At 35.4% G+C, this 111,352-nt stretch carries 107 protein-coding genes and 2 other annotated features (1 of these 109 running past the window's edge); of the genes, 88 read left to right on the plus strand and 19 right to left on the minus strand.

What is annotated here, in order from left to right; genetic code table 11:
* From EZV73_RS18115 to EZV73_RS18130, 4 genes are all read left to right on the plus strand, one after another.
* A protein-coding gene (locus EZV73_RS18115; protein WP_240841809.1) for a DegV family protein crosses the window boundary here: on the plus strand, positions 1–622 show its 3' portion. It extends 206 nt beyond the left edge of the window; only the last 622 of its 828 coding nucleotides appear in the window; its start codon lies off the left edge, out of view; the stop codon is at positions 620–622.
* Positions 622–1,416: a carbon-nitrogen hydrolase family protein gene (locus tag EZV73_RS18120; protein ID WP_240841810.1), complete on the plus strand. Its 795-nt coding sequence runs from the start codon at positions 622–624 to the stop codon at positions 1,414–1,416. The genes EZV73_RS18115 and EZV73_RS18120 overlap by 1 nt, the downstream gene beginning before the upstream one ends.
* A 59-nt stretch (positions 1,417–1,475) precedes the next feature.
* Positions 1,476–1,835 carry a MerR family transcriptional regulator gene (locus EZV73_RS18125; RefSeq protein ID WP_240841811.1) on the plus strand — a complete coding sequence of 120 codons (360 nt, stop codon included), beginning with the start codon at positions 1,476–1,478 and terminating at the stop codon, positions 1,833–1,835.
* A 101-nt stretch (positions 1,836–1,936) separates the two neighbouring features.
* Positions 1,937–2,659: an SDR family oxidoreductase gene (locus EZV73_RS18130; protein WP_240841812.1), complete on the plus strand. Its 723-nt coding sequence runs from the start codon at positions 1,937–1,939 to the stop codon at positions 2,657–2,659.
* A gap of 27 nt (positions 2,660–2,686) precedes the next feature.
* Here EZV73_RS18130 and EZV73_RS18135 read toward each other — a convergent pair whose 3' ends face one another.
* The 4 genes from EZV73_RS18135 to EZV73_RS18150 form a co-directional block, all read right to left on the minus strand.
* Positions 2,687–3,223, minus strand: a complete 537-nt coding sequence (locus EZV73_RS18135; protein WP_240841813.1) for a 2'-5' RNA ligase family protein — start codon at positions 3,221–3,223, stop codon at positions 2,687–2,689.
* A 152-nt stretch (positions 3,224–3,375) separates the two neighbouring features.
* Positions 3,376–3,618: a DUF2164 domain-containing protein gene (locus EZV73_RS18140; RefSeq protein ID WP_240841814.1), complete on the minus strand. Its 243-nt coding sequence runs from the start codon at positions 3,616–3,618 to the stop codon at positions 3,376–3,378.
* Between the two features lie 71 nt (positions 3,619–3,689).
* Complete coding sequence (locus tag EZV73_RS18145) at positions 3,690–4,691, minus strand: serine hydrolase (protein WP_240841815.1); 1,002 nt, start codon at positions 4,689–4,691, stop codon at positions 3,690–3,692.
* 53 nt (positions 4,692–4,744) lie between these two features.
* The gene (locus tag EZV73_RS18150) at positions 4,745–5,500 is read right to left on the minus strand and encodes a sugar nucleotide-binding protein (RefSeq protein WP_240841816.1); all 756 of its coding nucleotides are present in this window, start codon (positions 5,498–5,500) and stop codon (positions 4,745–4,747) included.
* A 337-nt stretch (positions 5,501–5,837) separates the two neighbouring features.
* On the opposite strand from EZV73_RS18150, the gene EZV73_RS18155 reads away from it, so the two are divergent.
* The 11 genes from EZV73_RS18155 (at position 5,838) to EZV73_RS18205 (ending at position 15,818) form a co-directional block, all read left to right on the plus strand.
* Positions 5,838–6,908 (plus strand): alanine--glyoxylate aminotransferase family protein, encoded by a 1,071-nt coding sequence (locus tag EZV73_RS18155; protein WP_240841817.1) that lies wholly within the window; start codon positions 5,838–5,840, stop codon positions 6,906–6,908.
* Between the two features lie 8 nt (positions 6,909–6,916).
* A complete protein-coding gene (locus EZV73_RS18160; protein ID WP_240841818.1) occupies positions 6,917–7,825 on the plus strand; it encodes a D-2-hydroxyacid dehydrogenase in 909 nt (302 codons plus the stop codon).
* A 20-nt stretch (positions 7,826–7,845) separates the two neighbouring features.
* A complete protein-coding gene (locus EZV73_RS18165) occupies positions 7,846–9,090 on the plus strand; it encodes a DUF1015 domain-containing protein (RefSeq protein WP_240841819.1) in 1,245 nt (414 codons plus the stop codon).
* A gap of 105 nt (positions 9,091–9,195) precedes the next feature.
* Positions 9,196–9,630 carry a DUF1499 domain-containing protein gene (locus tag EZV73_RS18170; protein WP_240841820.1) on the plus strand — a complete coding sequence of 145 codons (435 nt, stop codon included), beginning with the start codon at positions 9,196–9,198 and terminating at the stop codon, positions 9,628–9,630.
* 54 nt (positions 9,631–9,684) lie between these two features.
* Positions 9,685–10,032 carry a hypothetical protein gene (locus tag EZV73_RS18175; protein ID WP_240841821.1) on the plus strand — a complete coding sequence of 116 codons (348 nt, stop codon included), beginning with the start codon at positions 9,685–9,687 and terminating at the stop codon, positions 10,030–10,032.
* An 80-nt stretch (positions 10,033–10,112) separates the two neighbouring features.
* The gene (locus EZV73_RS18180; RefSeq protein ID WP_240841822.1) at positions 10,113–10,616 is read left to right on the plus strand and encodes an RNA polymerase sigma factor; all 504 of its coding nucleotides are present in this window, start codon (positions 10,113–10,115) and stop codon (positions 10,614–10,616) included.
* Positions 10,606–11,457, plus strand: coding sequence for a zf-HC2 domain-containing protein (locus EZV73_RS18185; protein WP_240841823.1), 852 nt, complete (start codon positions 10,606–10,608; stop codon positions 11,455–11,457). The genes EZV73_RS18180 and EZV73_RS18185 overlap by 11 nt, the downstream gene beginning before the upstream one ends.
* Before the next feature lie 318 nt (positions 11,458–11,775).
* Positions 11,776–12,678 (plus strand): helix-turn-helix transcriptional regulator, encoded by a 903-nt coding sequence (locus EZV73_RS18190; protein ID WP_240841824.1) that lies wholly within the window; start codon positions 11,776–11,778, stop codon positions 12,676–12,678.
* 221 nt (positions 12,679–12,899) lie between these two features.
* Positions 12,900–13,427, plus strand: coding sequence for an RNA polymerase sigma factor (locus tag EZV73_RS18195; RefSeq protein ID WP_240841825.1), 528 nt, complete (start codon positions 12,900–12,902; stop codon positions 13,425–13,427).
* Positions 13,411–14,352: a hypothetical protein gene (locus EZV73_RS18200; RefSeq protein WP_240841826.1), complete on the plus strand. Its 942-nt coding sequence runs from the start codon at positions 13,411–13,413 to the stop codon at positions 14,350–14,352. The genes EZV73_RS18195 and EZV73_RS18200 overlap by 17 nt, the downstream gene beginning before the upstream one ends.
* Before the next feature lie 116 nt (positions 14,353–14,468).
* The gene (locus EZV73_RS18205) at positions 14,469–15,818 is read left to right on the plus strand and encodes an MATE family efflux transporter (protein ID WP_240841827.1); all 1,350 of its coding nucleotides are present in this window, start codon (positions 14,469–14,471) and stop codon (positions 15,816–15,818) included.
* A gap of 79 nt (positions 15,819–15,897) precedes the next feature.
* Here the strand turns inward: EZV73_RS18205 and EZV73_RS18210 are convergent, their stop codons facing one another.
* The 3 genes from EZV73_RS18210 to ytvI all read right to left on the minus strand — a co-directional run bounded on the left by EZV73_RS18210 (position 15,898) and on the right by ytvI (position 19,466).
* Positions 15,898–16,143: a hypothetical protein gene (locus EZV73_RS18210; RefSeq protein WP_240841828.1), complete on the minus strand. Its 246-nt coding sequence runs from the start codon at positions 16,141–16,143 to the stop codon at positions 15,898–15,900.
* Positions 16,144–16,272: 129 nt separating this feature from the next.
* A complete protein-coding gene (locus EZV73_RS18215; protein WP_240841829.1) occupies positions 16,273–18,159 on the minus strand; it encodes a glutamine synthetase in 1,887 nt (628 codons plus the stop codon).
* Positions 18,160–18,410: 251 nt separating this feature from the next.
* Positions 18,411–19,466, minus strand: coding sequence for a sporulation integral membrane protein YtvI (gene ytvI / locus EZV73_RS18220; RefSeq protein ID WP_240841830.1), 1,056 nt, complete (start codon positions 19,464–19,466; stop codon positions 18,411–18,413).
* Positions 19,467–19,587: 121 nt separating this feature from the next.
* Here ytvI and ltaE point away from each other — a divergent pair, with 121 nt between their 5' ends.
* The 5 genes from ltaE to EZV73_RS18245 all read left to right on the plus strand — a co-directional run bounded on the left by ltaE (position 19,588) and on the right by EZV73_RS18245 (position 25,037).
* A complete protein-coding gene (gene ltaE, locus EZV73_RS18225) occupies positions 19,588–20,598 on the plus strand; it encodes a low-specificity L-threonine aldolase (protein WP_240841831.1) in 1,011 nt (336 codons plus the stop codon).
* Between the two features lie 84 nt (positions 20,599–20,682).
* Positions 20,683–22,179 (plus strand): hypothetical protein, encoded by a 1,497-nt coding sequence (locus tag EZV73_RS18230; protein WP_240841832.1) that lies wholly within the window; start codon positions 20,683–20,685, stop codon positions 22,177–22,179.
* 45 nt (positions 22,180–22,224) lie between these two features.
* Positions 22,225–22,671: a GyrI-like domain-containing protein gene (locus EZV73_RS18235; RefSeq protein ID WP_240841833.1), complete on the plus strand. Its 447-nt coding sequence runs from the start codon at positions 22,225–22,227 to the stop codon at positions 22,669–22,671.
* 136 nt (positions 22,672–22,807) lie between these two features.
* Entirely contained in the window at positions 22,808–23,581 is a 774-nt protein-coding gene (gene fabI / locus EZV73_RS18240) for an enoyl-ACP reductase FabI (protein WP_240841834.1), read from the plus strand.
* A gap of 226 nt (positions 23,582–23,807) precedes the next feature.
* Positions 23,808–25,037 (plus strand): MFS transporter, encoded by a 1,230-nt coding sequence (locus EZV73_RS18245; protein ID WP_240841835.1) that lies wholly within the window; start codon positions 23,808–23,810, stop codon positions 25,035–25,037.
* Between the two features lie 716 nt (positions 25,038–25,753).
* On the opposite strand, the gene EZV73_RS18250 is transcribed toward EZV73_RS18245, so the two are convergent.
* Positions 25,754–26,251: a hypothetical protein gene (locus tag EZV73_RS18250; protein WP_240841836.1), complete on the minus strand. Its 498-nt coding sequence runs from the start codon at positions 26,249–26,251 to the stop codon at positions 25,754–25,756.
* A 563-nt stretch (positions 26,252–26,814) separates the two neighbouring features.
* On the opposite strand from EZV73_RS18250, the gene EZV73_RS18255 reads away from it, so the two are divergent.
* The 11 genes from EZV73_RS18255 to EZV73_RS18305 all read left to right on the plus strand — a co-directional run bounded on the left by EZV73_RS18255 (position 26,815) and on the right by EZV73_RS18305 (position 35,504).
* Positions 26,815–27,546: an NYN domain-containing protein gene (locus tag EZV73_RS18255; RefSeq protein ID WP_240841837.1), complete on the plus strand. Its 732-nt coding sequence runs from the start codon at positions 26,815–26,817 to the stop codon at positions 27,544–27,546.
* 120 nt (positions 27,547–27,666) lie between these two features.
* The gene (locus EZV73_RS18260) at positions 27,667–28,692 is read left to right on the plus strand and encodes an HD-GYP domain-containing protein (protein WP_240841838.1); all 1,026 of its coding nucleotides are present in this window, start codon (positions 27,667–27,669) and stop codon (positions 28,690–28,692) included.
* Between the two features lie 165 nt (positions 28,693–28,857).
* Positions 28,858–29,541: a winged helix-turn-helix domain-containing protein gene (locus EZV73_RS18265; protein WP_240841839.1), complete on the plus strand. Its 684-nt coding sequence runs from the start codon at positions 28,858–28,860 to the stop codon at positions 29,539–29,541.
* Complete coding sequence (gene pnpS, locus EZV73_RS18270) at positions 29,542–31,311, plus strand: two-component system histidine kinase PnpS (RefSeq protein WP_240841840.1); 1,770 nt, start codon at positions 29,542–29,544, stop codon at positions 31,309–31,311.
* A 53-nt stretch (positions 31,312–31,364) separates the two neighbouring features.
* Positions 31,365–31,616, plus strand: coding sequence for a hypothetical protein (locus tag EZV73_RS18275; protein ID WP_240841841.1), 252 nt, complete (start codon positions 31,365–31,367; stop codon positions 31,614–31,616).
* 146 nt (positions 31,617–31,762) lie between these two features.
* Positions 31,763–31,951, plus strand: a complete 189-nt coding sequence (locus EZV73_RS18280) for a hypothetical protein (protein WP_240841842.1) — start codon at positions 31,763–31,765, stop codon at positions 31,949–31,951.
* A 97-nt stretch (positions 31,952–32,048) separates the two neighbouring features.
* Positions 32,049–32,795: a class I SAM-dependent methyltransferase gene (locus EZV73_RS18285; RefSeq protein ID WP_240841843.1), complete on the plus strand. Its 747-nt coding sequence runs from the start codon at positions 32,049–32,051 to the stop codon at positions 32,793–32,795.
* A complete protein-coding gene (gene hslO / locus EZV73_RS18290) occupies positions 32,788–33,654 on the plus strand; it encodes an Hsp33 family molecular chaperone HslO (RefSeq protein WP_240841844.1) in 867 nt (288 codons plus the stop codon). The genes EZV73_RS18285 and hslO overlap by 8 nt, the downstream gene beginning before the upstream one ends.
* Entirely contained in the window at positions 33,644–34,309 is a 666-nt protein-coding gene (locus EZV73_RS18295) for a DUF6873 family GME fold protein (protein WP_240841845.1), read from the plus strand. The genes hslO and EZV73_RS18295 overlap by 11 nt, the downstream gene beginning before the upstream one ends.
* Before the next feature lies 1 nt (position 34,310).
* On the plus strand, positions 34,311–34,907 hold the full coding sequence (locus EZV73_RS18300) for a DUF445 domain-containing protein (protein WP_240841846.1): 597 nt from the start codon (positions 34,311–34,313) through the stop codon (positions 34,905–34,907).
* Positions 34,908–34,961: 54 nt separating this feature from the next.
* Complete coding sequence (locus tag EZV73_RS18305; protein ID WP_240841847.1) at positions 34,962–35,504, plus strand: flavodoxin family protein; 543 nt, start codon at positions 34,962–34,964, stop codon at positions 35,502–35,504.
* A gap of 13 nt (positions 35,505–35,517) precedes the next feature.
* Here EZV73_RS18305 and EZV73_RS18310 read toward each other — a convergent pair whose 3' ends face one another.
* Positions 35,518–35,874 (minus strand): helix-turn-helix domain-containing protein, encoded by a 357-nt coding sequence (locus tag EZV73_RS18310; protein ID WP_240841848.1) that lies wholly within the window; start codon positions 35,872–35,874, stop codon positions 35,518–35,520.
* A gap of 210 nt (positions 35,875–36,084) precedes the next feature.
* Between EZV73_RS18310 and EZV73_RS18315 the strand changes: the two genes are divergently transcribed.
* Complete coding sequence (locus EZV73_RS18315; protein ID WP_240841849.1) at positions 36,085–36,642, plus strand: flavodoxin family protein; 558 nt, start codon at positions 36,085–36,087, stop codon at positions 36,640–36,642.
* A gap of 56 nt (positions 36,643–36,698) precedes the next feature.
* Here the strand turns inward: EZV73_RS18315 and EZV73_RS18320 are convergent, their stop codons facing one another.
* The 3 genes from EZV73_RS18320 to EZV73_RS18330 form a co-directional block, all read right to left on the minus strand.
* Entirely contained in the window at positions 36,699–38,270 is a 1,572-nt protein-coding gene (locus tag EZV73_RS18320; RefSeq protein ID WP_240841850.1) for a HAMP domain-containing protein, read from the minus strand.
* A complete protein-coding gene (locus tag EZV73_RS18325) occupies positions 38,260–39,063 on the minus strand; it encodes an ABC transporter substrate-binding protein (RefSeq protein ID WP_240841851.1) in 804 nt (267 codons plus the stop codon). The genes EZV73_RS18320 and EZV73_RS18325 overlap by 11 nt, the downstream gene beginning before the upstream one ends.
* 238 nt (positions 39,064–39,301) lie before the next feature.
* Positions 39,302–39,691 carry a hypothetical protein gene (locus EZV73_RS18330; protein WP_240841852.1) on the minus strand — a complete coding sequence of 130 codons (390 nt, stop codon included), beginning with the start codon at positions 39,689–39,691 and terminating at the stop codon, positions 39,302–39,304.
* Positions 39,692–39,826: 135 nt separating this feature from the next.
* Here EZV73_RS18330 and EZV73_RS18335 point away from each other — a divergent pair, with 135 nt between their 5' ends.
* The 3 genes from EZV73_RS18335 to EZV73_RS18345 are packed head-to-tail and all read left to right on the plus strand — an operon-like array spanning position 39,827 to position 40,819.
* Positions 39,827–40,045: a YdbC family protein gene (locus tag EZV73_RS18335; RefSeq protein WP_240841853.1), complete on the plus strand. Its 219-nt coding sequence runs from the start codon at positions 39,827–39,829 to the stop codon at positions 40,043–40,045.
* A gap of 2 nt (positions 40,046–40,047) precedes the next feature.
* On the plus strand, positions 40,048–40,602 hold the full coding sequence (locus EZV73_RS18340) for a hypothetical protein (RefSeq protein ID WP_240841854.1): 555 nt from the start codon (positions 40,048–40,050) through the stop codon (positions 40,600–40,602).
* A gap of 1 nt (position 40,603) precedes the next feature.
* A complete protein-coding gene (locus EZV73_RS18345) occupies positions 40,604–40,819 on the plus strand; it encodes a hypothetical protein (protein ID WP_240841855.1) in 216 nt (71 codons plus the stop codon).
* A 12-nt stretch (positions 40,820–40,831) separates the two neighbouring features.
* On the opposite strand, the gene EZV73_RS18350 is transcribed toward EZV73_RS18345, so the two are convergent.
* On the minus strand, positions 40,832–41,671 hold the full coding sequence (locus EZV73_RS18350) for an AraC family transcriptional regulator (protein WP_240841856.1): 840 nt from the start codon (positions 41,669–41,671) through the stop codon (positions 40,832–40,834).
* A 222-nt stretch (positions 41,672–41,893) separates the two neighbouring features.
* Here EZV73_RS18350 and EZV73_RS18355 point away from each other — a divergent pair, with 222 nt between their 5' ends.
* Complete coding sequence (locus tag EZV73_RS18355) at positions 41,894–43,795, plus strand: hypothetical protein (protein WP_240841857.1); 1,902 nt, start codon at positions 41,894–41,896, stop codon at positions 43,793–43,795.
* 5 nt (positions 43,796–43,800) lie between these two features.
* On the opposite strand, the gene EZV73_RS18360 is transcribed toward EZV73_RS18355, so the two are convergent.
* Positions 43,801–44,676 carry a radical SAM protein gene (locus tag EZV73_RS18360; protein WP_240841858.1) on the minus strand — a complete coding sequence of 292 codons (876 nt, stop codon included), beginning with the start codon at positions 44,674–44,676 and terminating at the stop codon, positions 43,801–43,803.
* Positions 44,677–44,842: 166 nt separating this feature from the next.
* Here EZV73_RS18360 and EZV73_RS18365 point away from each other — a divergent pair, with 166 nt between their 5' ends.
* The 18 genes from EZV73_RS18365 (at position 44,843) to EZV73_RS18450 (ending at position 69,330) form a co-directional block, all read left to right on the plus strand.
* Positions 44,843–46,648, plus strand: a complete 1,806-nt coding sequence (locus EZV73_RS18365; RefSeq protein WP_240841859.1) for a bifunctional diguanylate cyclase/phosphodiesterase — start codon at positions 44,843–44,845, stop codon at positions 46,646–46,648.
* A 126-nt stretch (positions 46,649–46,774) separates the two neighbouring features.
* Positions 46,775–47,044: a hypothetical protein gene (locus tag EZV73_RS18370; protein ID WP_240841860.1), complete on the plus strand. Its 270-nt coding sequence runs from the start codon at positions 46,775–46,777 to the stop codon at positions 47,042–47,044.
* Between the two features lie 137 nt (positions 47,045–47,181).
* Positions 47,182–48,114, plus strand: a complete 933-nt coding sequence (locus tag EZV73_RS18375) for a helix-turn-helix transcriptional regulator (protein ID WP_240841861.1) — start codon at positions 47,182–47,184, stop codon at positions 48,112–48,114.
* 200 nt (positions 48,115–48,314) lie between these two features.
* A complete protein-coding gene (locus EZV73_RS18380) occupies positions 48,315–49,679 on the plus strand; it encodes a PTS mannitol transporter subunit IICB (protein WP_305037118.1) in 1,365 nt (454 codons plus the stop codon).
* Positions 49,680–49,860: 181 nt separating this feature from the next.
* Positions 49,861–51,924 carry a transcription antiterminator gene (locus EZV73_RS18385; protein ID WP_240841862.1) on the plus strand — a complete coding sequence of 688 codons (2,064 nt, stop codon included), beginning with the start codon at positions 49,861–49,863 and terminating at the stop codon, positions 51,922–51,924.
* The gene (locus EZV73_RS18390) at positions 51,917–53,689 is read left to right on the plus strand and encodes a PTS sugar transporter subunit IIA (protein ID WP_240841863.1); all 1,773 of its coding nucleotides are present in this window, start codon (positions 51,917–51,919) and stop codon (positions 53,687–53,689) included. The genes EZV73_RS18385 and EZV73_RS18390 overlap by 8 nt, the downstream gene beginning before the upstream one ends.
* 1 nt (position 53,690) lies before the next feature.
* On the plus strand, positions 53,691–54,620 hold the full coding sequence (pfkB, locus tag EZV73_RS18395) for a 1-phosphofructokinase (protein WP_240841864.1): 930 nt from the start codon (positions 53,691–53,693) through the stop codon (positions 54,618–54,620).
* Positions 54,621–54,629: 9 nt separating this feature from the next.
* Positions 54,630–55,892, plus strand: coding sequence for a zinc-binding dehydrogenase (locus tag EZV73_RS18400; RefSeq protein WP_240841865.1), 1,263 nt, complete (start codon positions 54,630–54,632; stop codon positions 55,890–55,892).
* 9 nt (positions 55,893–55,901) lie between these two features.
* Positions 55,902–56,168: an HPr family phosphocarrier protein gene (locus tag EZV73_RS18405; RefSeq protein ID WP_240841866.1), complete on the plus strand. Its 267-nt coding sequence runs from the start codon at positions 55,902–55,904 to the stop codon at positions 56,166–56,168.
* Positions 56,168–57,841, plus strand: a complete 1,674-nt coding sequence (ptsP, locus tag EZV73_RS18410) for a phosphoenolpyruvate--protein phosphotransferase (RefSeq protein ID WP_240841867.1) — start codon at positions 56,168–56,170, stop codon at positions 57,839–57,841. The genes EZV73_RS18405 and ptsP overlap by 1 nt, the downstream gene beginning before the upstream one ends.
* 178 nt (positions 57,842–58,019) lie before the next feature.
* Positions 58,020–58,259, plus strand: a binding site (T-box leader).
* Positions 58,260–58,303: 44 nt separating this feature from the next.
* A complete protein-coding gene (locus tag EZV73_RS18415; protein WP_240841868.1) occupies positions 58,304–60,073 on the plus strand; it encodes an alanine--tRNA ligase in 1,770 nt (589 codons plus the stop codon).
* A gap of 75 nt (positions 60,074–60,148) precedes the next feature.
* Positions 60,149–60,362: a binding site (T-box leader), on the plus strand.
* 45 nt (positions 60,363–60,407) lie between these two features.
* Complete coding sequence (thrS, locus tag EZV73_RS18420) at positions 60,408–62,330, plus strand: threonine--tRNA ligase (RefSeq protein WP_240841869.1); 1,923 nt, start codon at positions 60,408–60,410, stop codon at positions 62,328–62,330.
* Positions 62,323–64,272 carry a threonine--tRNA ligase gene (gene thrS, locus EZV73_RS18425; RefSeq protein ID WP_240841870.1) on the plus strand — a complete coding sequence of 650 codons (1,950 nt, stop codon included), beginning with the start codon at positions 62,323–62,325 and terminating at the stop codon, positions 64,270–64,272. The genes thrS (EZV73_RS18420) and thrS (EZV73_RS18425) overlap by 8 nt, the downstream gene beginning before the upstream one ends.
* A gap of 204 nt (positions 64,273–64,476) precedes the next feature.
* The gene (locus EZV73_RS18430) at positions 64,477–66,951 is read left to right on the plus strand and encodes a Lon protease family protein (RefSeq protein ID WP_240841871.1); all 2,475 of its coding nucleotides are present in this window, start codon (positions 64,477–64,479) and stop codon (positions 66,949–66,951) included.
* Positions 66,952–67,043: 92 nt separating this feature from the next.
* A complete protein-coding gene (locus EZV73_RS18435) occupies positions 67,044–67,388 on the plus strand; it encodes a hypothetical protein (protein ID WP_240841872.1) in 345 nt (114 codons plus the stop codon).
* A 101-nt stretch (positions 67,389–67,489) separates the two neighbouring features.
* Entirely contained in the window at positions 67,490–68,215 is a 726-nt protein-coding gene (locus tag EZV73_RS18440; RefSeq protein WP_240841873.1) for a methyl-accepting chemotaxis protein, read from the plus strand.
* Positions 68,216–68,329: 114 nt separating this feature from the next.
* Positions 68,330–69,112 carry a flavodoxin family protein gene (locus tag EZV73_RS18445; RefSeq protein WP_240841874.1) on the plus strand — a complete coding sequence of 261 codons (783 nt, stop codon included), beginning with the start codon at positions 68,330–68,332 and terminating at the stop codon, positions 69,110–69,112.
* Between the two features lie 56 nt (positions 69,113–69,168).
* Complete coding sequence (locus EZV73_RS18450; RefSeq protein ID WP_240841875.1) at positions 69,169–69,330, plus strand: hypothetical protein; 162 nt, start codon at positions 69,169–69,171, stop codon at positions 69,328–69,330.
* Between the two features lie 12 nt (positions 69,331–69,342).
* On the opposite strand, the gene EZV73_RS18455 is transcribed toward EZV73_RS18450, so the two are convergent.
* Positions 69,343–69,723, minus strand: a complete 381-nt coding sequence (locus tag EZV73_RS18455) for a hypothetical protein (protein ID WP_240841876.1) — start codon at positions 69,721–69,723, stop codon at positions 69,343–69,345.
* 139 nt (positions 69,724–69,862) lie between these two features.
* On the opposite strand from EZV73_RS18455, the gene EZV73_RS18460 reads away from it, so the two are divergent.
* The 7 genes from EZV73_RS18460 to EZV73_RS18490 all read left to right on the plus strand — a co-directional run bounded on the left by EZV73_RS18460 (position 69,863) and on the right by EZV73_RS18490 (position 76,913).
* Positions 69,863–70,342, plus strand: coding sequence for a helix-turn-helix domain-containing protein (locus EZV73_RS18460; protein WP_240841877.1), 480 nt, complete (start codon positions 69,863–69,865; stop codon positions 70,340–70,342).
* 132 nt (positions 70,343–70,474) lie between these two features.
* Positions 70,475–70,705: a hypothetical protein gene (locus EZV73_RS18465; RefSeq protein ID WP_240841878.1), complete on the plus strand. Its 231-nt coding sequence runs from the start codon at positions 70,475–70,477 to the stop codon at positions 70,703–70,705.
* 116 nt (positions 70,706–70,821) lie between these two features.
* The gene (locus EZV73_RS18470) at positions 70,822–71,997 is read left to right on the plus strand and encodes a GGDEF domain-containing protein (RefSeq protein WP_240841879.1); all 1,176 of its coding nucleotides are present in this window, start codon (positions 70,822–70,824) and stop codon (positions 71,995–71,997) included.
* On the plus strand, positions 71,990–72,868 hold the full coding sequence (locus EZV73_RS18475; RefSeq protein ID WP_240841880.1) for an NAD(P)-dependent oxidoreductase: 879 nt from the start codon (positions 71,990–71,992) through the stop codon (positions 72,866–72,868). The genes EZV73_RS18470 and EZV73_RS18475 overlap by 8 nt, the downstream gene beginning before the upstream one ends.
* Before the next feature lie 116 nt (positions 72,869–72,984).
* Positions 72,985–73,875 carry an AraC family transcriptional regulator gene (locus tag EZV73_RS18480; protein WP_240841881.1) on the plus strand — a complete coding sequence of 297 codons (891 nt, stop codon included), beginning with the start codon at positions 72,985–72,987 and terminating at the stop codon, positions 73,873–73,875.
* A 156-nt stretch (positions 73,876–74,031) separates the two neighbouring features.
* Positions 74,032–75,345 carry a hypothetical protein gene (locus tag EZV73_RS18485; protein ID WP_240841882.1) on the plus strand — a complete coding sequence of 438 codons (1,314 nt, stop codon included), beginning with the start codon at positions 74,032–74,034 and terminating at the stop codon, positions 75,343–75,345.
* A 14-nt stretch (positions 75,346–75,359) separates the two neighbouring features.
* Positions 75,360–76,913, plus strand: a complete 1,554-nt coding sequence (locus EZV73_RS18490; RefSeq protein WP_240841883.1) for a glycoside hydrolase family 43 protein — start codon at positions 75,360–75,362, stop codon at positions 76,911–76,913.
* A 93-nt stretch (positions 76,914–77,006) separates the two neighbouring features.
* Here EZV73_RS18490 and EZV73_RS18495 read toward each other — a convergent pair whose 3' ends face one another.
* Together EZV73_RS18495 and EZV73_RS18500 are read right to left on the minus strand one after the other, a co-directional pair.
* Positions 77,007–77,957, minus strand: coding sequence for a tRNA-dihydrouridine synthase (locus EZV73_RS18495; protein ID WP_240841884.1), 951 nt, complete (start codon positions 77,955–77,957; stop codon positions 77,007–77,009).
* Between the two features lie 66 nt (positions 77,958–78,023).
* Positions 78,024–78,701, minus strand: coding sequence for an HAD family hydrolase (locus tag EZV73_RS18500; protein WP_240841885.1), 678 nt, complete (start codon positions 78,699–78,701; stop codon positions 78,024–78,026).
* 112 nt (positions 78,702–78,813) lie between these two features.
* Here EZV73_RS18500 and EZV73_RS18505 point away from each other — a divergent pair, with 112 nt between their 5' ends.
* Both EZV73_RS18505 and EZV73_RS18510 read left to right on the plus strand, forming a co-directional pair.
* Positions 78,814–80,268, plus strand: a complete 1,455-nt coding sequence (locus tag EZV73_RS18505) for an NAD(P)H-hydrate dehydratase (protein ID WP_240841886.1) — start codon at positions 78,814–78,816, stop codon at positions 80,266–80,268.
* Between the two features lie 164 nt (positions 80,269–80,432).
* Entirely contained in the window at positions 80,433–81,749 is a 1,317-nt protein-coding gene (locus EZV73_RS18510) for a pyridoxal phosphate-dependent aminotransferase (protein WP_240841887.1), read from the plus strand.
* 75 nt (positions 81,750–81,824) lie between these two features.
* On the opposite strand, the gene EZV73_RS18515 is transcribed toward EZV73_RS18510, so the two are convergent.
* The gene (locus tag EZV73_RS18515; RefSeq protein WP_240841888.1) at positions 81,825–82,370 is read right to left on the minus strand and encodes a TetR-like C-terminal domain-containing protein; all 546 of its coding nucleotides are present in this window, start codon (positions 82,368–82,370) and stop codon (positions 81,825–81,827) included.
* A gap of 119 nt (positions 82,371–82,489) precedes the next feature.
* On the opposite strand from EZV73_RS18515, the gene EZV73_RS18520 reads away from it, so the two are divergent.
* From EZV73_RS18520 to EZV73_RS18585, 14 genes are all read left to right on the plus strand, one after another.
* A complete protein-coding gene (locus tag EZV73_RS18520; protein ID WP_240841889.1) occupies positions 82,490–83,311 on the plus strand; it encodes an SDR family NAD(P)-dependent oxidoreductase in 822 nt (273 codons plus the stop codon).
* A 125-nt stretch (positions 83,312–83,436) separates the two neighbouring features.
* Positions 83,437–84,393: an SDR family NAD(P)-dependent oxidoreductase gene (locus EZV73_RS18525; protein WP_240841890.1), complete on the plus strand. Its 957-nt coding sequence runs from the start codon at positions 83,437–83,439 to the stop codon at positions 84,391–84,393.
* A gap of 17 nt (positions 84,394–84,410) precedes the next feature.
* Positions 84,411–85,388, plus strand: a complete 978-nt coding sequence (locus EZV73_RS18530) for an AraC family transcriptional regulator (RefSeq protein ID WP_240841891.1) — start codon at positions 84,411–84,413, stop codon at positions 85,386–85,388.
* A gap of 20 nt (positions 85,389–85,408) precedes the next feature.
* Complete coding sequence (locus tag EZV73_RS18535) at positions 85,409–86,911, plus strand: methyl-accepting chemotaxis protein (RefSeq protein WP_240841892.1); 1,503 nt, start codon at positions 85,409–85,411, stop codon at positions 86,909–86,911.
* A gap of 132 nt (positions 86,912–87,043) precedes the next feature.
* Positions 87,044–88,036, plus strand: coding sequence for an AraC family transcriptional regulator (locus tag EZV73_RS18540; RefSeq protein WP_240841893.1), 993 nt, complete (start codon positions 87,044–87,046; stop codon positions 88,034–88,036).
* Between the two features lie 216 nt (positions 88,037–88,252).
* Positions 88,253–89,026, plus strand: a complete 774-nt coding sequence (locus EZV73_RS18545; protein ID WP_240841894.1) for an SDR family oxidoreductase — start codon at positions 88,253–88,255, stop codon at positions 89,024–89,026.
* A gap of 2 nt (positions 89,027–89,028) precedes the next feature.
* Positions 89,029–89,424: a hypothetical protein gene (locus EZV73_RS18550; protein ID WP_240841895.1), complete on the plus strand. Its 396-nt coding sequence runs from the start codon at positions 89,029–89,031 to the stop codon at positions 89,422–89,424.
* 275 nt (positions 89,425–89,699) lie between these two features.
* On the plus strand, positions 89,700–89,951 hold the full coding sequence (locus EZV73_RS18555; RefSeq protein ID WP_240841896.1) for a TM1266 family iron-only hydrogenase system putative regulator: 252 nt from the start codon (positions 89,700–89,702) through the stop codon (positions 89,949–89,951).
* Between the two features lie 12 nt (positions 89,952–89,963).
* Positions 89,964–91,013 (plus strand): [FeFe] hydrogenase H-cluster radical SAM maturase HydE, encoded by a 1,050-nt coding sequence (hydE, locus tag EZV73_RS18560; protein ID WP_240841897.1) that lies wholly within the window; start codon positions 89,964–89,966, stop codon positions 91,011–91,013.
* Positions 91,013–92,392, plus strand: coding sequence for a [FeFe] hydrogenase H-cluster radical SAM maturase HydG (gene hydG / locus EZV73_RS18565; RefSeq protein ID WP_240841898.1), 1,380 nt, complete (start codon positions 91,013–91,015; stop codon positions 92,390–92,392). The genes hydE and hydG overlap by 1 nt, the downstream gene beginning before the upstream one ends.
* Positions 92,393–92,400: 8 nt before the next feature.
* Positions 92,401–93,588, plus strand: coding sequence for a [FeFe] hydrogenase H-cluster maturation GTPase HydF (gene hydF, locus EZV73_RS18570; protein WP_240841899.1), 1,188 nt, complete (start codon positions 92,401–92,403; stop codon positions 93,586–93,588).
* 129 nt (positions 93,589–93,717) lie between these two features.
* Positions 93,718–94,668 carry a helix-turn-helix domain-containing protein gene (locus EZV73_RS18575; protein WP_240841900.1) on the plus strand — a complete coding sequence of 317 codons (951 nt, stop codon included), beginning with the start codon at positions 93,718–93,720 and terminating at the stop codon, positions 94,666–94,668.
* A gap of 86 nt (positions 94,669–94,754) precedes the next feature.
* The gene (locus tag EZV73_RS18580; protein WP_240841901.1) at positions 94,755–95,024 is read left to right on the plus strand and encodes a hypothetical protein; all 270 of its coding nucleotides are present in this window, start codon (positions 94,755–94,757) and stop codon (positions 95,022–95,024) included.
* 133 nt (positions 95,025–95,157) lie between these two features.
* A complete protein-coding gene (locus tag EZV73_RS18585; RefSeq protein ID WP_240841902.1) occupies positions 95,158–97,173 on the plus strand; it encodes a methyl-accepting chemotaxis protein in 2,016 nt (671 codons plus the stop codon).
* Positions 97,174–97,188: 15 nt separating this feature from the next.
* Here the strand turns inward: EZV73_RS18585 and EZV73_RS18590 are convergent, their stop codons facing one another.
* Complete coding sequence (locus tag EZV73_RS18590) at positions 97,189–97,998, minus strand: GNAT family N-acetyltransferase (RefSeq protein WP_240841903.1); 810 nt, start codon at positions 97,996–97,998, stop codon at positions 97,189–97,191.
* 141 nt (positions 97,999–98,139) lie between these two features.
* Between EZV73_RS18590 and EZV73_RS18595 the strand changes: the two genes are divergently transcribed.
* The 11 genes from EZV73_RS18595 to EZV73_RS18645 all read left to right on the plus strand — a co-directional run bounded on the left by EZV73_RS18595 (position 98,140) and on the right by EZV73_RS18645 (position 111,121).
* Entirely contained in the window at positions 98,140–98,688 is a 549-nt protein-coding gene (locus tag EZV73_RS18595) for an HAD-IIIA family hydrolase (RefSeq protein ID WP_240841904.1), read from the plus strand.
* Positions 98,685–99,716 (plus strand): hypothetical protein, encoded by a 1,032-nt coding sequence (locus EZV73_RS18600; protein WP_240841905.1) that lies wholly within the window; start codon positions 98,685–98,687, stop codon positions 99,714–99,716. The genes EZV73_RS18595 and EZV73_RS18600 overlap by 4 nt, the downstream gene beginning before the upstream one ends.
* 171 nt (positions 99,717–99,887) lie before the next feature.
* A complete protein-coding gene (gene ftsE, locus EZV73_RS18605; RefSeq protein ID WP_240841906.1) occupies positions 99,888–100,574 on the plus strand; it encodes a cell division ATP-binding protein FtsE in 687 nt (228 codons plus the stop codon).
* Entirely contained in the window at positions 100,564–101,463 is a 900-nt protein-coding gene (ftsX, locus tag EZV73_RS18610; protein WP_240841907.1) for a permease-like cell division protein FtsX, read from the plus strand. The genes ftsE and ftsX overlap by 11 nt, the downstream gene beginning before the upstream one ends.
* Before the next feature lie 9 nt (positions 101,464–101,472).
* Positions 101,473–102,594: a murein hydrolase activator EnvC gene (locus tag EZV73_RS18615; protein WP_240841908.1), complete on the plus strand. Its 1,122-nt coding sequence runs from the start codon at positions 101,473–101,475 to the stop codon at positions 102,592–102,594.
* The gene (locus EZV73_RS18620; protein ID WP_240841909.1) at positions 102,595–103,785 is read left to right on the plus strand and encodes a S41 family peptidase; all 1,191 of its coding nucleotides are present in this window, start codon (positions 102,595–102,597) and stop codon (positions 103,783–103,785) included. It begins immediately after the preceding gene.
* A gap of 61 nt (positions 103,786–103,846) precedes the next feature.
* Positions 103,847–104,371, plus strand: coding sequence for a GNAT family N-acetyltransferase (locus EZV73_RS18625; protein ID WP_240841910.1), 525 nt, complete (start codon positions 103,847–103,849; stop codon positions 104,369–104,371).
* 104 nt (positions 104,372–104,475) lie between these two features.
* A complete protein-coding gene (locus EZV73_RS18630; protein ID WP_240841911.1) occupies positions 104,476–105,582 on the plus strand; it encodes an AI-2E family transporter in 1,107 nt (368 codons plus the stop codon).
* Between the two features lie 113 nt (positions 105,583–105,695).
* Entirely contained in the window at positions 105,696–107,672 is a 1,977-nt protein-coding gene (uvrB, locus tag EZV73_RS18635) for an excinuclease ABC subunit UvrB (RefSeq protein ID WP_240841912.1), read from the plus strand.
* Positions 107,673–107,683: 11 nt separating this feature from the next.
* On the plus strand, positions 107,684–110,503 hold the full coding sequence (gene uvrA / locus EZV73_RS18640; protein ID WP_240841913.1) for an excinuclease ABC subunit UvrA: 2,820 nt from the start codon (positions 107,684–107,686) through the stop codon (positions 110,501–110,503).
* 57 nt (positions 110,504–110,560) lie between these two features.
* On the plus strand, positions 110,561–111,121 hold the full coding sequence (locus tag EZV73_RS18645) for a putative metalloprotease CJM1_0395 family protein (protein ID WP_240841914.1): 561 nt from the start codon (positions 110,561–110,563) through the stop codon (positions 111,119–111,121).
* Positions 111,122–111,352: the final 231 nt, after the last annotated feature.

The raw sequence follows: 111,352 nt of genomic DNA on the forward strand, positions 1-111,352 counted from the left end.
AAACTTATTTGAAGCAGATGGAGATGTATTTGCTATAACCATATCTTCTAAGCTAAGCGGTACTTACAACTCTGCAATTTTAGCTAAAAATCTAGTTTTAGAAGAAGTTAAAAAGAAGATTCACGTATTTGATTCTAAATCAGCTTCAGTTGGTCAAACCTTGATAGGTATGAAAATTGATGAATTGATGAAACAAGATTTCTCTTTTGATAAAATCGTAGAAGAAGTAGAGAAATATATTACCAATATGAAAACATTCTTTATTTCTGAGAACTTAAATAACCTTATTAAAAATGGCCGTATTCCAAGTTGGAAAGGCAAACTTGCCATGGCTTTAAAGATTCGTCCTATTATGAAGGCTGTGGATGGTGATATTGTTGTGCATGAGCAGGTAAGAGGCTCCAATAAAGCCTTTGAAAAACTTGCTAAGTTGGTTTGTGAAATGGCACACGAAAGTGGCAGTAAGCGTTTGGCAATCAGTCATGTTAACAACCCAGAGCGTGCTAAGTCACTGAAGGCACGTATTCAAGAATTATGTGATTTCCAAGAGATTGTAATTGTACCGACACATGGTTTAACAAGTCTTTACTGTGATGATCAAGGGATCATTTTGGCATTCTAATGAAGATAGCTGTATGTCAACTCGATATCAGTCGAGATAAAAGGAAGAATTTAGACCAGGCAGAGAGCATGATTAGACAAGCAAAAGCTGATATTGTTGTACTTCCTGAAATGTTCAATTGTCCCTACAATGCCAAAACATTTGATAAATATGCTGAAAAGGAGTTTTCTGAAACGACGCTGTGGTTGCAAAAGTTATCCAAGGAACTAGGCATAACCCTAGTTGGTGGTTCCATTCCAGAGCTTGATTATGATAAAATGTACAATACTTCTTATACTTATCATAAGGGGGAACTTGTAGGCAAACATAGAAAAGCTCATCTCTTTGATGTAGATATAAAAGATGGCATTACCTTTAAGGAGTCAAGCGTCTTAGCACCTGGCAATAAGGCGACAGTCTTTGATGCAGGTGATGTAAGAATAGGTGTGGCTATCTGCTATGACATGAGGTTTCCTGAGCTTATCAGAACCATGGTTAATGAAGGAGCGGATATTATCATCATTCCAGCTGCTTTTAATACAGTGACTGGTCCAGCCCACTGGCATGTAACAGCACGGGCTAGAGCCATTGACAACCAAGTCTATTTTGTTGTGGCATCACCTGCGAGAAGTAAGGAACTATCCTATAAGGCTTATGGTCACTCGCTGGTCGTAAATCCTTGGGGAGAGATTGTCGCTGAAGCTGGTATTGATCAAGAGATTATTGAAGCGGATCTTGATTTGAATTATTTAAAGAAGGTAAGAAATGAACTGCCTCTACTTAAGCATAGACGAAAAGAACTATACAGCCTTTAAGGCTGTTTTTCTTGACTTAGACTTAACTCTAACGTGTATCATTTATATAGGAGGTTTCTATGTACACAATTAAAGAGATTAGCCAAATGACAGGTGTTACATCTTATACACTGAGATATTATGAAAAGGAAGGTATTTTACCACCCATTGAAAGAGATGCTGGTGGTAGAAGAGTTTACTCTGAAGAAAACCTGGCTTGGGTAGAACTTGTTACTTGTCTAAAGAAGACACAAATGCCTGTTAATGATATCAAGGAAATTGTAAGACTGAGTGTTATCGGGGATGAAACAATTGATGAAAGAAAAGAAATACTCGAAAATCACAGACTTGTCATGCAGGCTCAAATGAAAGACTTAAAAAACTCTATAAAAAAAATAGACAAAAAGATAGCCTTTTACAATGGTTCGGGCTCGTGTTAACTTTCTTTTTTAAGAAAGTTAATTTTTTTTACGTTTTTTCTTGACTTAGAGTTAACTCTAATTAGTAGAATGAATTTAGTTAAAATAAGGAGGAAGAAAAAATGAAAAAATTAGTTGTTATTACAGGTGCAAGTTCAGGTTTTGGTATGGAGATGGCAAAGCAGTTTTCAGCTGACGGACATCCACTTCTTTTATTGGCAAGAAGAGTTGAAAAGATGGAAGCACTTAATTTAAAAGATACTATGTGTAGAAAAGTAGATGTCACTGATGCAAAGGCCTTTGAAAATGCAGTAAGAGAAGCTGAAGCTCTTTATGGCCAAACAGACCTTTTGGTTAATAATGCAGGTGTTATGTTACTAGGAAACATTGAGAGTCAAGATCCTTTAGAGTGGAAGAAGATGTTAGATGTTAATGTGATGGGTGTTATGAATGGCATGCAGATCGTTATGAAGGATATGAAGGAAAGAAAGTCTGGCACGATTATTAACTTATCATCTATCGCCGGCAAACAACCTTTTGGTAACCATGCGGCTTATTGTGCAAGTAAGTATGGTGTTACAGGTTTAACGGCTGTAGCAAGAGCTGAAATGTCACCTCATAATGTTAGAGTGCTTTCTATCTGTCCAGGTGCCGTTTCTACCGAGTTATTAGGTCACACAACAGACCAGGGCATCATTGATGGCTACAATGAATGGAAAGAAACGGTTGGTGCTATCAACATCACAGCTTCTGATGTGGCTGCAACTATTAAGTACGCTTACGATTTACCACAAGCAGTTTCTTTAAGAGAGATTATTATCACAGATACCATGCAAGATGCATAAGAAAAGCATGCCATTTGGGCATGCTTTTTATTCTCTTAAATCAATTGTAAAAAGATCTTTTGATGTAACTGGTACATCGTTTTCAAAGGTCACTTCTATAATGGCCATTGTTGTAAATTTAATTTCAAATGGCTTTAAGTCTCTCATATCCTTAAAGGCCTGTATAAGTTGATCTTCTGTTAAATCAATGTCTATGGTGATATGGGGAATCCAGATATCAGGTAGGTATAAGGAATCCTCATTCATATACTCTCTTACAATTTCAAAAAATTCTTGATGAAAAGCTAAGAGTTCGTAGGTAATGGTTGGTTGAAAATATAGAACGCCTGTATCCATAAAAGTACCTATTTGAGTGATGAATAAATTGAATATATTTTCTCTTGATATAATTGTTTCAATAAAATCTGTCGCAATTTCTACATCTTCCAAGTCGAAAAACTTCATATGGGGTCTGTTATCTTTAACTGTCATACAGTTGTTGACGCGCATGGTGTTCCAAATATCTTCTATATGTTTTTCTGTTTTCTTATCAAAATAGCCGACAATATACTTTCTTTTATACATGATCTATGTTCCTTTACTAAGTGTACTGTTTTATTTCTTATGAAAATATCATATCACAAAGACTGACAGGTTTGGCGAGCTAATTTGCAATTTAAATAAAAATTTAAGAATGGGATAAAAAAATCGCTCTATATCAAGCGATTTTTATCCTTCTAATATTTGTAGTCATCATCGAGTTCTAATAGAAAAATATCTTCAATCTTACTTTCCATCATTTCATGTACATCAATCAGTGCCTGATTGTATATCATAGGACCTACTTCTTTTAAGATGAAGTCAAGCATCAAATCTGCTCCTAGGTGACTAAGATCTTCACTTCTTTCTTCTTGAAAGTAGTCTCTAAGTGAATCGATGATCTTTTCTTTAATTTGTGGCGTCAATTTAATTTTATTCATAATACCTCCAAGACCATTATAACAAGATGAGCCCTTAAGTATCAGACTTGATTTTCATCTAAATCTGTGTCCTATAAGTCTTTTAGGATTTCTCTTACATCTTTTAAGCAATCCCATACACCATCACTGGTATTAGATAACATATTGAGGGTGATAGAGTCCTTGTTAAAGACAGAGGATAGAAAGGATACACCAGCATCAGAACCAACGATGGTTTTCTTGATACTGTTTTCTTCTTTATCCAGCCAAATACCTAAACCGTAATAATCGTCCTCATTTGTTTTTGTATGAGGTGTTAAAAGGGTTTCTGTATTTTCATGTGATAAGATTTTATTAGCTAAAAGATCATCCCATAGTTTTAAGAGATCTTCAGAGTTGGTAAATAGGCCGCCATCACCACCAGAAATAATAGGTAGGTTGTAAATGTTTGTTTTAAATCCTTGAGACGTTTCTATATAACCATTGGCAGTATTCTTAGGCAGTGCATCTAACCTATAAAAGCCAGTGTGGTTAAGATCGAGTGGGATAAACAGTTCATCTTCAAGCCATTTATGGTAATCACCTGTCAGTTTTTCAATAACCATGGCAAGAAAGACAAAGGCACCATTGTTATAGTGAAAGCCCTCACCTGGAGAAAACTTCATTTGTCTATCAGGCATAGACGAAAAATAATCTGAAGGTTTTTCAAGTAAATGCCAAGGCGTTTCTATTGTAAAGTTATCAAAGTCTTCAATTAAATCTTCGTCGTAATAATCTGGTAGACCAGAAGTATGAGAAAGGGCTTGTTTGATGGTCACACTTTCATCATAAGAAGGGAAAGGCTTTTCGATGATATCAAAAAGTTTGCTTTCTAAACCTAACATGTTCTTTTCAACAAGCTTCATAATTCCTAAGGCAGTATACAACTTGGTACCTGATGCGATACCAAATATAGTAGATGTATCGTTTTCTATTTGATTGGGCTTGTCTCTGTATCCGAATGCTTCATTAAATAGGATTTTATCATCCTTTCTAATGGTAACAACACCAGAATAATTTTTCTCTTTTAATGTATGGATCAATGTAATAAACATAAAATCACCTCCATCTTTATTTTAGTACAAAAGACGGAGGTTTGTTTTTACAGTTATATTTCACCGTGGTTCTTTTTATAAGTAGCCATACTTTCTTTTAAAGAACATATATAAGGTTGGTCACTTAAAAGACGATTGTTGTGTTTAAATGTATTGGTCTTCTCAATGTCAATTGGCAGCTTGAAGATTTCCTTAAGGTGACAAACCAGTTCATAAAAGGACATGTTATCCTGATTACTATCTAAATGGTATGTACCTGTCGGATGATGTTTGATGATCTTGTAAATGGCTTTGGCTGTATCAGGCATAAAAGAAGTGGCTAATATCCAGTCTTCTGATGCTTTGACATGACCTTCGGTGACCAAAAATGCAAGCATATTATTTTTATGTGTATGATAGGCTATCTGCCAACCTAATCTGATGATGTAGGTATTTTCCTTATAATACTTGTTGATGATGGATTCACAGTGAATCTTGTAACGTCCATAATCATCCTTTGCCTTTAGATTATCAGCAGTGGTATGGGGACCTTCACTGCCGTTAAAGACAGCTTCACTTGATATAAAGACTAAAGGAATAGAATAGTCAGATATGCAGTCAATAATCTGCTTGATCCATTCAACAGGGCCTGTTGCTATGTGAAGAAATATATCCGGTTGATGTTCTGATATGAAGTTTTTTATTTTATCTGGATCATCGATTGGAACATGTTGTCTTTCCCAGACGATCAGTTCACAAGTTTTGCTTTCAAAATAGTCATATACATAAGGTGCTAGTGTGCCGTTCATTCCTGTTATTATTGCTTTCATGTCATCATCTCCTATTTCTTTTATACCATGAGTGACGGGCTTTTAATCGTTAATTGTGTTTGTCTAGTAAGAACACTTTACTACGTTTTATTCAAATCTTTTAAAAACGGTTGTATTAAAGAAATTCTATGATAGAATGAACTTAAATTGAGGGGTGCTATATAAAAATGGGATAAAAAATTCCCATTGTATACTGAATGCAAAATTAAATACTATTAAATTTATTTAATTATAATTAAATGCTATTTAATTTTAAAAATTTATGATATCATAAAGACGATTCGGTTAAATATAGCAGGACTATCCTGTATGGATTATAAAAAAGATGGAGGCAAACATGCATAAGAGTTTATTTATTCCGGGACCGGTTAATGTAAGACCTGATGTCTTAGAGAAGATGGCAACACCTATGATTGGTCACAGAACTAAGGAAGCTTCAGTTCTACAAAGAAGTATTTCAGACAAGTTAAGAACATTGATGTACACAAAAGAGGAAATCATCCTTTCTACATCATCAGGTAGTGGTTTAATGGAAGCTGCTGTAAAATCTTGTACTAAGAAAAAAGTAGCTGTATTTGCTGTAGGTGCTTTCGGTGAAAGATGGCACAAGATGGCGACTGCTAATGGTATTCCTGCAGATCGTTTTGATTCTGAGTGGGGCCAACCTACAACTCCTGAAATGGTAGAAAAAGCTTTATCTACTGGCGAGTATGATGTTGTTACAATCACTCACAACGAAACTTCTACAGGTATCATGAACCCATTAGAAGAAATTTCTGAAGTTATCAAGAAGTACCCAGATGTAATCTTCTGTTTAGATACAGTTTCATCTTTAGGTGGTGCTAAAATTGAAGTAGATAAGTGGGGCGTTGATATTTGTATCGCTTCAACTCAAAAATGTTTAGGTTTACCAGCTGGTTTAGCAGTTTGCTCTTTATCACAAAAAGCTTACGAAAAAGCTAAGACAGTTGAAAATAGAGGTCTTTACTTTGACTTAGTAACTTTATACGATACTATTCAAAAGAAAGATTACCAATATCCTTCTACACCTTCATTATCTCATATGTTCGCACTTGACTATCAATTAGATAGAATCATGGAAGAAGGTATGGAAAACAGATTTAACAAGCATTTAGAGCAAGCTAAAGTTGTAAGAGCTTGGGCTAAGAAGCATTTCGATATGTTAGCTGAAGAGAAGTACGCTTCTAACACATTAACAACTATTAAGAATACTAAAGAGATTTCTGTTGCTGATTTAAATAAGAAATTAGCTGAAAGAGGTTTCATGATTTCTAACGGTTATGGTGCATTAAAAGAAAAGACTTTCAGAATCGCACACATGGCTGATACAACAATGGAAGAAGTTAACGAGATTTTATCTGTAATTGAAGATATCCTAGGACTATAGGAGGCACTATGTTAAGAATATTAGCAAATGACGGTATGGATAAGGCTGCTGTTGATCATTTACAATCACTTGGTCACGAAGTATGCTTAGATACTTATTCTATTGAAGAACTAAAGACAGAGTTAAAAGATTTTGATGCAATTGTTATCAGATCTGCAACTAAAATAAGAGCAGAGTTAATTGACGCTGTTGCTGGCTCAAGATTAAAGTTAATCGTTAGAGCTGGTGTTGGTGTTGATAACATCGATGTTAAATACGCTGAGGAAAAAGGCATTACTGTAAGAAATACACCTTATTCTTCATCAGCTTCTGTTGCTGAGTTAACTTTAGCACATATGTTTTCAGTAGCTAGATTTGTGGGTGTTGCTACAGCTACAATGAGAAATGGCGAGTGGAACAAAAAAGCTTACAAGGGTACAGAGATTTCTGGTAAAACTTTAGGTTTAATCGGTTTCGGTAGAATCGCTCAAGAAGTCGCTAGAAAAGCAACTGTATTAGGCATGAGAGTTGTTTACTTTGACCATCATCCAATTGAGCATTCAATCTCAGGTTGTACTGCAGAATCAATGGAAGATGTCATCAAAGAAGCAGATTATATTTCTTTACATGTTCCTTATATCAAAGAAATTGGTCCTATTATTCAAAAAGAGCAATTTGATATGATGAAAGATGGCGTATACCTAATCAACTGTGCAAGAGGTGGCGTTGTTAAAGAAGCAGACTTATTAGATGCTTTAAATTCAGGTAAGGTTGCTGGTGCTGGTATTGATGTATTTGAAGAAGAGCCAACTAAGAACATGGAACTTATCAATCATCCACTAGTATCTGCTACACCACATATTGGTGCTTCAACGAAAGAAGCTCAAGAAAGAATTGGTGTTGAAACATACAATGTTATCTTAGAAGAGTTAGCTTAGTAAGAAATTGGGGGAACAGAATGGCAGTAGTAAGAGGATTTAAAGGTTTAAGACCTAAAGAAGACTTAGTAGAAAAAGTAGCATCATTACCATATGATGTTATGAACCGTGAAGAAGCAAAAGAAATGGCAAAGGGGAACGACCTTTCATTCTTACATATCGTAAGATCTGAAATGGACGTGCCAGCTGAAGTAAGCCAATATGACGAGTCTGTTTACAAGATGGCTAGAACAAATCTTGACAGATTCCAAGAAGAAGGTACTTTGGTACAAGATGAAAAGCCAAAATTATATATTTACCGTCAATTAATGAACGGTAGAGTTCAAACTGGTATTGTAGGTTGTACTTCTATTGATGATTACATGAATGACATCATCAAGAAGCATGAGTTTACTAGACCACAAAAAGAGCAAGATAGAATCAACAACTTTGATTTCTGTGATGCTAACACAGCTCCTATCTTCTTAACTTACAGAAAGAACGACACAATCAATGCAATCGTTAATGACTGGATCAAGTTCCATATGCCAGTTTATAACTTCATCTCTGATGATGATATTACTCATATCGTATGGGTAATCGATGCTGATGATGTTGTAGCTAGATTAACTGACTTATTTGCAGGTATTGATTACCTTTACATTGCTGATGGTCACCACAGATCAGCTTCTTCTGTAGCAGTTGGTAAGAAGAGAAGAGAAGCAAATCCAAATTATACAGGTGATGAGGAGTTCAACTTCTTCATGTCTGTTATTTTCCCAGATGAAGACTTATTCATCATGGATTACAACAGAGTTGTTGCTGACTTAAATGGCAACTCTCAAGAAGAGTTCTTCAAGAAAGTTGAAGAGAAGTTCACAATTACTGAAGTAAATGAAATCTATAAGCCAATGTCTAAAAAGCACTTTGGTATGTTCATTGACGGCAAGTGGTATGAATTAAAAGCTCATGACGGTATTTGTGATGAGAACGATCCAGTAGATAGATTAGACGTTTCTATTCTACAAAAGAACCTTTTAGATCCAATCTTAGGTATTGATAACCCAAGAACCAACACTAGAATTGACTTTGTTGGTGGTATCAGAGGTTTAGAGGAATTAGAGAGAAGAGTAAATACTGATATGACAGTTGCATTCTCAATGTTCCCTACAACTATGGACGATTTACTTTCAATTGCAGATGCAGGTGAAGTAATGCCTCCTAAGTCTACTTGGTTCGAGCCTAAGTTAAGATCAGGTATCTTAACTCATAAGCTAAGTGATTAGTCGACTGCCCTCATAATTTTATGAGGCTAGAACAGTTCTTCGGAGCTGTTCTTTTTTTAGATTGGGGATTTTGTGGTATAAAGATAATAGTAGAAAAGAGGTAATATGAAAAAAATTGGACTCCTTATTTTATCTTTAATGCTTATTGTTCTTACCATCTTGGCTTATCAAAATGGCAAAACACCAGATTTGGGTTTAGTCGACGGTCATTTAAAGGAACTTAAAAACAGCCCTAATGGTGTATCTAGTCAAACGTCATATGAAGAAAAAAGAATAGCGCCTTTTACTGCGTATGAAAACTCTATGATGGTTATTGAAGAGATTATATTGGCCTACAGAGGTTTGATTGTAAAAAAAGAAGCAAATTATGTTCATGTCATTTTCACAACCAAGAAGGGTTTTAGAGATGATGTTGAATTTCTTATAGATGGTGATCTTATACATTACCGGTCACAATCTCGTGTAGGCTATGGAGATATGAATAAAAACATAGAGAGATACCTTGAGATAAAGACTTATTATGAGAATTGTTTTAAATAAGACAACTTGTCGTTTTTAAGATTTCCTGATACACTTTTTCCAGGTAGGTGTGATATGAAAAATAAAGTGCTATTCGTCATAATCTTGTGTCTATTTGTCTTAGTATCTTGTAGGAAAATAGAAACAAGTATCATTTTACTTCAAGAAGACAATATTCAAGAACTTGATGATAAAGTCATTTTCACCAAGGATGGCAATATCAAAAGATCTGAATACATTCAATATGTCTTTGACAAAGAAAACTTTGATGATAAGGTAAAAAATAAAAATTCTAAGGTTGAAGTTTATTTTAAAAGTAAGACTGAAGAAAACAAAGTGCCAGATCCCATGTCTCAAAGTCCTGTTGGAGGATTTGTCATTATCATATATGAATGTGACATCATAAAAGAAGTCAATGAATAAAGTCCTAAGGGACTTTTTTTTGTAACCTTTTTACTCTATTTGACACTAATATAGTGTAAGCTGTTGAGGGAGGTACTTAAGTGGATACTTTTGAAATCATTTATAGAAAATACAATAAAGATATCTATCGTTATCATATGAAGCATACAAACTATAATGAAGAGGTTTCAGAAGAGTTGACTCAAGAAACTTTCTTTCAGGCTTATCGGTCGATCACCAAGTTTAAGGGGCATGCTCATATAAAAACATGGCTCATTGGTATTGGAAAAAATGTCTATAAGTCATATCTTAAGAAGCATAAAGTTCATCTCCAGGTCAATGAGAGTCATTTAGAAGATTATCATACCAGTCATATGGAAGATCAGTTTATTAATGAGGAAATGATGACACTTGCAGTTGCCTTAATAGAGACGCTGCCTAAAAAGATGTCTATGGTTATGAAGCTGAGGCTTTTGGAGGAACAGTCCTATAATCAGATTTGTGAAGACCTGTCTATTAGCATGTCATCAGCCAAGGTCTTGTACTATAGAGGAAAGGTATCTTTGAAAGAAAAACTAAGGGAGGACTACGGTTATGAAATATAAATGTGATCTTATAAAGGATCTGATCCCCTTGTACATAGATCGGTGTGCAAGCAGTGAGAGTAATAGAGTCATTGAAAGCCATTTAAAAGAGTGCCCTACGTGTAGGGAGTATTATGCTTCCATGTCTGAAAGTGATTTTTCTGATATGACTGAAAAAGAGGAGCTATTGAGTTACGGTAAACGTATTAAAAGAAGGCGCTTTAAGATTGTTTTGATTATTGTAGTAGCTATGGTCTTACAAGCTGGACTTATCATAGGTGGAATGACATCCATGATGGCAGTTGGTTCTGTTTATGATACCAATGATCCTAATGAGTACAGACAGTTTAACAAGCACTTTGAAGGTGAAGTAAAAGAACGCTTCAGTCACTTGCTTGTATTCCCTGAGTCTGTTGATGGATCTTCAGTTAAGGCATACCGCTACTATGCCAGTGAAAAGGGATTAGATAATGAATATCTTGTTTATCTAGATCTGACACTAGCAGAGGATGAGTACTTAAATGAAATTGATAGAATAAGAAACCTTGAGACCGAGTACAAGGAAAACCGCAACAAGATTCTTATTAAAGAGATAGATGGTTATAAAGCATATATTGCTGTCTATGACCACAATGGATGTTATGAGTATGTTTTAGTTGATGAAGCACACCACCGCCTTATATACGTCTACAGTCAGTTTAAAGGGGCAGATGCATATTTAAATGACAATGATCTATGGATTGGTTCTGAAATGGACCTAGATGAAAGCAATGCACTCAGTGAGAAAAAAGGCTATTCCATCTATTACTTTAAGACAGGATCAAATCAACTTTATATGATAAATTCTCAACAGCTCGATTAGAGCTGTTTTATTTGATACAATTTAATTAAACCTTTTTCTGTGCGGAAAAGGAATAAAAACGACTTGCTCGTTGAAATATAATTACTTAGGTAAATCAATTTATTTCACAGAATGGGTGAGATGAAAAACTGTTAAAGATGAAGAATTCTGGTTCTATAAGCTTGGAACTTATTTCTGCAACCCAGAAACATATAGATGAGGTCGTCATTCTTTAGTTGTATATATATCAACTGACAAGTGCTATTAATGAGCCCTTTGAACAGGTAGAATATTCTTAGAACAGTCGACAGTTCGAATATAAATCTGAAAGGAAAATAAATGAATATAAAAATAGGAAAGAACGTACTTAAATATCGAGTTGAACAAAATGTGACTCAAGCTCAGCTAGCTGATTATCTGTGTATATCACCACAGGCGGTTTCGAAATGGGAACAGGAAATAGCTATACCTGATGTATATTTGATCCCGAAGATTGCCTTCTTCTTCGGTGTATCTATTGATTATCTCTTTGGAGTTTCTACTTATGAACAAGTTGAGCTTCTAGTAGATAAGTATGGTGTTATGAAACAAGAACACTTGTATAAAGAGGCTTTAGATTCTATTAAGTTGCTGCTTGATCATGAACCAGAGGATGCAAAAGTGCTATACCTTCTAAGTAGGTTGGATTATTATAGGGGGTGTGATTTTATCAAAAAAAGCATAGAAACAAGTCAAATAGTTATGAAACACGCTGATAAGGATTCAGAACTCTATAGATTTTCAAAAGTTAATAATATGAAGCGATCTGCCTTACTGGGTGATCACTCTTTTATTGAGGTGATGAAAAACAAGTTTGAGTCAGAACAGTCAGCAGAAAAATTTAACGATTACGTTTTAGCTCTTCTAACAAAATATCAGTATCAGGAGATTATGAACTTAAGCCATCAGTATTTTGATTCTTTTACTGAATCAGACCAGTATATAATAGCACCCAATCTGATGGAGACAGCTTTTTCTTTAAATGATTATAAGTCTTGTAAAACTTTTTTCGATGTTATATGTAAAAGTGATGACAAGGCACAAATATTCTCAGCCTGGTGGATTATGTGGAAGATGCATAAGAATCAAGGCAGAATAGATGAAGAAAGGACATGTGCTGATATGTTAAGAAGGCTTTTACCAGAACAAGATATAAATGAATATCAATCATCAAGACTTCTTGAGCAAATTAATAAGAGTTAAACCAGTAGCTGTGTCACAGATAGGGTAAAAAACTATGCACATAAAAAACTTCCAAGAGTGTAATTAATACTAAAACAATTGTATAGTGGAGGATATTTATGCCTAAGAAGAGACAGAGATAAATTTTTATGAAATTTTCTTAGATGTCACAAAAGCTTGTTTGTAATTGTCTTAGTAAGTGAAGAGCAAATAGTTAGATATCTAAATCGAGGAGCTAGATCATGGTTGAAGAAACATTCATTATGTCTAATGAAGAAACGTATAGAATAATCATACAGACTTATCAGCAACAGATATTTTCATACATTTATAAAATGGTTAAATGTAAAGAAGATGCTGAAGATTTGACTCAGGAAACTTTCCTGAAGGTTTTCAAAAAACTGGACTCTCTTAGAGAGCCGTCACTTGTAAAGTCATGGTTGTATCAGATTGCTTATAGGACAGTCGTTAACCACATTAAGAAGCAAAAACTCAAATCATTTTCTTTATTTACAAACCCTGATAGTATCAATGACTTAGTCTATGAATCTAATGATGAGACATACAGTGAAAAAGCGATTCAGATATTTGCCACTTTGGATCATAAAGAACATACCTTGTTAACTCTAAGAGTTGTAGAGGAGATGTCATATGATGAGATCAGTCTCATTATGGGCAAATCTTCAGCGACTTTGAGAAAAAGGTATGAACGCTTAATTAAAAGACTTAGAAGCGATTTTGAGGAGGTGGCCCATGAGGAAGATAATTGATTCATATAAATCTGTTAAGATACCTGAGGTTGATTTGGAAAGACAAATAATGAATAGGATGAAGACAAGTGATGTCGATAAGAAAAGCTTGAGTTTAAAAACAGTCTTGTTAACATGTCTAGCCTTGATTTCTACATCTCTTGTGGTCTTTGCTATTTCACAAATCATTCATAATGCTGATGGTTCTCATACACTTGTCAGTGAATCTGGTGATACTGGCTGGACCGTTCATTCAGAAGATACTGAGAATCAGTTTGATTATGAAGAAAAAAGACATTTTAACTTAATGATAAAAGAAATGGTCAAGATAAAGGTAACAGGAGATAATGCAAAGGTTGCCTATTATGATTACAGCGAAGGAAGAGTACCTTTATCAGCTGTTTTAGCTGCAAATGATACATTTATCTATAATAATGATACAAAGAAAGCTATTATAGATATGGCAGTTAACCCAGATTATCTGATGCCTGTTATTATTAAACTTGAGGAAAGTTTTGAAATAGATAGATTAAAGTATTCTTATGAAGTCAATGAAGCGACTCGAGATAGACTCATAGCAGAGGCTAAGGAAAAGGCTTCATTTGGAGAAATCTATGTTACTACTGCAGCCGTTGATCGACAACTTTATAATATCAATTTAAGTTTATTGTCTAAGGACATGGATAAGTATTACAACACATCGGTTTCTTTATCTGAAGCAGGCATGAAGTATTCACCAGGTACAAAGGGAACAGATTTCGAGGAAATCAGTCTTGATGACAAGGTGGCTATGTTGTCTAAAAGAGAAAATGGATCTTATGTATTAACTGTAGAGGTTGAAGGCATTGGACTAATGATTCACTGCGATCCTAGAGGGGACATCAACAACTTGTATGACTTGTGTGACAGTTTGATTGATACAATTGAAAAGAGTATGGATAATTGATTATCCTAAGTGGCCTCTTATGTGACTTAGACAAGTAGGAGGTCACTTATTTGTATTTCGGATATAGAAATAAAATAGACTTTCTGTTATGATAGGCCTTGAGGTGAAAAAGTCATATGGAAAGAAAGAAATTTTTAAGAAGGTTACTGGTTTTATCGGTACCGATTATTATACAACAATTTATACAAGCAGCACTCAATATGGTCGATACGGTTATGATTGGTCGACTGGGTTCAGATGAAATAGCGGCAGTTGGTATTGCCAATCAAGTCTTTTTCTTTGTGATGCTGATTATATTTGGCATCAACAGTGGCGTGTCGGTTTTTATAGCTCAGTTCTATGGTCGAAACGACCATAAGAATATCAAAAAAACAATGGGTGTAAGTTTGGTGTCAGGCCTCATAGTCGGTATCCTCTTCTGTATTGTTGCAGTATCTATTCCTAGACAACTTATGAGTTTGTTTATTGATGATGCCCATGTTATAGAACTTGGGGTGTCTTATTTGAGGATCGTTGCCTACTCATATATCTTTATGGCTATTTCCATGTCATTTTCTGTAGCTTCACGAGGCATAGGAAAGACCGTTATCCCCATGCTTGTAACGGCCATTGCCTTAAGTGTTAATACGACCTTAAATTATGGTCTGATATTTGGTAATTTTGGCCTACCAGCACTTGGCATAGAGGGAGCTGCTATAGCCACCTTAATCGCTAGGATCGTAGAGTTCGTCATAATGTTGTCTATTATATATGGTTCTAAATCCTTACTGGCTGCCAGCATCAAAGACTTGTTGTCCTTCGATTTAGGTTTCTTTAAAAAGATATTCATTAAGGCAGGGCCCGTTTTGGTCAATGAAATATTCTGGTCCTTAGGCACCATCGTCTATATGTGGTCCATTGGTCAAATAGGTGCAGAAGCTGTTGCTTCTTATCAGATTACCTTGTCAGCTTATAGATTTTATGAAGTAGCTTTTGTTGGTTTTGGTTCAGCAGCGTCTGTAATGATAGGCAACTCTATAGGGGCTGGTGACGAAAGCTTGGCTGTCTATTATGGTAAGAGGATTTCAAAAGGCGGTTTGGTCTTTTCACTATTTACCAGTCTGATCATGTTTATGCTAGCACCGCTTATACTTAAGTTCTTTAATGTATCTGATGCAGTTATGGCTGATTCACTTAAGCTCTTCCACTTGTACTGCGTATACGGCGTTTTCAGAGTCTATAATCTGATGAAAATCGTTGGTATGTTTAGAGGTGGTGGTGATACAAGATTCGCCATGTTGGCTGAAATGGGAAGTGTATGGCTTGTTGGTGTACCAATGGCACTTATTGGCTCGAGAGTACTTCATTTATCGGTTGTTTATGTTGTATGGATGATCTTAACAGAAGAGGTGGTCAAAGCTACGCTTTGTGCCATTAGGTTCAGAAGTGGCAAGTGGGTACATAATGTCATCCACCATATTGAATAAGACTCACTGCATAGGGGGCTTCTACTCTTATGATAAGAAGTTTTTAAACCAATAAACAAAGACCGCAAGATTGCGGTCTTTAAAATATGCTGTTTATATATTCACATAAGTCTTCAATGGCATCATCTTGGATGCTTTTTAATTCTGCATCTGTATTGATATCTAAATCATCTTCAACATATGCCAGTATTTCATCCATAGCCTTATCGGTCACTTCATCACAGTAATCTGTTAAGTTTTCTGCAAAAGTGTCTAAACCATAATCGTTGTAACCATCAACGCTTCTCACAATGCTTTTTAGTTCTTTTTTATTCAAGACTTCCATTTTATATCCTCCTATTATTAACGAAAATCTAAAGTTAATGAATATTTCTTGAGAATATTATAATGAATAATTTATGTCTTGTAAATAATGACTTTTGTATACATGAAATTGTTGATTCAATTATGACAATTAGAAGAATAAGTTTCTTTTATAATCATGATACAGGTCTTTTAACTTTTTAATCTCACCATGCATTTCAACTTGTAAATCAGAAACGACAGGATAATTTTCTTCATTAATTGCTTCAACGATTCTAGTGAATAAAGACTTGTTTGAGAGACTGTCTTTCATAAGTTTGATTCTTAAGTTTTGAAGTTCTTCCCAGTGAATAACGTCTAAGTCAGATGCACCTACATCATGAAGTTTCTTAGTATTTCTAATCACTTCCATGTTTTCGATGATGATTCTGTTTTCTAGTTCAAATGTCCAGTTGCTTTCAATTGCTGCAATGTAAGAGTTGATGATTCTGTCTGTAAAAACATCACCATGCTTTAGTGCAGATAATTTACCGTTTGCTGCCTTTAACTTTTCAATGTTTTCCCAAACTGTTTTTGGAGGTACACCGAATAAGTTGTTTCTTTCTTCTTCAGTGAAGTCTTCAAATACATCTTCTTCTGAACGGTAGGCTCTATTTGTTTCTAAATAGAAAGCTTCTTCACCAGCTTTTTTATCAAAGTTCTTTTCTATAAACTCAATGTCATGTCCAGACTCAATAACAGCCTTGATACCGTCTAACATACACTGATAAACTGCTGCTGTACATAGATAAGTGTTAGTAAGTGGGTTAGGTGATCTAAGTTCAAATCTTGTAGCGTGTGGTGTCTTCATGTCTCTTACAAGACCAGCTAGAACAGTTCTGTTTCTTGAAGGTGACGCAGGAGAGTGACCCAAACTTGTTACTGTACAAACTGGTGCTTCAAAACCTGGCTTTAATCTGTTAAAGGCATCATTGGTTGCTGTAACAAATGGATTGATGATGTCGTAGTTTTTAAGTAGCCCCATAATCGCACCATAACCAGCTCTGTTTATAAAATGCTCATCCATCTTTAGTGGAGAGAATAAGTTAACCGTCTTATCATTTGTAAGTCTTAATGCTGCACCAACATGGTGGTGTTCACCAGAACCAGCAACACCTTCTATTGGCTTAGCTTTAAATGTTACTTCAAGACCATATCTAGAGAAGCAATCTGTAATAATATCTCTTGCAAATAATTCATTATCTGCAGTTTGGATAGCTGTAGAGAATTTCCAATCTATTTCAAGTTGTTCCATAACATGAGAGAACTTATTTGACCCCTCTAGTTTAGATGGTACACCACCTACCTCTTTGTGAGCCATTTCTGCATCAAATCCGTAGTAGTCAAGTAATAAAAGTGATTCTTCCATAGCAGATCTTACATTACCAACTGTTCTTTTCCAGTATTGTTCTTTAAGAACTTGAGAAACCGATAAGAGTTTTTCTTCAGCTCTAGAATCTGGTGATTTTACCCAAAACTCCAACTCTGTTGCAGTCGTTAGTTCAACGCCAGCTACTTGGTTAAAGTCTACACCCAGTTCTTTACAGAAGTCATCATGGTCTTTTAAAAGTGTCATAACCGTTTTTTCAAAATTACTTGTAGCTGCTTTTAAGATAGATCTTGAATCACAGTATTGGTTGCTATGTATAAGTGTTGCTGGAATCAAAAGGGTACCAACTGGTAAGTCTGTATGTTTGTCGATATGACCATAGTTGTAATCAACCAACCAGTTAACATCTGTATCTGGTATTAAATCAACTTTAGCATCATTGATTTCAGCAATAATTGGGAGAACAACTGATGAACCATCCGTTTGAACACCTTCTTCTAAAAACTTCTCTATATCATTTAAGAATACGTGCATAGGAATGCGCTCATCTGTATGGTTATTGCCTAGATCAACTGCTACTAAAGAAACAAACTTTATCTGAGGATTAGCCTTAAGCTCTCTCGTGATTTTTTCAATTGTTCGTCCCTCTGATTTGATTACATATAACATGTGTCCTCCTAACATTTTTTAGTGATATTAATAAAACGTTCGCCTTTATTTGTTTTTCATATGTAAATGATTATAACAGATAGAGAGATAAGGTCAACAGTTTTTAAGAAAAAAATCTGTGAAAACCCTTGCAAATACTTAAGTGCAACGATAAACGAAAAATGGTTAAAAGTTTAAAAAACTGAATATTTATACTAAAAAAACCGAACCTAACTATAGATTCGGTTTACTGTAATCAAATCGACTATCAGTTAGTTTAATTTTAGCAGTTCAGCTTTTCTGATGGCCATTAAGGTAATCGCGATAAGAGGTGCGATGATAATACCTGCGACACCAAATATTTTTATACCTGAGTAAATAATCAATAAAGTGATGAGTGGATGTATCCCGATCTGTGTGGATATAATCTTAGGTTCCAGAGATTGTCTACCCAGTGTTGCGATAAGATAAACCACAAATATCCCGATAGCCAGTGAATAGTTCTTATAGAATAGAAGAATGATCACCCATGGTATAAAGACTGTACCTGTACCGAAGACGGGGAGGGCATCTAATATACCAATGGCCAGACCAATTAGAATGGCATAAGGTATTTTAAGTATAAACAAACCGATGGAAACTTCGATAAATGTTAAAGTCATCATAATCAGTTGTGCCCTTAAGTAGCCCAGTAGAACCATAATGACATCTTCTTTAAAAATCTTAACTATTTGCTCTCTAAAGAACTTGTGTGACAATAGCTGCATCTGCATTTCCTTTAGCTTCATTTTATCCTTTGTCATAAAGAAAGCTGCAACAAAGGTCACGATGATGCCAACCAATAGATTTGGAATAAAGGTGACAGTTCCTACAAGTGAAGCAAGAATTGTTGATACAGACAGGTTGATGTTTTGCAAAATACCCGGAATGTCCAAATCGAGATTTTCAGCAAGTAAAGCCGGGATATATGTCCTAAATGTGATTAAGTTCTTAGATGCACTTAATAGGTTTTCTTCTAATATCTCGCTGATTTCAGGAATTTTGTCTAAAATGATTCTGGCTTGATTAATAATTGTGAAACCTAGGAAGGACACAATTAATAGAAGGATACCGATAAACAAGATCAGAATAATAAATGTTATCAGTCCTTTGTGGATTCGTATTTTCTTGTGTAAGAGTTCTACAAGAGGTGATAATAAATTGGATATCCACCATGCAAATATAAATGGCATCCATAGCAAGATAAGCTTAAATCCGAAGTAAGCAATACCCACTATGGCCAATAGAACAATCAGTAGTAGAACGAGTTTTGATGTAAAATGTCCCATAATGCCTCCTTATTAAGATTCTACCATTTTTTTTATTGATTTAATCTTTTTTTGCAAATTGTAAGAAAGGTTTAAGTATTTTTCCCCTTATGTTATATTTGGATATAAGGGGGGATAAAAAATGATAGATCTAAGAAGTGATACAGTCACTCAACCAACAGAAGCTATGAGAAAAGCCATGATGACAGCTGTTGTTGGTGATGACGTTTATGATGATGACCCGACAATTAGGGAGTTAGAAAGATTTGTTGCAGACTTACTTAAGAAAGAAGCTGCCTTGTTTGTACCAAGTGGTACTTTTGGTAATCAACTGTGTTTGATGACACATACCAAAAGAGGTGATGAAGTCATTGTAGGACATGACTCACATATTATGGCTCATGAAGTTGGTGCATCAGCTGTTATTGCCGGTGTTCAATTAAGACAAATAGAATCTTCAGGTGGCAGATTTGATATAGATACTTTAAAAGGCTATATTCGTGAGGAAGATATCCATTATCCAGATACAGGCTTAATCTGCATGGAACAAGCCCACGGTGATGGGTCGGTAATGCCTATTGACCATATGAAGAAAATTTATGACCTGGCTAAAGAGCATGATATACCTGTACATCTAGATGGTGCAAGACTTTTCAATGCAGCTGCGGCATTAGATGTCAAGGCTTGTGAACTTGCCAAGTATACTGATTCACTTACCTTCTGTTTATCAAAAGGTCTATGTGCACCGGTTGGTTCTATGGTTGTTGGCAGTAAGGACTTTATAAAACGTGCCAAGAAGTATAGAAAACTTATGGGTGGTGGTCTTAGACAAGCCGGTTTCTTAGCTGCAGCAGGACTGATTGCTCTAAATGAAATGGTAGATAGGCTAAAGGATGATCATGACCTTGCAAAGTATATGGCTTCTAAACTAGAGGAGTTTTCTAACATAGAAGTTATTAAAGACAGACTAGACATCAATATGGTTTTCTTTAAGATGACAGGTGTGGATGAAGAACAGTTCATTTCAGACATGTATGACAAGGACATTAAGATCAATGGTACTGAAGATGGCGAATGGCGCTTTGTTACCAATCATGATGTGACTAAAGAACATGTGGATTATACAATAGAGACTATGAAGGCGCTTATTTAATAAGTGTCTTTTATATTACAAATTTAACCAGCATATGCTAATTTACAGACTTAGGATTATAATAAAAATATGGGGGTGATGATAGTGAAAAAAATCATTGTAATTTGTTTGTTAATACTAAGTTTGACATCAATTAGTTTTGGAGAAATAGATATCGGAACAGAAATTGGCAGTGTTTTAGAAACCGATATAAAAGCCTATATCGATGACCAGCAGATACCATCTATGAACATTGATGGCTATACAGCAATAGTTGTAGAGGACTTAAGATATTACGGCTTTGATGTGGTATGGCATCCGGATACAAGAAGTCTTGATATATCAAGAAACACATCAAAAGCAGTTGATCCGCTACCTGTTTCTGACTTAGATGTTGTAATAGGAAGAGAAATAGCTAAAGTTCTTCATACGGATATAAAGACCTACTTTCATAATTCAGAGTTAAGATCTTTCAATATAGATGGCAAAACAGCAGTACTTATCAATGATCTTTCACAGCTTGGTTTTGTCCACTGGGATGAAGAAAAAAGAGTCATTTCACTAGCACCTTATGAAAGAGAGTGGGTAGATACGAAAGATAGTGACTTTTCCTTTGTTATCAAGGGACAAGATGCCATAGTTTTAAATATTGATAAAAAGAACAACGATTTCTATTTTAATGAAGTTCTAGTTGGTTTTCAAGACGTGCAAGCCATGCTGTCTCTTGAAAAAATAGCTGCTGCATTAGACTATAAACTCGTAGATGACAGGTACACAAGAGGGGCTTATGGATTTGAACTCAACGAGGTAGATCAGTCTGTAAATCATTACTATGATGGCTTATTGGTAGAGACTTCTAAGCTAAACTTTGATATGATTACAAAAGAAACCATCTATATAAGCGATGGAGACCTAGCTGAAATTTTTGGCTTGTATAAGACCTGGGATCCTGAAAGTGAAAGGATTATATTAAATGATCACAATGAGATAATCGAAGACCATGGTAACTTACATATTAGTGGAAGAAATGTGTCTATAAAGGTTTTAACTGATTACTGGGTTGGCTATAACTATGAAATAAGAAATACAAGTCATGATTTGTATGGAGGTGGCTCTAGTCTCACAGATTCAAATCAGAGTTCATATGCCTATATAACATCGGGTTCATTATTAGCTGGAAAAAATGATGTAGAAGTGACAATAAAGGCGGGACATAGAATTTTGATGCATAAAGTTTATAAAGACCTTTTGCCAGATTATACAACACATATCTTAGAAAACGAAAAAAATATATCTGCCTTTTCTTACATAAGACTTGATAGTCCAGACAAGGGTTATTATGACTTAGATGAAAATAATTTTACACTTAAGGGTGAAATTTTTAATAGTAAAGGTGATATAGAAATAAGTATATCCAAACAAAACGACCTTGATTTTGAAGAGGTGTCTAGGCAAACACTTACAGTTATAGAAGGTGATTTTAATGATCAGATAAGTTTTGGTGGTACAGGTTTATACAAGGTAGTTGCAAAGGGGATTGTAAAAGGCATACATGAAAATTATTCTACTGATCTCTTTGAATTTTATATCAGGCTAAAATAAGTTTATTGTTATTTTAGCGGGGTAGAAATCTACTGGAGGTGGCATATGTGTAGACTAGTAGAATTAAAAGAGGATACAGTTGTTTCTATTAGAACAAGAGCGGCTGTTGAAGATTTACCTAAAGTCATTGGGGATTGTTATGGTAAGATTATGGCTTATCTTTCTTCTCAAGGACGATATCCGTCAGGCGTTCCATTTATAGGTTATTATAATATGGATATGAGCGATTTAGATGTTGAAATTGGTTTTCCTATTATGGGAAAAGTAGACCAGCATGAGGACATACAGATGTCTGTCATACCAGGAGGATCTTATGCTGAATATGTTCATACTGGACCTTATCCTACTTTAAGAGAAGGTTATGAAGTTTTAATGAAGTGGCTTGAAAAAGAAGGTTTGAAGGTATCAGGCACCTGTTATGAGTTTTATCTAAATGATCCTGGAGAGGTAAAAGAAGAAGATCTTCAAACAAGGATACTCTTTAAAATATAGTCAATTTATGGCCTTGAATCTTGTGATGATTCAAGGCTTTTTTCAGACTTTGTGATGAATTAAACAAGGCTTGAAAAAGCTTTTGAATTACTTTATACTATGTATTAGTACCAGGTAACAATCGAGAGGAGAAGTTATGTTAAATCTTAAAGATAAAAACATTGTTGTAATGGGCGTTACAAATAAATGGAGTATCGCATGGGCATGTGCACAGCAACTTCATGAAGCTGGAGCCAATTTAATATTTACGTATTTTGGAGAACGTTCATTAAGATCTATTGAAAAGCTTGCTAAGTCTGAAGGCGTAGAAGGAAAGTTTCATGTATCTTGTGACGTAACTTCTGATGAAGACATAGAAAATGCATTTACAGCCATCAAAGAGTCATGTGGTGTGATTCATGGTGTGGTTCATTCTATTGCTTTTTCTAATAAAGACGAGTTAGCAGGTAGATACTGTGATACATCAAGAGCGGGTTATGCTTTAGCACAAGATGTTTCGTCGTTTTCACTTGTTGCAGTTTCTAAACACGCATCTAAGTATATGACTGAGGGTGGTGGTATCGTAACCATGTCTTATCTTGGTGGTGAAAGAGTTGTTAAGAACTACAATGTAATGGGTGTTGCAAAAGCAGCACTTGAAATGAGTGTTCGTTATCTAGCACATGATTTAGGACCAGACGCTATCAGGGTTAATGGTATTTCTGCTGGACCAATTAAAACAATTTCAGCTAAAGGTGTATCAGATTTTGATAAGTTATGCGCAGGTTATGAAGAAAAAGCACCACTTAAGAGAATGGTAGATCCAAAGGAAGTTGGCAATACAGCGACCTTCTTGTTAAGTGATATGTCTTCGGGTATCACTGGAGAAATCATGCATGTAGATTGTGGATACAATATTTTAGGTTATTAACTTGAAAGTCCCATTAAGATGGGTTAGAATAAGTGTAGGCGAAAGCCACTTAAAGAGGTTATAAGTATCTAGGTACTTTAATAACATTATATATCCTCAAGAAAGATCGATTGTCCTTATCGATCTTTCTATTTTTTTGTCTAAGACTTATTGACTTTTATATGGAGTCAAAGTAAAATGAGCATGATTTAATATTTCGAAAACCTAAATACTTTTAGGAGGTATTATGTTTCAGAGTGATGATCCGAATTATAAAATAAATTACAAATTGTTTATTGCTTATGGCATCATGTACGAATTGATGATGAGATTGTATCAACCATTTCAGGCAAAATTCTTACAACGTTTAGGTGGTACAGATGTTCATATAGCATTTATGAGCTCATTACCTGGACTTGTCATGGCATTTATAGTACTACCAGGTGCTATTTATTTAAATCGATTAGAAGACAAACACAAGGCAACGGGCAGACTTATATTTCTCAGTCGTTTCTTCTTGCTTCTCTTTGCAGCAACACCTTTTTTACCTAAAGCTTTGCAACCCATTTTATTTGTAAGTTTTGTGGTTATGATGAGTGTGCCAAATTCCATTTATTTAACAAGTTATCAATCTTTTATTGGTGATTTATTTGAACCACAGGCCAGGGCGGATGCTATAGGTAAAAGAAATATGTTTACTGTACCTGCTACTGTGATTTTAACTTTCTTTACAGGACTGGCTCTGAATCATCTACCAGGAACTGAAGCTCAGCGTATTGGTCTTTATCAGATTTTTTATGTTGTGGCCTTTATCTTTGGTATGGTGGAGTTGTCTATCTTTAGAAAGTTTAGGATATCAGATACACATATTCAGAAGAAAAGAATTGTTTTTAATTTTAAAGAGTTTATGTCAAATAAGAAGTTTACAAGATTTCTTAAATCATCCTTGCTCTTTCACTTTGGATGGCAAATGGCATGGCCTTTATTTACCATCTATACAATATCTGTTTTAAATGCCAACGAAGCATGGCTTGGTTATTTAAGTATAGGTCAGTCACTGGCTATGTTCTTTGGTTATTTATTCTGGTCAAAGCAGATCAACAAGTTTGGCAACCATATCATAACAGCTGTTTGCACAATGGGGATGGCTTTGACACCTGTCTTTTATATCCTGTCACCTAACTTGTCGGTGCTCTTGGTTTCAGCTTCTGTCAGTGGCTTTTTTACAGCCGGTACAATTTCAGTCTTACAGACAGATTTACTAGAGGTGATTCCACAAGAAAAAAGGGTTTTGTACATCGGTCTTTATACGGTTTTTACCAATATCAGTTTGGCCATATCACCACTTGTAGGTTCCTTTATAAAAGAAACCTACGGCATCCACATTGCCCTAGGGGCTGCAGCCTTTTTTAGAATGGTTGGTTCATTAAGCTTTTTTAAAAGATCTCGCCATGAGAAGGTAGAAGCTTCACACTAGCTACTTTATGCTTTTGAAACATTCGGTTTGCTTAAATTGAAAACAATTCAGAATCAACTTTTATGAACATTAAATTGATTCTGAATAGGTTTTAGAGTGTGAATGATTACTATTAAAAAAACATATTTTTTATCTTTTGTCCATACTTAGACTTATGAACTAAATAATTGGTGTGATCATAAATTTTCAGTGTTCGAATAATAGTGTTCTAATGCTTCTAGGTAATGATATATCAATATGCTCTCAGTTACTATCTCTTCTTGTGATAGACCTCTCTGTATAACTAAATAGTTCATTAGTAGATTACAATTTGTTTGGATGTATCCTGTTTTCAACTCGATAAAAAAGTTTATTATATGATTATCAGTTTTATAGTATTTCTTGTTGTAATTATAAAGATATTCACTATTTGAATCACAAATAAGTCTGAAAACTTTATAATTCATAGATTCAGAAGATGGAAGATTTCTACTTAAATAGGCATATTGAAAATTTTCTATACTCCTTTTAACGAAATTAGGGTTGGAATAGTTCTCCTCAGTCTCTTCAAAAATATTAAATTCGATGTTTAATAAATTAATAATTTCTTCTGGTGTTTTATAGTTATTAAGGATATGTTTTCGATATTTATCTCTTAACTCAATATATCTTGGATTCCTAATCATTGAACTTTCCTTTCTTTGCTTGTAGAGTGGGAGGAGGTGATTTATTTCAAATCATCCATATAATACATAACTAACATCTGGAAGAACAACAGTACCCCCGCTATGTGAGAGTCTAACATCAGTGATAGATACTCTTACTTTGTCATATTTGGTATCCACTATGTACACTTCACCTAAAGAAACACTACCTTTATTTTGGAGACCAGGGAATCTCTCTACTTTCTCATCAAAAAAAACTACAGGATCATCAAGTGCACTAGCTGTCTCAATTTTGATTTTAACACTTATTTTACTAAGTTGATATATACTATTGTATTTTCCAATAAGTTCATATTCAAAACCACTTATATACCTCGGTTCTAATTGGATTCCAAATGATGAAGCTTCTATTGGGGGCCTTCTTGTGCTATTATCTTCAATGTATGATTGTAAATTGTTGACATCAAACTCAGGTAGAACATTATTGTTTTCTCCAAAAGTAGATGAAAAACTAAATAAAAGTATGAAGCACATCATCATAGATATAATTTTCTTCTTGTTGATAAACATAATAACCTCCATTTTCGTGATTTAAACAGTATAAGAGTTAATAAGCAAATGACTAACATTAGGCTAGACATAGTTCTTGGTAGCAAAAGATGTTAGTGTTTAAAATTAGACGAGTATCATGTCTTAAAACATGAACTAACCCTAATACTTGAGTTTTACAATGTTAAATAAGTCATTTAATTTTAGCATGTTTCACCCTCCCCAGATAAATCTGTTCCATTATTGATATTATATGGATATCTCTACTATTATACTTTGTCATAAAACTTTTTTCTGTCAATACTAAAATGTGATTATATATAGAGAGTAGGGTCTATCTCTCACGCTTTTACTTACATAAAGATAAATATAACAAAAAAGTTTATGACTAATGATAGAAAAGTAAAGTATTGTTTGTATTATACTTAAGGCGCAGATTGAATTAAATATAATAGTCCTTCGTCCTATAGCTTGTTTAATCATTAAAAAGCAGAGTAGAAGCTTTAGGATAATACTTTCAATTTTATCTATCTTATTGTATGATAGTAAAGTAATGGTTATTACAAATTAAGATTGGAGTCGGTATGATAGAGAATAATCTCCACAAGAGATTGGCAGTACTGATTGATGCGGACAATGCATCTCCAAAGATCATCAATGGTCTTTTAGAGGAAATTGCCACATATGGTATTGCCAGCGTTAAGCGTATCTATGGAAACTGGACCAGTCCTTCTTTGGGAAGTTGGAAAGAAGTTTTATTAAAACACGCGCTTCAACCAATACAACAATTCGAGTATACAGTAGGTAAAAACTCTACAGATAGTGCTATGATTATAGATGCTATGGATCTTTTATATACTGGAAAACTTGATGGTTTCTGTATTGTGTCAAGTGATAGTGATTTTACTAAATTGGCTTCAAGACTTAGAGAAGAAGGGTTATTCGTATATGGTTTTGGTGAAAAGAAAACACCAAAGGCATTTGTAGGAGCTTGTGACAAGTTTGTTTATACTGAAATTCTACGTGAAAACAGTTCAAATTATAAGCAAACAAGAATGACCAAGAAACAACTTTTAGCAGATAGAAAACTCATCGATATGTTGTACAATGCCGTTGAAGATGCTGCTAATGAAAATGGTTGGTCTCATCTTGGTACTGTTGGTCAGACGATTGCAAACAAATCACCGGAATTTGACCCAAGAAACTATGGGTTTAAGAAGCTAGGGGAGCTGATTAAATACTTGGGATTGTTTACAATTGATGAACGTTCATCAGACAATTCTCCAGCGAAGGCAGTTTACATTAGACGAAAGTAAATGAACATTAGTTCATTTTCTTTTTTTGCAAAAAATCCTGTCTTTTATGTCATTTGTCGCTACTAGGTGGTAATTTGTTCTGTTAAATGTTATGATTAACTAGGAAATAAAGGAGTAGAAATGAATGTTATAAGATCAGAAAAACTCCGAGTTGGCATGAAGCTAGGCGAAAATATATATCGTGATGACCAATTGGTAATCACCAGTGGTGTTGCTTTAACTTCAAGACACATTGAAATGATAAAGCGACTGGATATACCAGAAGTTAAAATTCTAGAAAAAAAGAAACTATCTTTTTCAAATAATATTAAATACGAGGAAAAGTACAAAGAAGCTGTAGATAGCTTTAAAGATATCTGTTATGGTGTAACCATAGGCAGTCTGGTCTTGTATGATGAAGTTCAAGAGTGTATAGAACCATTAATTCAAGAGTTAGAAGCCAATCCAGAAATGGCTCTGAGGTTATGGCAGATGCACACAGCTGATTTTTATACTTATGAGCATTCCGTTAAGGTGAGCATGTTGGCAGTCTTGCTTTCAAAGTGGCTAGGTAAACCTAAGGTTTATCAAGAAGAAATTGCCAGGGTCGGTTTACTGCATGATATTGGTAAGTGCAACATACCGAATGATATCTTAAACAAACCCGATGTTCTGACTCAAGAAGAGTTTTCTGTTATGAAGACCCATTCAACTTTAGGTTATGTGCTTTTAAACTCAACTAAGAATTTGAGTAAAGATGTTGTAAAAGGTGTACTACATCACCATGAAAGATATGATGGAAGAGGTTATCCCTCTAAGCTCTCTGGTGAAAACATACCTGAATACGCTAGAATAGTTTCGGTTGTTGATATATTCGATGCTATGACATCTAAGAGAGTTTACAGAGAAAAAATGAATCCATTTAGAGTAATGGAAATTATGAAAAATGGCAGCCAAGGGGCGATTGACCCTTATATTGGTACCATTTTCTTAGATAATCTTAAGTCATCTTACTTAGGAGAAAAAGTTTTATTAAGCAGCGGTCATATTGGTACGGTTCATGAAATAAGAACACAAATGCCTGAACGTCCTGTTATTAGAGTTGAAGACAATCTTATCGATTTAGATAAGGAACTCCATATAGAAATTAAAGAAATGATACTGTAACTTATCTTTGGATAAGTTATTTTTTTGCTTATATTTATAAGATGATGGTATAAAAAAGATAAAACATGGTAGAATTAGTTAACGCAGATTTAACATGAACTTAACTTATATTATAAGCTTTACATGTAAAGTTAAGATGAAATTAAGATAGTGTTAGGAGGAAACATGAAGAAAATCCTTATTATTGAAGATGATGATCACATCATCGAGTTACTGAAGTTTAATGTAGAAAACAACGGTTATGAAGTCGATGTTGCCATGGATGGTAGAGAAGGCCTAAATAAAGCCATCAATGACCTGCCAGATTTAATATTGTTAGATTTAATGTTACCAAGTATAGATGGCATAGATATATGTAAGAAGTTAAAGAGTAAAGACCGTACCAAAGATATTCCTATTATCATGTTGACGGCTAAGGGGCATGAGACAGATAAAATTTTAGGACTTGAAATTGGAGCTGATGATTATATCACAAAACCTTTCTCGGTTAGGGAACTTATGACACGTGTTAAGGTCATCTTTAGACGTTATTCAAAAGAGGTTCATAAGACTGAAGCTGTAAAAGTAGTGATTGGCGATCTGGAGATCGATCATGAAAAGCATGAAGTAAGACGTGGCGGTGAGCTTGTAAAGCTGACCTTAAAGGAATATCAGCTACTGGAATACCTAGCTGAAAATCGTGGTAAAGTTCTTTCAAGAAATGCTTTATTAGATAGGGTGTGGGGATACGACTACTTCGGTGAAACCAGAACAGTTGATGTTCATATTAGACACTTAAGAAAGAAAATCGAAGATGACAATGCAGAGCTTATAGAAACCATTCGTGGTGTAGGTTATAAAATAAAGTAGGTGAAGAACATTAAACAGAAATTTATATTAATCTTTGTACTTTTGGTCAGCCTTGGTGTGGTTATTTCAGGCATTTTATCCATTGGCCTTTTAAAGTCTAATTATGAAGAAGGTGTCAAAGAAAACTTAATAGAAAATGCCACCATCATAAGATACTTTATTGAGTCAGAAAATGATATGGTCGTAGTTGATGATTTCTTGCGTCATCTAGATGCAGAAGTCATGAACAATCAGATGGAAACAAGAATCACCCTTATAAATCATAGTGGTGTTGTTTTAGTGGATACAGCGATTAGTGAATCTGAACTTGACAATCATAAGGAACGTCCTGAAATAAAAGAAGCCTTTGATGGAAAGATTGGTGTCAGTAAGAGATATTCAGATTCAGTTGATAAAGATATGTATTATGTGGCTATGCCTGTAGAATCTAGTGATTTTGCAGTTGTACGTCTTTCTATTCCTTTAAGAAATTTAACGGAGTATACCGATCAAATTGTTGGCAATATTGTTATAGCAGCCCTAGTAGGTGTGGTTCTTGCAACACTGGTTGGTATAAGATTTTTAAATATGTTCACAGGACCTTTATTTGCCTTAACTGAGGCAACTGAGTCTATTTCAAAGGGCAATTATGGTGAACAGGTATTTGTCAGCTCAGATGATGAAATTGGTCAACTTGCCAAGTCTTTCAATATGATGAGTACAGAACTCGATAAAAGAATTGTTGAGCTTCATGAATCCAATAATACTAACCATGCCATTTTGAAATCTATGATCAATGGCGTGATTGCCATAGACAATGAAAATAGGATTATGTTCATCAATAAGGCTGCTCAAGAGATGTTTTCATTAGATGAAAAAGCCTTAAAAGGTATGGATGTTGTCGATTCATTTAAGAATCACATATTGTCTGACTTGTTTGATTCAGATTTTGATATATACGGTAACATCAAAACAGAACTTGATTTAGATATAGACCAGCCTAAAGTCTTCAGGGTATTTTCAAATGTGATTAGAGATCGAGACTTTAATAATAACATTGGCCTTTTACTCAGTTTTGTAGATATCACTCAAATGAGACAATTAGAGAATATGAGAAAAGAGTTTGTTGCCAATGTATCACATGAACTAAAAACACCACTAACGTCTATACAGGGCTTTATTGAAACACTCAAAGAAGGTGCTGCAGATAAGAAGGAAGTAAGAGATAAGTTTATTGATATCATCGACATAGAGGCTAAAAGACTCAAACACTTAATTGATGATATTCTTGTTTTATCTGATATAGAAAAATCAACAGGTGATCATCATGAGACTGAAGTCAGTCCAAATCAAGTTGTTGAAGAGATATCTAACATGATGGGCCAAATTGCCGGAAAAAAAGAGATTACAGTTAATTACAACCTGCCTGAAAATATGGCGCCTATTCTAGCCAATAAAGTATGGTTAAAGCAGATGCTTATAAACTTAATTGATAATGGCATCAAGTATACACCAGAAGGTGGTCAAGTAGATGTACAGTTTGCAGATATGTTAGACCATAATTTGATTATTGTTAAAGACAATGGCATCGGTATTGCTCCAGAGCATTTAGACAGACTTTTTGAACGCTTTTATAGGGTGGACAAGGCAAGATCTAAAAAAGAAGGTGGTACAGGCTTAGGCCTTGCTATCGTTAAACATATTGTTCTCTCCATGAATGGTGATATAAGAGTAAAAAGTGAACTAGACAAGGGAACAGAATTTACAATCAGAATACCTAAGAAGTTTTAAGGATGGCTTGCCATCCTTTGTTTTGTGTTAAACTGTTATTAAGGGGTGATAGTGTGAAAAAAATAATAATAGTAGTTTTGATAAGTTTAATGATGGTTTCGTGTGTAGTAAATAATAATGATGAAAGTTCTAATTCTAACGAGCAGTTGATGCAATTAGAAAAACAATTAGATGAGCTTGTTGTTGTAAATCAAGACTTAATGAGTGAAATGGATGACTTGAAGAAAGTGACTGAGTCACAAACCAATGAACTAAAAGATTTAAGAGATGAGTTAGTGGAGTATAGAGGTCTACTTGTACTTTAGATGAAGAAGAAAAAAGTGCTTTAAGATCTTATCAACCAATATTAGATTTTCTTGAAGCACTTAAGAATTATGATGAAACATTACTTAAGAAGTATCTTTCTGAAGACTTTCTTGTTAAAGAGGACGGCATTTACAAAGATGATATAATGCGATTTTTCAGATTAACAGAGTTTACTGATTTTAGGCTTTATAACTATGATGCAAATGGATCTACGATTAATTTTACCTTTGCTTTATTGAGTGAAACCAGTGAAGAGACGAAACATATGATCTTAAACATTACTGTTAGTGGTATGTATGACCATTTTATTATTGATTTAGAAACAGATATATAAAGCCTTAGCAAGAATCTGATTAGCGTTTCATTAGAGTCATTGAAATAAGCCTGGTAATGTGATAGAATGAGAACGTTTCAGAAAGAGGTGATAAACAATGATTTATCAAGGTTTTGCAAGAGTGTATGACCAATTAATGAAAGATACACCTTATGATACTTGGTTTGAAAATTTACAGAAGATTATTAAGTCATATGATATAAAAGGTAAAGAAGTTTTGGAGCTTGCATGTGGTACGGGTGCCATGACAAGAAAACTCTACAAGGCTGGCTATAAGGTACTTGGTACAGACTTATCACAGGAAATGTTAGAAATAGCACTTGAAACGTCTTATGACCAAAACTTGAAGATTCAATTTATACAGCAGGATATGACGTCTCTAGATTTGTTTCACAAGTATGATATGATTGTTAGCTTCTGTGATGGCTTCAACTATTTAATCGAGGACGGACAGTTAGACAAGGCACTTGATTCGTGTAGGGCTTATATAAAAGATCAAGGCTACTTGATATTTGACATCAGTTCTGATTATAAGTTAGAACATGTGCTTGGACAAAATGTCTTTACAGAAACATCTGATGAGGCCTGTTATATATGGGAAAACTATTATGATGAAAAGTCAAAAATATTAGAGTTTGATTTGACCTTGTTTGAAAAGCAAGGAAACATGTATCAAAGGCATGATGAGGTACACAAGCAAAGAGCTTATACCATCGATGAGATTCAGACATCGATGGCTAAAAACGGCTTTGAATGTCTAGAGGTCATTGATACAAACACAGGTGAAAAAGTTACACCTGAAAGTGAAAGATGGTTATTTATAGGAAGGAAAATAAATGAGTAAAATATATTCAGCTATTGTAGGCGACAACATTAGAGTTTATTTAGGAAATACAACTGACCTTGTTAAAGAGGCTGCTAAAATTCATGAAACAAGCCCTGTTTCTACTGAGGCCCTTTCGAGAACCTTAACAGCGACAAGCTTACTGGGTAAACTACTAAAAAACGAAAAAGATGTTTTAACAGTAAAGGTTGGCGGCACCAATCAAATCAAGACCATCCTTGCAACAACAGATTTTACAGGTAAGGTCAAGGGTTATATATCTAATCCAGACGCAGATATACCTTATTTAACAAATACTGATAAGATTGCAGATGCAATAGGTAAAGGCGGTAACATTACCATTATAAGAGATTTTGGTTTAAAAGAGCCTTATGTTGGTATTTCTCATATGATATCAGCAGAAATTGATGAGGATATTGCATTTTATTATAAGAACTCTGAACAACAACCAACAGCAATGAAGTTAGGTACAATCATGGATAATGGTCTTGAGTGTGCTGGTGGTATTTTGATTCAGCCTATGCCGGATGTAACTGGTGTGGAGAAAGAAGCTTATTTAAAGGCAAGTGAAAAGATAGGGGACGTTGTAGATAAAATTAACTCAGGCATGTCTCCAGAAGAGATTATTGCTTCATACTTTGATTTAGATGTAAAAATGACGGGCGAATTTGAAGTTTCATTTCAGTGTGATTGCTCAAGAGAGAGAATTACTAGAGCTTTGATTTCTGTTGGTCCAGAGGAGTTAAAAGAGATCATCGCGGTTGACCAGCAAGCTGAACTTAGATGTCACTTCTGTAATACACTTTATCATTTTAATAAAGAAGATTTAGAAGATATGGTAAGAGCACTTGAGGCCTAAGATCATAATCAGTGAAAAGGCTTATGATGAAGCCTTTGATTATTTCATAGAAAAGGGCTTTGAGATTATAAGATTCTCCAGTCAAGATAAGCCTTATGAGGCCGTTTCGCATCATCCTGATATGTTTCTATTTTATGATGACAAGCTTTTTGTAGAAGGTGACTGCGAGATTGAAGGTGTAAGGTGTGAAAGACTCGGGCCTAAATATCCAGAAACTATTAAGTACAACATAGCCAAAGTTGGTGACTATGTCATATGTAAGTACAGTCATATCTCTGCAAGAGTAAAAAAGCACATTGAAGAGAAAAATTACAAGGTTATCGATGTCAATCAAGGTTATGCCAAGTGTTCAACTGCAATAATTCGAGATTCAATCATTACCAGTGATCAGGGAATATTTGATGCTTGTAAAGATAAGCTAGACTGTCTTTTGATTGAACCTGGTCATATAGAATTACCCGGTTTAGATTATGGCTTTATTGGTGGCACGTGTTTGACCTTTGATGACACAGTATTTTTCCACGGCGACATTACAAAACATCCTGACTATGAGAAAATTAGAGTTTTTATAGAGAAAAAACATATGAGGATTGACTATCTTAAGCGTCCACTTATGGATATAGGATCTTTTATAGTAACAGAAAGAAGTGAATAGTATGGACATTTTATTAAAGATTATTTTAATGGCATTCATTGGTGCTGTTATAGGTTATACAACCAATGTTGTGGCAATTAAGCTTTTATTCAAGCCTTTAGAACCTATTAATATATTAGGCTTTAAACTACAAGGTGTCATCCCTAAGAGAAGAGATGAGATTGCAAAGTCTATTGCAGAAACTGTAGAAGCAGAGCTTTTATCAGTGGATGAAATTATGGACCAACTTATTGAAGGCACGGACAAGAAAGATATCTTAGAGATGTTGAAGAACAAGATTATCTCTATGACAGAAGGTAAGCTTCCTGGTCTTTTATCAGCATTTTCTGGCACCATCAACAAGTATATTGAAGACATCATTGATTCTAAAGGTGAAGAGCTTTTAGATGAAATGACAGAAGTTCTGGTTCATAAGGCGACTTCTTCAATCAGTATTTCGAAAATGGTTGAAGAGAAAATCTCTGGTTTTGAGCTTGATGAAATAGAAACCATGATCTTAAAAATTGCTAAGAATGAACTCAGACATATTGAAATTTTAGGTGGTGTCTTAGGTTTTCTTATTGGTATCACGCAAGGTTTATTATTTGTATTATTTTAAAATCCCTTTTGGGATTTTTTTGCTATAATAGAGAGTGTAGAGAAAGGATAAATGATGAAAATTGTTATACTTAATGGTAGCCCTAGACCCATGGGAAACACCAGAACATTATTAGAAGAGTTTCGTACAGGTTTAGAAGAAAATACAGAAGCGCTTGTTGATTTTATTGATTTACAGGATAAGACGATTCTACCATGTGAGGCATGTAATGCATGTGGTCATACAGGAAGGTGTAAACATAAGGATTCTACTAATGAAATTATGCCTTTGATCACTGAAGCAGACGTCATTGTATTCGGTACACCTGTTTACTGGTGGGGTGTTACTGCTCAAATGAAGTTGATGATAGATAAGTTTTATACATGGCATCATGTTAGCTATAAGGTGCCTAACAAGAAGATTGGTGTTATAGCAGTAGGTGGTGCAGCTGTTGGAGATGAGCAGTATGACCTGATTTCCAATCAGTTTAAATGTATCAGTAACTTCCTCAAGTGGGACATAGTATTTGACAAATCATACAGTGCTTATAACATTGGTGATATAGAAAAAGACCAGGATGCAATGGAAGAATGTAGAAAGCTTTATAATAAGATATAGCCTCATCTAGAGGCTATTTTTTTTCGAGATTAAATTCAGCGATACCGAGTAGGTTGTTATAACCAACACCCCATTCCTTGAGTTCATTTAGAATAGGCATAAGTGTCTGACCGATATCAGTTAAAGAGTACTCCACCTTTGGTGGTACTTCTCTATAAACTTCTCTATGGACCAGTTGATCTTTTTCAAGTTCTCTAAGTTGGCGAGTCAGCATTCTTTCGTTGATGTTCGGAATTAACTTCTTAAGCTGTCCGTATCTTAAAACTTTATTGTGACCAATAAAGTACAAAATAATTGGCTTCCATTTGCCGCCGATAATATCTAATGTCAATTCAAAATAACAATTGTATTTCTTTTCTTTTGTTGTCATATCAAACTCCTTATTTCCCTATATTTATTATGACATCTTTAAGAGAAAAATGATAGTAGGCACAAAAAAGTGCGTGACTTAAAATTTAGTCTTGTTCAATGCACTATCTATCCATGTCTCATATAGTCACTAATAATACAAGCCTTGTTTTAAGTATTATTTAATCATAGTATGATTATACAGGTTGTAGTAGAAATGATAGGGGGACGAATGAAAACGTTAATTATTAATGGCTCATCGAGAATTGGTGGTGATACCAGTGCTTTAGTTGATGAACTGGTTAAACATTTAGAAGGGGAAGTTAAAGTTTTAACTGTTGAGGATCATATAGAACCATGTAATGATTGCAGAGACTGCTGGGAAGAAAAAGGATGTACATTAGAAGATGATTTTACTGACATTTATCCATATTTGTATGAGTGTGACAATCTTGTCATAGCATCACCGGTATGGTTTTCAGCTCTTTCAGGACCAAGTATGAATATTGGCAGTCGTGTTCAATACATTTATGCTTCCAATCATATTAGAAAAGACCCAATTGAAGTTAAAAGAAAAAAGGGGGCTGTCATCTTTGTCGGAGCAGAACCTGGTACAGAAGAAATACCATTTAAAACTGCTCGTACAATGATGAAGTTTATGAATGTAAACAGAGATGAGTTAAAAGTAATAAAGTCCATGAATACGATGGAACTTAAGGCATGTGATGATCATGTGGCTTTGAATGATGCTAAAGAGGTTGCAGTATGGTTTAACCAAACTGTGGAATAAATTCACAAGAAAATGACTCTCATATATTTGAGAGTCATTCTATCTTTATTAAGTAATCACGGTTCAGATTTAGGTAGATAAATCTTAAAGTAAGGTTTGTCTTCTTCATTTCCTAAACATTCAATATGTCCTAAAAGGCCTGCAGTAACAATGTTAAAGACGATGGCCAGTTCTAAACCGCTTGCATCAGATTTAAATGAGCTTAATGAAAATGGCTCAAATATGATGTCGCCAACTTGACTGAACTTAAGCGAAGTAATATCATGATATTCAAGGGTAATGTGTTTATCGTCTTGAGAAATGGAGATGCAAATATCATTTTGTGACTTTTCATCTGAATGATACTTTAAAGAATACTTAAAGAGATTGATAAACATTTGAGTTAAATGTAGAGGAGAAGTACTTAATTCGACCCCCTCTAAATTGTCTAATTTTATACTTAACTTATCTGGATTGTTACTTTCATATTCTTCTATGCTTAGTTTAAGTATAGCTTTTAAATGAACCTGCTTGAAATCAAGCTTGTGCGTGTTAGAAATAAGTTGTAAAGCATTGATGATTTCACACGAGCTATTTATTTGACTTTGGATAGATTTAATCAACTGGGATAACTGGACAATATTCATATCATCTTTAGGAGCTTTTCTAAGTTGACTAAGTTGCTTTTCAACATAGGATAATGAAAGTTTTGCACTCCCAAGAGGTGTGTTTATTCTGTGAGCTATTTCTACGATTAAACGACTGATGCTCTTAGTCTTTTGCATTTCCACAAGTTGATGTTGGGTGTTTTTTAGTTGTTCCATTGATGCAAGAAGTTCTTCATTGGCAGCCTCAAGTTCTTTGGTTCTTTCATCAACCAAGTGCTCTAGGTTGTCATTGTAATCTTCTATTTCTTTGTTTTTACCTTCAATAACTAGATTTTTTTCTTCTAGATCTTCTATATGTCTATTGATATGTTTTCTTTGGATAAGGAGCTGATCTTGTAACTTCTTAAAAGAGTCGGCGAGTAATTGAATCTCCTCATTTCTAGCATCTGGAATCATGTTGTCATATTTGCCTTCAGCTATCTTATGGGCTATATTTTCCATGTTGATAAGTGGTCTTGTAATTCTTAAAGATAGGATCAGCAACATGATAATAATGAGTACAGCCTGAAGGAGGTTCAAGGCCATCATTTCAAGACCTTCTAAATAAATGATATCAATTTCATCTTTGATATCACTGATTAGGGTTAAGTCTCCTAAGTAGCTATCCTCGTAATAAAGCGAAACAGTATGGGCTTTATGATAGAGACTTTTCTCAGAAGATTGAAAGTCAGTGTTTTCATAAGAATGAAGACCGCTTTCCTCATCAAGAATGATACCATCAATACCATCATCCATTAAAAAAGCATCAATAATGGACTCAATGAGGTCATCATCATAATCCCATATAGCATTCTCAAGACTTCTGCCTACAACAATTGCCTTGTCTTTTATAGAACTTTCAACCTGAACAGTTAAGTGGTTGATTCTTCGATTGATTGTTATAAATGAGAAAATGGCCGTAAGAACCAATGTGATTGTTATCACTGAAACAATGAGTTGTCTATTAATTGTTCTTTTTGTTAAGAGGTCTTTAATCTTCATTTTTCATATAACTTTCTTTTATTTCAGTTAGAATGCCCTTGTCAGAGAGTGTTTGAATTTGCTCGTTAATGTAATCAATGTGATCTGCTAAAGGAGAATGTTTTGAAATGACAAAATAAACATCATTGACTTGAATTTTTTTATCAAGACAAGTAATGAGTTCTTCATAGCCGTATTGGTTGGCATCATCCATTACATCACCATAGGCTGATATATAGTAATCTACTTCTTCATTCAGTAATAAATCCAAACGATGTTTTTCATCCTTTACTTCTCGAAGGTTTAAAAGGTGCTTGTTGTTTTCGAAAGTGTCTCCATAACTGGCACCATCTGGAATTAAGCCTACAAACTCTGATAGGTCTGCATAGGATGTAAAACTTATGATATTATCAGTTCTGACAAATACACAGACTTCATCTTTAGAAAAGGGCAGTGTATAAATATATTTTTTATCTCTATCCTCATTAAAATATAAGCCTACAAAGACATCTACTTTCCCAGTTTCAAGATCTTGAAGTTGTCTTCTAAATGGCTCAACTTTATTTCTGACAACATTGAAGTCAGTATCTTCAAGTATCAATTCCAAAATATCATAGCTCATACCATATGGTTGCTTGTTTTCGTCCATCATTTGATAGGGATACCAATCGTATGAACCAACAGCATATACAGTATTGGTATCTATAGTCTCATGAGGTTTGACATCATCAGATATATTTTCATCTATAACATTTTCATTGACACAAGATACAAGTAAAAGAAATATAATAATAAGACCAATTTTCTTGAACATAGCATCCTCCTTACTGTAGCGTCTTTGTTAATCTAATACCCATGTAAGGTAATTGTTAACTATCTAATGTTTGGATGAAGTGATTCGGAACAGTTGTACACTTATAAGCTATGCTTGATTTATACAGCAGCAGATAAGTCTTTATCAGAGGAAATAAGAAAACCACTATTATAGTCAAACTAAGATAGCGGTCAATTTTATTGTTATTAAAATCTTCAAATGATGCTAAAGATTTATACTATGCAGTTTTTTGATTTTCTTCTAGAGATTTTTCTTCCCAAGATTGATAATCTCTGAAGAGTTTTAGGGCCTGCTCTGCAGTCTTGTTTTCAGCAGTTGAAGGATCTTTTAAAAGTTTGCCCATTTTGATCATTTGGATTTCTAAATACTTAGGGTTGTTAAGTTTAGCCATATGATCATTTCTTTTAGATTTTCTTGGTGAAGCCGACATAGATTCAGAAAGCATGAGTAGGATAAAGGAATTTCTCTTTGATTTTGGTACTTGCTTTGAAGAGTTCTTAAGCTCTACAAATAGTTTTTCAACCTGTTTCTTTCGGTAAATGTTAAAGCCAATGATTGCCAGTACAAATACCAGTACGATGATGCCAATTGTAATCCATGTTTCCATTTTTCTTCCTCCTACTTTTCATGTAATAATATGTCTCTTTTATTATATATGAAAATTCACACTTATGATATAGGAAATGTCTAGTAGATACATGTCATTTGCTGATATAATGGATAAGTAGATAAAGGAGAAGATATGGCTATTAAATTCGAAATAGAAGAAACTGTTGGTGTATTATCTGAAAATGATAAGTCGTGGACAAAAGAACTGAATCTGATCAGTTGGAACGACCGTCCTGCTAAATACGATATCAGAGACTGGGCACCAGAACATGAGAAGATGGGCAAGGGTGTCACTTTATCTTTAGAAGAGCTAAAAGCACTGAAGAAAATCTTAAATGAAATGGATATCTAATTATGAACTGGAATAAACTTAGAAAGCAATTAGAAGAATTTATTAATCCAACTTTAGAAGGACGAGTGGAATACTTGGCTTCTGGTTATCGTTACAGGAAAGACAAGAAAACTCAAGCGCTTATTAAAGTTGACAAAGAAGAAGTCTTCAATATGCATAAAACATTTGTGACATGGTATGAGAATGAACAGGCAATCATCAAGGATGAAAACTTTAAAGTCTTCGTGACAGAAGAGGACATCATTGAAACAAGAAAGTCAGTCGGAGACAATGTACCTGAAGACCGCCTAGAAGTCATTGCTAGAAAGAATAAAAGGGCATTTTATGCGAAGAAAATCATGAATGCTCAAAATAGCCTTTTAAAGACTGATTTTCAAAAGGCTGCAAATGACTTTTTATCCGGTAATGTCAATGACTGCCTGAATAGTGATGACATTATTTTAAATGTGCTTGCAATTATAGATAGACGAGTAGGTAAAAATAGACTAAAAAAGATGAAGTATCAGATGGACTTAAAGCATCCAATTGTTAGATACTTCTATGACCTAAGGAGTTAAGATGACATACGATTACACTTTATTGATAGAAGAAATAGAAGAAGATGGTCTTTCGCCAGATGAAGAAATTTATGTGATTAGAAAATCATTTGCAGACAAAGACGGCTATTATGAAATCATCGATTATGAGTATCATGACATCGAAGATGAATGTGAGTGTATGCTTGTAAAAGACGTACTGAAAGAAATGAAAATGAAAAGGTTTGAAGTAAAATAACACCATCAGGTGTTATTTTCTATTGTAGTACTTTCCATAGAAACATTTTCTATAAGCACTCGGTGTTAAGTTTTCAGATGCTTTAAATTGTTTAGAAAAAACTTTGACGTCTTTATAGCCAACTTGATGAGCTATTTCCTTGACAGATAAGCGTGTATCAGTAAGAAGAGATTTTGATTTCTTTAATCTGACTTTTTGAATATGTTTGTTAATGGTAATACCAGTCTGTTTGCTGTAGTACTTGTTTAAGTAGTCTTTGTTGTAGCCAAAATGGTCAGCAATCATGATGTAGTCAAGCTTATTTGAGTAGTTGGCATCTATCCATTTGTTGATTTGATGGATTTTAGCATCCATACTTTTTAGAGCTTGGACTTGGTGGTCGATCTCATGAACAAGTCCTGTAAGGGCATAGTTCAGAGCACTAGACTTGTAGTCGTTGTTTTCTAAATGCATCAATTGATTAAACAAAATGATTATACTTTCGGTTGAAGAAAAACTCTCATGAATCGGTATGTAGACATATTTTTCTTCTTGATTAGGCTCAAGATCTTTTACGACTTCTATATCGCCTTGCATATGGAGCCAGTAAAATGAAAGTGGCTCATCTGATGGCATAAAACTTCTGTGATTGATGCCTGGTAGAAAACAAAGAAGATCACCTTTGTTTAGTCTATACTTGTGGCCTGCTTGTTCTAAATAAGCTTTACCTGAAGCCATAACAATAATTTCATATGTATTGATAGACCTGTCTGGATGCTCCCAAGGTAAATCAGAGGAGATGAAATGTCCACCTCTAAAGTACATAAGGGGTTTATCAATATTTATCTTTAAGTATTTATCTTTTAAGTTCATAATCTTTTCCTTTTTTTTAGTGTATCATAAGTCGCTTAAATGGTACATAAGGTGTTATCTACAGTCTTCATTGATGATCAAGCTTGTAATAAAAATGAAGTCTTGTTACCATGCTAAAAAGAAAGGATGCATATGATAGATAATATTTTAAAGATGAAAAGAAGAAGTTTAAGGACTCATCCAAAGGCATTGTTGTTTGGACCCACTGGTGGGAGGGCTTGGGTGGATTATTTAGATCAAATGCCCGGTTTTTCAGGATCCATAGATTTTATACATAAGTTAAATATACCTTTTCTATTTAAGGTGTCAGGACCAGTAGATTTTAAGAGGTGCCAGGTAAGCTGGATGCCGAGTCACCTTGAAATGACCTATGCAGATGCTGAAATCAGCTTTTCTGAGAAAAAGTTTATTTCATGGGATGACTGTTTGGTGTCCTGTCAGAAGTGGGTCAACAAGTCGACTAAAGTCATCAAACTTGATTTAGAATTAAATGACAAAGTGATCGGTCAAACATATAAAGACAGTCGGTATCCATTTGAGATCATATCTGACTTTGAGTCAAACTTAAATAAAAAAGTGATTCTCCCAGGTGAGAGTCTTGAGTTTTATATGGCTGTCTCGTTAGCCTTAAAAGGAGAAAATCTAGATGACAAGTTAATAAGATATAGGTCTTTACCCAATGAAAAAATTATCAAAAGTCATGTAAAGGATTATCAGTCTTGGTTTGATAAAGCCCCTGACTTTAAGTGTGATAATAAGCTCTTAAATAAGACATGGGCCTATAGGTGGTTTATTCTCAGACACAATTTGGCTGATCCTAAATGTGGTCATCTTAAGTATCCATTATACTTTGAGGGCCGGTCTCATAAGATGTCTAAGGAGGCTTATAAGCCAAAGGGCTGGGAGTTTACCAAGCAAATACCACTTTCAAGCCCCATGCATATCTTAGATGGTAGGTGGTATCATGAAAAAGATACCCTTGAAGGTATTGTTAAAAATCTGATTGAAAGTCAGGATTCAGATGGTCAATATAGGGTACAGTTTGTTGAAGAGTCAGGTGGTAAGTATGCCAATTTTATGGGGTGGGCTGTTTATCAAGCTTACTTGATACATGGCAACACAGACTTTGTGAAAGAGGTGATTGAACCTTTAAAAAAGCAGATCAATGGTTGGATACAAACAAGAGGTTCTAAGCTAGACCACCTGATAATTGAAGACAATCATAATCATACAGGCAAAGAATACCAACCCTCGTATTGGTACTTTGATGGTTTTCCAGATGATTGTAAAGACAAAAGCTACATTAGAGACTTAAAAAGGGTAGACAGGTCTATTTATCACTACTTAAACATCAGAGGCATGTGTGATCTTTTAAAGATAGTGGGGCAAGATGCTTCTTTTTATGAGAACTTACTAGTAGGGATAGAAGAGGATGTCCTAAATAAAATGTGGGATGAAAATACTGAGTTCTTTTACGACATTAGTGCTGCAAGTGATGAAAAAGCCATGGTCAAAAACATTGTAGGCTTTTATCCTTTCTGGGCTGGCTTTACCAGTCATAAACATCAGGGAGCTTTTAAATACCTGTTCTCAAGTTATTTTTCAAATGGCAGTTCATTTGCATCGGTAGCGTCAGATTGTCCTGTCTATGCACCAGAAGGTGGATGGAAGGGGAATTTTATTAAAGGACGAAATGGCTGTATGTGGAATGGACCATCTTGGCCATACACCAACAGCATCATGTTAGATGTTCTTGGCAAACACGCTAGAAAGGACGACCTTTTTGCTAAGGCCTTTAAAGATTACTTAGAAGAGTTTTCATGGATGCACTATCAGTTTTCAGATCTAGATAGACCTTATCTTGTAGAGCATTATAACTCAGTTACAGGAGAAGCATTAAGCGATGAAGTGGATTACAACCATTCCTACTACATAGATTTGATCATAAGACATGTTGTGGGATTAGATGTTTCTAATGGCATTCATGTCAACCCTCTTGATATAGGTCTTAAGTTTTTTTCGCTAACCAACCTCAGAGTTCGAGGAAAAAAAGTTGATATATACTTTAATTGCCAGGGTTATGACGGCTTAAATGTCTTTGTAAATGGGGAAAAGCACGCCTAGCGTGCTTATAATGAATATCTATTTGCAGATGCATTTAAAAAATCCTCATCCACTATTTTAATGGTTTCATCAATTTCCAATAACATGTTATCGCGGTCTTTAGGTAATATGCCCTTTACATTGGCTGCATTGGTAGGATGGGTACCGTAAAATGGGACCTCAATGGTGATGTGATTCAGTAGGTGTTTTTCCTCTTGAAGTATTTCATATTCCGTCGCTGGACTAAAGTCTCCTGATAGATAATCCTTTTCTAGTTTACTACCTTTGAAGATACCCAGGCTTGTAAATCCTACAAGTTTGGGTTTCGTTTTGTTGATCAGTTGGGCTGTTGCTTGAGCATTTTCTAGTCCCTTATTATGACCAGCAATACCTAACATAAAAATCCCGTTAAATGCAATATCAAAGGTAGAGAGTCTCTCTAATTGAACATAAGCATCGTTAAGGTCATGGCCCTTGTTAAGATAAGTAACAGTTTCCTTATGACCGGATTCTATGCCGACCCAAAGTTCGTTGATTCTAGCTTTTCTCAGCATCTCTAAATCTTCATCTGTCTTATCTTTGATGTTTCTAACGGCACCATACATGGTGATGGTTTTTATATCAGGATAAACTTCAATGATTTTATCAGAGATTTCTTTTAGTCTTCTTGCACTTAAAACAAAAGCATCGCCGTTAACCAAGAAAATCCTGTCTATAGAAGGTCTTTTTTCTTTGGCCTCTCTTAGATCTTTTTCTATTTGTTCAAGTGATTCTATTTGAAACTTTGTCTCTTTGTACATGGTACAAAAGCTACACTTATTGTGAGCACAACCAACCGTTACCTGCAACAAGAGGGTGTTGGCTTCGAGTGGGGGTCTAAAAGTTGGACCTGTATATTTCATGTAATATCCTTTCTGTATTCGATTAAAGTATAAGGAGTGAATGATAGAATATCAAGTACTGATAATTTTATCTGTTACGAACACTTTTGTTCGTATGACTTTTTATTTTTCTAAAATGGATTGATTGTGGCATTTAATGGGTAATTACTAAAAGTAGGAGAAAATCATGAAAGACTATAATAAATTACTTCAGGCCAGAGTTGATAAAAAATTTAACAATGTGTTGATTGCAACAACTGTCGTGGCTTCCATAGCATCTGTGATTTTATTTGTTGCTGATCTGCCTATTATTTATGGTGTGCTCAACTTGATGACAGCGCTTATTATGTTTGTTTTTTCAATCATTGCTGATAAAATCCCGACCTCATATAAAATCATCGGTATGATATTTGTAACCAGCGTTATTTCTATCGCTTCCTATGTGGGTGGTGCCTTTACTTCTGCCTTTATTACTTTACTGGCTTTGTCGAATGTTATAGCAGTTTTGTTTTTAAGAAGAAAGCAGAGTATCTTTATTTCATTTGCCTCAATAGGACTTATGTTATCCTTGTGTGCTTATTCAGTTATTACGAACGGTAATGAAGACTTACTCGATCCTGTTTTAACATGGGGTTTACAAATTGTTGCTTATATACTCTTTGTTGTGGTTCTTCAGATATCGGTTTATGCAACCAAAAGATATCTTATGGAAAACATTGAAGCCCTTGAAAATGCCGTTTCCCATTCTGAAAAGTTGGCTTATTTCGATCAACTGACAGGTCTTCCTAATGCCAATAAGTTTGAAAAAGATGTGGTATTAAGAATTGAAAATCAAAAAAGAAATGGTTTTATTGTACTGGTTAACCTTAAGAGTTTAAGATCCATTAATTCTACTTTAGGTCAAGATTTTGGTGATCAGGCATTAAAATCCTCAGCTGAGATTATAGATAGTTTAAAGCTCAGAAATACAATTGTAGCACGTGTATCAAGCAGTGAGTTTGCCATCTGGGTGGATCATATCAATGAAGCGGGTCTTCAATTGATGATATCTGACATGATGAAAAAGATTAAAGAAAAGTCTTTTGATGTTAAAAAGAAACTGGAGTTTTATGTATCCTATGCAGACTTTGTATATGGGACAGATTCTTTTGTGTCCTGTTTGCAAAAGGCAACGTTAACCCTTGCCTATGTAAAGGATCATAATATATTGGAACATACTGGATATAAAGAAGACATGGATCTTGAGTTAAGAAGAAAAGAGCTGCTTAAAGACTTGGTTGTTATTGCACTTGAAAATAGAGAGTTTACATTACACTATCAAGAAAAATATGATTTAAGAACCAACCAGGTCATCGGTGTAGAAGCTTTGGCAAGATGGCATCATAAAGAACTGGGTTATGTATCTCCAATTGAATTTATTCCGATTATTGAGTCGCTAAACATGTCAAAGGCTTTTGGAGAATGTGTTATTGAGCAGACCTGCAAAGACTATAAGATGTTAAAAATGAAATACAACAATGATATCACCATATCCGTCAACATCTCTCCATCTCATATAATTGATGAAAGTATTGTAGAGACAATACTAGATACCCTGAAAGTATATGGAGTCCCGTATCAAAAGTATATTGTAGAGATTACAGAAGATATTATGATTGAAGGCATAGACAAGGTAATACCAATTGTAAATGCCTTAAGAAAGATGAAGGTTAAAATATCTTTAGATGACTTTGGGACAGGTTATTCTTCTTTAAACTATCTAACGCAGTTGTCCTTGGATGAACTTAAAATAGATAAGTCCTTTGTAGATCAAATTGGCAGTAATAATGGTATTGAATACTTACTTGAGAACATCATTAGATTATCAAAACAATTTGAACTAGACCTGATAGCAGAAGGCGTTGAAACAATCGACCAGCTTCATGCATTAGATGACTTAGGTTGTTATCATATACAGGGCTATTATTACTCTAAACCTGAAGCCTTATATTAAAGACTGTCACTGATGGTCTTTTTGCTTGAAAAATAGGTATCGTTTTCCTCAAAAAATTTAAAGGATAATATTCTAAATATTCTGAAAATGATGTATGATTGCAACTATATATAGGGGAGGTTTATTATGAGGAAATGTACAAATGAGAAAGAATGTGCTTTTGCACATTGTGACGATCGGTATAAGAGCTTGCCATCAATGGCATTGTATGAGACCAAGTACTGTAAGGGACAGTCAAATGAGTGTATAAGACTCAAGCTTACAGAAAAGTTCGGTAGTTTACGTGTACCAAGTAACATGATGCCAAATGGTCTGCCACTACCGGGGACACATAGAAGAGACTGGTCTGAAGTGGCACTTAAGTATCCAAGGTATTTAGAAAATCGTGACTTTTAACGCCAACATTGTTGGTGTTTTTAGTTGAGTCATGTTCAACAAATGGTTGTTAGTCACATGTCCTTTTATTGGTTATAATGAATTTAGAACAATCGATTGTCATCAAGAAAGGGAAGTTGTATACAACCAGGTAAAATATGGATATAAAGATATGTAAAAACATTTTAAGATTAAGAAAAGAACAAGGCGTGACTCAAGCACAACTTGCAGAGTATTTAGGCCTATCACCTCAGGCTGTTTCTAAATGGGAGCTTGAAGCTGCTATGCCGGATATTTATTTAATACCAAAGATTGCCTTCTTCTTTGATATCAGTATTGACCATTTGTTTGGTACAAGTGATTATGAAAGCGCTGATTTGCTTGTCAGCAAGTATTCAGCTGTAAAAAATGATAAAAACTATAGGACTGCTTATGATGCTGTAAATACCTTACTTGATTTAGATAATCAGAATTTAAAAGCCCTAGAACTGCTTTGTAGGCTTGAGCATGAAAGAAGTTTAGAATATTTGACTAAGAGCAAAGTTGCTTGTCATAAACTCTTAAGTGCGGCTGATGGTATAGACACAGACCTGGAAAAAAGAGCTAGAATCCAACTTATGAGATTTGATAAAATGCTTGGTAATGACAGTTTTATTGAGGACTATATGATTCAGTTTGAAAAATCAAAATCTCTAGATGATTTTAATTATCTTATACTTGCACTTGGCCATAAGGGTCAGTACCAAGAAATGATGAGATGGGCAGATGATTACCTTGAGTCCTTTTCCTTAGAAGATCAAGGCTGGATCTATCCTAATCTTATGGAAGCAGGTCTTTTTTTAGGAGATACTTCCTACCTTATGAAGTGTTTTGACAATATAGTGGAGCTAAATACAGACCTTCATCAGATATTCAATGCATGGTATCTAAGATGGAAACACTTCAGGAATACGAAGGACGAAAAGGAAGTCGACTTGTGTAAAGCTAAATTACTAGAACTATTACCTAATCAAGGGTTGAATGAGTTTAGGTATGAAAAACTTAAAAATATCATTTTAGATGAAGAAGATCATTTCCATAATCTTATATAAGGGGTATGTCTTTCTTAATCAAAGTAAATATTTTTTGAACTGACAGGCTGAAAGGCCTGTTTTTTCTATGTCATCAGAAATGTCACTAGCCTATTACGACAAAATGTCATTAAGTCACAATTGTTTTTGAATCTTCTGAAAACTATACTTAAATTGTCAAAAGCGGACGGAATTATATAGGAGGGATTATTTTGAGTACAATGACGAGTATGTCTTTTAAAGACAGGGTACAAAAATTTGGTAGATTTCTTAGTGGTATGGTAATGCCAAATATCGGGGCATTTATTGCATGGGGCTTAATAACAGCTTTATTTATACCAACTGGCTGGTTGCCAAATGAGAGTTTAAGTGAGCTTGTTGGACCAATGATTGTTTATATGTTACCACTTTTAATTGGTTATACAGGTGGTAAGATGACAGGTGGTACACGTGGTGGTGTTATTGGTGCTGTTGCTACAATGGGTGTTGTAGTTGGTGCAGATATTCCAATGATACTAGGTGCCATGATCATGGGGCCACTTGGTGGCTTTGTTATAAAAAGATTTGATGATCTATTTAAGGAAAAGATTCCATCAGGATTTGAGATGCTTGTGAATAACTTTTCTGCAGGTATTATAGGTACAGTATTGGCCTTATTGGCTTATTTAGGAATTGGTCCTTTAGTACTTGCATTAAATGATTTATTAGCAGCTGGTGTAAGAGCCATAGTAGATGCAAACATGTTACCGTTCTCATCTATATTTATTGAACCAGCCAAAGTACTATTTTTAAACAATGCCATTAACCATGGTGTATTAGGACCAATCGGTATTCAGGATTCAGCTGAGTTTGGTAAATCGATTATCTTCTTATTGGAAACAAATCCAGGACCAGGTCTAGGTATTTTATTATCATATTGGGTCTTTGGCAAAGGTATGATTAAACAGTCAGCACCTGGTGCAGTTATTATTCATTTCTTTGGCGGTATCCATGAGATTTACTTCCCATATATTTTAATGAAACCAATACTTTTACTAGCAGTCATCGCAGGTGGTATGAGTGGCGTACTTGTTTTCTCGCTTTTAGGAGCAGGTCTTGTAGCAACACCATCTCCAGGTTCTATCTTTGCACTTCTAGCCATGACACCAAAAGGTGGATACTTTGCAGTCTTAGCAGGTGTATTTGTTTCTACAGCGGTATCATTTGCAGTTGCATCTGTATTTGTTAGAAATTCGAAAGAACAAACTGATTCTGATTTTGAAAATGCCAAAGATGCCATGGTAGAGTTAAAAGGTAAGAAAATAGCTGCTATCAGTAAAATCATCGTTGCATGTGATGCAGGTATGGGATCGAGTGCCATGGGCGCAGCCAATCTAAGAAAGAAAGTTCAAGCAGCCGGTTTGAGCATTGAAGTTAAACACAGCTCAGTTGATGAAGTACCTCTTGATACAGATATCATAATTTGTCATGAGAACCTAATTCCAAGAGCTGAAGCAAGAGTACCAGGTGCAGAACATATTGGTATTCATGATTTCTTAAATAACCCTGTTTATGATCAACTTGTAAATAGGTTAAAATCCTCATAAGAGACCCCACTCCTTAAGTCTCAAATAATCGCCTGGCTGTGTCAGGCGATTATAAGTTTAAGGCATTATTCAACTTTGTCACTAGAGCTTAGAGCCAGATATGGAGGTCTATTTGTTTAAAACAAGAGGTTTGATGATATAATAAAGATAGAATATTCAGAAAAGTCATTAAGGAGTCCTTATGCAATTATCAAACCGAAAGAAACAAATATTAGCTATCCTGATTAGAGAAGATGCTTATGTGACAGCTGCAAATATCTCAAAAGAGTTAAGTGTAAGTAGAAGAACCATTTTAAGAGAATTAGCCAGTGTAGAAGAGTGGTTGAATCAGCAAGGCATTGATTTAAAAAAAGTTACTGGCAAAGGCATGTGTATTACGGTTGATCAAGATGTGAGGTCAGAACTTTCCAAACAGCTGGATCATGAAAAAGTTGACCATACTTATACACCTTATGAAAGACAAAGAAAAATACTTTTAGAGCTTTTAAATGCCAGCCAGCCATTAAAAATCTTTTATTTCTCGCATATGCTTGGCGTCTCAGAGGCGACTGTAAGCTATGACTTAGATAAGATTGATACTTGGCTTGCTTCTTATCATTTGAATTTAATCAGAAAACCAGGGTTTGGGATTGTCATTGAGGGAAGGGAAAGTAATTTCCGAAAAGCCATCATTCATTTGTTTAATGAATACTTTGACAGAGGTGAACTCCTACACTTGATAAAGGATGACTTTATAGATCAAAATACATTATACAAAAAGACTTCTGTTAAAAACACATTGTTAGATGTGGTGGGTTACAGCTTGTTAGAATCCATAGAAGAAGCACTCAAAGTATCAAATGCATTAGAAGCTTATCAGCTTGCTGACAATGCCTATGCTTCATTGGTCATTCATTTATCGCTTGCTATTAAACGGTTAAACAATGGGGAAAACATCCATTTTAATCATCAGAAGTTAGAAGAAATAAAAGAGTCGCGAGAGTTTGAAATGGGCTACAAGATAGCAAAAGCCATTGAATCCACATTTTCCATCATGATACCAGATGATGAAATCGGTTATATTGCCATGCATCTTCAAGGGGCTAGATTAAGGCTTACCAGAAATAACCGTTTGGAGATAAAGGTTCAGGACTACGAGGTTATTTATCTGATTGAAAAGCTCATTCAAGAAATGGAAACCATAACAGGTTATATCCTTGTTGGCAATCAACAGTTGGTTTCAGGACTTATCAATCACTTTGGGCCTGCAATAGCAAGGATCAAACAAGGTGTTGAAATAAAAAATCCTCTTTTAGAGGAAATGAAAGTCAGATATCCTTTGTATTTCAACTCAGTTTCTAAAGCGGTAAAAATACTTGAAAAACACTTGCAAGTGCTTATACCTGATGATGAGATAGCTTACTTAACCATGCATTTTGCAGCAGCTGTAGAATCTATCAAGAAAAATGCTTCATCTTATTGGAAAGTAGCAATTGTTTGCTCTACTGGGATAGGGTCATCCAAACTGTTAGAAGCTAGGATTAAAAAACAATATAAAAATATGATAATACAGAGTGTGCTTTCTTCTATTGAACTGAAAAAACAAGATCTTAGTGAAATAGATTTGATCATTTCTACAGTAAAAGTAGAGGTCAACAAACCCATTGTTGTAGTCAGTCCACTGCTTTTAGAAGAAGATATGAGGCGTGTTGAAAATGTGTTAAATTCACTGACCCCTTTAAGAGAAGATAAAGAATCAATTTCAAAAAACATTAACTTTGTTCAAAAGTTAAATGAGTTATCAACCATTACAGAAGCAGCATTAGAAATTCTGAACAACTATTTTATACTCAGGGTTGAAAAACCATCCTTAGATGCATTCTCTCAAAAGGCAGCAGATTATATATGCTTTGATTGTCCTAAAGATGAGTTAGTTGATGAACTCAAGCTCAGAGAAGAAAAAGGTATTACATGGTTTGATGAAAAGAAGGGTAGACTTCTACACTGTCAATCTAAGGTTGTGAACCAACTGTATTTTGGCTTTGTTTTATCTAATCAAAATGACTATGCGGCCATTATGGTTGGTCATTCAAATTTGAATATTATGACGAGAAAACTCTTGGGTCATATCAGTCTGAACTTAATAGAGAATGAAAATTGGCTTCATGCAGTCAAGCTAGGTGACTTAGAAAAGTCTTACAACACGTTGGAGACCATTGTGCAGGAATACTTCGAATCATTTTTAAAAGGAGGTTCTCATGCATAATAGACTACAACGAATCGGATCAAAGTTAAGTCAAATGATACTTCCAAATATATCAGCCTTTATCATCTGGGGATTTTTAACAGCCTTATTTATACCTACGGGTTGGTTCCCAGATGAAAAGTTAGCTTTACTGGTAGAACCCATGGCTAAGTATCTATTACCGATTATGATTGCCTATACTGGTGGCAAGCTTATATATGATACCAGAGGAGGTGTGATTGGATCAGCTGCAACGTTTGGAGCAGTTGTAGCAACTGATGTACCTATGTTTGCTGGTGCAATGTTACTTGGACCTTTAGCAGCTTATTTAATTAAGAAAGCAGATAACTTGATTGAAAAAAAGATACCAGGTGGCTTTGAAATGCTGATTCATAATTTTTCAGCAGGTATACTTGGACTTCTGATGTTGGTTTTGACATATTTGCTTTTAGGTCCATTGATGACCTTGATAAATGAGTGGGCAGGCCAAGTTGTATCCAACATCATCGATAATGGCTATATTGCATTTTCTGCTGTAATTATTGAACCTGCTAAAATTTTGTTCTTGAACAATATCATTAATCACGGCATTTTAAGTCCAATGGGATTGATGGAGACTTTGGAGGAAGGCAAGTCTATCTTGTTTTTATTAGAAACTAATCCAGGTCCAGGTCTGGGGGTCCTTCTAGCTTATTGGAAGTTTGGTAAGGGTGTCAGAAAGCATTCAGCACCAGGCGCTAGTTTGATACATTTCTTAGGAGGTATTCATGAGGTTTATTTCCCATTTGTACTTGCAAATCCCTTGATCATTCTGCCTCTTATCTTAGGTGGACTTACAGGGAATCTAATATTTGGTTTGCTACAAGTGGGGCTTACTGCAACACCGTCTCCTGGCAGTATTTTTTCTTTGCTGGCACTGACCGCAAAAGGGGATCATCTAGGTCTTTTATTAGGTATTGTAGGATCCTGCCTGGTATCTTTTTTCTTATCAATTGTCTTCATAAGAGATAAAGACGAGGAAGTTGAAGGACTTGACTTACCAGATATGGTTAAGTGTATAGCAATAGCATGTGATGCTGGTATGGGTTCAAGTGCTATGGCAGCCAGTAGACTAAAAAAATTATTGATGAATGAAGACATAGAAGTGCTTCATATTCCAGTCGATCAAATTCCAGATCATGTAGACATAGTCATTACACATAAATTATTAGTAAATAGAATCAGTAATCAGACATCGGCTAAGATTATAGGCGTGAGTGATTTGATGAACGATAAAAAATTAGAAAAAATCGTCTTAGCATATAAGGGAAAGAAAGGAGAAACAGGAATGTTCTTCAAAAAAGAAAAAGGTATTATTAGACAAAGTAGAATTTATACAGGTTTGCCTTCAGAAGGAAAGTTTGATGCAATACGCAGAGCTGGACAAGCCCTTAAGTCAGAGGGGTTAGTTGAAGAAGCTTATATAAAGGCTATGGAAGAAAGAGAAAATATAGCCACTACCTATATTGGTTCTAGTGTTGCTATTCCTCATGGTACCAATGAGTCAAAGAGCTTTGTTAATGAAACCGGCATTGTAGTTTTACAATATCCTGATGGGATCGACTTTGGAGATGGCAACATTGCCAAGTTGGTCATAGGCATTGCAGCTTCTGGGGATGAGCATTTAGACATCCTGATGAAAATTGCTGATGCGGTTAGTAATAATGAGACCTTGGCGTTTCTGACGACTGAAGAAGATAGCAAGAAAATTCTAAAGACCTTTGAAAAAACTGGACTAGGAGGCTAGTATGATAATTACTTTAACAATGAATCCTGCAATAGATAAGACCGTTGAAGTTGATTACTTTGAAGTTGATAAGGTCAATCGTATTACAGATATTCATTTGGATGCTGCTGGAAAGGGCATCAACGTTTCAAAGGTTGTTAAAGCTCTCGGCGGCAGGACCAAAACCTTAGCCTTTCTTGGTGGTGATACGGGAGACTTTATTCAAAAGTCCTTAGAAGAAGACCATTTGAGTTTTGTTAAGGTACCTGTTCAAGGGAAAACACGTACCAATACTAAAATAGTTGATTTTAAAAACAAGACATTTACAGACTTAAATGAACCGGGTGCATATGTCGATCAAAATGCACAGGATATATTTATGAACCATCTTTTAAAGCTGAGTTCTAGCCAAAGTATGGTCGTCTGTACTGGCTCTGTACCTCCGGGTATTGATAAAAGTATTTATAAGGAAATCATCATGCGCTTACAAAGTTTCGGAGCAAAGACTTTATTAGATGCTTCAGGTGACTTGTTTGCTGAAGGTTTGCTTGCATCGCCTACCATTGTAAAACCCAATATTCATGAACTGGAAATGTATGTAGGTAAAAAACTAACCAGTGATGAAATGCTTGTCGAGGCTTGTTTATCTTTTATAGAGATGGGAGTGGAGATAGCGGTTGTATCACTTGGTGAAAAGGGCGCCTTGATGGTCACAAGAGATAAGATCTTAAAAGCTCAAGGCTTGAAAGTTGATGTGAAGAGCACAGTAGGTGCAGGGGATGCTATGGTGGCGGCTATTTGCTATGGCTATGAAAAGAATTTTCCTCTTAACGAAATACTGTCACTAGCAGTTGCATCAAGTGCTGCACAAGTATCTGTTAAAGGTACACAGGTACCAAATTTAGATCTGATTTATAAACTGAGAAAACATGTAGAAATAATAGAATTGTAGGGAGACATTATGAAGATAAAAGCAGCAAGATTACACGATACTTTAAAGGTATCAATGGATACATTAGATTTACCGGAGATTAAAGATGATGAGATATTGGCATCGATTGTTACCAACTCATTATGTATGTCCACTTACAAGGCAGCTAAGCTTGGTAAAGACCACAGGAGAGTACCAGAAAACATTGATACCAATCCTGTCATTACTGGTCATGAGTTTGCTGGGACAATTTTAAAAGTTGGCAAGAAGTGGGCAGATCAATTTAAACCTGGTGATAAGTATTCCATTCAACCGGCGCTTAATTATAAAGGCAGTCCATATTCTCCAGGTTATTCATATGAGTTCTTTGGTGGTAATGCAACAGCATGTGTTATACCAAATGAAGTAATGGAACTGGGATGTTTGTTAAAATATGACGGAGAAGGCTTCTATAATGCATCTTTAGCAGAGCCGATGTCTTGTATTATTGGCGCTTACAATGCACATTATCATACAAAGTTTGGTGATTACAAGCATTATATGGGCATCAAAGACGGTGGAAACATGGCAATCTTAGCAGGTGTAGGACCTATGGGTCTTGGTGCTATAGATTATATTGTTAATCATGGATCTAAACCAAAGAAACTGGTTGTAGTTGACATTAATGAAGAGAGATTAAAAAGGGCTGCAGAAATTATTTCGATTGGAAGTGCTTTAGAAAAAGGCATTGAACTAATCTACTTTAACAGCAGTGAGGTTAAAAATGCTGAAGAAACATTAATGACACTAACAGATAATGAAGGCTTTGATGATGTCTTTGTATATGCCCCAGTTAAACCGCTTATTGAAATGGGGGATAGGATTTTATCACATGATGGTTGTTTAAACTTTTTTGCAGGACCGACAGATACAGAGTTTGTTGCTAACTTTAATTTCTACAATGTTCATTACAAACAGACGCATATTGTTGGTACAAGTGGTGGTAACACAGACGATATGATTGAATCATTGGATAAAACAGCCAATGGTACCATTAACCCAGCTGTTATGGTAACGCATATAGGTGGCCTAGACTCGGCTTCGAAAGCCATTGTTGATATGCCTAATTTATCAGGTGGCAAGAAGCTAATTTATACAGGCTTAAAGATGCCTTTAACGGCTATAGATGAATTTGAAAGATTAGGTGAAAGTGATGAACGTTTTAAGGTCTTAGACGATATTTGTAAGAAACATCGTGGACTTTGGAATGTGGAGGCTGAGAATTATTTACTAGAAAATATGGATGAGATATAGGAGGAGTGTATGGTTCAGGAAAGATTAACAGTGGTCAATGAAACTGGTTTACACGCTAGACCAGCAAGTGAGTTAGTAAAAGCGGCAACAGGATTTGTTTCAACTATAAAGATTCTAACAAAGGAAAGGCAGGCGGATGCCAAGAGTATCATCAATGTTTTAAGTCTAGGATTAAGAAAAGATGATGAAATTACTTTAGAAGTTGAAGGCATTGATGAAGCAGATGCTATGAGTCATATTAAGGCCTTGTTCTTATCTGGCTTTGGTGATGCATAATGAGCGGATCTATTGTTTCTAGAGGTATAGCTATTGGTAGAGTGATGCGTATTGAACCTTATAAACCTGTTGGCCTTATAAAAACAGAGGACACAGAAGGTGCAAAGTCATTGCTTTTAAAGAGTATGACTCAAACTTCAGAAGAGTTGAATGCGTTGGTGGATAAAACAAGAGAAAATGTCGGTGACCATGAAGCTGCTATTTTTGAAGCGCATCTTATGATATTATCAGATCCGACATTACTGCCGCAGATCGAAAGTATCATTGAACATGATTCTCTATCTGCAGCTTCAGCTGTCGAAAGTGTGCTTTCTAGTATGGAAGACATGTTTAAAAATCTGGACTCGGACTATATGAAAGAGAGAGCTTTAGATATATACGACATCAAAAAAAGATGGGTTAAAAACATATTATCACCGACTGATAATAATATAAGCTTGTCTAGTGGTGTTATCTTAGTGGCAGAGGAGTTAACTCCTTCTGATACACTAGAACTGGATATGTCAAAGGTAGAAGGGTTACTGATGGAAAAAGGTGGTCTGACATCACATACAGCTATCTTGGCACAATCCATGGATATCCCTGCTATGGTAGGCTGCGGTTCATTAGAAAATTTGACACAAAACACGATGCTTATTCTTGATGCTAGGCAAGGTGAAATCATCCTTGATTTTGATGATAAGATACTATCAGACTATCAAAAGCTCAAGGAAGAAGAAGCTAAGGAAAAAGAAGCTTTAAAACGTTTTGTAGATGTAAAAGGGCAAACCAAAGATGGAAAAAGAGTAGAAATTGCTTCAAATATTGCAGGCATCGATGATATAAAGGGTGTCCATGAAAACGGTGGAGAAGGTGTTGGTTTATTTAGGACAGAGTTTGTATACATGAACAGAAGTTCAGCACCTACTGAAGAGGAACAATTTAAAATCTATAAGAAAATTGTTGAGGGATTAAAGGGCAAGCCTATCATCTTTAGAACAATGGATATAGGTGGCGACAAAGAAGTACCTTATTTAAATATGCCTGCTGAACCAAATCCTTTCTTGGGATTTAGAGCTGTTCGTTATTGCTTACAAGATAAAAACTTATTTAAAGCACAGATTAGAGCAATATTAAGGGCATCTGCATATGGTAGTATTAAAATTATGTTTCCTATGATAGGATCCATCAGGCAATTTCTAGATGCAAAAGCTTTGGTAGAGACTTGTAAAAACGAGTTAAAATCAGAGGGCATAAAAATAAATGATGTTCCACTAGGTATTATGATAGAAATTCCTTCTGCAGCAATCTTATCAGAAGAGTTTGCAAAATATGTGGATTTCTTTTCTATTGGGACAAACGACTTGACCCAGTATACTTTGGCAGTTGATAGGCAAAATGAATCGGTTAGTGAGCTTTATGATTATTTTGATCCAGCAGTCTTGAGCTTGATACAACATGTCATAAAAGTAGCTAACAAAACTAAAACTTGGGTTGGAATGTGTGGTTCAGCCGCAGGTGATCCTTTGATGATACCTTTACTGGTTTCATGGGGGATTGATGAAATATCAATGGCTTCTTCTCAGATACTAAAGGCTAAGCAAATTGTCAGTGAAATGACCTTAAAGCCTATAGAGATGGAGCAAATAATGGCATGTTATGATGCTAAAGCAGTTAGAGCTCTTTTTACTTAGTTTGAGTGCAGTCTTAAAATTTGTATGATGCTTAATTAGTGAAGTTGAAGATATAAGAAAAAATATGACAGATGAAGACATAAAAAATATGACAGATGAAGACATAAAAAATATGACAAATGAAGACATAAAAAATGTTGACAGAAGATTTATCAAGTGATATTATCGGTATTAACATTTAAAGGCAATGAAGAGAAGTAGTAAATATATATCGTGTCATAGAGAGAAGATGGTTGGTGAAAATCTTTACATTGAGTATATTGAAGCAGTCTCAGAGCTGTGAACCGAAATGATAGTAGGCTTCAACGGAAATCCCCCGTTATCTTAGGATAGTGTATCGGCAGTAGGCCCGTACATAGTGAGTGCAGAGTTTATCTCTGAATTTAGGTGGTACCACGGATATCAATTCGCCCTAAGCAATTTTTGCTTAGGGTTTTTTATTTTTAAGAAAGGAAGAAAGCGATGAAATCAAATGAACTAAGACAAATGCATTTAAAATTCTATCAAGAAAGGAGACATCAGTTAGCAGCAGCAGCTTCACTTATTCCAGAAAATGATGGAAGTGTTCTTTATGTTTCAGCTGGTATGCAGCCGCTGATTCCATACCTGAAAGGTAAAAAACACCCTCAAGGGAAAAGACTGACCAATATTCAGAGATGTATAAGAACGGATGATATTGATGAAGTCGGAGACGATTATCATTTGACCATGTTTGAAATGATGGGCAACTGGTCTCTCGGAGATTATTTTAAAGAAGAGGCAATTAAGATGAGTTTTGATTTTCTGACAGGTCATATAGGTATTGAACCTTGTCGCTTGGCTGTGACTGTCTATAAGGGGAATGATCAGGTGCCGGCAGATCTAGAAGCTGTAAAAACATGGCAGTCACTTGGATTAAAGGACAGTCAGATTTTTTATTATGGGGATGATGAAAACTGGTGGGGACCAGTAGGAGAAACCGGACCTTGTGGTCCGGATTCAGAGATGTTCTATATAAATGATTTAGAGGATTGTTGTACTTCATGTGGACCGGCTTGTGACTGTGGCAAATATGTGGAAATCGGCAACAATGTCTTTATGACCTATAACAAGTTAGAAGATGGATCCTTGGTTGAATTAGACCAAAAGAACATCGATGTCGGTCTGGGATTTGAAAGGCTATTGATTATAAAAAATAATCTAGAAAATGTATATGAAACAGACCTTTTTATGCCGACTATTAAAGTTCTAGAAGATCTTAGTGGTCTTGTTTATGATACTTCCAATCAAAAGTATTTCAGAGTGATTGCTGAACATATGAGAGCATCGGTCTTTATACTGTCTGATCCAAGTGGTATCAAACCTACTAACTCTGAACAAGGTTATATACTCAGAAGACTTATTAGAAGAACCATCAGGATGTGTTTCAAATTAGGACTTCATGAAAATATATTGAAAGACTTGGCAGGTCTTATAATTGACCAGTACAAGGCGGTATATGATCAATTAGAAGTTAATAAGGCTTATACCCTCGATCAACTAGACATGGAATATAAGAAGTTCAGTGTCAGTTTAGAAAGTGGTCTCAAGTATGTTCATAAGTATTTGAACAAACTAAATGACCATGAGGTACTCAGTGGAAAGGATGCTTTTAAACTTTATGATACTTATGGTTTTCCGCTTGAATTGACTGTAGAAGTGGCAAATGAGTATGGCAAGTCAGTTGATGTAAACCAGTTTGAAAGGTGTTTTAAAGAACATCAAGGAAAATCGAGATCAGGCTCTGTTAATAAGTTTAAAGGGGGATTAAGTGATCATGATGACATGTCCATTAAGCTTCATACAGCGACTCATCTTTTAAACGCTGCATTAAGAAAAGTTTTAGGTGATTCAGTATATCAAAGAGGCAGCCACATAAATAGTGAGCGTTTAAGATTCGACTTTTCTTTTGATAGAAAAATGACTAGAGAGGAAATAGATGAAGTTGAAGGCCTTGTAAATGAAGTTATTTCAAATGATCTTGATGTCACCTATGATGAGATGTCTTTAGACCAGGCAAGAAAATTAGGTGCTATTGGTGTATTTGAATCGAAGTATGATGATAAGGTGAAAGTATATAGAATGGGTGATTTCTCATTAGAAATATGCGGTGGTCCTCATGTTGAAAACACATCAGAACTAGGCCGATTTAAAATTGTTAAAGAGCAATCGTCTTCATCTGGTGTTAGAAGAATTAAGGCGGTCCTAGAATAATCAGATGCAAAGCTTTCTTATATTTGTCCGTCTATGCTTGACAATTCATCTCAAAGTGTTAAAATAAATTTAATATAGAAAGCGTTGAAGGAAAGAGTAATCTAGTGGCTGCTTTAAGAGAGGTTCTGATGGTGGAAAAGAACCAGTAAGTCTAGATGAAAACTAATCCGGAGCATTTGACTGAGTAGATGGAAAGGTCAACGTTTAAGCACGATATAGCTGTTATCTTTCGATAATTGAGTGTTCATTCAATTAGGGTGGAACCGCGTGATATAATCTCGTCCCTTGCTATAGGGAGGAGATTTTTTTGTATAAAATTTAACAGGAGGAAAGAATGATCAAGATCACATTAAAAGATGGTTCGATTAAAGAAGTTGAATCTGGAAAAACAATATTTGATGTTGCAAAATCAATTAGTGGAAGACTGGCAAAAGAAGCCGTTGCTGGTGTGGTAAATGGTACGACCGTTGATTTGTCTTATGTATTAGATGAAGATGTAGATCTTAACATTCTTACCATTAATGATGAGGAAGGTATAGACATCTTTAGACATACCAGTGCTCACGTGATGGCCATGGCAGTTCAAAACCTGTTTACTGGTACAAAACTGGCGATAGGTCCACCTATAGAAAATGGATTTTACTATGATTTTGATACAGACCATGTTTTTGTACCAGAAGACCTAGAAAAAATAGAAGAAGAAATGAAACGCATCATAAAGGAAGATTTAAAACCTGAAAGGTTTACACTTCCTAGGGACCAAGCCCTTAAGTTTGTTGCTGACCTAGAAGCAGACTACAAGGTTGAGCTTATCAATGACTTACCTGAAGATGCAGAACTTTCATTTTACAAACATGGTGAATTTGTAGATTTATGTGCAGGGCCACATTTGCCTGGTTTAAAGCAAATTAAGGCTTTTAAGCTTTTATCTATTGCAGGTGCCTACTGGCGTGGTGATGCAGATAAGAAAATGCTGCAGAGAATTTACGCAACTTCTTTTCCAAAAGCTTCTCAGCTTGAAGCACATCTTCATAGGTTGGAAGAAGCTAAAAAGCGTGACCATAGAAAACTGGGCAAGGAGCTGAAATTGTTCAGCCTAATGGAGCAAGGTCCAGGCTTCCCATTTTTCTTACCAAAAGGCATGGTTGTTAAAAACAAACTCTTGGAATACTGGAGAGAAGTTCATGATGAGGCTGGTTATGTAGAAATTGAAACACCTATGATTCTTAATAGGGATTTATGGGAAACTTCTGGCCACTGGTATCACTATTCAGAGAACATGTACTCTTTGAAGATTGATGAAGAAGACTATGCCATCAAACCTATGAACTGTCCAGGCGGTATGCTGGTCTATAAAACAGAACTGCGTTCTTATAGGGACTTTCCTATGAGAGTCGGTGAGCTTGGAAAGGTTCATCGTCATGAACTGTCTGGTGCTTTACATGGATTAATGAGAGTGAGAGCCTTTACTCAAGATGATGCCCACATTTTTATGTTGCCATCACAGATTAAAGATGAAATCAAAGAAGTGTGTCGTGTTATTGATTCTGTATATGAGACATTTGGATTTAAGTACCATGTGGAATTATCTACACGTCCAGAAAAATCAATTGGTAGTGAGGAGCAGTGGGAACATGCTGAGAAGGCCTTACAGGAAGCCTTAGAGGAAATGAACTTAGATTATAAGTTAAATCCTGGTGATGGTGCCTTTTACGGCCCTAAGATAGACTTCCACCTAGAAGACTGCATCGGTAGAACATGGCAATGCGGCACCATTCAACTGGACATGCAGCTACCAGAAAGATTTGATTTAACATATATCGGTGAAGATGGAGAAAAGCATAGACCGGTAGTTATTCACAGGGTTGCATTTGGTTCTATAGAAAGGTTCTTAGGTATTTTAATAGAACACTTTGCTGGTAAGTTTCCAACATGGTTGTCACCTGTACAGGTTAAGCTGATTACAGTGGCAGATAGACATGAAATGTATGCTAAGAACATTAAGTCTACTTTAGAGTCATATGACATTAGAGTGGAATTAGATAATAGACATGAATCTGTAGGTTATAAGATTCGTGAAGCCAGACTAGAAAGAAATCCATATATGCTGGTGATTGGTGATAAAGAACTTGAAGAGAGAAATATCGCCGTAAGATCAAGAGATGAAGGTGAACTTGGTAGTATGTCTTTAGAAGACTTTACTGAAAGATTGCTTGATGAGATAGTATTAAAGAAGATAGGAGAAAAGAATGATTAAGATTACTTTAAAAGATGGATCTGTTAGAGACGTCGAAAAAGGTTCGTCGGTATTTGATGTTGCAAAGGCAATATCAGGCAGACTGGCTAAAGAAGCTGTTGTAGGTGAAGTAAATGGTGAGTTGGTTGATTTGTCATTTGAGTTAAATGAAGATGTGGACTTAAACATCTTAAAGTTTGATGATGAAAAAGGTAGAGATACTTTTAGACACTCAACTGCACATATTATGGCTAGAGCGGTAAAGAACTTATACCCAAACACTAAGCTTGCAATTGGTCCATCTATTGAAAATGGTTTTTACTATGACTTTGAAGTAGAAAAGAACTTCACACCAGAAGATTTAGAAAAAATCGAAAAAGAAATGAAAAACATTATCTCTGCTAAAGAGAAGTTCGAAAGATTTGAATTACCAAGACAAGAAGCATTAGACCTTGTTAAAAAAATGAAAGAAGACTATAAAGAAGAGCTGATTAATGATCTTCCTGAAGATGCTATCATCTCATTCTACAGACATGGTGATTTTGTTGACTTATGTGCAGGTCCTCATGTTCATGAGATTAAGTTTATCAAAGCCTTTAAGCTGTTAAGTGCAACAGGTGCTTACTGGAGAGGTGATGAAAACAATAAGATGCTTCAAAGAATCTATGGTACTTGTTTCCCGAAAGCAAATATGTTAGAAACTCACTTAGCTAAGTTAGAAGATGCTAAGAAGAGAGATCATAATAAACTAGGTAGAGAGCTACAGATTTTCAATACAAATGAAAATATCGGTCAAGGCTTACCACTTTTATTACCAAAGGGTGCTAAGATCGTTCAAATTCTTCAAAGATTTGTTGAAGATGAAGAAGAGAGACGTGGCTATGAGTTAACTAAAACACCTTTAATGGCTAAGTCTGATTTATATAAGATTTCAGGTCACTGGCAATTGTACAAAGATGGTATGTTTGTATTAGGTGATGAAGAAGTAGATAAGGAAGTATTTGGTCTTAGACCGATGACTTGTCCATTCCAAATCATGGTTTACAAGAACACTCAAAAGTCATACAGAGACTTACCAAAGCGTTACAATGAGACTTCTACTTTGTTCAGAAACGAATCATCTGGTGAAATGCATGGTCTTATCAGAGTTAGACAATTTACTATTTCTGAAGGTCACTTAATGGTAACACCAGAGCAGTTAGAAGACGAGTTCAAAGGTGTTGTATCATTAATCAACTACTTTATGGACACATTAGGTATTCATGAAGATATCACTTACCAATTCTCAAAGTGGGATCCTAACAAGTCTGAAAAGTACATCGGTACTCCAGAACAATGGGAATCAGCTCAAGATCAAATGAGAACAATCTTAGACCACTTAGAAATTGATTATGTGGAAGCTGAAGGTGAAGCGGCATTTTATGGTCCTAAGCTTGATATTCAGTTTAAGAACGTACATGGTAAAGAAGATACAATTATTACTGTACAAATTGACTTTGCATTGGCTGAGAAGTTTGATATGACATACATTGATTCGAATGGTGAAAAGAAGCATCCTTATATTATCCATAGAACTTCAATTGGTTGTTATGAAAGAACTTTAGCTATGTTAATTGAGAAGTATGCAGGTAAGTTCCCAGCTTGGTTAGCACCAGTTCAAGTGAAAATGTTACCAATTGCTGATAGACATCTAGACTACACTTATGAACTTAAAAAAGAGTTTGAAAAGCATGGTATCAGAGTAGAGATTGATGCTAGACTTGAATCAGTAGGTTATAAAATCAGAGAAGCAAGACTTGAAAGAAACCCATACATGCTTGTTATTGGTGACAATGAAGTTGAGCAAAAGAATATTTCTGTTAGATCTAGAGATAAGGGTGAGTTAGGCGCAATGAGCGTTGAAGACTTTATCAAAGACCTAGTAGAAGAGATTGAAACTAAGGCAATCTTGTTACAAGATTAATTATAAAAGATTCATCCCCAGTGGATGAGTCTTTTATTTTTTTGTCCTGTAAACGATGGCTATTAGAAGATGGTCAACCATTATTTTCTTACAGGATGACAATTAAAATTTAATAAATGTTATTTCTTTATAAAATCTTATATTTTATTTGTTTTAAATCTGAAACTTGGGTATAGAGTAAATATAGATGAGAAGGAGGATGTTATGGAAAAATATCGTTTACACGCAGATCAACTAACATGCAAAATACCAATTGAAGAACTCAGATTCGAAACAACAGAAGACTTGACTCCATTATATGAAATGATCGGTCAGGAAAGAGCTGCTAAAGCGATGGAATTCGGATTGAATATCAAGCAAAGAGGTTACAATATCTATGTTGCTGGTGGATGGGGTACTGGTAGAAACACCTATGTGCGTTACATTACCAATAAGAAAATATTAGAAACAGATGCTCCAGACGACTGGATTTATGTTAACAACTTTAAGAATCCTAGAACGCCTATAGCGATTTCGATGAAGAATGGTCAGGGTAAGAAGTTCCAAAAATCTATGTCTAGAACCATTGAGTTTATACAAAATGAAATTGCTGAAGCATTTATCAGCAAGGAGTATGAAAATACCAAAGCTATATTACGTCAAGAGTATTCTCAAAAGAATGCAGCAATCATTGATGAGTTAAATGTTATAGGTAGAAAATATAACTTTGCCTTTACTCAAACAGAAAGAGGTCTTGTGAGTATACCTCTTAAGGACAATAAGCCTATGAGTGAAGAAGAGTATAGAAAAATTTCAGAAGCTGAGTATGAGGAACTTTCTAGAAACTCAAATAAACTGACTTTAGAAACGGTAGATTTATTCAACCAGTTAAGATCAGAAGAAGAAATATACCTTAATAAACTAGACGATCTTGATGCAAAAATGGGTCGTAAGATTGTTGAGTTCCACTTTGGAAACCTGTCAAAGAAATACAATGACAATGAGGCAATTAAGAATTACTTGGTTTCAGTGATTGATGATATTGTTGAAAACATTGATGAGTTTAAAGAAGAAGAGCCAAGTCAAGAGAAAAATCCACTTGCTATGTTACAACAACAAGCTGCAAGAAAAGAAGATTTCTTTATCAGATATGGTGTTAACCTATTTGTAGATAATAGTGAACGTGATTCTGCACCAGTTGAATTTGAAATCAACCCAACATTCTACAACTTGATTGGTAATATTGAGTATAAGAATGATTATGGTGCTTGGAAAACGGACTTTACTCAGATTAAACCTGGTGCACTACATCTTGCAAATGGTGGTTATTTGATCATTCAAACAAGAGACTTATTAACAGCTCCATATGCTTGGAAGGGGCTAAAGCGTGCCTTGATCAACAAGGAAGTAAATATTGAGAACATAGGCAAGCAGACCGGTGTCAATGCAGCTCAAACCTTAAGACCACAACCGATTCCTTTAGATGTTAAAGTGATTATAGTAGGTGACTTCTATACTTACAATATGCTGTTTAACTATGATGAGGAGTTTAGAAAGCTCTTTAAAGTCTTAGTTGACTTTGATGATGTTGTTGAAAGAAATAGAGAGTCCATTGTAAAAATGGCAAGACTGATTGCATCTTATGCTGAAAAGAGTAACATTAAGTATTTTGATAAGTTTGCAGTTGCTGAGATTGTTAACTATACAACGCGACTTGCTGACAATAAAGACAAGTTATCAGCTCATCTGAATGTCATTGTAGACTTAATCTATGAAGCAGATTCTTGGGCAAGCATTTATGGAGACGATGTGGTTGGAAAAGACCATGTTATGAAGGCTTTAGAGGAGCAGAAGAATCGGATGAATAGATTTGAAAGAAAGCTTCTTGAAAACTTTGAAGATGGTACTTACCTACTAGACGTTGAAGGCGCTAAAGTTGGTGAAATCAATGGTCTAGCAGTATTAGGTACTGGTATTCAATCTTTTGGTAAGCCAAGTAAAATCACTGTATCAACCTATAGAGGTAAGGCAGGACTTATCAATATTGAAAGAGAAGCCAACCAGTCAGGACCAAGCCATGACAAGGGTGTTATGATTCTAAATGGTTACATGGGTTATAAATATGCTCAAGACAAACCATTGACACTTTCTGCATCCATTGTATTTGAACAGCTTTACTCTGGTGTGGATGGTGACTCAGCATCGAGTACAGAACTTTATGCTATTCTTTCAAGTTTATCAGGTGTACCAATTGATCAGTCTTTGGCAGTCACTGGCTCTGTTAACCAACGTGGTGAAATTCAACCAATCGGTGGTGTGAATGAGAAAATTGAAGGCTTCTATGAAGTTTGTAAACTTAAAGGCTTAACAGGCAAACAAGGTGTTATTATTCCTCATCAAAATGTAAAGAACTTAATGTTAAGAGGAGAGGTCGTACAGGCTGTTGAGGACGGCAAGTTCCATATCTATGCCATTGACCATATTGATCAGGGTATTGAACTACTTATGAAGACACCAGCTGGTGAAAAGCAGAAGAATGGTAAGTTCAAGCGTGGTACAATTCACTACTTGGTTGATAAGAAGTTGGCTGAGCTTGCAACACCAATTATGAAGCGTGCGACTGATGGTAAGGACCAAAGAAAGAAAAAGACAACTAAGGATGAAAAGAAACCAGAAGAAAAGAAAGTAGAAGATAAATAGAAAATTGCCGAGATGATTTCATCTCGGTTTTCTTATGATTTTTTTATGATGAAAGTGGGTATCAATATGGTTAGTTTAAGAATGGAGAGAAAATGAGAAAAATGAATTCAATAATTACATATACAATCATAGGTACCTTGTTTGGCATTTGCTTTCCTATTGGAGCATGGATACTCGATTTAATCATTCGTGATTTACCTTTATCGTTTGCTTCAATCAGTCAACTGCATGCAGAAAACCCACTTCATTATATGATTGATTCAGCACCGATTTTTTTAGGCCTCTTTGCTATGTTTGGAGGTGTCAATCAGAACAAGGCTAGAAAAGCCAATAAAGAACTTGAACATACACTTGATTCTTTGAATAAAGAGCTGAAAAAAATACCAAGCTCTACAAGCATGCCAAAGATCAACATGAGAATCTTGATGAGATTATAAAAGCCGTACGCCATACTAATGATGTACTTTCTGACAACAAAGAAGTCCTAAACAATACCATGATACAAATAGGCAATTATGAAGACGAATTGGAGTCTTTGATGGCTGGGTGTGACACAGACTTTCAGTATGTCCATAAAGAGTTTGAAAAGTTAATAGATGAAACCAATCGTGATACAGAGGATTTAAAAGAAATATTAGACCAGACCATACAGGTTGCAGATTTTTTAGCTGTCCAAGGTCAACTAAACAATCAAGTGACAGAAACTCTTCATAGCAATGGTAGTGGTTTGAAGACCTTGAGTGTTCAAATTGATGATGCTGTTAACCTGATAGGGTCTATAAAAGATATTTCAGATCAAGTGAATTTATTAAGTTTGAATGCAGCCATAGAAGCGTCAAGGGCTGGTGAAGCGGGTAGAGGTTTTGCTGTTGTAGCTGACGAGATTAAGAAATTGTCAGAAGAAACAGCAGATGCAACTAAAAACATTGAAATAATCATCAACACTTTGACAGCAAGCATCTCTTCAATAGGTGCTAGCATGAACAGTTTAGAAACAAAGACCATGTTGTCTATAGAAAAAGGCCTAGAGTTGACCAAGGCCTTTAATGATTCAAAGGAGAGTATAAATGGTTTAGTGGTGAGTTTTGATGGCAATACCAAACAGATTCATCATCTATCAGAAAGAGTAAATGTCCTAAATCTTCATCTAAAGTCAACTAGGAAACTTTCTGTAGAGATTAGAGACAGGCTTTCAGACAGTCAGATTGCTCTAAAAAAGAACAATCATGAACTTTCAAACCTAAATGAAATAGTTCATTCGTAAAAGTTAGATTGACATCTCTGGTTAATGCTGGGGATGTTTTGCTTAAATCGGATAAAACGGACTTGTTATTATGTTTTTTCAGGCGTAGAATAAATTTGGATGTAAGGAGAGATTATGAAGAAAATTCTTGTGTTATCAGGCAGTCCTAGGAAGAATGGACATACAATGAAGTTTGTGAATGAGATAGAATCGAATATGAATCAGTTTGATTTTGAATACTTACATGTCTACGACTTAGACATCAAGCCTTGTATTGGGTGTAAGGCATGTATTAAAAAGGATGAGATGGCCTGTCCCTTCAAGTCAGATGATGTCTTACCTATTCTAGAAAAATTAGAAAGAGCGGATGGTCTTATATTTACAAGTCCAACTTATTCAAGAACAGTATCAGGACAGTTAAAGAACTTTATAGATAGGACTAATTTTTCATTACATAGACCAAGACTTATAAACATACCTATGATAGCTGTTTCTACAACAGATATTCTTATGGCAGATAAGGTGGCCAGCTATTTAGGTGTTATTGGATCGAGTATGGGGGCAAATGTCATAGGTGGTTTAGGTGTAAAAATAGGAAAATACCATAATGATTCAAACTATAAAGCTAAAGTTGAAAAAACAGTTCCTAAGATGAGTCATGATTTTATGATGGCTGTAGAAAATCCTAATAGGAAGCCATCAATGAAGCAGCTTTTAAGGTTTACTTTATGGAAAACAAGAGCAGTCATTGGAAAAGATATTTCACCAAATGATTATCAATACTGGCATGACAAGGGATGGATTGAAAAAGATTTTTTCACAGATGTATCCATTCCGTTTCCAAAGAAGTTAGTGGTGAAAATAGCCTCTAAAAGATTAAGTAAACTGATTCAGACAGGTATCCTTTATAAAGATTGACAAGCAAGGCATATCCTATTATGATTTTATTTGACTATACTTATAAGGAGATTAAAATGGATTGTACATATTATAAATGTAAGACGTGTGGCTTTGTTCACCAGGTACCTGCCTATTGGAGTGGTTTTGCCCCAGAAGAGGAGATTGAAATGCTTCATGTAAACTTAGAGACAAAAGATGCATGTGAAGATACCGTTCTTCATATAATAAAAGAGTAGAACCGTTAAGTTCTACTGAATCATAAGTCTATTGATAAGATTTTCTATATAGAGTAAAAATGTATCTTCGCAGAAAATATGGTGATCATTATTAAGATAGAGCTTTTTAACTTTCTCTAAGATATAATCTGATAACTGATACTTGAGCTTAGTTATATCACTTTCATGAGATGTCATGTAGAAGAAAATAAAGTTGATAACTTCTTTCGAACGGATGACTTGATAAAAAGCATATGAGTCCACAACTGTATTATCAAATGTGTGGTCGAAGTGATTCACTTCTCTTTCAATTTTATGATAGAGGCCCTTTGACTGCTTAAAGTCGAATAAACTTAAAACCTCAATCGGTAGATCAATCGTCACGTTTGCTTGTAAGTTTTCTTTAATTGTCATAATATCACTTCCTTTCTGTCTTTAGCATAGCATCTGTTCTGGAGAGATGATTAGGACATATGTCATAATTATAAAAATTTATTGTACTTTACGACCTTGTTTAATATAATGGTATTGGAAAATGACTTATGGGGGACAAATGAAAAAGCAAAATATTTATAGAGAAGCTAGAGAAAAATACAATCAAGAACATGATAAAGGCTTAAATAGAGAAGAGGCTGCTGAACTTTTGCATATAAGTGTCGCATCACTTGGACGTTATGAAAATGATGAAAGTGAACCGACTTCTGATGTTGTTTTCAATATGTCGAAGATCTATGAAAACCCAGATTTAAGACGCATGTATTGTTCTGAATGTTGTCAAATTGGTCAGGAAGACCATCATTATAGTGAACCAAAAACCTTGTTTGAATCCGGTTATGGTCTCATCAATGCCAATAAGATTTTAGATGTTTTCAAGAATGAACTCTTCGATATTCTATCAGATGGTGTTGTAGATGAAAACGAGATTGTGAAGTTAAGAGATATGATACCTCAAATCAAGACAGTACAGAAACTTTTAAGTGATATTGAGATTGAAATAGAAAAACATTCACTTAAACATGATATAAACGATTAACACAAAAGCGATATTTCTAATTGAATTCTCTCATTCTTGAGGATTCAGGATTAGGAATGTCGCTTTTTTGAAATTCAAAGAATTCCCTTACCATACTATAATTAAAGTATAAAAAGGATGAGGGGGGATCATATGTTGTATATAGGTATTTTTATAATCGCAGCAATCGTAGGTATTTTGGTTTTAATGGGTTACAATATGCCGGCTAGTAAAAGTGAATCGACTCATTTAAAAATGGGAACTTTAATAGCAGTTGGAAGCTTTATTATTTTAATCGCATTGGTCATGATCATCAATCAGTTAACAGGTGGCTTAGTGACGACAGGTGCAATTGGCGATTTACTACAATTGACTTTAATCTAGTCTGTTACCTTCGGGTTTTATATAAATTTTGAATCTTTCTAGTGAAAGGGCCGTCTATGACGGCTCTTTTGCTTAGTATCACACTATTTGGGTAAATATAGTGATAGGAGATCATTATGTTTAAAGAACTGTTTTTCTTAGATAGTAAATCTATGATTGGTATTCTCATATGGATGAATATCTCATTAAGTTTAATTACATGGGGATATCATATAAAAAGAGAAGTAATTGTTGATAAACAAGTACTGGCTCTGTTTTCTTATGCCAAGTTTTTTCAAGGACTGGCTTGGTTCTTGATGTTCGAAAGAGCCTTTTTAAGCATGATCTTAAGCAGGTATCTTGCCAATAGTTTGTTGTTTATAGGCTTTTTTATAGAAACAATTGTCATGTTTAAGGTTGTAAGAGAACTAAGTAGGAAGAATATACTGATCCAAACTGGTTTACTGATCATCGCTTTAGCAGTCTTTAATTTTATGCCAAGGGAAATTGATAGTTCCATTTATGTTGTTGTCGCTTCAGCTATTACTTTAGCCATTTTTGTATATCCGACAACAGTTTATAGCTTTAGAAAGAATCAAACGGCTTTTGTTAGATTTATAGGTGTCTCTTATTTGATGTTTTGCATTGTTATGGTCTTGAGAATGACTACCTCTTATTTTAGTCAGACTCATTTGTTCTCTATAAATCTAGTACAACATCTTTCATTTATCTTACTAATCCTTTTGGCTACAATCAGTGGTCCAGGGTTTTTGCTGATTCAAAAGGAACAGACGGACTTACAGTTAAAGAATCTAGCCAATTTAGATGATTTAACAAAAATCAGCAACAGAAGGTATTTTATGAACCGGGCAGATCAAATGATTGCAGAACATGCTAGATACAATCAAGTCTTGTCACTTGTATTTATTGATATTGATAATTTTAAACAGGTCAATGATGTTTATGGTCATCATTTTGGTGATGAAGTCTTAAAACATCTTGCTGGTATTTTAAAAGGCAATATAAGAGGGGATGATTTAGCCTGTCGTTACGGTGGTGAAGAATTTGTTATTATGCTGAGTGACACGGATTTAGATGGTGCAATTGCTGTTGTCAATCATATAAGAGACCATATTAGGAAGGAAAGATTGTCAATTGAGGATTTTTCGTATACCATTAGTGTGGGTATTCATTCACAGATACCTGATGAAAATGAATTGTATTCAATGATCAAAAAAAGCGATGAGGCCATGTATAAGGCAAAACAAGCCGGCAAGAATCGCTATGTCGTATTTAAGGAGTCTTATGATTAATAAAATTGTTTCGGTAGATTATACCGGTATGGTCGATGGTGTTAAAGAAGCTTTGTCTAAGCTTGCAAAAGAAGTTGTTTACTATGATGATTATCCAAGAGATGAAGAGGAGATTATCAGTAGAATAAAAGATGCAGAAGTCATCTTGGTCTCGTGGAATACCAAGATAACTAAGAAGATGATAGATGCATGTAGTCATCTTAAATATGTTGGTATGTGCTGTAGCCTGATAGATGAGTCTAGTGCCAATGTAGATATTAAGGCTTGTAGAGAAAGAAATATTCCAGTCCTAGGCGTAAGGGATTATGGCGATGAAGGTGTTGCAGAGTTTATCATTTCAGAGTTGATTAGGCTGACACATGGCTTCGGTGATCATATGTGGAAAGAGGGCGTTCATGAAATCACCAAACAAAAGTTAGGCATCATCGGTATGGGTGCTACAGGCATTATGGTAGCAGAACGTGCAAAATCATTTGGTATGGAAGTCTATTATTACAGTAGGTCTAAAAAAGATGTTCCGTATACTTACTTACCTTTAAATGACTTACTAGAAGAAGTTGATATCTTATCAACTCATTTACCAAGGCATACACAAGTATTGAACAAAGGTGACTTCAAGAAATTTGGTAATGGCAAGATTTTTATAAACACCTCTTTAGGTCCTACCTATGACGTAGAAGATTTTAAAGAGTGGTTGTCTCATGAAAATAACTTTTCAATTATGGATTATGAGGCAATGGGCATTTATAGAGATGAGTTTGTGAAACTAGACAGATTGATCTATAGCAACAAGGTTTCAGGATGGACAGAGCAAGCAAAAGAAAGATTGTCTTGGAAGGTATTAGAAAACTTAAAATCTGTATTCAATTAAAGATGTTATGAAACATCTTTTTTGATTACCTATGGCTCATAGTCTGATAAAATGATATATTTAACTTGATATCAATTTGTCTTTATGTATTATTGTTGATTAAGGAGCAAGAAAATATGGGAAAGATGACAGTTCTGAATGATGAGATGATTCATGTAAATGATGAACGAGATTTACATTTTGAAGTCCATCATCTTGAGGGGAAAAGAACAATTTCTGAAGTTCAACATGTTCATTACAATCTTGAAGTGTCATACGTCAAAGCTGGTAGGGGTAGATATTATATTGGTGATAAAGTATATAACTTTAAGAAAGGTGATATATTTGTTATCAATAATAGAGAAGAACACGGTATTGAACTAGATGACGGCGTTACTATGGAGAATCTTGTTGTTCACTTTGTACCTAGATTTATATGGAGTGATTCTGATGATTTTAATGACAGGTATTTAAAGATCTTTTTCGAAAGACCAGAAAACTTTTCTCATCAAATATCAGGTAGTGATGTTCTAGTTGAAAATATGAGGCATATATTTGCTGAGCTTGAGGAGGAGTTTAAGGAAAAAAGAGCAGAGTACAAACTGATGGCAAAAGTAAAACTACTTAATATTTTAGTTTTGATGTTAAGACATTATGATTACCCTCAAAAGGATTATCATTTAAATAGTAATAGACAAGAAGCAAGAATCATTAATGATATCATAGATTTTATAGATATAAATTATCATAAAAATATCAAGTTAAGTGATATGGCTGATATAGCTCATATGAACTCTACTTATTTTTCTTCTTTCTTTAAAAAATATAATGGTATTTCACCTATAGAATACTTGGTTAGAAAAAGAATTACATCAGCTAAAGTTCTCTTGAAGAACACCAATAAAACCATCTTGGATATTGCAGGGTCCTGTGGTTTCAATACTTCTGCAAACTTTAATAAGATGTTTAAGAAGGTGACAGATATGACGCCTTCTGAGTACAGAAAATCATTTAGAGATCTTAAGTAAGTTAAAATTAGAAGAACATGTTTTATGCAAAATACTCTTAGCAGGGTATTTTTTTTGCAAAAATTAGTTTCATCTTGTCTTAAGATAGTTTAAGACAAAGTAGTTTTCAATCTATATAATTTACCTGTAGGAAATAATAAAAGAGTGGGAGGAAACATGAAAAAACTTATTTATATTTTATTGATACTGACTCTTTCAGTTTCATTTGTAGCGTGTGGCAACAGTGTAGAAGCTGTAGAAGATACGGAAAATGAGGTTGTGAAAGGATCTATTACTGTACAAGCAGAAACTGCTTGGATTCCATATTATGAAGCGGCTATTGAAAGAGTGAAGGCTAAATACCCAGAAGCGGACATTAGCATTATGGAGGCAGGCGTATTTGATCATCTAGGTGTTTTAGATTCAACGGACCCTTCGAACCCTGATGTTGCAGATGTATTTGCTCTTGGTTTAGACAATGTAAAAAAATATGAGAAATCTGCCGTTGTTACTGCAATCGATGCAAAGAGAATTGTTGATGAACTTGGTGGATACGACGACTTTGATGGTATGTTTGCAAATATGTTAAAAGTTGAAGATGCCTATTATGCAATGCCTTACAACATTGAAACACTTGTTGTATTTGCAAATAAAGCTAATGCTCAAGCACATGGTATTGATTTGGAAAAGACTTATGCCTTTGAGGATTTAGAAGCTGAGGATTTACTTGCAGTTGCTCATAATGCATGGTTCGGTTTGCCATTTACAAATGCAGTGGGTATTGATTTATTAGCGAAAGATGACCAGGGCGTTTTACACTCAGATCTAACTAAGGATTTTAATCAGCTTACAGATGAACAACAAGCTATGTTTGTTTCTCTGTTTGATTACTGGCAAAAACATGACGCCTTAGGAACAGACCTTTGGGATAAAGAAGCCGCTTATGGTTATCTAGATTCTTCTATTGTTACAGGTGGCAACACAACTTTTAGAATTGATGGTCCTTGGTCGACACCTTCATTAGTAGAAAAAACTGATGGTGGCAGTGATTTGGCTGTTTTACCAATTAATACTATCACAGTCAGTGGCAATCCTATGGCACACTGGAAAGGTGGATGGTCTTTAGCTGCAAACATCCGTATTGAAGAGGATAAGAATAAAATGTTAATTGCTGAAGAGTTAATTAAAGAACTTTTGAATCCAGCATATGCAGTTGACTTATTCCAGACAACAGGAAAAATCTTACCAAATGTAGATGCTTCTGTGTATAATGCTTCTGATTTAGGTGATATTGATAAAGCAGTTATTACAGCTGTTATAGACTCGTACAATGTTTCTGCTGATAATCCGGTTATCAAGGAATGGGATAACGTATGGGGATCTTGGGAAAATGCTATTTTATCATGGTCTGCGATTAAGCCTGCGAGTGTAGAAGAAGCTTACAGTGAAATTCAGGCATCATTCAAAGCGATGATGGCAACATTTCAATAATTGATAGAGGTAGAATGAAAAATAAAGAAACTTACACAAATCCAATCATACCAGGATTTTATCCTGACCCTTCCATATGTAGGGTCGGTGAAGATTATTATTTGGTAAACTCATCATTTGAGTATTTTCCAGCCATACCAGTATGGCACAGTAAGGATTTGGTCAACTGGACTCAGATTTGTAATGCCATTGATCGTGAAGAACAAAACTTGAAGCTTCATGACGTGGCACCGTCTGGTGGTGTACAAGCATGTACCATTAGACATCATAATGGCATATTCTACATCACATCAACATGTGTTGGTAAAGAATGGCCTAGACCGGATTACAACTTCCTTATTACAGCCACAAACCCAGCGGGGCCATGGTCTGAGGTCAAATACTTAAAGGATGCACCCGGTATTGATTCCTCATTATTCTTTGATGATGATGGCAGAGCTTACTTTCTAGCCAACAGAGAAAAAGAAGATGCTGTTTTTATTGGTGATACAGAAATATGGATCCAGGAGTTTGATTTAGATACATTAGACTTAAAAGGACCGAGATATGGACTTTGGGATGGTTGTGGTGGCATACATCCGGAAGGGCCTCACATTTACAAAAGAAATGGTTATTATTATCTACTGATTGCAGAAGGTGGTACAGGTTACGATCATGCAGTAACGCTTGCTAAGTCAAACCATGTATTAGGTCCTTATGAATCAGCTATTAGAAATCCAATTTTGACTCATAGACACTTGGGTTTTGAGTTTCCAATACAAAGCACAGGTCATGCTGATCTTGTAGAGACGCAAAATGGTGATTGGTATATGGTTTGTCTTGCAACAAGACCCAAGGCCATAGAGAATGAAAACAAAGCTGAGTTTGCCAATTTAGGTAGAGAAACTTTTTTGATACCCGTGGAGTGGCAAGACGATGATAGTCCTATTGTTAGCCCAATGACAGGCAAGATAGAAGAGGTTTATCCTTTTCCTAAACTAGAAAGGGTAGAAGCTTTGGAAACGACTCAGAACATGCTTTTAAATACCATAAGACAAGAAGAACAGGCATTTTATTGTAAAAAGGATGCTGGTTACAGACTGTCTATGCAAGAAGCCAAATTGTTTGAAGACTTACCAGTAAGTTTTTTAGGTAGAAGGCAGACCGAGTGGCAGTTTAGTGCTGATACAGAATTTACTTTCAACTTAAATGAGGGAGAATCAGCTGGCATAGCACTCTTCTATAGCTACATGGCTAATATCAGTTTTTCTATTTATAATGAAAAAGGTAAGCAAAAGCTTATCTTGGAAAAAGCTTATAAAGGAGCTGTTTCAATTATCAGTGAAATATTTGTAAGTGGTTCAGATTTTAAACTGAGAGTTGATGGCAATAACTTCCTATATAAATTCTATATAAGCATTGATGAAAAAGACTATGAAGAAGTTGCTTCTGTTGAGGATGGTTGGTTCTTGTCATCTGGAGCTGCCGGTGGACATACGGGTACTTATGTAGGCATGTATGTTTCATCAAATGGTAAGACATCTAAGAACTTTGTGGACTTTAAAAGGTTCAATTATTGTGGTCATTAGGAAATTTTCCGCCCGATAATTTCTTAATCATAGTATGACTGGTTTTCCAGTTATACTTTTTTTGTATAAAAAATCCTGAGTTTTTACTCAGGATTAACCATGCCAGACTTTATCTTGACTAAATATTTGATGCACAACTTGTAAATAATCTGCTTCAGTTCTGACTTTTTTTAGTTTCTTTGTTAACTTACCATCTGGATCTGTATTCACTAGAAGGTATGTCCAGAATTCCTTCATTTTATCACAAAGGTGTTTGTCTCCAGATAAAATCTGTTTGAAATCATTAAATACAGAATCGTGGAAGTGTTGAATCATCTTTACTTTTTCATCATCACTGATGGTATGACCTTTAATGGCTGCTGGCAAGAAGGGATCTCGAAGTGCACCTCTGCCTAACATAAACTGATCAATATCAGGAAATCTCTTTTGGATTCTATTAAAGTCATCTACTGTAAAGATGTCTCCGTTATAAGTCATGGTATGTTTACATGTTTTGTACAGGGCTTCAAAGGCATCTAGATCAACTGTGCCTTCGTACTTCTGGATACCGGTTCTACCATGAATCATCACACCTTTTAAAGGGTACTTGTTAAGTACATCCATGACTTCAAAGCCTTCATCTAAGTCCTCATAGCCAAGACGCATCTTAACTGTGATGTCATAATCACCTTTACAGGCTTCATCAAGCACTTTATCAACCATATCTGCATAAGGCAAGATGCCTGAGCCTTTTTTCTTTCTAGCAACAGTTGCATAGGGGCATCCTATGTTCCAGTTGATTTCTCTGTAACCCAGTTGGGTGATGAGCTCTGCATAGTATTTAAAATCTTCGCCATTGTTACCGAGTAACTGTGGCACCACCTCTATGTCATCTCTGTTGTTTTCAAGCATAATATCTTTAAAAACTGATTTTCCGATTCTTCTGACACTTGAGGTTGATATAAATGGTGCGTAATAAACATCAATACCACCAAATAATTCTTTGTACATGTTTCTATAAAATGCATTGGTCATACCCTGAATAGGGGCTAAATATAGTTTCATCTTATCTCCAATCTAAAATAACATGTACTATTCTACCATAATGGTATCCATAAAAAAAGAGCATGTTTATGCTAGCACACTCTTCTGGTCTCTCATTCTCTCATGATTTATTTTTTTGATGATATGAAAAATCTCGAATGGTCTGTGAATCATGTAATCTGGTGATAATCGTCTTTTCTCTAAATCACTTAAGCTTGTCCAGTCTACCAAACAAGCTAGAACACCAGCAGCTTTAGCAGCTCTCATGTCACTTGACGAATCTCCAACATAGAGGATTTCATCTGGACGAAGGTCAAACATCTTTAAGATGTTTAAAATACCTTCTGGATCGGGTTTGGGTCTTTTAACATTATCTGAAGTAATCAAATGAGTAAAGTACTTGCCATAAGCTAGATGACTAAGGCCTTGTTTAAGTGGCTGACTGGAGTTGTTGGTGACAATCCCCATTTTAATTTTTTCGTGTTTTAAGATTTCAAGTAGCTCTCTTATACCTATAAATCCAGTTGCATAGGCATCATGATGTGAAGTGTACCATCTTTTGAAATCTATGACAGCTTGACTGGCATTGTCACCTGCAATGTAAGCCATTTGTTCAGATAAGTGTTTGCCATTAAGGTTTGAAAGTTCAAGTTCTGATAATTTTCTTTTTAAGTATTTTTGTGAAAACTTGTTTAAACCAATTTTAATCAACTGGTTGGTATTGATGAGCGTCCCATCAAAATCGAATATAACTGCTTTTATCATTGTTGCCTCCTTTTCTTCACTATAAGGCTTTTTTGTTGAATGGACTTAAATTTTGTGTTAAATCTTGGTGAATAAAAGATATAATAGAGATAAGAAGTGTTAGGAGAGTTATATGGTAATTTTACAAAGTCATGAAATGAAAAGTTTAGAAGAATATGCTATGAAAAAATACGAGATACCTGGTCTGATCTTGATGGAACATGCCGGTTCTGCAGTTGTCGATTGTATCTTGGAGGAGAAGCCTAAGAAATGTCTTATTGTTTGTGGAAGAGGTAATAACGGCGGCGATGGTTTTGTCATAGCCAGACAATTGATACTTAAGTCTATAGATGTGGCGCTTGTTGTCTTAGGTGGTTCAGACCTAAAAGGAGATGCTCTTATCAATTACAAGATGGTAAAAAACATGTGTCAAATTCAAAGTGATTTAGATCATGTGGATTTCAATGTTGATATCATAGTGGATGCTATTTTTGGTACTGGCCTGGATCGTGATATTAAGGGTGATTATAAAAAAGCTGTAGAAATGATTAACGAGAGCAAGGCAAAGGTCTATGCTGTAGATATACCTTCTGGTGTTAATGGGTCAAATGGCCATATAATGGGCACAGCTGTAAAGGCTGATGTGACGGTTTCTTTTGAAGCCTATAAGATTGGTCATATGATATATCCAGGTGCAGGTTATTGTGGCATGCTTAAACTTGCTCCTATTGGTATTCCTAAGGCATCTTATGATCCATTTGATTTCGATACATTTGAAATTACAGAACAAATTGCTAAGCGACTTATGCCTCTAAGAAAACAAAATTCCCATAAGGGCACATTTGGTAAAGCTTCAGTTATTGCGGGTTCTAAAGGCATGGAAGGGGCTGCGGTTCTTCTGTGTTCTGCGGCTATGAGAACAGGACTTGGACTTTTAAACCTACTTATGATAGAAGATATCAATTGGATTGTCAAGCCACTCATTCCTGAGATTTTAACATCTGATTACAAGCTTGAAGATACTTTGAGCTCAGATGTTTTGGCCATCGGCTCTGGTTCTGGTCAGTCATATGTATTTGAAAATGTTTTGAAAGAAGTACTCTTACTTGATAAAAAAGTGGTTGTTGATGCAGATGGTCTCAACATAGTCAGTAGACATTTAGATTGGTTAAGACCTGGTTTGGTTTTAACGCCGCATATCAAGGAAATGTCCAGACTCAGCGGCTTGTCTGTTGATGAGATATTAAAAGACCCTATAGGGACTGCAAGATCATTTGCCTGCAAGCATAAAATTGTCTTGGTTATGAAGTCAGCTAGAACTATTGTGGCTTTACCTTCTGGTAAAGTTTATATCAATACAAGAGGTAATGCCGGTATGGCTGTAGGAGGTATGGGAGATTTATTAACAGGTATTATTACTGCCTTAATAGGACAAGGGTTGTCCCTTGAAGATGCTTCAATCTTAGGCGTCTATCTTCATGCATCAGCAGGTGATAGGGTCAAGGATAAAATCGGTGAATACGGCTTATTGCCAAGTGATTTGCTTAAAGAACTAGCCATCCTTATGAAAAAACTCACATCTGAATAATTGTGAGTTTTTTTGACGCCTGAGGAAGCGTTTTCACCTTGTTATAGCGGGGATTAGAGGAATTTCAAAAAATATCAAAAAACTTATAAAAAAAAGGGTGATTTATATAGATAATGATGTTAAAATGACATCGTAAGCGACTATTTAATAAAAGGAGAAAGATCATGAATAAACCAGTTTTATCAGCTCACTTCGAGTCTAGAAAACCTTCAGCGGTTCGTTTAGCTCAAATGAAGTATGAAGAGCGTCAAGTTAAACCAGAAGCTGTTATCAATGTTGGTATCGGTAATGTATCGCTTCCTGCTAATCCAGCGATGCAAAAAAGAATGTTTGAGTTGAATGCACCAGATAGTCCATTTAATAAAGGCGTTATTAGATATACAACTACAGCAGGTACTGATGAGTGTCAAGCTGCATTTAGAAATATCTTAGAATGTGAAGGATTTGATACAAGCAAATTACATATCCAAGTTACTGATGGTGGTTCTGCTGGTATGGAATTATTATTAATTGGTACATGTGGACCAGCTGGTTCAGGTGAAAAGCCATTATTAATGATTGACCCTGCTTATACTAACTACATTTCTTTTGCTCAAAGAACAGGCAGAAATACAGTAACAGTTAAGCGTCATTTAGATGAAAACGGTAAATTTACTTTACCTGAATTTGATAAAATTGAAGAAGTTATCAAGGAAAACAAGCCAGGTGCTTTATTAGTTATTCCTTATGACAACCCAACAGGACAGTTATATGACCATGAGCATATGGTTGAACTTGCTAAATTATGTGTTAAATACAACATGTGGATGGTAAGTGATGAAGCTTATAGAGAATTATACTATGAAGCTGATAAGCCATTAGTAAGTATCTGGGGACTTTCTGATGAAGAAGTACCAGGTATTGAAGGTAGAAGAATTTCTATTGAAACTGCTTCTAAGGTTTGGAATGCATGTGGTTTAAGAATTGGTGCTTTAATCACAGATAGCCCAGAGTTTAACAACCGTTCTGTTGCAGAATATACTGCAAACTTATGTGCAAATGCAATTGGACAATATATCTTCGCTGCTTTAGCTCAAGAATCTAAGCATGAAATCCTTGGATGGTGTGCAAATATCAGATCTTACTACAAAGAGCAAATCATGATGGTATACAATGGTCTTAAAGAACAAGAGCCAGGTTTAATCGTTTCAAGTCCAGATGCTTCTATCTACACAGTAGTGGATGTAAGAAATGTTGTTAAGCCAGGTTTCGTTGCACAAGACTTTGTACTTTACTGTGCAGGTGAAGGTGCTGTAGATATTAACGGTGTTGAAACAACTTTATTGGTTGCTCCAATGAATGGTTTCTACGACATTGAAGCTGGTGCTGAAAACCCAGGTTCAACTCAGTTCAGAATTTCATTCGTTGAAACACCTGATAAATTAGCTCAAATTCCTGAGTTATTTGTAAAGCTTCTTAGACAATACGAAGCACAAAGATAAAAAGTTAACTCCTGAATCATTGATGATTCAGGAGTTTTTTTGTAAAGAAACAAGAACTTGATGCACTGAGTATTATTAATGTTGGTTGATATCAAACTGTGTTAACAGTTCTGCTATATGATCTGGGCTTGCCTGAAAACCTTGACGTATCCAAGTGATGATAAGCTTGACGATACCGCCAGATCTGTATGCTGCATAATAGTTAATATCATCTCCTTCTAGATGATAGCCAAAATCTACATTTCTAAGGATATAAGTCATAAAGTTTTCGAAGTACTGATAAAGCAATGACTCGTAACCAGACTCTACAAGCACTTCATAAAAAGCTCTTTCCTCTATTATATAATGACAAAGTACCAATGATGATTGATAACTTGAACTGAGATCAATTGCTGATACTTCTTTAAAAAAGCTTTCAAAACGCTCTTCCAAATGAATAGACAAAACATCCCCTAAGTCCTCAAAGTGCCTATAGAATGCCATTCTAGATACGCCTGCCAGCTTACATATCTCACTGACTGAGATTTTAGATAAGGGCTTTTCTTTCATTTTTATTAACAAACTTCCCAATATACTTGCTGTTGTCAAGTTCTTTTGACTCTCATTGTATTGATTAGACATAACAGATTTCCCTTCTTTGTAACATCACCATGTTTTTTGATTGCTTAAGCGATTATTGGTTATTATACTATGTTTACAAAGATGTTACAAGTGTAACGTCTTATGCGAGGAGGATAGAGATGAATAAAGTAATATTTATTACAGGTGCTTCAAGTGGTATTGGTTATGACGCAGCTAAGGCCTTATTAAATGAAGGTCATACTGTATATGGTGGCGCAAGAAGATTTGAAAAAATGAAATCTCTTGAAAAATTAGGCGTTAAGATCATCCAATTGGATGTTACAGATCAAGCATCTATGGATAGTGCTGTTGAAAAAATCATTTATGAACAAGGACGTATAGATGTTGTATTTGCAAATGCCGGTTATGCACAACAGGGACCGGTAGAAATGGTACCAATCGATGATATCAAACAGCAATACGATGTGAATGTATTTGGTTTCGCTAGAACTATGAAGGCTGTACTACCTCATATGAGAAAGGATAAAAAGGGACTGGTCCTTGTGACTTCATCAGCTGCTGGTCATGTGTCTATGCCAGGTATGGCTTGGTATCCATCTACAAAACATGCATTAGATGGACTTGTAAATGGTATGAGAATGGAATTGTCGGACTTTGGTATAGATGTTTCAATTCTTGAGCCAGGCTATGTAAATACTGATTTTATTAAACCTGCTTTTGAAGGACTTAACAAGGTGGAAGCATTAATAGAAGATCCTATTTATCTAAGGCATATGACTGGACTAAGAAAGAACTTTAAGAAGTCAATTGATGGCGCTTGTGAAGTAGAAACGATTACTAAGCTTGTTTTAAAGGCTGTTAATGATAAAAAGCCTAAGAGAACCTATACAGCTGGCGAAGCAAGGCTGGCTAAGTTTCTTAAAAAGACATTCGGTTATGGTTTGTTAGATGGATTTATGGTTAGAACAACACTCAGGTAGAAGTATATTGGCGTCATTTGATGACAGCTTGTCATGATTTGAGGTTTTGATATTCACTAGGACTGATATACTTGAAGTAACTTAAGTGACCGGTTAATGACAATTAGGAATTATGGAGGTATAAAATGGCTAGAAGAAAATTATGGATCGATGGTGAAACTAAAAATAAAAACTTATCAGGTAAGACATATATTGTAACAGGTGCTAACTCAGGTGTTGGTTTTGAAACAAGTCGCCAACTGATAAAGCAAGGTGCACATGTTGTGATGGCATGTAGAAGAGTTGAAGTAGGTCAGGCAGTTGCAAAAGAGTTTGATCTTTTAAAGGGATCTTATAAAGTCTTGAGACTGGACTTGGCAGATCTTTCGAGTGTCAGAAGTTTTGTAGATACTTTTTTATCAGAATATGACCAACTACATGGTTTAGACTGTAATGCTGGTATGGTTTCAATGGGAAGAGAAGTGACAAGAACTAAAGATGGATTTGAGATGTCAATTGGTGTAAGTTATTTTGGTCATTTCCTTTTAACAGAGTTATTATTGGATATACTTAAAAAGACTGCACCTTCAAGAATTGTAATTTTATCTTCATGTGTTCATGCGGGTCGACCAGACCAAAGACCTAATGTACATTTGGATGATCTCAACTATAGAACAAGAGATTTTAATGCAATGAACGCATATGCAGAGGCAAAAGTAGCCAATGCCTTATATGCGCTAGAGTTATCTAGAAGATTAGAGGGGACAGGTGTGACAGCATTTTCTGTTCATCCTGGTTGGGCAAGATCCAACTTTGGTAAAGAAAATGTATTTATGAGAGTAATCAGTCCTATTATGGCACCTTTTATAAGATCAATGACGGATTCTAATGAGGAGTCAGCCCAGACATCGTTACACTGTTTGATCTCAGATCAGGCTGTTAATCATTCTGGTGCATACTTCAGTCAGAGTAGTGTCTTGTACCGTGATAAGGCGTGTAAAGAAGGTGGATGGCCTTTGACATCACCAAATCCACATGCCAAAGACTTAAATCTTGCTAAAAAGCTTGTAAAAGAGACATATTCTCTTGTAGGACTTAAATAAAGATTGGAGTGGTGAGTTTGTTTTACGACGTGAATTTTGATCAAGATACAGTTAGGATGTTTGAAGGAGTTGGGGTAGACATGGAAGTACTCCTTAAAGAAGCAGGTATACCTCATCGAGCTATTAATGATGAAAAATTTTCAATAACAACTGACCAGTACAAGGCTTTAGTAGAAGCCATGGACAGACATATGAATGCTGAGTTTGTAGTAGAGATCTCTAAAGTTGACTCAGTTGCATCTTTTAATCCAGAGTTTTTTGCAGGACTGTGTGCTGAAAATGGACTTGAATGTATAAGAAGGATTTCGAGGTTTAAAAAAATTGTTGCACCCGTTCAGATGAATGTAACTGAGGATGATGAAAAAGTAACCATATCTTACAACTATAATGATGGTACGCCAATTCCTAGAATGATGTATGTGCATGCACAAATATCAATTTTATCAATTATAAGAAAAGGCACTGGCATCATAACTTTAAAACCTGAAAAGATTTCGGGCAACTTTGATTACCCTCAAGCTGCGATTGATTACTTTGGTTTAGTACCAAGTATGGATAAGGCTGGTAATGAAATCGTTTTTAAGAAATTTGATTTAAAGTGTCCCTTCATTACTAAAAACAATCGTATGTGGGATTTTTTAGAAGGTGAATTGAACCAGAGGTTAAAGGAAATGGAGATAGATCAGAGTTTTTCAGCTACAGTTAGAAAAACCTTAATTGAGTTATTGCCATCGGGCTATAGTGACGCTGATAAAATTGCCTTTGAACTAGGCATTAGCAAAAGAACACTTCAAAGAAGGTTAAAAGATGAGCATACCAGTTTTAATGAGCAACTCAATCACACCAGAGAGTTAATGGTAAGGAATTATTTGAAGATGGATATGAACCTAGATGAAATAGCCTTCCTAGTTAATTATTCAGATGCTAAGTCTTTATCTAGAGCATTCAAAGTGTGGACTGGCATGAGTGTATCAGTTTATAGAGATAAGGTTTAACTTAATTGAAAGGTTTAATTATGAGAGAAAAGAACAGGGGACAGATATATACCAAGCTTAATAACGCCATAAAGCTTGGTATTATAGGTTATTTTCTGATGACTTTTATACCACAGATTTTAATGCTGATGATTCAGATGGGACCGCTAAGTGGTTTAATCACATATTTTACAGATCCTGCAATGGTCATATTTCTGCTTATTGTTGGTGTCTATATTCTAATGGCCCTAAATGACCATTGGTTTAAAACAAGTATATATACCAAGTTCAGAAGCAACCTATACTTTATCATTTTATTAGTAAACTTAATTATGTTTTCAGGTGGGACTGCTCCATTTTCTTACTGGTATTTGGCAATGATTGCATTTGCAGTGGCCATCTTCAGTATCAGTATTTATGATTATATGATTTCGATTGTATTAACGACAGGGGCTATGATCGTCAACTTGAATTATTTTGGGGCTGTATCATCAGAATACTTGGCTTATTTCACAACAGCTGGTGGGATGCTAGTAATATCATTCGCATTTAGAAGAGCGGTACTAAAGATTATAGATGATTTGGTATTATCATTAGAAGAAGCCGCACTTTCTATGACGAGACAAAATGAGCTGATAGAGGGCATCAATAACACTTCTTTAGAAATTGCAGAAAATATCGACAGTCTTTATCATTCATCCAACCATCTTAATACAACCATAAAAGATACGAGTGTTTCAACTAGTGAGATTGCAAATGCAACACTGACTGAAACCGAACATATGGGAGAAAGTGCTTTATTACTAGATGAGTTGGCAAGCAGCACAGATACCATCATAGATCAAATCAACAAGTTAAGGTTTAACCTTGAAAGTAGAGAAACAGAGAATCAAAAGGACTATCAGACTGCTCTTGAGTTAGAACAGACCATTATACTGGGGAATCAACTTAATGAAAAGGTCATGGTAACCATTAATGATATGACTCGAGAGTTTAATAATATTCTTAGCTTTGTTGAGAAGATTAATGGGATAGCTGGTCAAACCAATTTACTTGCCTTAAATGCATCTATTGAAAGTGCAAGGGCTGGTGAAGCCGGCAGAGGTTTTGCTGTTGTAGCCGAGGAAATTAGAAAGCTTGCCGAAGAAACTTCTGTTACTTCTAAAGAAATCAATGTTTTAATAGAAACCATTGCAAATCAAGTTCAAGTAGCTAGTGGTGTCAATGCAGACATCATCAGTCAGTCTAAAGAGACCAGTAGGATTTCCGATAAAACAAAAGAGAGTATTATGATGACAATCGAGTTTTTAAAAGCTACCAGTATGGAACTGAACTCAATGGATAAGAACATTCTAGATGTCCAGTACAACAAGAATACGACTATCCATAAACTCAGTCAAGTGTCAGCAATTTCAGAATCTTTATCAGCCACGTCTCAAGAACTAAGTGCAAGAGCGGATATACAATTAGAAGAGGTACAAGTTGTTCATACAAATATTGGCTTAATCAATCAAAAGGTCATGAAACTGAAAGAACTATTTTAGTAAAATTATAAGTGCCCTAAAGTATATGCTTTAGGGTTTTATAGTAGACAAATAATGATGATATATGGCGCAAAATGCAATTGTTATGTCGGATGATGCAGATTATAATGGACTTAGATAAAGGAGAGACTTATGACGAAAGCATATTTGATTGGCAAAGAGTATAGAAAATATTTAGATGGTATAGGCATTAACAGTGAATGGGTCTTTAAAAAGGCTGGCATACCACTAAAGGTTGGTCAAAGTGGTGTTTATATCAACAGAGACCAGTATATAGATTTTATGAATGCCATTGGTGAGGTCTCAAATATTGATACAGCTTTGAAATATTGTAATTTTTCTGAGTACTATGCTTTTGTACCACCTATATATGCTGGTCTTTGTGCTAGAAACGGCATTCAGTGCTTTGAAAGGATTTCTAAGTATAAACAGCTGATCGGACCATTTGTATTAAAAGTTGAAAAGACAGACAAGTCCTTGATACTGACTTTTACATTTGATGACAAGGAAAAGACAAGCCTGCCTGTTTTTACTCAGATGACTGAGAACATCCTTATGGTCAATCTCTTAAGAACAGGTACCGGCAAGGCTATAAAGCCTATAAAGATAGAGGCGACTCAACAGTATACATCAAGTGTAAGCGACTATTTAGGGTGTCAAACCAGTCTTTCAAAGGTTAATCGTATACATTTTTCTTTAGAAGATGTTCAAGAACCTTTCTTATCAGAAAACAATGTTATGTGGCAGTTTTTAGAACCTGAGTTTAAAAAACGTATCCAAGAGATGGAGGTTGATGAAAGCTTATCGGCCAAAGTAAGAACCATGCTGACAGAGTTGATTCCATCTGGCCAGGGACACATTGAAATAGTAGCAAAGGAAGTGGCCATGTCTTCAAGAACCCTTCAGAGAAAGCTTAAAGAAGAGGGGACAACTTTTATCAAACAGCTCAATCATACCAGGGAGTTGATGGCTAAAAATTATTTAATTAATGGTACTATTTCAACAGAGGAAGTGGCCTATCTATTAGACTACAGTGATATGTATGTATTTATGAGGGCCTTTAAACAGTGGACAGGTCAAACTGTAAAAGAGTATAGAGACAAACATGCTTTACAAGTATCCTAGATTAATTCTAGGATATTTTTTTGTCGTAAACTGCAATTAGAGTGGCGGTTGTTGCAATTTTGATTATTAGATATATCTTCTATAATTTTAGTATAAGCAATCGAAAAGTAGCGATGACGGAAATTGCAATAAAGGTGGCGCCTAGTGTCATAACTTTGCAAAGACAAAAAGGTTATCCTATAGATAGAAAATACGTGAACAAAAAGGAGAAAAAATATGAAAAAGACTGCATTAATTACAGGCGCATCGAGTGGTATTGGAAAAGAGTTGGCTAGGATTCATGCTGAAAAGGGTGGTGACTTAATCGTTGTGGCTAGATCTGAAGACAAACTACTGGATTTAAAAAAAGAATTGGAAAGTCAGTATAAGATTTCAGTAACGGTAATTCCTAAGGATTTATCAAAGACAAGTGCGGCTCAGGAAATATATGATGAAGTAAAGGCTTTGGGATTAAAGGTAGATTACCTTATGAACAATGCTGGCTTTGGTGGTCAAGGTTATTTCCATGAAAGAGATTGGGATAAAGACCTTTCAATGATGAATGTAAACATGTTTGCACTTACAAATTTAACAAGACTTTTCTTACCGGAGTTTGTAAAAAGAAACTCAGGAAAAATACTAAATACATCATCAACAGCTGGTGAGATGCCAGGACCTTTACAAGCGGTCTATTATGCGACTAAGGCATATGTCACATCATTTTCAAATGCCTTAAGCATTGAGCTTGAGGATACTAATATAACTGTTACAGCACTTCTTCCAGGTGCAACAAACACGGGCTTTGCATCTACATCAGGCATGGATAAGACGGACTTGTTTAGAAATATGGGTACACCAGATAAGGTTGCAAGGGATGGGTATGAGGCTATGCTTACTGGCAAGATGAATGTGATTTCTGGCATCAGTCCAATCATGATGAACCTTATGGGGATGATGCCTAAAAAGACACTACTTAGAACGATTAAAAAGCAACAAGAAGTGAGAGGATAAGAATGAATAGATTTGACAGCAGATTACCCAAAACAACATCTTATTGGAGACAAGGAAAGATCTTTTATATTAAACATGATAGCTTTCTTGTATCTTTAGAAGAAGGAAAGGCTATTGCTGATCTCTTGGCCTATGGTATTAAAGATCAAGAGACTTCTGCCATGGTTATAGACAATAGAGATTCAAAAGGCGCCTGGAGTCAGGAATTAAATGAACTCTGGACATTGGAAGGTCATAACATTCAATTGTCTGACTTTAAGAAAACAGCGACACTGACAAACAGCATCACGGCAGCCATGCAAATCAATAGGATCTCTAGAGCTGGTGGTGTCTCACATATGTCTAAAGGATTTTATTCTGATTTAAATGATGAAGTGAAAGACTTTTTAGAAATTTAACCTGCAATTTGCAGGTTTTTTTGCCATAAGATTTATTTATACAAAATAAGTGTAGATTATTGTTGATTTTTTAACAATCTTTTAGTATCATGTAAATAACCATTGATCTGAGAGCGGTCTTATATCCGTGGTTTCAACAAAGCGAAACCTAATGAAGAAAGTTGAATCTTATTCAAAAGGAAAGCCTTATAAAATCGTAAACCTAGGTTTATGTTATTTTTGTGTGCTTCTTTCTCATTATGTTGGGGAAGTTTTTTTATTTCAAGGGGGATGTTATGAAAAAGATTGGTGTAATTTCTGCAGTATTGGATGATCCTATAAGGATGAGTCAAAAGTTCAATGATATGATTTCAGAGTATCAACATATCATTAGAGGCCGTATGGGTATTCCGTTTGCTGAAGAACATATATCAGTTGTTTCCATAACCGTATGTGGGAGCCTTGATGAAATAAACGAACTGACAGGTAAACTTGGTAATCTTAATGGTGTGACTGTTAAGACAGCCATTTCTAAGAAAACAATATAATGGAGGTGCCATTTGAGAGTCCTTGACTTAATTGAGAAATTAAATCGAGAGAATGATTTAAGTAAAGAAGAGCTTGTTTTTATACTTGACCATATTACTGAAGAAGAAAAACAAGTCCTTTACAAGTATTCACTAGAAACTAAAGAAAAGTACTATGGTGATACAGTGTATATGAGAGGCCTAATAGAGTTTACCAATTACTGTTATAGAAATTGTAAATACTGTGGTATTAGGGCTGAACAAAGCGAAGCAGAACGTTACAGATTATCTAAAGATCAAATCATGCAGTGTTGTGATCAGGGGTATTGGTTGGGTTACAGAACCTTTGTCTTACAGGGTGGCGAGGATCCCTTCTTTACAGATGAAGTATTAGTTGACATTATTTCATCTATTAAAAAGAGATGGAAAGACGTTGCTGTAACAGTATCAATTGGTGAGCGTTCTGAAGCATCCTATAAAAAAATAAGAGAGGCAGGAGCAGACAGATATTTACTGCGTCATGAAACTGCCAATTCAGACCTTTATGAATCAATACATGAAGATATGTCACTTGCATCAAGAAAATCCTGTCTTTATACCTTAAGAGATATTGGCTTCCAAGTAGGTGCTGGCTTTATGGTTGGTATTCCTGGTCAAACCAATGACATACTGGCTGAAGACTTAAGGTTTATCAAAGACTTGGATCCACATATGGTGGGTATCGGACCATTTATACCACATGAGAAAACGCCTCTTGGTGGCTTTAAGGGTGGTACTGTAGAAGACACTTTATTGATGTTAGCCCTTACTAGATTGATGTTGCCTAAAGTCTTATTACCATCTACAACAGCTTTAGGAACTCTAGATAACAAGGGTCGTGAAAAAGCATTAAAGGTTGGTGCCAATGTGGTTATGCCTAACTTATCACCAACAAATGTAAGAGAAAAATATGAGCTTTATCAAGATAAGATTTGTACAGGAGATGAAGCAGCACATTGTAGACAATGTATAGAAGGTCGTATCAACTCAGTTGGCTTTAACGTAGATATGGGACGTGGCGACTATGATGGATGGAGGAAATAATGTTTATAAATCATGATTATATAGAAGATATCTTAGAACAAGGTAAAGAAACTAGTATGGATGAAATCCATGAGATACTAAAAAAAGCTAGATCTAAGCAGGGTTTAACACATTTAGAAGTTGCCAAGTTGATTCAAACAGACACAGAAGAAGCCAATGAAGCCATCTTTAAAATAGCAGGAGAAATCAAGCAAGAAATCTACGGTAACAGAGTTGTTATATTTGCACCACTTTATGTATCTAACTACTGTGTCAACTCATGTACTTACTGTGGTTATGGTAGAGACAATGATTTTAAGAGAAGAAAATTAACAGATGCAGAAATACAAGAAGAAGTAAAACTTCTTGAAAGCATGGGACATAAGAGAATTGCACTAGAAGTAGGAGAAGACCCTGTTAATTGTGACATCGACTATGTATGTCATGCCATTGATACTATTTATGCAACTGAAAATAAAAATGGTAACATCAGAAGAATTAATGTAAATATTGCTGCAACAACGGTAGAAGAATATAAGATGTTGAAAGAGCGTGAAATTGGTACTTATATCTTGTTCCAAGAGACTTATCATAAGCCTACTTATGAACAGGTTCATCCAAAGTGTCTAAAAGGTGATTACGACTACCACTTAACAGCCTTTGACAGAGCCATGCAAGCTGACATTGATGATGTAGGTGGTGGTGTATTATTTGGATTAGCAGACTACAAATTTGAGTTAATGGGTCTAATGCTTCATAACGACCACTTAGAAGAGGCGTTTGGTGTTGGTTTCCATACGATTTCAGTACCTAGACTACAAAAAGCTGAAGGTATGAATCTATCGGATTATCCTAACTTGGTAACAGACGATGAGTTTAAAAGAATTGTTGCTATTATCAGACTTGCTGTACCATTTACAGGTATTATTTTATCTACAAGAGAATCAGCAGGAATGAGAAAAGAAGTATTAAATTATGGTGTTTCTCAGGTATCTGCAGGTTCTTGTACAGGTGTCGGTGGTTATAAGGAAGAAGCAGAGTTCGGTAAAAAGGTAGATCAATTCGAAGTTGCCGACCACAGAACCCCTCTTGAAATTATCAAAGAACTTTTAAGAGATGGCTTTATTCCGTCTTATTGTACAGCATGCTACAGATCAGGTCGTACAGGTGATAGATTTATGAGACTGGCTAAATCAGGTCAAATCCATAATGTGTGTCAACCAAATGCCTTAATGACTTTGCAGGAGTTTGCCCTTGATTATGGTGATACAGAACTTAAAGAGCTTGTTGAAAATGTCATCAATAAAGAAGTTGTTAACATCGGCAAGGCAAACATCAAGGAACTGACACAAGTGAACTTAGAGAAAATCAAAAATGGTGAAAGAGACTTATACGTATAGGAGGCTTTATGCAAGGGACACCAAGAGCCAACAGACCCCATATAGCTATTTATGGTAACAGAAATGCAGGTAAGTCATCTCTTTTGAATGCTATCATTGGACAGGAGATTTCTCTTGTATCTAATGTAAAGGGCACAACAACAGATCCAGTGACTAAGACCATGGAACTGATTCCTTTTGGACCAGTTGTATTTATTGATACAGCTGGTCTAGATGATAGCGGTGAGTTAGGTGAGTTAAGGGTAGAAAGAAGTAAGAAAATCCTTCAGAGAACGGATTTTGCCATATATACACATGATATCAATGAAGTGGATGATCAAGCATTTAAGCTCTTTTTAAAGGAGTTTAAAAGGTTCAATATTCCTTATATGATCGTTTTCAACAAAATCGATCAGGCTGATGACAAGACACTTTCTAGATACAAAGAATTATATCCTCATGCTCAGTTTGTATCTGCTCTAAAAGAAGAAAAAATATTAGAATTAAAAGATGAACTGATCAAACGATTAGAAGATGGTAAAGAAGAAGAAACCTTGATTGGTGATTTGGTACCTTATGGTGGCAAAGTCATTTTAGTCGTACCCATTGACTCTGAAGCGCCAAAGGGAAGAATCATACTGCCCCAAGTGCAAATCATAAGAGATGCTTTAGATCATGGCATCAAGTCATTTGTTGTAAGAGACACAGAACTTGAAGATGCCCTTAAAGATATGCCGGATGTGGATCTTGTTATTACAGATTCTCAGGCTTTTAAAGAAGTGAATCAAATAGTACCAGACCATATTCCTTTAACATCTTTTTCTATTGTCTTTGCCAGACATAAGGGAGACCTATGGTCATTTGAAAGAGGCATTAAGGCTATTAAAGACTTAAAACCAGGTTCAAAGGTTTTGATTTCAGAATCATGCACCCATAATCATTCGCATGAAGACATTGGTAGGGTAAAGATTCCTAAACTTTTAAACAAAAAACTTGGGTTTGAACTGGACTACCATTTTAAAATGGGCCATGATTTCCCTAACGATATCAAACACTTTGATATGGTTATCCATTGTGGGTCGTGTATGATCAACAAAAAGACCATGTTAAACAGAATTACCATGTGTGATGAAATAGGTGTACCAATAACCAATTACGGTATAGTATTAGCCTACATCAATGATATATTAGAACCATCACTAGAAATGTTCAGATAGGCCAGTCATTTGACTGGTCTTTTGATATATTCTTTTGAAAACCTTAAAATCAAGCTTATCCTCTAGGCTGTAACACGTGTTTTATGATATTCTATAGGAAATCCTAATTTTTGAATGTCAGGAGTTATTATGATAAACGGTGTCAACAAACATAAGCTCGGAAATCTTTTAAGAAGTGTAAGAGAATCTAAATCTATGACCCAGTCAGATGTTAGAAAACTTGTAGGTATTTCTGAAGCCACCTTAAGAAGAATAGAAAATGGTGAAAACTTACCATCCATAGCAACTATAGAGGGTCTTACAAATGCTTATAAGGTTGATGTTCTTAAGATGTACACCAAACTAAGGACCATCAATGCTTATGAGCGTTTTTATGAAAAACTGGATGATCTGCTCATTAATTATGATGTAGACAAGTTAAAAAATATTTACAAGTCATTTAATGACTTTATAAAAGAAAATAGTGATGAATACTTTGATTTAAAGGAACAAGAACAGTACAAGTTGGTACTTAAGGGACTTGAGATTTACTACAATGATCAGTCGAGCGTGAAAGCATCAAGTGAACTTTATAAGAAAGCACTAAGACTTCGTTATGAAGACTTTTCCTTAGACAACTATATGAATTATGACTACAACCACATTGAACTTAAAGCCTTATACAGTCTGGCCATGAATGCGTGTGTTGAGATGAAATATTTAGAAGCTAATGCAATTTTTGAGTTTATCGTTGGTCTAGAGAAAGATGATAAAACCAAAGTTGAAACGACTGATAGAAGTAAAATACATATAAAAGCACTGCTTAATATTGCCTATAATTATTTCTGTCTAGATGACATGGATAAGTCGCTTGATTACATAGATAGAGGCCTTGAAAAATGCAAGGAGATAAAAACTTATTATCTCATGCATGCCTTGTTTTACAGAAAGGCGGTAGCCCTTTTTTTACAGAACAAAGAAGCAAGTTTTTATGAAGACTATTTTAGGAAGTCCTTTATGATGCTTGAGATCCAAGGTTCTTATGAACTTTTAGACAAGTATAAAGAGATTACAAGAGATAGGTATGGTATAGAATTCTAACCCTACATTTTTGTCGGTTGAATATTCAGCCCTTAATGATTATGCTCATACTAGGAGACTCTGTAAGTTTGAACCTAGGGGGCATTATGAAAAAGCTTGCTGCGCTTATTTTAGTTTTAATAGCCATAAGCTGTGTTTATACTTTGATGGAAAGTGATGATGAAATAAATCTAGACCAAGAAAATAAAAAAATCATCATCATGGAGAGACAAGAAAATAATCCTATGGAGATAGAAGAGATTGATTCCGACTCATCTCTAATGATAGATGAAAGATCATCTTACTATAGGACACGTGACTATAGGCTTATTAGCCAGGTCATCATGGTGGCTTTTGAACTACTTGTGTATGGTTAATAAAAATGAGAACCTGAGTTTACTCAGGTTTTGTTGCTTTTTTGTAACATATCATGTTTCATTATCCTTTATTTTAGTTTATAATATTAACTAATCGTGATTAAATTATAATCAAAATTATGTAGGGGGTAATATGAAAAGAAGGTCGTTTGGATTTAAAATATTGATAATGACATTATTGATCGTTTTGGTATCCAATTTAGTTTTAACAGTAACAAACATTGTGTCGTCAAGAGCGCTCTTGTTTAATGAAATGAAACAAGAAGGTTATCTGATTGCAGAAGAAATTTTAATGGGCATGGAAGAAGCAGAGGATTTCGAAGCAGCAATTGATGATCAACTTGCAGGGAAGATTTTAATGGCATCTGAAACATTAAATTTCACTGATGAATCCAACTGGTCAAATGCATATTTTAAGGATATGGTAAAACGTTTGGGCGTCACAGAAATCAATGTGATTGGTAGAGACCGAAAAATTGACTATTCAAACATTGAAGCTTACATGGACTGGGAATATCCTAAAGGCCATGCCATGGATCTTGTGTTTGATAATAAACAATCAAGCTACATGGAGGATATTAGAATCAATCCAGTTGATAGTCTTTATTATAAGTATGGTGGCATCAAACTGGACAATGGCTATTACGTGCAAATAGGTATTTCTGCTGAGGAAATAGAGGCTCTTAAGGAAGCTTTCTCCGTTAGCAGCTTGTTAGAAGATGCTATGATGATGGACAATATCACATATGCACTTTTACTGGATGATACAGGTACAGCTATTTATGGTACAGAATCCATGATTGGTACAACTTATACAGATGATGTGACCTTAAATGCTTTAAAAGGTATAAGAGGCGCAGCAACCTGGAAAGACCCAGAAACAGGGGATCTGTCTTATGATATCCAAGTACCCGTGTATGAAGGTGAAAAGCTTTCAGGTTCTTTAGCCATAGGTCTTTCATTAAAAACTGCGGAGGAAACCGTTTTTAGGTCTTTAATTCAATCAATAATTATAACCATAGGTGTTATTATTGTATGTACTATTATTGTACTTTTTATAAGTAAAAAACTTGTAAAACCACTGAATTATTTAGAAGGTTTGATGACAGATATGGCAGAGGGAGATTTTACCCTTCAAGTGGATGATAAGGTAATGAATAATGGAGATGAGATTGGGGCCATTAGTCAATCCTTAGAATCTATGAGAGTTCAATTAAGTCACTTAATTGGATCTGTAAAAAGTAATGCTATAGAGCTGTCTGAATCGACGGACTCTTTATCAAGAATTATGGAGGAAACTTCAATATCTGTAGGTGAGAATGCCCAGGCCATAGAAGCCATAGCAACAACTTCAAATGAGCAAGCCCATAATGCAGAAGTGATATCAAAGAACTCAAGTGTGTTGGGGGAAAACATCGATACCTCTAAAACCTTGGTCGTTCACGCCAATGAATCTGTTACTCAAGCGAGTGATCTTTCTAATCTAGGACAAGATAGAATTGTCAAGTTAGATGCAGTTACAAAAGAGACAAATGAAGTTGCAATCAACATTGAGAAAGGTGTTGTAGAAGTTGACAAGGCTATTGAGAACATGATCAACTTTGTAGATACTATTAAGGCTATTTCAGAACAAACCAATCTACTGGCCTTAAATGCTTCCATCGAAGCAGCCCGTGCTGGTGAAGCTGGTAAAGGTTTTGCTGTAGTAGCTGAGGAAATTAGAAAACTGTCAATTGGCACCAATGATGCGACAGAACAAATCAACGATTTGATTCAAAATGTCAAACAAAAGGCCCTAGTATCTGTTAAAGAGGCTGGGGATGTCAAGAACTTGTCATTAAGACAGGGGGATGCACTTAAAGAAGTTATGGATGTTTTCAAAGAGATTTCCGGTTCTCTTAATAATTTAGTTGATAAAATGGAGGGTGTCATGTCAACGACTCATGTTGTAGAAGAAATGAAAAATGACATTGTGCTAGCTATTGATAAGATGAGCTTATCAACAGAGACGGCTTCTGCAACCTATGAAGAAATATCGGCTTCGACAGAGGAGCAAACCGCTTCTATCCAGGAAATTGCCTCTTTGGCAATTAAAAATCAGGAAATGGCAGATAGCCTACAAGCGGACGTGAATAAGTTTAAGATATAAATTAAAGGAACAGAATTAATCATTCTGTTCCTTTTGTAGTTTCTTTTCTAAGCTGTATGAATCATAACCCTTCGGGTCATTTTCTTTTGTGAAAAGTATCTTATAACCGAGTTTCTCATAAAAATCTTTTGCCTGAAATGAACATGTACCAGTTGTTATGTTGTATAGACCAAGTTCATAAGCTCTTTCTTCTGCAAGTCGCATAAGCTTAGTGCCTATGCCTTGTTTTTTATAATCAGGAGGAATCGCGAGTCTACTGATATACATAGAATCCTCTTCAATAATTGCATGAATGCCTCCAGCAAAACTTGTTTTATCTAATGCAACGAAGTAAACATGACTGGTATGACTTTTGTTTGCTTGTTTTTTATGAGGTTCGTATTGATCTAATATGTTTTTAGAACAAATGATGTCTAAATCTTCATCAACTTTAAAGTTTCTATTCAAAGATTTTAAATAAGTATATGTTGGTGTTTTAGGCGTAGAGGCTGTGTAGCCACCAATTTCAAATCCCAATTTTATAAGCGATTTTTCATCAGACTTCTTGTCGGTGTAATGCTTGAGTCCGATGTAATCGTCATAATAGTGACTGACCTTGTCAAGCAGTGAGCTTAGACAAGCTAAGTCCTCATAGAAAATATCATTCAAAGAAACCCAGTCCCAGAATAAACTGTTATGCAGTCTGCCTATGACGGTCTTATTCTTTAGAGCATAAAAGTAGGATGAACCACTTCTTCTATTGCCAACAAAGACATTGTTATGGGCTCTTAAATGTTTGATAATGTCTTTTTCATATCTTTTATTCTTATCCTCAATATATTTCATATGCCCTCCTATTTTGAGTATAGCATTTATAAGCATGGATGATAGGCTGACTTTATATTTAATTGTTATTTCAGAGTATTTTAAGGCTTTTCTTGTTATAATTTAGGGGGGAAGTCAACATAATAATTGAAGAGAGGTTTTATGAAAAAAGCCATGTTTTTTGACCTACAGGGCACTTTAGGTGGAGAATTTTTAGGGGATATCAGAGATTTTGACTTTTATCCATTTGCTATGGAAGCTTTAAAACTTGCTAAATCAAATGGTTATCTAGTCTTTATACTCACTAATCAGTCTCGTATTGCAAAAGGATATTTTACCTTAGAGATTTATAAAGAACATGAGTTAAGGCTGCTGGATTTGATGAAATCTAATGGAGTAGATGTTGATGGCTTTTACTTTTGTCCCCATGATAAAGGTCAGTGCATGTGTAAAAAGCCTAAAGATGGTATGGTGAAAATGGCCATGGAAAACCATGAAATTGACTTGGCTAGGTCTTATGTAGTTGGTGACTTAGGTCTAAGTGATATGAGCCTGTCTAAAAGAATTGGCTCAAAAATTTTGTTGGTTTTAACAGGCGGTGGCAAGTCTAGCTTAAGTGAGTTTAAATACTTATGGCCTGATGTAAATCCCACCATGATAGCTGAAAATGTTTTAGTAGGTGTTAAAAGAATATTAGGAGAAGAAATATGAAAAAGTTAATGGTTGTATTGACATGTGGACTCTTGGTTATGTCTTTATTTGCCTGTTCAAGTAATGAAATTGTGAATGTTAATACTGAAGAGGTGATTGTCTCTAGTCCAGAAGTAAATTCAGTTCCTATAGATGAAGAGGTTTTAATCAAACATAACTTTATAAGTGGTGATCAAGCTCTAGATGTGCTCGCTGCAGAAGATGATTATACTTCTAAGTTATCTATTTTTGATTACAATTCTAAGTTTCAATCGGAGACTGTCTTAGATGAAGCTGGAAGAAGAGCAGTCTTAGAAGATCATGTGCTTGAATGGAATGAAAGTCAAAAAAAATCAGTTGATCAAGCCATGGAAAACATTAACGAGAAGTTTAAAGACTTTGATATAGATATGCCGGACATCACATTTATCTTAACAGCTGATAAGGACGAAGGTGGCGCCGCTTATACAAGAGGTAAGTCCATTATTTTAAAGTCACATTCAGTTTATAAACATACCTTAGATTTAGAGCACCTGATTGTACATGAGATGTTTCATGTTTACTCAAGGGCTCACAAGGACTTAAGGCCTCAAATGTATGCAGTCATTGGCTATAAGCCATGCCAAGAACTTATATGGCCGGATGAACTTGTTGACTTAAAAATTTCAAATCCAGATGCACCTGACAACAATTTCTATATCTCAGGTACCCATAAGGATATGGTTTATGACTTCATGCCCATAATATATTCATCGGAACCTTATGTAGTTGGATCCAAGACTTCTTTTTTCAGAACGCTCCAGGATAAGTTCTTGGCAGTTGAAATTGTAGAGGGTGTTGCGAATCCGATTTATGTAGAATACGAACTTCTGATTGTGAGTAAAAACAGCATAGATGAGTTTTATGAAAAGATTGGTAGGAATACAGATTATACCTATCATCCGGAGGAGACCATGGCCGATAATTTCGTCTTTATGATTTATCAGTCAGATGTTAAATCTCCATTTGTTGTAGAGGGCTTAAAGGCAGTAATTAACAGCAAGAACTGATAGTGTTCTTGCCTTTATCTTTTTTTAATAAGTTTTTTCATGTGGTCTGGACTAAGTTACAGGAATTGTATTTCAATTGTAATGTTAAAAAGCAGGTAATCAACCACAACATGTAGTATAATAATAGTGTATGTATGAATAATAGACACATTTTATATAGAGGAGTTTCGAATGATAAGTTTGAAAAAAGTATTTATGCGTTATCCCAATGGTGTTAACGCACTAAATGGTTTAGATTTAGAAATAAAAGAAGGGGAGTTTGTCTTTGTTGTAGGGCCCAGTGGCGCTGGTAAATCAACATTGATCAAGTTACTTTTAAAAGAACTGCAGCCAACCAAAGGCAAGATTGTAATGGATGGTGAAGATATAACAAAAGTGCACGCCAGACGTGTACCTAGAATTAGAAAGAAAACAGGGGTCGTTTTCCAGGACTTTAGACTTTTGCCTAATAAGACTGCTTATGAAAACATTGCTTTTGCCTTGGAAATTACTCGAACTAAGTCAAAGGAGATTAAACCACTGGTTAAGAAAATCATGCAAATGGTTGGTTTAGACGGCAAAGAAAAATCTATGCCAAATGAACTGTCTGGTGGTGAACAGCAAAGAGTATCCATTGCTCGTGCCATTGTAAATGATCCGCCAATTCTTATTTGTGATGAACCAACTGGTAACTTAGATCCTGAAACTTCTTGGGAAATCATGAGACTCCTTAGAAGTATCAATAGGGCTGGTACAACGATTATCATGGTAACACATGACAAGAACATCGTTAACAATATGAAACAGCGTGTTGTTGCCATAGAAAATGGTCGTATAGTACGTGATGATGCGAGTGGGGTGTACGGCTATGATGATTAGATCTTTCTTTTATGTGATAAAACAAGCTTTTGTCAATCTATGGCGTAATAGAACCATGACACTTGCTTCAGTTATTTCAGTTGCAGCAACCTTGTTGATACTGGGTGTTGTGTTTATTTTAATCGTTAACATATCCAATCTATCTGAATATGCTTCGGCTCAGTTTGATTCGATTCAAGTGTTTTTAGAAGAGGATCTCAGTATTGATCAGATGAACAATATTAGTGATCAAATTGAAGGCTTAGAATCAGTAGCTGGGGTTACTTTTGAAACAAAAGAGCAAGCACTAGAGAAAATGAAAAACGATTGGGATCAATATGCTTCGGTTCTTGCAGGACTTGAAGATAGAAACCCGCTACCTAATTCGATTATTGTAGAAATTGATAATTTAATTTATTCTGATAGCGTTGTTAGAAAAATGAAAACCATACCTGGTATTGAGCAAATCAACTATTATAGAGATGTAATTGATACGATCAATAACTTAACGAAGTATGTTAGAGACTTAGGTTTAGGTATCATTGCTATTCTTTTATTTGTTTCAACATTTGTTATCAATAATACCATCAAATTAGCTGTTAATGCTAGAAAAACAGAAGTACAGATCATGAAATATGTTGGTGCAACTCACTGGTTTATCAGATGGCCATTTATTCTTGAGGGTACGATTTTGGGCTTGTTAGGTGCTGGTATTGCATCTGCCTTGATCTATTTCGGTTACTCGCTTACATTTGACGCATTGTCAGACAATGTATACATATTAGTTGCCCAATACATCATTCCTGTTTCAGGTGTAATGAATGATCTCTTACAAGTATTCATTCCTGTCGGTGCAGGTATTGGTGCACTTGGTTCTTTATGGGGGGTAAGAAGGTATCTAAACGTATAGGAGGCAGAATTGAAAAAGACATTACTTATATTTTTCATCCTGGTGTTTTCTGTTTCTAGTGTGTACGCAACTGGCGATGATATCGAGCAGCAAGAAGAAATGCTTGAATTGATTGAAGAAAAATTGAGTCAGCTAGATGATTCCCATCGTGACTTTGTCAATCAAAAAAACGCTATGATTAGAAACATCCGTTCTCTTGAAGACAGTGTTAGAAATACTGAAGATGAAATAGAAAAATTAAACGGAGATATCGACCTTAACAAAGTTGAAATCGGCAAGGCAACTTTAGAATTGGCAGCTGCCAAACAGGCCTTAGAAGAAACAACAGACTTAATGGATGATAGACTTCGTATTATGTATATGAATGGCACCATCGGTTATTTAGAGGTTATTTTGGATTCCAAAAACTTTGAGGATTTATTGACAAGAATCGAAATGCTACAAAGAATCGTGGAATCGGATACAGCTCTAATTGATCAGATGGACAGAGATAAGCAGTTAGTAGATGAAAAGAAGCAGAATTTAGAAGCGGAACAAGAAAAGCTACTTGCTCTTGAAAATGAACTTCAAGGTAAGCGTAGTCAATTGAAGGCACAAATTAACGATTTAGAAGTTCAGAAAGCTGCTTTGGAATCGGATATAGCAGCACTGGAAATTCAAATTGATGATACTTATGAAGATGCAGAGAGAGTTAAAAACATCATTGCAGAGCTGGAACTCTTGCAACAGTATGTTGGTGGTGAAATGACTTGGCCTGTACCAGGAGAGTTCAGAGTAACTTCACCATTTGGTATGAGACTGCATCCGATATTAAATGTTATGAAACTTCATACTGGTATTGATATTGGTGGTAACGGCAACACAGTCGTAGCAGCCAATAACGGAAAGGTGATTTGGTCAAACTGGCTTTCATCTTATGGTAAGTGTATTATGATTGACCATGGTGGCGGCTTAGTAACCTTGTATGCACATAATCAAAGCCTAACTGTGAAAAAGGGTGATGATGTTACAAGAGGTCAAAATATTGCCATTACTGGTTCTACGGGTAATGTAACAGGTGCTCATCTTCACTTTGAGGTTAGAAAAGATGGTGAGTTTGTAGATCCAATGGAATACGTGAAAGGTAATTAAATGAAACTGAAGAAAAGCCTGCTACCTTTTGTTCTAGGTGTACTTGTGACACTGGCAATCGGCATGGTACTGATAACTACTGAACATGCAGTGCTTATCTCTAGTATCAAATATGACCGCTTGCTAGACATGGACAAGAAGTATGAAAAAGCAGAAAAAATTAAAGAGGAAATACTCGAAGAGTTTTATCAAGAAATAAGCGAAGAAGAGTTAGAAATCGGTATGTACCGCGGGATGTTTGAAGCAACTGGTGACAAGTATTCTAGGTACTTTACTGAAGAGGAATTAGAAGCTTACCATGATTCTACCAATGGCAACTATGTTGGGATTGGTGTGCTGAGTGATGTTAGCGAAGGCGATATTCACATTACAAGAGTCTTTCCAGAATCACCTGCAGAGAAAGCCGGTATTCTAGCTGGTGATTTTATTATCGAAGTGGATGGTGTATCCATTGAAGATAGTGGTTATGAAAAGCTCATTGATATCATGCTTGGTGAAGAAGGTACAGATATAGAGGTTATTGTTAACAGAGACGAAGAAATTATGGTATTTAATTTACAACGTGGTCGAGTAGATATTCCATTTATATCTTCTAAAAACTTAGACGGTATTGGCTACATCCATATTTATCAGTTTGGTACTGATGTTTCTAAGGAGTTTAAGGATCACCTTAAGAGCCTTCAAAAGGAAGGTATTAGAGGTTTGATTCTTGATGTAAGAGACAATCCTGGCGGATTGGTTGCCGAATCTACGGATATAGCAGATATGTTAATGAAAGACGGCTTAATCATCTATACACTTGATAATGAAGACAATAGGAGGACCTACAAGTCAGATGCATCAAGCATCGACATTCCAGTGGTTTGTATTGCCAACGAAAAGAGTGCCAGTGCTTCAGAAATACTTATAGGTGCTTTACAAGATTCTGAAAGTGCCGTGATAGTAGGTGAGCAATCCTTTGGTAAAGGTATCGTTCAGGGGATTACAAATTTAACGGATGGGACAGGTTATAAGATTACTTATTCTCAGTATTTTACGCCAAATGACAATGTCATTCATCAAGTTGGTGTAACACCCGATTACATTGTACCATTTGAGGGTAGTATAAATATATTAGATCCTAATCCAGAGCAGGATCCTCAGTTAGACAAAGCTATAGAAGTTATGGAAGAGTTGATGCTTTCCAAATAACCAATCATGTGTTATAATATATATTCGTGGAAATCTTTTAAGATTTTAGAAGGAGTTTAGTATGATCATTAGAAAAGCAAGTATTTATGATAGTATAGGCGTTACAAAAGTATATGTAGAAACTTGGAAGACAGCTTATCGTGGAATTATTGATCAGGATTATTTAGAAAACATTAACTATGACAAGCAAAAAAGAAACTTTATGAATCTGTTAAATAAGGAAGCTTTAATCTATGTAGCTGAGTCTAAAATTGGTGAGATTGTTGGTTATGCAACACCAGAAGTAACAAAAGATGACTTTGGTGTAAACCGTGGTGAAATCTCAATGATTTATGTATTAGACCGTTACCAAGGTGAAGGCATTGGTCATAAGTTATTACAAAGATCTGCAGAAACATTGGTTAAGTCAGAAATTAAACGTATGATTGTTTGGGTATTAAAAGACAACCCTGCATGTGGTTTCCTTGAAGCTTTAGGCGGTACACCTAAGGAAACAAGACTTGATCAAATCGGTGGCATTGATTATGTTTCAATCGGTTATGTATGGGACGATATTGAAAATCAATTTGCATTTAAAGAGTTTTAAAAAGTGATGATCTCTGACAAACTGTCAGGGATTATTTTTTAACCCAATTTTAAATTAAGGTCTTTGTAGACTTGTGTTATAATGTGAGGAGTAGGAGGTTTTCAATGAAAAACAAAATTCCTTATTTAGAGTTTTTACCAATCCTGGTTATTGGTTTGGTTTTATTTAAGTTGGTCGACCGAATAGATGAGTTTGGACTTCTGGTTGTTGGTGCTTTAAGGGTACTACAACCCGTCTTTTGGGCAATCGGTGTGGCCTACGTCTTAAATCCTATGATGAAGTTTTTTCAAAGGAAGTTTAAGATGCCTAGGATACTTGCCATTTTGAGCTGTTATGTGATTGTGATCGGCATCATCATCACCTTGATTACCATCGTTATTCCAATGATTGTGGAGAATGTAGTAGAACTCGCTGGTAATATTGAAACTTATCAAGAGATGGCCATCGAGTATTTCCAAGACAATGTGGCTTCTACATCATGGTATAAAGACTTAGGTCTCAGCGAATATTTGACCATTGATAAACTGTCAACTGATATTGTGAGCATACCTGATTTATTAAACAGTGTTCTGAATGGTTTAGTTGGCTTTGTAGGTGGCTTCTTTGGTGGTACATTTAAGATCATTGTCGGTTTTATTATTGCCGTATACTTATTGTTGGACAAGGAAAAGTTTCAAGTTGGCTTAAAAAAGATCGTTTATGGTTTCTTTAAGGAGAAGCAAGCTGACTTGACCATCATCTTCTTTGGTGATGTTAACAAGATTTTTTCTAGATATATCATTGGTAAGACCATTGATTCGGCCATTATTGGCATGCTGTGTTTCATTGGACTTGTTATCCTTCAAACACCTTATGCAGCCTTAATAGCCATTATTGTCGGTATTACCAATATGATTCCATATTTCGGACCTTTTATCGGTATGGTACCTGCTATCATCCTGACTTTGTTTGTAAGTCCTATTAAAGCTGTATGGGTTGGTCTATTTATATTTGGACTCCAGCAGTTTGATGGTTATTATTTAGGACCTAAGATATTAGGGGATTCAGTTGGTTTGTCTCCTTTCTGGATTATATTAGGTATACTTGTTGGTGGTTCAATGATGGGTGTGCTGGGTATGTTATTAGCAGTCCCTGTTGTTGCGGTTATGCAAATGGTCTTTACAAGAGCAGTTGAAAAAAGGCTGAGTAAAAAAGATATTATTGTTGAGTAATCCTGGGTGACCAGGATTATTGTATTTTTACGAAAATAGTGTACAATGAAATAGTTGACGTATGGTCATAAAAGTCATATAATTGAAACGAACGTACGTTTGTAGGAGGTTTTATGAAGAAGTTTGAATTGGTATCTGAATACAAGCCAACAGGTGATCAACCTGAAGCGATAGATAAATTGGTCAAGAGCATTGAAAGTGGAGAAAGGTATCAAACACTTTTAGGTGTTACAGGCTCTGGTAAGACGTTTACCATGGCTAATGTCATTGAAAAAGTCCAAAAGAAGACCTTGGTGATAGCCCATAACAAAACTTTGGCAGGTCAGCTTTGTGCAGAGTTCAAAGAATTCTTTCCAAACAATGCAGTAGAATTCTTCGTCTCGTATTATGACTATTATCAACCGGAAGCTTATATACCTGGAGCTGATGTCTTTATTGAAAAGGATTCATCTATTAATGATGAAATTGATAAACTTAGGCATAGCGCGACCTTGTCTTTGTTTGATAGAGATGATGTTATTGTTGTTGCATCAGTGTCTTGTATATATGGTCTTGGTGATCCCGTTGACTATAAAAACATGGTTATATCACTCCGTCCTGGTATGGAAAAATCACGCGAGTCATTGATAGAGAAATTAGTTGAGCTTCAATACAATAGAAATGATATTTCATTTGTTCGTGGTACTTTTAGAGTACGTGGTGACGTAGTAGAGATTTTTCCAATTTCAAATGATAAGATTGCCTATAGGGTTGAGTTCTTTGGCGATGAAGTAGATCGGATTTCTGAAGTGAATGTTGTCACAGGTGAAATATTGGGTTTAAGAGATCATGTAGCTGTTTTACCAGCCTCTCACTATGTTACTCAGAAAGAAAAAATTGACGCTGCCATCAAGCGAATTGAAGACGAGATGATAGAGCAAGTTCAAGTCTTTAAGGAACAAGGTAAGCTTATAGAAGCACAGCGTATTGAGCAAAGAACCAATTATGATATTGAAATGTTAAAAGAAGTTGGTTTTTGTTCAGGTATAGAGAACTATTCAAGACCTATTTCAGGTAGAGAAGCTGGCTGTAGACCTTATACACTACTGGATTACTTTGGTGATGATTGGATGGTTGTTATTGATGAGTCCCATGTATCGATCCCTCAAATAAGAGGTATGTATGCTGGTGACCAATCAAGAAAGAAAACCTTAGTGGATTATGGTTTTAGATTGCCATCTGCCATGGATAATAGACCCCTTAATTTTGATGAGTTTGAGTCACTGATTAAACAAGCAGTTTTCGTATCTGCAACACCAGGACCTTATGAAAAGGAACACAGTAAAGAGGTAGTTGAGCAGATTATCAGACCAACAGGTCTTCTTGATCCGCCAATTGATATCAGACCTGTAGAGGGTCAAATTGATGACCTTTATACAGAAATCATGAACCGTACTAAGAAAAATGAGCGTGTACTGGTTACAACTCTGACTAAGAAGATGGCAGAGGATTTAACAGACTACTTTAAAGAGCTCAATGTTAAGGTTAAGTACATGCACTCGGATATTGATACTTTTGAGCGTCTAGATATCATAAGAGACCTTAGAAAAGGTGAATTTGATGTACTTATTGGTATCAACCTCTTAAGAGAGGGACTTGACTTGCCAGAGGTTTCATTGGTTGCCATATTAGATGCAGACAAAGAAGGTTTTTTACGTTCTGAAACATCTTTGATTCAGACCGTTGGTCGTGCTGCAAGAAACTCTGAAGGTAAGGTAATTATGTATGCCAACAGAATTACTAAATCCATGCAGAAGACAATTGATGAAACACTTAGAAGAAGAAAATTACAGGAAGATTATAACTCAGAACATGGTATTATTCCAAAGACCATTTCAAAGACAATTAGAGATGAAATCAAGGCAACGCATGTTGCAGAGGATGATGCATTATATGAAGAAATGTCAGAATATGATGCAGAAGACCTGTATGAGTTAATAGAAAATATAAGAGATGAGATGAAGCAGGCTGCAGGCGATTTACAGTTTGAGCGTGCGGCTGAGTTAAGAGATAAAATCACAGACTTAGAAAAGTTAATTGATAAGAAATAATCGGAGGCAACATGTCTAAGAAGTTTATAGAAATAAAAGGTGCTAAGGAGCATAATCTAAAGAATGTCGATGTAAAGATTCCTAGAGACCAGTTTGTTGTTATCACTGGTCTGAGTGGGTCTGGTAAATCGTCACTTGCATTTGATACCATTTATGCAGAAGGGCAAAGACGTTATGTAGAGAGTTTGTCATCATATGCTAGACAATTCTTAGGTCAAATGGAAAAGCCAAATGTTGAATACATTGAAGGTTTATCACCAGCCATATCCATAGATCAAAAAACAACCAATAGAAACCCTAGATCTACAGTTGGTACAGTAACAGAAATATATGATTACTTCAGACTGTTATTTGCTAGAGTAGGTACACCACATTGTCCTACTTGCGGTAGAGTTATTTCACAACAAAGTGTAGATGAAATTGTAGATAACATATTGTCATTCCCGGAGAGAACTCGAATCCAGCTACTGGCACCTATCGTAGTTGGTAAGAAGGGTACCCATAAAAGGGATCTGAACATGATCAGAAAAGATGGTTATGTTCGTGTACGTGTTAATGGTGAGATGCGTGAACTCAGTGAAGAAATTGAATTAGAGAAGAATAAAAAACATACCATTGAAGTGGTTGTAGATAGATTGATTGTTAAGCCTGGAATTGAAAAACGTTTAACAGATTCAGTAGAGACTGTATTAAAACTTACAGAAGGTGTTTTAATTTGTCATAAGGAAGATGGGGATGAGATCTTTAATACAAACTTCTCATGTCCAGAGCATGGCGCAGGTATTGCTGAAATGGAACCAAGAATGTTCTCCTTTAATGCACCATATGGGGCATGTCCAGAATGTAAAGGTTTAGGCCATAAGTTAGAGATTGATCCAGCTCTTGTTGTTGAAGATAAAAATTTATCTATTCGAAATGGGGCGATTGCACCTTTTTCTTCAAGTGCTGAAGGGACTTACTATGTTCAAATGTTTGCATCCATTCTTGAGCACCATGGTCATGACATAGACACGCCATTTAAAGACTTGTCAAAGAAGTGTCAAGATGAACTGCTTTATGGTTCAAATGGTCGTATCATCGAGTTTAGATTTGCCTCAAAGTTCGATGATGATTATAGAACCTACAAAGCACCTTTTGAAGGTGTAATCAACAATCTTCAGAGAAGATTTAAGGAAACAAACTCTGATTATATGAGAAACAAGATTCAAGAATACATGTCTTTAAACCCATGTCCAAAGTGTCATGGTAGAAGACTAAAAGATGAGTCTCTAGCTGTAACTGTTGGTGGAAAGAACATTGATGATGCAACCAAATTTTCTGTAAAGGACGCACTTGCTTTCTTTAAAGGACTTGAGTTTGATACAAATAACACTGTGATTGCTGAACAGATTTTAAAGGAGATTATTGCTAGACTCCAGTTTTTAAGTGATGTTGGTTTAGACTACTTATCATTAGACCGTTCTGCTTCTACACTATCTGGTGGTGAGTCTCAGCGTATTCGACTTGCCACTCAAATTGGATCAAGTTTAGTAGGTGTCCTTTATATTCTAGATGAGCCTTCTATTGGTCTACACCAGAAGGATAATGAAAAGTTGATCGGTACACTTAGAAATCTGACGGATATCGGTAACACCGTTATTGTTGTAGAACATGATGAAGATACCATTAAAAGTGCTGATTATGTCTTAGATATTGGTCCTGGCGCTGGTGAACACGGTGGTGAGATCATTGCATCAGGTACAGTTAACCAGATTGTAAAAAATAAGAAGTCTATTACCGGTCAGTTTATTTCAGGTAAACGTCAAATAGCCATTCCTGAACTTAGACGTGAAGGTAATGGTCATGCCATAACAGTTTATGGTGCAGAAGAAAACAACTTAAAGAAAATAGATGTATCATTCCCGCTTGGTAAGATGGTTTGTATCACTGGTGTTTCTGGCTCGGGTAAATCTACTTTAGTTAATGAAATTTTATATAAGTCTCTTGCCAATAAACTTTTAAGAAATAAGAGAAAAGCTGGTAAACATGACCGTGTAGAAGGCTTAGAAGTTATAGATAAGGTTATTGATATTGATCAGTCGCCTATCGGACGTACACCAAGGTCTAATCCAGCGACTTATACAGGTATGTTTGATCATATTAGAGATTTATTTGCTTTGGTACCAGAAGCCAAGTCACGTGGCTACAAGAAGGGGCGATTCAGCTTTAACGTTAAAGGCGGTCGATGTGAATCTTGTAATGGTGACGGTATCAATAAGATAGAAATGCACTTTTTACCAGATGTATATGTTCAATGTGATGTATGTAAAGGTAAACGTTACAATAGAGAAACATTAGAAGTAAAGTATAAGGGTAAAAATATTTCTGAAGTATTAGATTTAACAGTAGAAGAAGGATTAACTTTCTTTGAAAATATTCCTAAGATTAAAAATAAACTACAGACTTTATCAGATGTAGGTTTAGATTATATCAGATTGGGTCAGCCATCTACTCAATTATCAGGTGGTGAGGCACAGCGTATTAAGCTTGCTACAGAGTTATCTAAGAGGTCGACAGGTAAAACGCTCTATATTCTTGATGAACCAACAACAGGTCTTCATATGGCCGATGTTGAGCATTTAATCAAGGTATTAGATCGTCTAGTAGATGCAGGCAACTCGGTGCTTGTTATTGAGCATAACCTAGATGTTATCAAGTGTGCTGACCATATTGTAGACCTAGGACCGGACGGTGGTGACCGTGGTGGTACAGTGGTTGTAGAGGGAACGCCAGAACAAGTTGCAGAGCATCAAGGTTCTTACACTGGAGAGTTCTTAAGAAAGATGCTTTAATACTAAAGGTTTAAGGTAAATATAGTGGGTATATAATGAATAGAAATAGGAGGTCTTATGCTTCAGTCTCTTAAATATTCAGCTTATACCCAAAATGTCCTTCCTTCAGATGAAAAGTTCAAAGTTAAAGACGTCAGTTTTGTTAAGGCTGAAACTGCCAAAGAACGTCAGATTAAGGACGAAATAGAAAGGCTTGAGTCCTGGGAGGACTATGTTAAAAGCCATGAGCTTGCACACGGTGTCGTCGGAGGATCTTCCGTTGGCTCGTCTTCTTATGTCTATACCTATGGTCCAGATGGCAAGAAGTATATTCAAGGTGGACAAGTCAGCGTTTATATTCCAAAAGGTTTAGATGAAGCATCCATGGCATCTTTGAAGCGTTTGAAAAATGCCCCTGGGGCATCAAAAGATATGTCTATGAAAGATATGACCAGTGGTGCAATTATCAGTGCTGTGGAACGATCAAGAGCTTTTAAGCTGAGGATGAAAGAAGCCACAGAGAAATATGAAAAGCAAAAGATATTAGAAGCTGAAGAGGCCATTGATAATGGTCAAGAGATATTTGCATATAAAAAACTAGATATTTCAAGTACTAGATTAATTGAATTGTTTGTTTAGGTTTAAAGACTTGCTCTTTAGACCTTTTCATTGTAATGAAAACTTGTTTTCATAAGCAACGAAGCACTCGATGTGCTGAGTTCTTATTGTAAAAAGAAAACCACTGGTTCGACCAGTGGTTCTAAAAAGCTTTAGCTATGAGCGGTGTTTTTACCTCCTTATGATACGATTAAGATGGTTCGCCAACCAGAATAAATGAATCATAAGGAGGATCCGAATATGGATATGAAT

Source organism: Acidaminobacter sp. JC074 (assembly GCF_022496765.1).
Classification (GTDB): domain Bacteria; phylum Bacillota; class Clostridia; order Peptostreptococcales; family Acidaminobacteraceae; genus JABXKX01.

Excerpts from the sequence above, each read along its gene's own strand:
- EZV73_RS18160 (WP_240841818.1), top strand. The coding sequence starts at position 6,917 with ATGTTAAGAATATTAGCAAATGACGGTATGGATAAGGCTGCTGTTGAT.
- EZV73_RS18215 (WP_240841829.1), bottom strand. The coding sequence starts at position 18,159 with ATGTTATATGTAATCAAATCAGAGGGACGAACAATTGAAAAAATCACG.
- EZV73_RS18400 (WP_240841865.1), top strand. The coding sequence starts at position 54,630 with ATGAAGATAAAAGCAGCAAGATTACACGATACTTTAAAGGTATCAATG.
- EZV73_RS18130 (WP_240841812.1), top strand. The coding sequence starts at position 1,937 with ATGAAAAAATTAGTTGTTATTACAGGTGCAAGTTCAGGTTTTGGTATG.
- EZV73_RS18305 (WP_240841847.1), top strand. The coding sequence starts at position 34,962 with ATGAAAATTGTTATACTTAATGGTAGCCCTAGACCCATGGGAAACACC.
- EZV73_RS18310 (WP_240841848.1), bottom strand. The coding sequence starts at position 35,874 with ATGACAACAAAAGAAAAGAAATACAATTGTTATTTTGAATTGACATTA.
- EZV73_RS18475 (WP_240841880.1), top strand. The coding sequence starts at position 71,990 with ATGATTAATAAAATTGTTTCGGTAGATTATACCGGTATGGTCGATGGT.
- EZV73_RS18205 (WP_240841827.1), top strand. The coding sequence starts at position 14,469 with ATGGAAAGAAAGAAATTTTTAAGAAGGTTACTGGTTTTATCGGTACCG.
- EZV73_RS18510 (WP_240841887.1), top strand. The coding sequence starts at position 80,433 with ATGAATAAACCAGTTTTATCAGCTCACTTCGAGTCTAGAAAACCTTCA.
- thrS (WP_240841870.1), top strand. The coding sequence starts at position 62,323 with ATGATTAAGATTACTTTAAAAGATGGATCTGTTAGAGACGTCGAAAAA.
- ftsE (WP_240841906.1), top strand. The coding sequence starts at position 99,888 with ATGATAAGTTTGAAAAAAGTATTTATGCGTTATCCCAATGGTGTTAAC.
- EZV73_RS18440 (WP_240841873.1), top strand. The coding sequence starts at position 67,490 with ATGGCTGGGTGTGACACAGACTTTCAGTATGTCCATAAAGAGTTTGAA.
- EZV73_RS18645 (WP_240841914.1), top strand. The coding sequence starts at position 110,561 with ATGCTTCAGTCTCTTAAATATTCAGCTTATACCCAAAATGTCCTTCCT.
- pfkB (WP_240841864.1), top strand. The coding sequence starts at position 53,691 with ATGATAATTACTTTAACAATGAATCCTGCAATAGATAAGACCGTTGAA.
- EZV73_RS18315 (WP_240841849.1), top strand. The coding sequence starts at position 36,085 with ATGAAAACGTTAATTATTAATGGCTCATCGAGAATTGGTGGTGATACC.
- EZV73_RS18585 (WP_240841902.1), top strand. The coding sequence starts at position 95,158 with ATGAAAAGAAGGTCGTTTGGATTTAAAATATTGATAATGACATTATTG.
- EZV73_RS18185 (WP_240841823.1), top strand. The coding sequence starts at position 10,606 with ATGAAATATAAATGTGATCTTATAAAGGATCTGATCCCCTTGTACATA.
- hydG (WP_240841898.1), top strand. The coding sequence starts at position 91,013 with ATGTTTATAAATCATGATTATATAGAAGATATCTTAGAACAAGGTAAA.
- ptsP (WP_240841867.1), top strand. The coding sequence starts at position 56,168 with ATGAGCGGATCTATTGTTTCTAGAGGTATAGCTATTGGTAGAGTGATG.
- EZV73_RS18155 (WP_240841817.1), top strand. The coding sequence starts at position 5,838 with ATGCATAAGAGTTTATTTATTCCGGGACCGGTTAATGTAAGACCTGAT.
- uvrA (WP_240841913.1), top strand. The coding sequence starts at position 107,684 with ATGTCTAAGAAGTTTATAGAAATAAAAGGTGCTAAGGAGCATAATCTA.
- EZV73_RS18145 (WP_240841815.1), bottom strand. The coding sequence starts at position 4,691 with ATGTTTATTACATTGATCCATACATTAAAAGAGAAAAATTATTCTGGT.
- EZV73_RS18415 (WP_240841868.1), top strand. The coding sequence starts at position 58,304 with ATGAAATCAAATGAACTAAGACAAATGCATTTAAAATTCTATCAAGAA.
- EZV73_RS18350 (WP_240841856.1), bottom strand. The coding sequence starts at position 41,671 with ATGAACTTAAAAGATAAATACTTAAAGATAAATATTGATAAACCCCTT.
- EZV73_RS18520 (WP_240841889.1), top strand. The coding sequence starts at position 82,490 with ATGAATAAAGTAATATTTATTACAGGTGCTTCAAGTGGTATTGGTTAT.
- hydF (WP_240841899.1), top strand. The coding sequence starts at position 92,401 with ATGCAAGGGACACCAAGAGCCAACAGACCCCATATAGCTATTTATGGT.
- EZV73_RS18385 (WP_240841862.1), top strand. The coding sequence starts at position 49,861 with ATGCAATTATCAAACCGAAAGAAACAAATATTAGCTATCCTGATTAGA.
- EZV73_RS18485 (WP_240841882.1), top strand. The coding sequence starts at position 74,032 with ATGAAAAAACTTATTTATATTTTATTGATACTGACTCTTTCAGTTTCA.
- EZV73_RS18250 (WP_240841836.1), bottom strand. The coding sequence starts at position 26,251 with ATGTTTATCAACAAGAAGAAAATTATATCTATGATGATGTGCTTCATA.
- EZV73_RS18480 (WP_240841881.1), top strand. The coding sequence starts at position 72,985 with ATGGGAAAGATGACAGTTCTGAATGATGAGATGATTCATGTAAATGAT.
- EZV73_RS18525 (WP_240841890.1), top strand. The coding sequence starts at position 83,437 with ATGGCTAGAAGAAAATTATGGATCGATGGTGAAACTAAAAATAAAAAC.
- EZV73_RS18210 (WP_240841828.1), bottom strand. The coding sequence starts at position 16,143 with ATGGAAGTCTTGAATAAAAAAGAACTAAAAAGCATTGTGAGAAGCGTT.
- EZV73_RS18545 (WP_240841894.1), top strand. The coding sequence starts at position 88,253 with ATGAAAAAGACTGCATTAATTACAGGCGCATCGAGTGGTATTGGAAAA.
- EZV73_RS18125 (WP_240841811.1), top strand. The coding sequence starts at position 1,476 with ATGTACACAATTAAAGAGATTAGCCAAATGACAGGTGTTACATCTTAT.
- fabI (WP_240841834.1), top strand. The coding sequence starts at position 22,808 with ATGTTAAATCTTAAAGATAAAAACATTGTTGTAATGGGCGTTACAAAT.
- thrS (WP_240841869.1), top strand. The coding sequence starts at position 60,408 with ATGATCAAGATCACATTAAAAGATGGTTCGATTAAAGAAGTTGAATCT.
- ftsX (WP_240841907.1), top strand. The coding sequence starts at position 100,564 with ATGATGATTAGATCTTTCTTTTATGTGATAAAACAAGCTTTTGTCAAT.
- EZV73_RS18340 (WP_240841854.1), top strand. The coding sequence starts at position 40,048 with ATGAACTGGAATAAACTTAGAAAGCAATTAGAAGAATTTATTAATCCA.
- EZV73_RS18320 (WP_240841850.1), bottom strand. The coding sequence starts at position 38,270 with ATGAAGATTAAAGACCTCTTAACAAAAAGAACAATTAATAGACAACTC.
- EZV73_RS18500 (WP_240841885.1), bottom strand. The coding sequence starts at position 78,701 with ATGATAAAAGCAGTTATATTCGATTTTGATGGGACGCTCATCAATACC.
- EZV73_RS18390 (WP_240841863.1), top strand. The coding sequence starts at position 51,917 with ATGCATAATAGACTACAACGAATCGGATCAAAGTTAAGTCAAATGATA.
- EZV73_RS18140 (WP_240841814.1), bottom strand. The coding sequence starts at position 3,618 with ATGAATAAAATTAAATTGACGCCACAAATTAAAGAAAAGATCATCGAT.
- EZV73_RS18375 (WP_240841861.1), top strand. The coding sequence starts at position 47,182 with ATGGATATAAAGATATGTAAAAACATTTTAAGATTAAGAAAAGAACAA.
- EZV73_RS18235 (WP_240841833.1), top strand. The coding sequence starts at position 22,225 with ATGTGTAGACTAGTAGAATTAAAAGAGGATACAGTTGTTTCTATTAGA.
- EZV73_RS18370 (WP_240841860.1), top strand. The coding sequence starts at position 46,775 with ATGAGGAAATGTACAAATGAGAAAGAATGTGCTTTTGCACATTGTGAC.
- EZV73_RS18450 (WP_240841875.1), top strand. The coding sequence starts at position 69,169 with ATGGATTGTACATATTATAAATGTAAGACGTGTGGCTTTGTTCACCAG.
- EZV73_RS18195 (WP_240841825.1), top strand. The coding sequence starts at position 12,900 with ATGGTTGAAGAAACATTCATTATGTCTAATGAAGAAACGTATAGAATA.
- EZV73_RS18620 (WP_240841909.1), top strand. The coding sequence starts at position 102,595 with ATGAAACTGAAGAAAAGCCTGCTACCTTTTGTTCTAGGTGTACTTGTG.
- EZV73_RS18595 (WP_240841904.1), top strand. The coding sequence starts at position 98,140 with ATGAAAAAAGCCATGTTTTTTGACCTACAGGGCACTTTAGGTGGAGAA.
- EZV73_RS18165 (WP_240841819.1), top strand. The coding sequence starts at position 7,846 with ATGGCAGTAGTAAGAGGATTTAAAGGTTTAAGACCTAAAGAAGACTTA.
- EZV73_RS18460 (WP_240841877.1), top strand. The coding sequence starts at position 69,863 with ATGAAAAAGCAAAATATTTATAGAGAAGCTAGAGAAAAATACAATCAA.
- EZV73_RS18495 (WP_240841884.1), bottom strand. The coding sequence starts at position 77,957 with ATGAAACTATATTTAGCCCCTATTCAGGGTATGACCAATGCATTTTAT.
- EZV73_RS18255 (WP_240841837.1), top strand. The coding sequence starts at position 26,815 with ATGATAGAGAATAATCTCCACAAGAGATTGGCAGTACTGATTGATGCG.
- EZV73_RS18190 (WP_240841824.1), top strand. The coding sequence starts at position 11,776 with ATGAATATAAAAATAGGAAAGAACGTACTTAAATATCGAGTTGAACAA.
- EZV73_RS18550 (WP_240841895.1), top strand. The coding sequence starts at position 89,029 with ATGAATAGATTTGACAGCAGATTACCCAAAACAACATCTTATTGGAGA.
- EZV73_RS18330 (WP_240841852.1), bottom strand. The coding sequence starts at position 39,691 with ATGGAAACATGGATTACAATTGGCATCATCGTACTGGTATTTGTACTG.
- EZV73_RS18465 (WP_240841878.1), top strand. The coding sequence starts at position 70,475 with ATGTTGTATATAGGTATTTTTATAATCGCAGCAATCGTAGGTATTTTG.
- EZV73_RS18120 (WP_240841810.1), top strand. The coding sequence starts at position 622 with ATGAAGATAGCTGTATGTCAACTCGATATCAGTCGAGATAAAAGGAAG.
- EZV73_RS18435 (WP_240841872.1), top strand. The coding sequence starts at position 67,044 with ATGAGAAAAATGAATTCAATAATTACATATACAATCATAGGTACCTTG.
- EZV73_RS18625 (WP_240841910.1), top strand. The coding sequence starts at position 103,847 with ATGATCATTAGAAAAGCAAGTATTTATGATAGTATAGGCGTTACAAAA.
- EZV73_RS18335 (WP_240841853.1), top strand. The coding sequence starts at position 39,827 with ATGGCTATTAAATTCGAAATAGAAGAAACTGTTGGTGTATTATCTGAA.
- EZV73_RS18430 (WP_240841871.1), top strand. The coding sequence starts at position 64,477 with ATGGAAAAATATCGTTTACACGCAGATCAACTAACATGCAAAATACCA.
- EZV73_RS18600 (WP_240841905.1), top strand. The coding sequence starts at position 98,685 with ATGAAAAAGTTAATGGTTGTATTGACATGTGGACTCTTGGTTATGTCT.
- EZV73_RS18260 (WP_240841838.1), top strand. The coding sequence starts at position 27,667 with ATGAATGTTATAAGATCAGAAAAACTCCGAGTTGGCATGAAGCTAGGC.
- EZV73_RS18175 (WP_240841821.1), top strand. The coding sequence starts at position 9,685 with ATGAAAAATAAAGTGCTATTCGTCATAATCTTGTGTCTATTTGTCTTA.
- EZV73_RS18300 (WP_240841846.1), top strand. The coding sequence starts at position 34,311 with ATGGACATTTTATTAAAGATTATTTTAATGGCATTCATTGGTGCTGTT.
- EZV73_RS18540 (WP_240841893.1), top strand. The coding sequence starts at position 87,044 with ATGACGAAAGCATATTTGATTGGCAAAGAGTATAGAAAATATTTAGAT.
- EZV73_RS18345 (WP_240841855.1), top strand. The coding sequence starts at position 40,604 with ATGACATACGATTACACTTTATTGATAGAAGAAATAGAAGAAGATGGT.
- EZV73_RS18470 (WP_240841879.1), top strand. The coding sequence starts at position 70,822 with ATGTTTAAAGAACTGTTTTTCTTAGATAGTAAATCTATGATTGGTATT.
- EZV73_RS18630 (WP_240841911.1), top strand. The coding sequence starts at position 104,476 with ATGAAAAACAAAATTCCTTATTTAGAGTTTTTACCAATCCTGGTTATT.
- EZV73_RS18365 (WP_240841859.1), top strand. The coding sequence starts at position 44,843 with ATGAAAGACTATAATAAATTACTTCAGGCCAGAGTTGATAAAAAATTT.
- EZV73_RS18265 (WP_240841839.1), top strand. The coding sequence starts at position 28,858 with ATGAAGAAAATCCTTATTATTGAAGATGATGATCACATCATCGAGTTA.
- ytvI (WP_240841830.1), bottom strand. The coding sequence starts at position 19,466 with ATGGGACATTTTACATCAAAACTCGTTCTACTACTGATTGTTCTATTG.
- EZV73_RS18505 (WP_240841886.1), top strand. The coding sequence starts at position 78,814 with ATGGTAATTTTACAAAGTCATGAAATGAAAAGTTTAGAAGAATATGCT.
- EZV73_RS18455 (WP_240841876.1), bottom strand. The coding sequence starts at position 69,723 with ATGACAATTAAAGAAAACTTACAAGCAAACGTGACGATTGATCTACCG.
- ltaE (WP_240841831.1), top strand. The coding sequence starts at position 19,588 with ATGATAGATCTAAGAAGTGATACAGTCACTCAACCAACAGAAGCTATG.
- EZV73_RS18515 (WP_240841888.1), bottom strand. The coding sequence starts at position 82,370 with ATGTCTAATCAATACAATGAGAGTCAAAAGAACTTGACAACAGCAAGT.
- EZV73_RS18325 (WP_240841851.1), bottom strand. The coding sequence starts at position 39,063 with ATGTTCAAGAAAATTGGTCTTATTATTATATTTCTTTTACTTGTATCT.
- EZV73_RS18200 (WP_240841826.1), top strand. The coding sequence starts at position 13,411 with ATGAGGAAGATAATTGATTCATATAAATCTGTTAAGATACCTGAGGTT.
- EZV73_RS18535 (WP_240841892.1), top strand. The coding sequence starts at position 85,409 with ATGAGAGAAAAGAACAGGGGACAGATATATACCAAGCTTAATAACGCC.
- EZV73_RS18555 (WP_240841896.1), top strand. The coding sequence starts at position 89,700 with ATGAAAAAGATTGGTGTAATTTCTGCAGTATTGGATGATCCTATAAGG.
- EZV73_RS18405 (WP_240841866.1), top strand. The coding sequence starts at position 55,902 with ATGGTTCAGGAAAGATTAACAGTGGTCAATGAAACTGGTTTACACGCT.
- EZV73_RS18135 (WP_240841813.1), bottom strand. The coding sequence starts at position 3,223 with ATGTATAAAAGAAAGTATATTGTCGGCTATTTTGATAAGAAAACAGAA.
- EZV73_RS18380 (WP_305037118.1), top strand. The coding sequence starts at position 48,315 with ATGACGAGTATGTCTTTTAAAGACAGGGTACAAAAATTTGGTAGATTT.
- EZV73_RS18580 (WP_240841901.1), top strand. The coding sequence starts at position 94,755 with ATGAAAAAGCTTGCTGCGCTTATTTTAGTTTTAATAGCCATAAGCTGT.
- EZV73_RS18280 (WP_240841842.1), top strand. The coding sequence starts at position 31,763 with ATGCGATTTTTCAGATTAACAGAGTTTACTGATTTTAGGCTTTATAAC.
- EZV73_RS18490 (WP_240841883.1), top strand. The coding sequence starts at position 75,360 with ATGAAAAATAAAGAAACTTACACAAATCCAATCATACCAGGATTTTAT.
- EZV73_RS18285 (WP_240841843.1), top strand. The coding sequence starts at position 32,049 with ATGATTTATCAAGGTTTTGCAAGAGTGTATGACCAATTAATGAAAGAT.
- EZV73_RS18150 (WP_240841816.1), bottom strand. The coding sequence starts at position 5,500 with ATGAAAGCAATAATAACAGGAATGAACGGCACACTAGCACCTTATGTA.
- EZV73_RS18245 (WP_240841835.1), top strand. The coding sequence starts at position 23,808 with ATGTTTCAGAGTGATGATCCGAATTATAAAATAAATTACAAATTGTTT.
- EZV73_RS18360 (WP_240841858.1), bottom strand. The coding sequence starts at position 44,676 with ATGAAATATACAGGTCCAACTTTTAGACCCCCACTCGAAGCCAACACC.
- EZV73_RS18575 (WP_240841900.1), top strand. The coding sequence starts at position 93,718 with ATGATAAACGGTGTCAACAAACATAAGCTCGGAAATCTTTTAAGAAGT.
- EZV73_RS18170 (WP_240841820.1), top strand. The coding sequence starts at position 9,196 with ATGAAAAAAATTGGACTCCTTATTTTATCTTTAATGCTTATTGTTCTT.
- EZV73_RS18445 (WP_240841874.1), top strand. The coding sequence starts at position 68,330 with ATGAAGAAAATTCTTGTGTTATCAGGCAGTCCTAGGAAGAATGGACAT.
- uvrB (WP_240841912.1), top strand. The coding sequence starts at position 105,696 with ATGAAGAAGTTTGAATTGGTATCTGAATACAAGCCAACAGGTGATCAA.
- hslO (WP_240841844.1), top strand. The coding sequence starts at position 32,788 with ATGAGTAAAATATATTCAGCTATTGTAGGCGACAACATTAGAGTTTAT.
- EZV73_RS18590 (WP_240841903.1), bottom strand. The coding sequence starts at position 97,998 with ATGAAATATATTGAGGATAAGAATAAAAGATATGAAAAAGACATTATC.